Genomic DNA, 112923 nt, shown 5'->3' with positions numbered 1-112923 from the left:
GAACACGCTCCTCTCGGGACGAGTGTCGCACCGGGTCACGACACCCCGCAGTTCTTCGGCGGGCGCCCGGCGGTCCGGTTCATCAGCTGGTGGAGGGGCTGGTCATCCCCTGCGTCCGCTTCTCCTGCGACGAAGACGCGTGAGCTCGCAGCAGGTCGTGCGACGAGCACCGGCCCATGCGTTCGGTGACGACGTTCACGACCGCTTCACCTGATCCGTCCACAGTGGAGTGGCGGGTGCACGCGGTGCTCGGCTCACAACGGTCCCCCAGGTTCCGCGACCAGTTTAGACGGTGTGTGATCGCGGTGTGACCGAAGTGTGAGCGGTGTCGGGCACAGTAGTCCTCAGCGGTGCTGGTGGCAGATGTTCCTGGGGGGCCACCAGCACCGCATCATCAGTTCCGGGTGTCTCACGGCCTGTGACCGAAGTGTGAGCGCGACCGGGCAAAGTGGTGGTCAGCCGGAGCGACGAGAGTGACAACGAGGTTCTGGGGGGTGTCACGCTCGCCGAGCTCCCTCCTGGCCGCGCCTCCCAGTGGTGCGGTCAGGGTGGGAACTCCGGTCTGGGGGGGAACCGGACAGTCCCCTGCTGTCCGGCGAAGGCCCGCGGCTTCGGCTGCGGGCCTTTTTCATCGCCGGAGAAGGCATGTCATCGAGACGTGAGCGGCGCGTGAGCGGTGTGCGGCACAGTTCTCGACAGCCGGTTCGGAGGAGTCAGCCTGGGGGATGACTCGGAGGAACAGGATCCGGAACGCCGGTGTGGTCGCCTCCCTCTTGACCGCACCGGCGTTCCCGATCCGGCGGCATGTGGGCAGGTAGTACCCCTGCTACCGGAAAGGCCCGTGGCTTCGGCCGCGGGCCTTTGCCGTTCGCGCGGCGTTCCCCGAAACGACTCGTGGGTGGCCCCGCCGTTGCGGCGGGACCACCCACGAAGACTGTTGTGACGAAGTTCTAGTCCGGCGAGATCCAGGCGAACTGCATGCGCTGCTGACCGTGCTTGCGGGTCACCAGCGTGCCCCGGCCGGGAGGCTGCGTCGACGGCTTGAGGTTGCCGATGATGTTGCCCTCCTCCTTCGAACCGGAGCCGACGAAGATCGGCGCCGAGATCTCCTTCAGCTTGCCCATGATCGGGTCGTACATCGCGCGGGACGCACCACCCATGCGGCGGACGACGACGATGTGCAGACCGACGTCCTTGGCCTGCGGGATGAACTCGGCCAGCGGCTGCATGGGGTTCGGAGCACCCTGCGGAGCGACCAGGTCGTAGTCGTCGACGATGACGAAGACCTCGGGGCCCTTCCACCAGGAACGGTTCTTGAGCTGTTCCTGCGTGACGTCCGGGCCGGGCATGCGGCCCGCGAGCGAACCGCGGACCTCCTGGACGTTCTGCGTGAACTGCGGGCCGGACACCGCGTAGGTGAGCAGGTGGTCGGTGTCGATGAAGCCGAGCATCGTGCGGCGGTAGTCCGCGAGCAGGATCAACGCCTCGGACGAGGTGTAGCTCTGCATGATGCCGCGGACGATCGTGCGCAGGATGTTCGTCTTGCCCGACTCGCCGTCCGCCAGCGCCATGAAGTGCGGGTCCGCGTCGAAGTCCAGGTAGACCGGCGCGAGCTCGTCCTCGTTGACGCCGACCGGGACGAGGTGCCCGCGGTTGGGGAAGGTCTGCTGGACGTGGGCCATGAACTGCCCGTGGTCGAGCAGGTCGGGCAGCATGCGGACCTGCGGGGCGGGCGGCCCCTGCCAGGCCGCCGTGAGCTTCTTCGCGAGGTCCGCGACACCCGCCGTGACGCTGTTCGCGTCCTGCGAGGTGTCGATGCGCGGCAGGCCGACCAGGTAGTGCAGCCGACGGCCGGTGGCGCCGTCCATGGTGATACCGCGGCCAGGACGGCCCGGCGGCACGTTGACCGCCACCTTGCGGTCGACCTCGGACTCGCTCGGGTCACCGAGCCGCAGCTCGAAGCGCGTGCCGAGGAGGTCCTTCATCGCGGGCCGGATCTCCGCCCACCGGCTCGCGCCGACGATCACGTGCACGCCGTAGGACAGCCCCTGGGCGGCGAGCGCCTGGATCTGCGGCTCGACCATCTCGAACTCCTGGCGGAAGTTCATCCAGCCGTCGATGATCAGGAACGCGTCACCGAACGCGTCGTCCTTGATCTCACCGCGCCGCTTGCGGTTGCGGAACTCGGCCAGCTCGATGCGCGCGTCGCGCCAGCGGAGCTCGCGCTCGGCGATCAGCGTCTGCAGCTCGGCCACCATGCGGCGGACCTTGTCGACGTCGAGACGACCGGCGAAGCCACCGACGTGCGGCAGGTCCTCCATCGCGGCGAGCGAACCACCACCGAGGTCGATGCAGTAGAACTGCACCTCCTCGGGCGTGTGAGTGAGCGCCATCGACGCGATGATCGTCCTGAGCATCATCGACTTGCCGGACTGCGGGCCACCGACGATCGCGCCGTGGCCCGCCGCACCGGAGAAGTCCGCCCACAGCAGGTCGCGGCGCTGCTCGAACGGCTTGTCGACGATGCCGACCGGGATCTGCAGCGTGCTGTTGGCCGGGTAGCCAGGCGACGTGAGACCGCGGTCCGGCGTCACGTCGAGCGGCGGCAGCATCGTGTCCATCGTCGGCGGCTCGTTGAGCGGCGGCAGCCACACCTCGTGCGCGGGCGGGCCCTGACCGACGAGGCGGTCGACGATGAGCTCGAGCTGGGTCGGCTCGTTCGCGTCCTCCTTGACCGGCTCCGCGACCTTCACCGGCTCGAGCGGGCGCTCCGGCTCCTTCGGGATCTCGATGAAGTCCGGCACGAAGAAGCGCGGGCGCTTGTCACTGCGCACGGCCACCGACTCACCGGCGGACTGCATGCCCGCCGGCCGGTAGGTGCCCGAGACGTAGAGCGCCTTGAACCTGGTGAGCGGCGTGCCCTGCACGCTCAGGTAACCCGAGCCCGGGATCGGCGGCAGCTCGTAGGCGTCCGGCACACCGATCGCCGCACGGGACTCCGCCGCGTTGAACGTCTTCAGGCCGATCCGGTACGAGAGGAACGTGTCCAGACCGCGCAGCTTTCCTTCCTCGAGCCGCTGCGACGCGAGGAGCATGTGCATCTGCAGCGACCGGCCGACACGACCGATCTGGAGGAAGATGTCGATGAAGTCCGGCTTCGCCGTCAGCATCTCGGAGAACTCGTCGATGCAGATGAACAGCGCGGGCAGCGGGTCGAGCTGGGCACCGTTCTCACGGGCCTTCTCGTAGTCCCAGACGTTCTTGTAGTTGCCCTTCGCCAGCACCTCCTGGCGACGCGACACCTCGCCCTCGATGGCGTCCTTCATGCGGTCGACCAGGCTGAGGTCGCCGGCGAGGTTGGTGATCGTCGCGGCGACGTGCGGTGCCTTGTCCAGACCGAGGAACGTCGCACCACCCTTGAAGTCGACGAGGATCATGTTGAGCGCCGTCGACGAGTGCGAGGCCAGCAGACCGAGCACCAGCGTGCGGAGGAACTCCGACTTGCCGGAACCGGTCGCGCCGATGCACAGGCCGTGCGGGCCCATGCCGTCCTCGGCCGCTTCCTTGATGTCGAGCTCGACCGCCTGGCCGTGCTCGCCGATGCCGAACGGGATGCGGTAGCGGTCGCGCTTGGGCCGCGGCCGCCACGCCTGCTGCACGTCGAACGTGATCGGGTCGCCGGGGATGCCCATGAACTCGAGGATCGGCGGGTTGTTGCTCATCGCCAACGGGTCCTCGCCGCTGTCGCCACCGGCTTCACCGGCGGCGCCCATGCGGTACGGCGAGAGCCTGCGGGCCAGCGCCTCGGACTCCACGACGGTCAGGCGGTCCGGCGCGCCGAACCACTCGACACCGCTCGCGGACCGGGCACCGAGCTGGTTGTTCTCGACGACGAGCCGCAGACCGCGCCGCGCCGTCAGGTTGCCCAGGCACTCGCTCAGGTCCAGCAGCGTGACGCCGACCAGACCCTCCTCGAGGATGATCATCTCTTCGCGGCTGATGTCGCCGTCGTCGATGACGATCACGATGTGCGGCTGGTCGGGCGGCGGCGGGGCGTTGCGGGTGAACCGCTGCCGGTCGCGCAGGTTCTCGTCCAGCATCGCCTCGACCTCGGCGAGCGAGTTCGCCATCATGCGGCGCTGGCCGATGCCGTCGATGTCGGTGGGGTGCTGCGCGTGCGGCAGCCACTTCACCCACTCCCACAGCTGCTTCGTGCGGCCCGCGCTGACGACCGCGATCAGCAGGTCGTCCGGGGCGTGGAACGTGACGAGCTGGGCGATGAGGGCGCGCGCGAGGTCGCGGCGGTCCTCGATCTCGCCGAGCAGGCCGACCGCGGCGAAACCGCGCAGTGCGATGGAGATCGGGAGGTCGGGCACGAGCGAGTGGGCGCGCACGAAACGGCGCAGCGCCAGCGTCGCGATCGGCTCGAGCTCCTCGACGGGACCGGTCTGCGGCGGCACCAGGCGGGTCGCGAGGCGCTGCGAGCCCCGTCCCGCGCGCAGGTGGCAGAAGTCCGGGTCGTTCTGACGGCGTTCCCACATGCGCCTGGTGGTGGCGAGCGACCACAGCATCTGCGGGTCGGGGTGCACCCACTCGCGCTCGGCGCGCTGCTCGTCGGCGGCCTCGCGGGCGCGGTCGCGCATCTGGCCGAGGTACCGCAGGTAGTCCTTGCGGTCCTCGTTCATCTCGGCTTTCTTCTGGCCCTTGCCCGAGCCCATGCCGCTCGCCATCATGCCGATGGTCGAGATCATCATCATGCCCGGCATGATCATCGCCGCGGGCTGCCGCGGCATGAACACGAGCATCATGCCCATCATGCCCATCGACGCCACGATCATGACGACGGGCATCGCCTTCATCATGATGTTGCCGGGGATGATCCGGGGAACCTCGGGTGGCGGTTCGAGGTGGACCTCACCGCCCGGAGGCCGGGGAGCAGCAAGGCGTGCCGTTCGCTTGAACTGCAGCGTGCTCAACTGACAGGCACCTCTTCGACTCGTTACGCCACCAGTAGCAACCGACACTATTGCGCATCCGCGCGCGTCACGAAGGTGGGTCGGAAAAAAACCCAGTCGAACGTGTTCTGCGAACCACACGTGCATGAGGCGTCGGTGCGGCCATACTAGGGCCGCTCGGCAACCGTCCAGGTGGACCAATAGGGTCGGGCACATTGTTTGCAAGCGCTGATCTGACTTAGGGGGCCCTGGTGGCGACCGGTACGACGGTGTTCAGCCGTGTCACGGTGGTGGCACCTCGAACGCGTATCGACGTCGCGCTGCCTGCCGACGTGGCGGTGGCCGATCTCCTGCCCATGTTGCTGGACATGGCGAGAGAGGCCACTCCGGACGGCGGTGTGCGGCACGGTGGCTGGTGCCTCGCCAAGCTCGGCGACAACCCGCTGGACCCGGCGCGCACGCTGGCTTCGCTCGGCGTCGTCGACGGCGAGCTGCTGCAGTTGCGGCGCCGCAACGAGAATCCGCCGCCGCCGTTGTACGACGACGTCGTCGACGCGATCGCGGAGTCCGATCCGGACTCCTTCCGGCCGTGGACCAAGGAGACCGCACAGCGGTTCGGTCACCTCGCCGGCGCGCTCGCGCTGATCGCGTCCGCGGTGGCGTTGTTCCTGTCCGGCCCGATCACGCAGGGCGGTTCCGGCAGCGGTCTCGCGGCCGCGATCGCCGGCGGTGTCGGCGCGATCGCCATGCTGGCGGCCGGCGCGACCATCTCGCGGGCGTACAGCGCGGTGTCGACCGGTGTGCTGATCGCCGCGTGCGGTTCGCTGCCGCTGGCGTTCGTCGCGGGCTACCACGCCGTGCCCGGTGTGGGCTTCAACCCGAAGATGTTGCTCGCGTCCGCGCTGATGATGATCTTCGCGTGGGGCGGCATCCTGCTCATCGGCCAGGGCATCACGGTGTTCATCGCCGCGGCGACCGGCGGCACCCTCGTGGCGCTGGCGTTCCTCGTCGCGACGTTCGTCGAGCACCCGCTGACCGGTGTGGCCGCCGCGACCGGTGCCGTGGCGCTCGCCGCGCTGTCGATGCTGCCGAGGCTCACGCTGCAGCTGGCCAAGATCCCGCCGCCCGTCGTGCCGACGAACGCCGAGGACCTCAAGGAGGACAGCGGCTTCCCGGAGTACGCGGTCATCGAGCGTCGCACGGCCGTCGCGCACGAGTACCTGACGGGCATGATCATCGGCACCGGCGTGGTCGCGGCACTCGCCGCCATCGTCGCCGCGGGCGCCGACACGGTCTGGGGCCCGATCTACGGCGTGGTCGTCGCGATCGTGCTGATGATGCGCGGCCGGGCGTACGCCAACGGCGCGCAGGCCGTCGCCCTGCTGTCGACCGGCATGTTCGCCAGCGCGGGCATCCTGATCGGCTGGCTGATCTCGTCGAGCTCCTTCAACCGCATCGCGTTCGTCTTCGGCGCGCTGCTGCTGCTGGGCGTGCTGGCACTGGTGTTCGGTGTGATCTTCCCCAACCAGAAGTTCTCGCCGCCGTTGCGCCGCACCGTCGACATCATCGAGGCGATCCTGATCGCCTCCGTGCTGCCGCTGGCGCTCGCGGTCATGGACATGTACCAGGTGTTCCGAGGTCTGATCACGCTATGAGGACCGGCATCAGGCGCACCGCGGCGGCCGCGACCGCCGGACTGCTGCTGCTGACGGGGACGCTGCCGCAGGCCTCCGCTCAGCCGTCCTCCACACCCGCGACCGCGCGCCCGAACTCGGTGCCGCCGGACCTGCCCGCGGGCACGCCGCCGCCCGCCGACACGGGCGCACCGGACGTCAAGTACGAGCGCACCTCGAAGGGGTGCGTGGAGTCCGACACCAAGAGCGAACTGATCGAGTACATGCCCTGGGGCCAGGTCTACCTGAACCTGGAGCAGGCGCACCGGTTCGCCAAGGGCAAGGGCATCAAGATCGCGATCATCGACACCGGTGTCGACCCCCGCAACCCCCGCTTCGGCGGCAGGGTCCAGGGTGGCGGTGAGTACGTCTTCGGCAACGCGAACGGCACCGACGACTGCGACGGCCACGGAACCGAGGTCGCCGGCGTCGCCGCCGCGGCCAAGACCGAGGGCGACTTCGTCGGCGCCGCACCGGAGGCGACGATCCTGGCGATCCGCCAGACCAGCGACCGGTTCGAGTTCAAGGGCGACGCGAACAACGAGAAGCGCTCCTCCGCCGGCAAGGTCGGCACGCTGGCGATGGCCATCGTGCGCGCGGCGAACCAGGACGCCAAGGTCATCAACATCTCGTTGACCAACTGCAGCGCTCCCAAGGGCTTCAGCGCGGACGACCAGAAGCTGCAGGCCGCCATCAGGTACGCGGTGGACGTCAAGGACGTGGTGATCGTCACCGCGGCCGGCAACCTCAACGACCAGGGCGTCGGCTGCGGCGCGCAGAACAACAACCTGGACTCCTCCAACGTCAACTCGGTCTCCTCGCCCGCGTGGTTCGCGAACGACGTGCTGTCCGTCGGGTCGATCGCCCGGTCGGGCGAGGTCTCGTCGTTCAGCGTCTGGGGCCCGTGGGTCAGCATCGCCGCGCCGGGCGAGGAGATCATCTCCGTCGACCCCAAGGGCACCGGCCTGACCAACGCGAACGTCACCGCGCAGGGCGTGCAGGACATCAAGGGGACGAGCTTCGCTTCGCCGTACGTCGCGGGCATCACGGCGCTGGTGCGCGAGCGGTTCCCGAACCTCAAGGCGCGTCAGGTGATGGAGCGCCTCAAGGCCACCGCCCTGCACCCCGGCAACGTGTCCGGCAAGGACAACAAGGTCGGCTTCGGCATGGTCAACCCGGTCGCCGCGCTGACGGCGGTGCTGCCCGCGGAGGCAGCCGGGTTCAAGGCCTCGGACCCGAAGGAGATGAACACCAGCGTCACCCCGCCGCCGGGGCTCGACTGGCCGCCGATCATCGTCGCCCTGAGCGGCATCGGTGTCGGTGGCGCGCTGCTGATGCTGACGCTGGTCGTCCGCAACTCGCTCAACCGCAAGCGCAGACAGCCCGTCTAGCTTTCCGAGGACAACGGAAATGGCCCCGCCGGATTTCACCGGCGGGGCCATTTCCGTTGCTCGGGAGGAGTTTCAGTCGTCGTCACCGATGGTCTTCGGCGCGGCCTTCTTGGGTTTGCCGAGCAGGTCGTCGATCGAGCCGGTGAGCCGTTGCTTCGGCTTGTGCTCCTTGTCGCCGCCCTGCTGGCCGCCGCCCATGCCACCCATCATCGGCGCCATGCCGCCCATCATGCCGCCGGCCGGGGCCCCAGAACGGCCACCAGCGGCCGCGGCGGGTTGAGCGGCACCGCCACCCTTGTCGGCCAGCGGAACCTGCTCAGCGACGCCTGTGGCGCCTCCGAACTGCATCTGCTGGGCCGCGGCAGCAGGCGCGCCGACCGAGCCGACCCCACCGCCGACTCCGCCACCCACCCCGCCTCCACCGCCACCGGACGAGCCGCCCGGCGCGGCACCCGTGCCCGCGGCGGCCGTGGCCGAGGCAGTGGCCGGTTCGGGCACCTTGGTCTCGGGCTTGGCGGGCGCCGTGTAGGTCCAGTTCTGCTCGGGGTACTTGTGCTCCATGTGCACGGCACCGAAACCGCCGGCCTCACCGGACACCCCGTCGCACAGCTTCAGGAACGCCTCCAGCACCTGCCGCGCGGACTCGTGCAGTTCGCGGACGGGATCCTTGAGCTCCTCGATGTGCCTGATCGCGCGCTGGTCGCCGTCCATGGGCAGCGTGGCCGTGCCGGACACCGAGTCGGCGGCGTCGGCCAGCACGTGCGCCATGTCCTGCACGATGACGCGAACGCCGTCCGCGGTCTCCTCCAGCGCGTCCGCCATCGCGTTCATCGCGTCGGACATGTCGCCGCCCGCGAGCCCCACCTGGCGCATGTGGTCGAGGAACGCGTCGGCGTCCTTGCCCTCCCACCGCGCGTCGACCCCGCCCAGCGGCGCCGAGACGTGGGTGTTGACCGCCTCGGTCACCTTCGCGGCCTTGCGCCAGCGTTCGGCTTCCTCGCGCAGCTCGTTCCAGTCGCCCACCAGCGGGTCGAAGAAGTCGTGCACGAGGTCCACGACCCCGAGCTTGCGGCTGACCTGCGAGAGGTAGTCGAGCTCGGGACCAACCTCGGCCGCGATCTGCTTGCCGTCCTTGGCCATCACAGCTCCCCGTACCGCCGGTCGGCCTTCTTGATGGCCTGCAAGCTCTCCTCTTCGCCGCGCCCGTACTGCTTCGCGACGGCGTGCAGGCCCTTGGAGGCCGACTCGAGCGCGTCACAGGCGCGGGCGAGCTGCGAGTTGAGCAGTTCGGCCGCACGCGCGTAGCCCTGGGCCGTGCCGACCGTTCTGCCGATCTCGCCGAACGACTGGGGGCGCAGCGGGGACACCTTCATGGCGTCCCGCACCCGCCTCAGGTCATCCGTCGTCCCGTCGATGCGGTCGGCGTACTTCTCCAACCACTCGGCATCGACGCTGATACGACCGGCCACGACTAGTCCCCTAACGACACTCCGGGTGCTGAGCGTGGTGGCGGTTAGCGACCACCACGCTTCGTCCGCATTCGACGGTGATGCACCCGGAGCGGTTCCGCTACTTCTGCTGAACCGCCTGCGGATCCTTGATCGTCCCCTTGGGCGCCGGGATCGAGTCGTAGCTGCGGTTCGCGTCGTTCTTGTTGAGCTGCGGCCCCATCGGCAGCAGGCTCAGGATCTGGTTCGGTGCCGGAGGGAACGTCCCGTCGAGTCCCAGGGCCGCCGCCGTGGCCGCGTCCGGGACGCCGTAGCGGACACCGCGACCCGTGACGACCTGCACCGGACCGGTCCCGAAGTCGTTCTTGCCCTGGCTCGCCCGCACGACGGCGGCCTTGCCCGGCAGCATCAGGAACTGGTCGATGATCTCGCCACCCGCGCCCGGCGAACCGAGCTCGGCCGGGGTCATGTCCTTCGGGCCCGGCAGCACGGAGCCGATCGTCACCGAGGTGTGCTCGGCCCTGTTGTCCGCGGTGAAGTTCTCGGCCTTCCAGCCGAGGCACACGACGACGTTGTTGGCGTTCGCCTCGAGCGTCGTCGGGATCTTGTCCGGGTACGAGTCGAGCTTGAGCGGGTTCTTCGGGTCGCGGTGGTCCGCGATCGCGCTCGGCGAGAGCTTGATGGCCTGCCGGTTGTTCGAGTAGGCCCAGCGCAGCAGGTCGCCGACGGTCTCGTCGACGGTCTGGAAGCCGTCCTCCAGCGCGACCATGGACTCGAAGCCGTTCTGCCGCTCGACCTGGACGACCTCACCGATGTTGACCTTGGTCTCGGTGACGTACGTCGCCGGCTTGCCCTGGTTCGGCATGACCGGCGCGGCCAGCGGAGCGACCTCGGGGATCGCGTTCAGCAACGCCGTGCTGATCGCACGGGGCTTCTTGTTCTTCAGCTTGAGGGCGTTGAGCGCCTTGTCGTTCTTCAGGTCCACCTCGGCGCGGACCGTCGACGACGAGATGTCCCGCAGGGACTGGGGCGTCTTGTAGATCAGGTACGCCTTCTTGGCGCCCGTGCGCTGCTGGACCAGCACGGCCTCGCCGCCCAGCTCCGGGTTGCCGCCGCTCACGCCCGCGATCACGGAGGTCTTGATCTGGTTCTCCGCCGCCTGGTCCTCGCGGAACTTGTCCAGCTGGAGGGTGTCGCAGACAGACCACTGCGCGTCGATGCGGAGTTCCGGCTTCGGCAGCACGTCCGGCGCGTCCGGCAGACCGGTGAGCCTGCCTCGCGGCAGGTTCGCCAACGCCTTCTCGGCCACGAGCTTCGGGGTGCCGCCGGCCGCTTCCGCCGGTGCGCCGGCCGTGCCGGCCGGTGCGTCGCCACCGCCCTGGCCCTGCTGCGCGTCGGGGCTGTTGCGCGAGAGCCAGAGCAGCCGGGCCGACGCCAGGTTCGTCATCGGGATCAGCCGCCGCGGCGAGCTGTCGACGACGTAGACCTGGCCGGTCTCCTTGCTGATGGCGATCTGCGTCTGGTCGTCGAGCCTCGGCGCCGGGCTGAAGAGCCCGATCACGAGGAACACGACCAGACCGAGGACGCCCAGCACCACACCCACCGCTGTAGCGCGCGAGTGGATGCTCATAGGGTCGTGCAGCATCACCGCGTCTCTGCGGACAAGAGCTGACTGCATCCGCTTCAGGACGAATTGGTAGGCCTGGACCTGTGCCTTGGTCGTGGGTGTTGATGCCATTCTCGGCTCGCTGCTCTCCCAGTCGCGGTACGGTTCGGCAGGATAGCCGGACGCAGGTTGCTCCGTGGGCCGGTTCGCCAAGCCCACCGACCATCGAGGGGAAAGAGACCACAACGGATGTCCGTGACCACTCCACATCCGCCCCGGCCCAACCCAGGGATGGCACGGCCGCAGGGACCTGGGGGTCCTGGCCAGCAGGCACCCACGCCTCCGCGTCCGGTCGGGCGTGTCCGTCGCAGAGCCGCAGGCGTGAGCCTCGGCTCGTTGCCCGTGTCGAACGTAGTCACGATCGAGGTCGGTCTCGCCATCGCCCTCCTCGTGCTGACCATCATGGGCGTGAAACAGGGCGAGGCGCTCAACGTCGTCTCCGTCTCGATCGCTGGTGGTGTGCTCCTCGTCGCCCTCATCCTGGCCTTCACCCGCTCGCGTGGCCGGTGGCTCACGCAGTGGATCGGCGTCCGCATGCGTTACAACTTCCGGTCGCACAGCCGCACCGCGAAGCGCGCGGAGTCGCAGGAGTCCAAGCCCGGTGACGACGAGATGCAGGTGCTCGGCCCGGAGGACCCGCGCGTCGCGTTGCTGCGCCTCGCGATCCCGGACCTGGTGATCGCGAAGGGCGTCGACCACGAACGCCGCCCGCTCGCGCTGTCGTGGCACGACGGCGTGTGGACCGCGGTGCTGCTCGTCGACCCGACGCCGCCGTTGATCTCCGCGGTCGGCTCGGCCCCGTCGCTGCCCCTGGGAGCGCTCACACCGTGCCTGGAGGACCGCGGCGTCGTGCTCGACGCGATCACCGTGATCTGGCACTGCTACCCCGGCAGCGCGGCACTCCCGCCGAACTCGCCGGCCGTCAGCTCGTACATGGAGGTGCTCGGCCCGCTGCCCGCGGCGGCCCGGCGCACCACGTGGATCACGGTCCGGCTGGACCCGCGCCGCTGCGGCGAGGCGATCCGGGAGCGCGGCGGCGGCGTCGTCGGCGCGCACCGGGCGCTGATCGGCGCGCTGTCCCGCGTCCGCAACGCCCTGGAGTCGGCAGGCGTCACGATCCGCCCGCTCGACTCGGACGAGCTGCTGCGCGCGGCGATCTCGTCGGCCGAGCTCACCGCGGCCGTCGGCAACACGAACCCCGTGTCGCTGCGCGAGAAGTGGAAGGGCGTCACCGCGGGTGGCGTCGGTCACGCGAGCTACGCGATCACCGGCTGGCCGTCCAAGGGCCTCAAGGGCAACCTGAACTCGCTGACCGGTGTGCGCGCTCTCTCGTCGACGCTCGCGATGTCCATCTCGCCGTCCCGTGAGGACGGTCAGGTCTCGCTGCGCGGCCTGGTGCGGGTGAGCGCCCGCACGCCGAGCGAGCTGGACCGCGCCGAGGACCAGCTGTCCAAGCTGGGCGACAAGCTCGACATCACGCTGACCCCGTTGCGGGGCATGCAGCTCGCGGGCCTCGCCGCGACGCTGCCGCTGGGAGGTGTGGCATGAGCTCGTCGTCCCGTCTGCTCGACACCCGCGGCCGCGGCGCGGTGGCACCGGAGTTCCTGGTGTCGCCGAACATGCTCGACCTGGTCAGCCCCAGCGGCGACCGCGGCGGCATGATGCTCGGCCAGGGCACGAAGGGCGAACCGCTCAGCGTGTCCGTCCTGCGCCCGACGCCGACCCGCATGGTCGTCGTCGGTGGCCTGTACCTGGCCCGCCAGATCGCGTTGCGCGCCATGGCGACCGGAGCGTGGATCATCATCGCGACGGGCCGCCCGCAGGCGTGGCAGCCGGTCGTGCGCGCCGCGGGCCAGGGCCCGGACGGCCGCCCGTCTCAGCTGGTGCAGCTGCGCCGGCTGTCCCCGGCGGACCTCCCGCGCCCGACCGAGGACATGCCGCTGCTCGTGATCCACGACGGCGGCCACGTCCCGCAGGAGCTGTTCCCGCCGCGCGCACCGTGGCAGACCACGATGTACGTGCTGCCGTACCTGCACCCGCAGGCGTCGTCCACGGCGAACAACGCGGACCTCGTGCTCCTGCAGCGCCTCCCGATGGGCCAGGCACAGCTCGCCGGGCAGATGTGGCGCCTGCGCCCGCAGATGTTCGGGCAGCTGACCCAGCTCAAGGACGACCAGGTCATCGCGATGGGCCAGGACATGTGGGCGCACCTGCGCCTCTACACGACCCCGGCCGAGCAGCAGATCCTCGGAGCAGTCCGCAGAGGCGATTGAGAGCAGTGCCTGCCGTCCGCTGCTCGGCGGATGGCGGCGAGTTCGCCTGCACGGCGAACTCGCGCGATTCATCCAGTTGAGACATGCGCCCCGAACGGTTCATCGTTCGGGGCGCAATTGTTTTGTAAAGAGATCAGCGGAACCAACTAATTCACAGGGCTGACCAAATCTGTTGATTCGGCATTCGAAGGCAATTTCGTGGACCTTCTTGTGCGAAATCAGTCCGCGCCACTAAGAAAACTCTCACCTGCACAACCCTGCGACGAGGGAGCTTGCTGCTATGGGAGAATCGTGGGCCAGACGAGCGGCTGGAATCGGACTGGTGGCGGGCACTGCGCTCGTCCTGTCGTCCGTCTCCGCCACCGCTGCGCCCGAGGGGGAGATTCGCAACCTCGGTGCGTCCAACGCGGTCAAGGACAACTACATCGTCGTGCTGAAGGACATGAGCACATCGAGTGTGGACAACCTCAGCGCTAAGTACGGCGCGAAGGTGAAGCACTCGTACAAGTCCGCTTTGCGCGGTTTCTCGGCGCAGATGTCCGAAACCCAGGCCAAGCGCCTGGCAGCAGATCCGGCCGTCGCCTACGTCGAACAGGACGGCGAGGTCCGCATCTCCGACACGCAGACCCCGACCCCGTCGTGGGGCCTCGACCGCATCGACCAGCGCACGCTCCCACTGGACAACAGCTACACCTACCCGAACAAGGGCACCGGCGTCACCGCGTACATCATCGACACCGGCATCCGGAACACCCACACCGACTTCGGCGGCCGGGCGGTGTCCGGCACCGACACAGTCGACAACGACGCGGACGCCTCGGACTGCAACGGCCACGGAACCCACGTCGCGGGCACCGTCGGCGGCACGAAGTACGGCGTGGCCAAGGACGTGAAGCTGGTAGGCGTCCGAGTCCTCAACTGCTCCGGCAGCGGCACCTTCGCAGGCGTCATCGCAGGCATCGACTGGGTCACCGCGGACGTCCAGGCCAACCCGGCCCGCAAGCCGGCGGTGGCCAACATGTCCCTCGGCGGCGGAGCCAACCAGACCGTCGACGACGCCGTAGCGCGCTCCATCGCCGCAGGCGTCACCTACGGCCTGGCGGCAGGCAACGACAACGGCGGCAACGCCTGCAACACGTCCCCGGCCCGCACCCCGGAAGCCATCACCGTCGGCTCCACGGACCGAACCGACGCCCGCAGCTCGTTCTCGAACCTCGGCAGCTGCCTCGACATCTTCGCCCCGGGCCGCGACATCACGAGCGCCTGGCTGACGAACGACGAGGCCACCAACACCATCAGCGGCACCTCGATGGCCACCCCGCACGTGGTGGGCGCCGCAGCCGTCTACCTGGGCTCGTCCCCGACGGCAACCCCGCAGCAGGTCCGCGACGCCCTGGTGGACAACGCCAGCTCCGACGTGGTCACGAGCCCCGGCACCGGCTCCCCGAACAAGCTCCTCCAGATCACCGGCACGGCCCCCGGCAACCCGCCGGGCCAGTGCCCCGCGGCGACCAACGACACCGACACCGCGATCCCGGACGCCAGCGAGGTGAAGTCGGCAATCACCGTCGCCGACTGCAACGGCAAGGCCAGCACCACCGGCTCCGTGAAGGTCGCCATCAAGCACACCTACCGAGGCGACCTGGAAGTGTCCCTGATCGCCCCCTCGGGCACGGTGAAGGTCCTGAAGGTCAGCAACGGCTCAGACAGCGCTGACGACCTCAACGCCACCTACGCCGTGAACGTCTCCGCAGAAGACGCCAACGGCACCTGGCAACTGCGAGTCCGCGACCTCTACCGCCAGGACACGGGCCACATCGACTCGTGGACGCTCGACATCTAGCCAGCCGCACCACCACGGAGCCCCCGGTCCCCCCGCCGGGGGCTCCTCCCTTCCCGGGAGAAACGCAGGCTGACGCGGGGGTCCCCTCGATCTCAGGGCCCCCCGCGACCCAACCTAGCGACGAGGTCTGACAGAAACGTCCGACGGAAAAGTCTGCAGACACGGCCGCGAAGCCGAAGTCGAGCACCAGAGCGCGCGCTCATAGGCACGCGTCCATCCGCGAAGCCGAAGGCGAGCAGTCCTAACCGCGCGGCCTGGGCACACATCCCACCCGCGAAGCCGAAGGCGAGCCGTCCTTACCGAACGGTCCGGGTGGGGTGGCTTCGTCACGAGTCGTGCCACAGCACTTGCTGCATGCCAGAAGGGGTGTCAACCCGACACGCTTTTCGTCGGGTTGACACCCCTTCTGGCATGTGGCCCGCTCTTGGTGCGGCTCGTGACGAAGCCACCCCACCAACGCGCCCCTCAAAGCAACGCAACTCCGCCCAACGCAACAGGCGTGCCATCAACCCGCGCACGGCGTAGACCCCGGCTTCGGATCAGATTGGCGGGGTCTGGGGCGGAGCCCCAGGAACAAGCCAAGAAGAGGACTCAACGCCCCAACGTACGAACCCGCCGAGTCGCCTCAGCCCGAGCAGCAAGCTCCCCATCCCCAGGAAAATCCACCCGAACCAACGACAACCCATGAGCAGGAGCCACGGTAACCCCGCTAGCCCGCCCACTAAGCGACAACAACGACGAAGGCCACTCAACACCCTTCCGCCCCTCCCCAACAGCCAGCAACGCCCCAATGAGCGACCGAACCATCGAGTGGCAGAACGCATCAGCAGACACAAACGCCGTGACCACCCCGTCAACCGAAGACCGCACCAGCTCAAGCCGCTGCAGTTCCCGGATGGTCGTAGCCCCTTCACGCCGCTTGCAGAACGCGCAAAAGTCGTGCTCCCCCAACAAAAGCCGCGCAGCCTCATTCATCGCCGAAACGTCCAGCGGACGAGGCCAGGCCAGGGTGTCCAACCGCCGCAACGGATGCGCTCCAAAGGCAGCATCGGTAACGCGGTACTCGTAGTGCCGCCGCATCGCGGAGAACCGGGCGTCAAAGGCAGCAGGCACCACCCGAGCGGAGAACACCCGCACATCCGAGGGCAACGCCCGCGCCAGCCGCTTGGGCAGCCCGGCAACGTCAACGGAGTCAGGCAGATCAGCGTGAGCGACCTGACCGGAGGCGTGCACCCCCGCATCGGTGCGCCCGGCCACGGTCAGCGAGACGTCCTCCCGCAGGACCATCGACAGCGTGTCCTCGAGAACGCCGCAGACGGTCCGCCGGGAGGGCTGCCGCGCCCACCCGGAGAACTCGGTCCCGTCGTACCCTAGGTCGAACCGCACACGAACGAGCCCGCCGTCCCCATGGGGAACGACGGGCTCGTCAGCAGGAGAACTGCTCAGGACTCGTCCTTCTTGTCCTTGGCCTCTTCTGCCTTGACGTCCTCGGCCGACGGCTCGCCGTCAACCTCGACAGCGCCCTCGGCGGGCTCGTCGGCGGCGTCCTTCGTCGCGGACTCGGGCGCGTCAGCGTCCTGGTCGACGACCTCGGCGGCCGGCTTCTCGTCCTTGGCGAACTTGGTCTTGCGCGCAGCCTCGGCCTCGGTGGAGACGAGCTTCTGCTGCACCAGCTCGATGATGGCCATGGGGGCGTTGTCGCCCTTGCGTGCCAGCGTCTTGGTGATGCGGGTGTAGCCACCGGAACGGTCGCTGAAGAACGGACCGATCTCGGCGATCAGCTTGTGCACGACGTCCTTGTCGCGGATCAGCTTCATGATCTCGCGACGGTTGTGCAGGTCGCCGGCCTTGGCCTTGGAAATGATCTTCTCGGCGTACGGACGCAGCCGCTTCGCCTTCGTCTCAGTGGTCTTGATCCGGCCGTGCTGGAACAACGCCGTCGCCAGGTTGGCGAGCAGCAGCCGCTCGTGCGCCGGAGACCCACCGAGCCGGGGGCCCTTGGTAGGGGTGGGCATCGCTTGCTCCTGTAGTTACTAAAAGAGATCCTCTAGCTCTGAATCAGAGCGTCAGAGCTGCTCGGTCTCCGCGTAGTCCTGACCGTCGTCGTGCGGGTCCAGGCCGGTACCGGCGCCCCAGCCCGTGTCACCGGGGTGGTAGTCGGCAGCAGCCGCGGACGGGTCGAACCCAGGAGGCGAGTCCTTCAGCGCGAGGCCGAGACCGACGAGCTTCATCTTGACCTCGTCGATCGACTTCGCACCGAAGTTGCGGATGTCCAGCAGGTCCGCTTCGCTGCGCGACACGAGCTCGCCGACGGTGTGGATGCCTTCCCGCTTCAAGCAGTTGTAGGAACGGACCGTGAGGTCCAGATCCTCGATAGGCATCGCGAACGCGGCGATGGTGTCAGCCTCGGCCGGCGACGGGCCGATCTCGATGCCCTCGGCGTCGATGTTCAGCTCGCGAGCGAGACCGAACAGCTCAACCAGGGTCTTGCCCGCGGAGGCAACAGCGTCCCTCGGGGTGATCGAGGGCTTGCTCTCCACGTCGAGGATCAGCTTGTCGAAGTCCGTACGCTGCTCGACACGAGTGGCCTCGACCTTGTACGTCACCTTGAGAACCGGCGAGTAGATCGAGTCGACGGGGATGCGGCCGATCTCGGCGCCCGCCTGCTTGTTCTGGACAGCCGGGACGTAGCCGCGACCGCGCTCGACGACGAGCTCGATCTCCAGCTTGCCCTTGCCGTTCAGGGTGGCGATGTGCAGGTCGGGGTTGTGCACGGTGACACCGGCCGGAGGCACGATGTCGCCCGCGGTCACCACACCGGGGCCCTGCTTGCGCAGGTACATGGTCACCGGCTCGTCCTCCTCGGACGAGACGACGAGCTCCTTCAGGTTCAGGATGACGTCGGTGACGTCCTCCTTCACCCCGGGAACCGTGGTGAACTCGTGCAGCACGCCGTCGATGCGGATGCTCGTGACAGCAGCACCGGGGATCGACGAGAGCAGCGTGCGGCGGATCGAGTTGCCGAGCGTGTAACCGAAGCCCGGCTCCAGCGGTTCGATGACGAACCGTGAACGGGTCTCGGAGACCGCTTCCTCGGCGAGCGAGGGGCGCTGGGAAATCAGCACTGGGTTCTACCTTTCCGACAACGACGCCCGCTATTTGACGCCGCCAACTTCAGCCAGCCACGAGGACCGGCAAACGCACTCGGCACACCCTTCGCGCCGATGCGGGACCCGACCCGAGCCACCGTCCAAAGCAGACGGTGGCTCGGAGAGGATCACTTCGAGTAGAGCTCGACGATGAGCTGCTCGGTGACAGGCGTGTCGATCTGCGCGCGCTCGGGCAGCTGGTGCACGAGGATGCGCAGGTTCGAGGACACGACCTGCAGCCAGGCGGGAATCGGGCGGTCACCGAAGGACGCGCGAGCAGCCTCGAAGGGCAGCGTCGGCATGGACTTCGGCTTCACGTCGATGATGTCGAACTTCGACACCTGGTAGCTCGGGATGTTCACCTTGTGGCCGTTGACCAGGAAGTGACCGTGGCTGACCAGCTGGCGAGCCTGGCGACGCGTGCGGGCGAGGCCCGCGCGGTACACCACGTTGTCGAGGCGGGCCTCGAGGATCTGGAGCAGGTTCTCGCCGGTCTTGCCGGGGCGACGAACCGCTTCCTTGTAGTAGCGGACGAACTGCTTCTCGAGCACGCCGTAGGTGTAGCGAGCCTTCTGCTTCTCCTGGAGCTGCAGCAGGTACTCGGACTCCTTGACCCGGCCACGACCGTGCTGGCCGGGCGGGTACGGACGGCGCTCGAAGGCCTGGTCCCCACCAACGAGGTCAACCTTCAGACGACGCGAGATGCGCGTCGCGGGTCCCGTATAACGAGCCATTAGTTCTTACTCCTCCCCGTGCCTCAGACCCGGCGCCGCTTGGGCGGGCGGCAGCCGTTGTGGGGCTGCGGGGTCACGTCCTGGATGGTGCCGACCTCGAGACCGGCGGCCTGCAGTGAACGGATCGCGGTCTCACGGCCGGAGCCGGGACCCTTGACGAACACGTCCACCTTGCGCATGCCGTGCTCGGCGGCCTTGCGGGCGGCGTTCTCGGCAGCCATCTGCGCCGCGAACGGCGTGGACTTGCGCGAGCCCTTGAAGCCCACGTGGCCGGCGGACGCCCAGCTGATCACGTTGCCCAGCGGGTCCGTGATGGACACGATGGTGTTGTTGAACGTGCTCTTGATGTGCGCCTGGCCGTGCGAGACGTTCTTCTTTTCCTTGCGCCGGATCTTCTTGACCCCGGCGCCCGTACGGGACTTGGGTGGCAAAACGAACTCCTAAGTTGAGGGCAGCAGACGCGAGGTCTTACTTCTTGCCGGCCTTCTTCTTGCCGGCCACGGTCTTCTTCGGACCCTTGCGGGTACGGGCGTTCGTCTTCGTGCGCTGCCCACGAACGGGCAGGCCGCGACGGTGCCGAAGACCCTCGTAGCAACCGATCTCCATCTTGCGACGGATGTCGGCCGCGACCTCACGGCGAAGGTCACCCTCGACCTTGTAGTTCGTCTCGATGTGGTCCCGCAGCTTGGCGAGGTCGTCGTCCGTCAGATCCTTCACCCGGAGGTCCGGGGAGATCTCCGTGGCGGTGAGCAGCTCCTTGGAGCGCGTACGACCGATGCCGAAGATGTAGGTGAGCGCGATCTCCATCCGCTTTTCGCGGGGGAGGTCGACGCCAGCGAGTCGTGCCATGTGGCGGTTAACTCCTGTCGATTACTTCCAGGTCTGCTCCTCGCCCAATTCCGGTGACTGACTCGCTGTCTGTCGTTCCGGCTGCTCTCACAGCCGGTGTCCCGGCCCCGGCCTGGAATCCGGGGGTGTCCGCACGCATGGAGCCCGTGCGGTAGGTGCGAGGAGTTTCTGGTTACTGCGTCATCGAAAGACCCCGACGAGCGCGAGTGGAACTGCTCAGCCCTGGCGCTGCTTGTGGCGCAGGTTCTCGCAGATCACCATGACCCGGCCGTGACGGCGGATCACCTTGCACTTGTCGCAGATCTTCTTGACGCTCGGCTGAACCTTCACGCCTGAGATCTCCTGCTACTGGAGGTCACTTGTAGCGGTAGACGATGCGCCCGCGGGACAGGTCGTAGGGCGAGAGCTCCACGACAACCCGGTCCTCAGGGAGGATGCGGATGTAGTGCTGTCGCATCTTGCCGCTGATGTGCGCGAGTACCTTGTGACCGTTCTCCAACTCGACCCTGAACATCGCGTTGGGGAGCGGCTCGACTACGCGGCCCTCGACCTCAATGGCCCCGTCCTTCTTGCCCATGTCCTCCGCGTTTCGTGACGGTGATATTAACCTTTGGACGCGCGCCACCCCGGCTCGATCTGACCTCGGAGGGCACGACTGAACCGGCGCAACTGATGCGCCACCTGACCAGTGTACGCAGCTCACTGCGGCAACCCAAATCGGGTCCGCTCAGAGCCCGTGGCCGGCTGCGCACCCCGTTCGAGAACGGGCTTCAGGCGCGCGATGTCGTTGATCTCGGACTCGTGCCTGCCGAGCACCGAGCGCAGCGTCCGCAGGCGCTGAGCAGCGGTCCTCGCCCCGTACCCGGTCTCGTCGGAACACCGCTGAGCTGCGTTGTTCAGCGCAGCGTCGCCCGATCCGATCCCGTAGCTCTCCAGGCTCGGGTCGCCGGGCCCGCGCTGGGTGAACCCGGCGCTGTCGAGGCAGTGCAGCAACGTCGCCCCGGCGGCCCGCGTCTCGGCGGCCTCCGGCCCGGACCGGAGCAGGACGTCCCACTCCCGCACGACGACGTCGTGCAGCACCGTGATGCGACTCACTGCGTCGACGTACTCCCACGGCGCCGCGGCGCGGACACCGCCCCCGCACCCGCCGTCGACGGGCTCGGGCGGGCTGATGAAGTTCGGACGCCGCACGATGACGTCGGAGAACGGCGGTCGGCAGCCCTCCGCCGCCGCGATGGCGTCGGCCAGGAAGATCCGGTCGGCGATGCGCTCCGCCGGCACGTCCTGGTAGGTGAGATCGGTGGCCGGCTTCGTGGCAGCGCAGCCTACAAGTGGAATCAGAAGGGCGGACAGGACGAAACGGGTTACCCCCACAATGCCCCCAAGCATTGGACTCGTTCGTCAACCTCGACCGTATCGGGCCTGACAAACGAAATAGCCCCGTTCACCGGAGGGTGAACGGGGCTACGTCCGAAAACGCCGGGGCGCTACTCGGGTGCGGTGAGCACCCAGGGGCCGTCCTCGGTGATCGCGACGCTGTGCTCCCAGTGGGCGGCACGCGTGCCGTCGAGCGTGACGACGGTCCAGCCGTCCTCCAGCTCCTGGGAGTCGTCCGTGCCGAGCGTGAGCATCGGCTCGATCGCGATGGCCATGCCGACCTTGAGCCTGGGGCCCTTGCCGGGCTTGCCGAAGTTCGGCAGGAACGGCTCCATGTGCATCTTGGAGCCGATGCCGTGGCCGCCGTAGTCCGCGACGACGCCGTACTCGATGCCGTCGCGCTCCCCCGACTCGATGGCGGAGGACTCGATGGCGAACGAGATGTCCGTCAGCCGGCCGCCGGGCAGCGCTGCCTCGATGCCGGCGAGCATCGACAGCCGGGTCGCCTCGGACAGCTTGTGGTCCGCGGGAGACAGCTCGCCGACGCCGACCGTCACGGCCGAGTCGCCGTGCCAGTCGTCGAGGATCGCGCCGCAGTCGATGGAGATCAGGTCGCCCTCGGCCAGCACCTGCGTCTTGCTGGGGATGCCGTGGACGATCTGCTCGTTCACCGACGCGCAGATGCTCGCCGGGAAGCCGTGGTAGCCCTTGAAGGACGGGACGGCGCCGGCGTCGCGGATGGTCTGCTCGGCGATCTCGTCGAGGTCCCACGTGGAGACCCCGGGCTTCACCGCGTCCACGACGTTCTGCAACGCCCGTGCCACGACCAGGCCGGAGGCGCGCATGGCCTCCAGCTGGCCGCGGGTCTTGATCTCGATCTTGCTCATGCCTTCACGATCTGTTGCACGTGTGACGACGGAACGGAGCCTGTCGACCAGTCCGCCGGTCACTTCTCGTTCAGCGCGGCGAGTGCCCGTTCGCTGATCTCGTCGATCTCGCCCACCGCGTCGATGGAGATGACCTTCTCCGCGTAGTAGCTCAGCAGCGGCGCGGTCTCGTTGCGGTACACCTGCTGGCGGTGCCGGATGACGTCTTCCTTGTCGTCCGTGCGACCGCGTGCGAGCAACCGCTCCACCACGACGTCCTCGTCGACCCGGAACTCCAGCACCGCGTCGAGCGAGTGGCCACCGACAGCGAGGAACTCACCCAGCTTGTCGGCCTGGGCGACGTTGCGGGGGAACCCGTCGAGCAGGAACCCGTCCGCGGCGTCGGACTCGGCCAAGCGCTTGCGCACCATCTCGTTCGTGATGGAGTCCGGCACGAGAGCGCCCTCGTCGAGGATGCTCTGCACCTCCAGCCCGAGCTCGGTCTGGTTGCTGATGTGTGACCGGAAGAGGTCGCCCGTCGAGATGTGCGGCACGCCGAGCTTGCGGCTCAGAACTTCGGCCTGGGTGCCCTTGCCCGCACCGGGCGGGCCAACGAGAACGAGTCGCATCTAGCGGAGGAACCCTTCGTAATTGCGCTGCATGAGCTGGCTCTCGATCTGCTTCACGGTGTCGAGGCCGACACCGACCATGATCAGAACCGCGGTGCCGCCGAACGGGAAGTTCTGGTTCTGGCCGTCACCGGTCAGGTCCAGGAACAGGTTCGGCAGGATCGCCACGATGCCGAGGTAGAGCGAACCGGGAAGCGTGATGCGGCCCAGGACGAACTTGAGGTACTCGGCGGTGGGACGACCGGGACGGATGCCGGGGATGAAGCCACCGAACTTCTTCATCTCGTCAGCACGCTCGTCCGGGTTGAACGTGATGCCGACGTAGAAGTACGTGAAGAAGACGATCAGCAGGAAGTACGAGGCGATGTGCACCCAGCTCGACTGCTTGACCAGGTAGGTCTGGACGAACGTCGAGAACCAGTTCTGCTCGGTGGAGGTGCCCTGGGTGAGGCGCACGATCAGGTCCGGCAGGTACAGCAGCGAAGAGGCGAAGATGACCGGGATGACGCCGGCCTGGTTCACCTTGAGGGGGAGGTACGTCGACGTACCGCCGTACATGCGGCGGCCGATCATGCGCTTGGCGTACTGCACCGGAATGCGACGCTGAGCCTGCTCGACGTAGATGACGCTCGCGATGATGATCAGGGCTGCCACGACGACGAGCGCGAAGGTGAGGCCGCTCTTGTCGAGGATGTTCTTGCCCTCGGCCGGGATGCGGGCGGCGATACCGGTGAAGATCAGCAACGACATGCCGTTGCCGATGCCCTTCTCGGTGATCAGCTCACCCAGCCACATGATGACCGAGGTACCGGCGGTCATGGTGATGACCAGCACGATCAGCGTGAAGATGCTGTCCTTGTTCGGGATGACGTCCTGGTCGCACTCACCGAACAGCTGCCCGCGCACCGCGAGGGCGACGAGACCGGTGGACTGCAGGATCGCGAGCCCGATCGTCAGGTAACGCGTGTACTGCGTCAGCTTGCCCTGACCAGCCTGTCCTTCCTTCTTCAACTGCTCGAACCGCGGGATGACCACGGTGAGCAGCTGAATGATGATGCTCGCGGTGATGTAGGGCATGATGCCCAGCGCGAACACGGACAGGTTGAGCAACGCACCACCGCTGAACAGGTTGATCAGCGAGTAGATGTTCTGACCTTCAAGCTGTTCAGCACACGCGCGCACGTTCTTGAAGGAAACGCCCGGCGCGGGCATGGTCGCGCCAAGCCGATACACAATGATGATCCCGAGCGTGAACAGGATCTTCTTGCGTAGATCCGGCGTCGCGAGAGCCGAGCGGAATGCGCCGAGCACGCGAACCTCCTGAGCGTTGCCGACCCCCAGGGACCGGCACATGCGGTAGTTGGCAGGCCGAGTCAGGTAGCCACGACCAAGCAACCCGGAGGACATCCGGGTTCAGCCCGCGACTCTAACAGCCCTCCAGGACCAGCCCGTACCCAGTGGCCAATCACAGGTTCCAACTCGTTGATCTCTGACCGAACCACTAGGCCATCCGGGGTAGCAGCCCCAGCAATTCCGTGCTAGGACCAGCAATTACGCCGTCCGCGAACGTAAGCGAACACCCAAAAGTTCCTCAGGAAATACCCGCAAAGCGAACCCCACATGATCGCCAGCGAAGCCGAAGGCGAGCCGTCCTCCCCAGCGAAGCCGAAGGCGAGCCGTCCTCCCCAGCGAAGCCGAAGGCGAGCCGTCCTCCCCAGCGAAGCCGAAGGCGAGCCGTCCTCCCCAGCGAAGCCGAAGGCGAGCCGTCCTCCCCAGCGAAGCCGAAGGCGAGCCGTCCTCCCCAGCGAAGCCGAAGGCGAGCCGTCCTCCCCAGCGAAGCCGAAGGCGAGCCGTCTTTCCACACTGGCCAGGCGGTGGGTCCCGTCACGAGTCGCGCCATAGCTCTTGCTGCATGCGTGAAGGGGTGTCAAGCGGACACGCTTTTCGTCCGCTTGACACCCCTTCACGCATGTGGCCCGCTCTTGGCTCGGCTCGTGACGGGACCCACCGCCAAACGCACTCTCAACGCAACAGGCAGCCGCCCAACGCAACAGGCGTGCCATCAACCCACCCGTGGCGTGGACCCCCGATCAGATTGCCGGGGGTCTGGGGGCAGCGCCCCCAGAAAAATGCACGCAACGCAACCAGGCCGCCCGCAAGGTGACCACCCGCATGGTCGCCATCCGCAAGGTGACCATCCGCAAGGCGACCACCCGCATGCTCGCCACCCGCATGCTCGCCACCCGCATGCTCACCGACCACCCACAAGCGTCGCCGCCAGCACACGGCCACCCCAGCAACGCCAAAGGGCCCCGAGGCGAAGCCTCGGGGCCCTTCAGACAACTACCAGCGGCAAATCAGGAAGCCACGGTGGAAGACCCACCAGCAGCCGCCAACTTCTCCACAGCGGTCTTGGAGAACTTGTCAGCCGTGACGTCCAGCTTGACGGAGACGTCCCCGTCACCCAGCACCTTGACGAGCGAGCCCTTGCGGACCAGCCCGGCCAGCACCAGCGCGGGAACGTCCACCGAGCCGCCCTCCGGGAAGGAGGCAGCGATCGAGGAGACGTTCACGACCTGGTACTCGGTGCGGAACGGGTTCTTGAAGCCCTTGAGCTTCGGGAGCCGCATGTGCAGCGGCATCTGGCCACCTTCGAAGCGCGGCGAGACGTTCTTGCGAGCGCCCGTGCCCTTCGTACCGCGGCCGGCGGTCTTGCCCTTGGAGCCCTCACCACGACCGACGCGGGTCTTGGCGGTCTTGGCGCCGGGGGCCGGACGCAGATCGTGAATCTTGATGGTCACGACTGGACCTCCTCGACAACCACCAGGTGGCGCACGGCGTTGATCAGGCCGAGAACCTGGGGGGTGTCCTCACGCACGACCGACTGGCGGATCTTGCGCAGCCCGAGGGTGCGCATCGACTCGCGGTGGTTGTGCTTGGTACCGATGGTGCTCTTCACCTGGGTGATCTTGAGCTGAGCCATGATCAGACCCCCTGGCCCGCGCGAGCGCGGATCATGCCGGCGGGGGCGACGTCCTCGAGGGGCAGGCCACGACGAGCCGCGACCTCTTCCGGACGCTGCAGACCCTTGAGGGCCGCCACGGTCGCGTGCACGATGTTGATCGCGTTGTCGGAGCCGAGCGACTTCGACAGCACGTCGTGCACGCCGGCGCACTCGAGGACGGCGCGGACAGCGCCACCCGCGATGACACCGGTACCGGCCGAGGCCGGACGCAGCAGGACCACACCAGCGGCCTTCTCACCCTGGATCGGGTGGGGGATGGTGCCGGCGATGCGAGGCACGCGGAAGAAGTTCTTCTTCGCTTCCTCGACACCCTTGGCGATGGCCGCGGGAACTTCCTTGGCCTTGCCGTAGCCGACGCCGACCATGCCGTCGCCGTCACCCACCACGACGAGCGCGGTGAAGCTGAACCGACGACCACCCTTGACCACCTTGGAGACGCGGTTGATCGCAACCACGCGCTCGAGGTGGGGGGTCTTCTCCTGGGCCGCGCCGCCGCGGCCGCCGTCACGACGGTCGCGGCGCTCTCCGCGCTCGCCCCCGCCGCCTTCGCGACGCGTACGTCCTGGCATCAGGCGTCCCTCTCAATTCCAGAAATGATCATTGTCAGAACTCCAGCCCCGCCTCGCGAGCGGCATCCGCCAGAGCAGCGATCCTGCCGTGGTACGCGTTGCCACCGCGGTCGAACACGACCGCCGTGACGCCGGCGTCCTTGGCGCGGGCCGCGGCCAGCTGGCCGACCTTGGCCGCACGGGCCTTCTTGTCGCCGTCCAGGGCACGGACGTCGGCTTCCATGGAGGAAGCAGCCGCGATCGTGTGGCCCTTCAGGTCGTCGATGATCTGCACGGTGATGTGCTTCGACGAACGGTGCACGGCCAGGCGCGGACGCTCGGCGGTGCCGTTGACCTTCTTGCGGAGGCGGAAGTGGCGACGGGCCTTCGCAACACGACGCCTGGTGGAGATGTCCTTGCCCACCGGCTTGCGCTTCGTAACAGTCGACTCGCTCATGTCACTTACCCGTCTTTCCGACCTTGCGACGGATCTTCTCGCCCGAGTACCGGACGCCCTTACCCTTGTACGGGTCGGGCTTGCGCAGCTTGCGGATGTTGGCGGCAACCTCACCGACCAGCTGCTTGTCGATACCCGAGACGGAGAAACGGGTCGGGGTCTCGACCGCGAAGGTGATGCCCGCGGGGGCCTCCACCTTGACGGGGTGCGAGTAACCGAGCGCGAACTCGAGCTCAGAGCCCTTGAGCGCGACGCGGTAACCGACGCCGTGGATTTCCATCTTCTTTTCGTAACCCTGGGTCACGCCGACGACCATGTTGTGCACGAGCGTGCGCGACAGGCCGTGGAGCGCGCGGTTGCGCCGCTCGTCGTTCGGGCGCTTGACCTCGAGAGTGCCGTCTTCGGCCTTCTCGACGATGATCGGCTCAGCGAGCGTGAGCGTCAGGAGACCCTTGGGGCCCTTGATGCTGACGTCCTGACCGGCGATGTTCACGTCGACCCCGGAGGGGACAATGATCGGCTGCTTACCGATGCGCGACATGTCTACTCCCCCTTACCAAACGTAGGCGAGGACTTCTCCGCCCACGCCTGCCTTGTTGGCCTGACGGTCGGTCATGAGACCGCCAGAGGTCGAAATGATCGCCACGCCGAGGCCACCGAGAACTCGGGGCAGGCCAGTGGACTTCGCGTACACACGCAGACCGGGCTTGGACACGCGGCGGAGGCCGGCGATGCTGCGCTCACGGTTCGGGCCGTACTTCAGCTCGACGACCAGGTTCTTGGCCACCTCGCCGTCCTCGTCGCGGTACGAGGCGATGTAGCCCTCGCGCTTGAGGATCTCGGCGATGTTCGCCTTGATCTTGGAGTGCGGCATCACGACCTTGTCGTGGTAAGCCGAGTTCGCGTTCCGCAGACGAGTGAGCATGTCTGCGATGGGATCGGTCATCGTCATGGTGACCTGGTCAACCTTTCTCGCTGCGGTTCACCGGCTCAGGGTCCAGACCCGCCCTCCCCCGGCGGGGAGAGGGCAGGACGGTCGTGTGCGGGCCTACAGCGAAGTTATGAAGCTTGTGGAATTACCAGCTGGACTTGCTCACGCCAGGCAGCTCACCGCGGTGAGCCATCTCGCGCAGGCAGATCCGGCAGAGGCCGAACTTGCGGAACACCGCGTGGGGGCGGCCGCAACGCTGGCACCGGGTGTAACCCCGGACCTTGAACTTCGGCTTCTTCGCGGCCTTGTTGATCAACGCCTTCTTGGCCATCGAGTCAGTTCTCCTTGAACGGGAAGCCCAGGTGCTTCAGCAGCGCCCGGCCCTCCTCGTCGTTCGTGGCGGTGGTGACGACGGTGATGTCCATGCCGCGAGGCCGGTCGATAGCGTCCGGGTCGATCTCGTGGAACATCGACTGCTCGTTCAGACCGAACGTGTAGTTGCCGTTGCCGTCGAACTGCTTGCCCGAGAGGCCGCGGAAGTCGCGGATACGGGGCAGCGCGATCGTCAGCAGACGGTCGAGGAACTCCCACATGCGGTCGCCGCGCAGCGTGACGCGCGCGCCGATCGGCATGCCTTCACGCAGCTTGAACTGCGCGATGGACTTGCGGGCCCGGCGGACCTCGGGACGCTGGCCGGTGATGATCGACAGGTCCCTGACGGCACCCTCGATCAGCTTGCCGTCACGGGCGGCGTCGCCGACACCCATGTTGACGACGACCTTCACGACGCCCGGGATCTGCATGACGTTGGAGAAGTCGAACTGCTTCTGCAGTTCGGCCTTCACCTCGTCGCGGTAGCGCGTCTTGAGCCGCGGGATGATCTTCTCTGCGGTAGTCATGATCAGATGTCCTTCCCGTTACGACGGGAAATGCGGACCCGCTTGCCCTCGTCGTTCGTCCGGTAACCAACACGGGTCGGCTTGCCGTCCGAGTCGACCACCATCACGTTGGAGACGTTGATCGGAGCTTCCTGGGTCACGATGCCACCAGACTGCGCGCCCCGCTGGGTCTGCGTGATCTTGGTGTGCTTCTTGATCCGGTTGACGCCCTCGACCAGGACCTTGCCGTTCTCCGGGTAGGCCTGGATGACCTTGCCCTTCGCGCCCTTGTCCTTGCCGGCGATGACGACGACCGTGTCGCCCTTTTTCACCTTCATGGTCAGAGCACCTCCGGAGCCAGCGAGATGATCTTCATGAACTTCTTGTCGCGCAGCTCACGACCGACCGGGCCGAAGATGCGGGTACCGCGCGGCTCGTTGTCGTTCTTGATGAGCACGGCGGCGTTCTCGTCGAAGCGGATGTACGAGCCATCCGGACGACGGCGCTCCTTGACGGTGCGGACGATGACGGCCTTGACGACGTCACCCTTCTTCACGCCGGCACCGGGGATCGCGTCCTTGACGGTCGCGACGATGATGTCGCCGATGCCCGCGTAGCGGCGACCCGAACCACCGAGAACACGGATGCAAAGGATTTCCTTCGCACCAGTGTTGTCGGCGACACGAAGTCGCGACTCCTGCTGAATCACTTACTTGCTCCTGACCATTCCTGGCCCGCCGGATTTCCGACCCGACGGGCTCGGTCTGTCTAGAAAGGACTACTTGGCCTTCTCGAGGATCTGCACGAGACGCCACCGCTTGGTCGCCGACAGGGGCCGGGTCTCCATGAGCAGGACTCGGTCGCCGATGCCCGCCGCGTTCTCCTCGTCGTGCACCTTCACCTTGGTGGTGGAGCGCATGATCTTGGAGTAACGCGGGTGCTTCTTGCGGTCCTCGAGCGCGACCACGATCGTCTTGTCCATCTTGTCGGACACGACGAGGCCCTCACGGACCTTGCGGTCGTTGCGCTTCTCGGTCTGGACTTCGTTGCTTTCGGTCATGCCGCACCCTCACCAGTGGAATCCGGCGTGACGGAGAGCCCGAGCTCCCGCTCCCGCATCACGGTGTAGATCCGGGCAATGTCATGCCGGACCGTGCGCAGACGCCGGTTGTTGTCGAGCTGGCCCGTGGCCATCTGAAAACGAAGGTTGAACAGCTCTTCCTTCGATTCCTTCAGACGCAGCACGAGCTCTTCCTCGGTGAGCTCACGCAGCTCGGAAGCGGTAGTACCCGCTGCCATCAGAACTCACCACCCTCACGCGTAACGATGCGGCACTTCATCGGGAGCTTGTGGATCGCGCGGCGAAGCGCCTCGCGAGCGACCTGCTCGTTCGGGAAGGCCATCTCGAAGAGGACGCGACCCGGCTTGACGTTGGCCACCCACCACTCCGGCGAACCCTTACCGGAACCCATGCGGGTCTCGGCCGGCTTCTTCGTCAGCGGACGGTCCGGGAAGATGTTGATCCAGACCTTGCCGCCACGACGGATGTGGCGAGTGATGGCGATACGAGCGGACTCGATCTGCCGGTTCGTCACGTAGGCCGGCTCCAGAGCCTGGATGCCGTACTCACCGAAGGTGACCTTCGTGCCGCCCTTGGCAGCGCCCGAACGCTTCGGGTGGTGCTGCTTGCGGTGCTTGACCCTACGAGGGATGAGCATGACTCAGCTCTCCGTCTTCTCTGCAGAAGCCGGGGCCTCGGCCGACGCGGAAGCGTCGGCGGCGGCACGGCCGGCCTCGGTGCTCGTCGCGGTGGTGCCGCTGGCACCGGAACGACGGGCCCGGTTCGGACGCTCGCCACGGTCGCGGCGCGGGGCGCGGTCGGCTCCCTGAGCCGGGGCCGCGTCGAGCGCGCGCTTGGCCGAGATGCCACCGACGATGTCGCCCTTGTAGATCCACACCTTCACGCCGATACGGCCGAACGTGGTGCGGGCCTCGAAGAAGCCGTAGTCGATGTTGGCGCGGAGCGTGTGCAGCGGCACGCGGCCGTCGCGGTAGTGCTCCGAGCGGGACATCTCGGCGCCGCCGAGGCGACCGCCGCACTGCACGCGAATGCCCTTGACCTGCGGCGAACGCATGGCCGACTGAATGGCCTTGCGCATCGCGCGCCGGAAGGCGACGCGGTTGGACAGCTGCTCGGCGACACCCTGTGCCACGAGCTGCGCGTCCGACTCGGGGCTCTTGACCTCGAGGATGTTCAGCTGGACCTGCTTCTTGGTGAGCTTCTCCAGCTCACCGCGGATGCGGTCCGCCTCGGCACCACGACGGCCGATGACGATGCCCGGCCGGGCGGTGTGGATGTCGACGCGCACCCGGTCACGGGTCCGTTCGATCTCCACCTTGGAGATGCCGGCACGCTCCATGCCCTTGCTGAGCAGGCGGCGGATCTTGACGTCCTCCGCCACGTACTCGGCGTACTGCTTGTCTGCGTACCAGCGGGACTTCCAGTCGGTGGTGATCCCCAGCCGGAAGCCGTGCGGGTTGATCTTCTGGCCCACTACCGCGTTCCCTTCACGCTGGTCTTCTTGGGACGAGACTCCACCTCGATGGTGATGTGGCTCGTCCGCTTGCGGATCCGGTACGCGCGGCCCTGGGCACGCGGGCGGAAACGCTTGAGGGTCGGACCCTCGTCCACGTAGGCCACCGCAACCCAGAGGGTCGAGGGGTCCAGGGACATGTTGTTCTCGGCATTGGCCATGGCGCTGGCGAGCACCTTCGCGACCGGCTCAGAAGCGGCCTGGGGCGCGAACTGGAGCACGGCCAGGGCCTCGCTTGCGTTACGACCCTTGATGAGCTCGACGACGCGACGGACCTTCATGGGGGTGTCGCGGACGTAGCGAGCCCGAGCCACGGCGCGCGGAAACTCCTGCGCCTCAGCGTCCTTACGGGCGTTCATCGCTGCTTTTCCCTTGCTCTTCTCAGTTCGACGCCTAGCGGCGACGAGACTTCCGGTCGTCCTTGATGTGGCCCTTGAAGGTGCGGGTCGGGGCGAACTCGCCCAGCTTGTGCCCGACCATCGCCTCGGTCACGAACACCGGGACGTGCTTGCGGCCGTCGTGCACCGCGATGGTGTGACCCAGCATGTCCGGGATGATCGTGGAGCGGCGGGACCACGTCTTGATGACGGTCTTCTTGCCCGCTTCGTTCTGAACGTCCACCTTCTTGAGCAGGTGGTCGTCGACGAAGGGACCCTTCTTAAGGCTGCGAGGCATCCTTCACTCCCTCCCTGCTCAGCGCTTCTTACCGGTGCGACGACGCCGGACGATGAGCTTGTCGCTTGGCTTACGGCGGCGGGTGCGACCCTCGGGCTTACCAGCCGGGTTCACCGGGTGGCGACCACCGGAGGTCTTACCCTCACCACCACCATGCGGGTGGTCAACGGGGTTCATGGCGACACCGCGGACGGTGGGCTTCTTGCCCTTCCACCGCATGCGGCCGGCCTTGCCCCAGTTGATGTTCTGGTGGTCCTTGTTGCCGACCTCGCCGAGCGTGGCGCGGCAGCGCACGTCCACGTTGCGGATTTCGCCCGAGGGCAACCGCAGCTGGGCGTACGGACCGTCCTTCGCCACGAGCTGGACCGAGGCACCAGCCGAGCGAGCCATCTTCGCGCCGCCACCGGGGCGGAGCTCGATCGCGTGGATCACGGAACCGACCGGGATGTTGCGCAGCGGCAGGTTGTTACCCGGCTTGATGTCGGCCTTGGGGCCGTTCTCAACCGTGTCACCCTGCTTGAGCTTCTCCGGGGCGATGATGTAGCGCTTCTCGCCGTCTGCGTAGTGCAGCAGCGCGATGCGCGCGGTGCGGTTGGGGTCGTACTCGATGTGAGCGACCTTGGCCGGCACGCCGTCCTTGTCGTTGCGACGGAAGTCGATCAGGCGGTAAGCCCGCTTGTGACCGCCGCCCTTGTGACGCGTGGTGATCTTGCCCGACGCGTTGCGTCCACCCAGCTTGTGCAGCGGGCGGATCAGCGACTTCTCCGGAGTCGACCGAGTGATCTCGGCGAAGTCGGAGACGCTCGCACCGCGACGACCAGGCGTCGTCGGCTTGTACTTGCGAATGCCCATCTCTACGCAGTCCTCGTCATCAGGCGGCAGGGCCGCCGAAGATCTCGATCGACTTGCTGTCAGCCGACAGCGTGACGATCGCGCGCTTCGTGTCCTTGCGCTTGCCGAAACCGCTCTTGGTCCGCTTGCGCTTGCCCTGGCGGTTGATGGTGTTGACGCTGACGACCTTGACGCCGAAGACCTTCTCCACGGCAATCTTGATCTGGGTCTTGTTCGACCCCGGCGCCACCAAGAAGGTGTACTTGTTCTCCTCGAGCAGCCCGTAGGACTTCTCGGAGATGACCGGCGCGAGCAAGATGTCCCTGTGGTCGGGGATCACTTGGAACCCTCCTCGTCCACTACGACCGCCGTGGCCTCAGCCGAGCCAGAACCCTGCTGGGACTTGCTGGCGAGGAACACGTCGAGCGAGTCCTTGGTGAACACCACGTCGTCGTTGACGAGCACGTCGTAGGTGTTGAGCTGGTCGGGCGCGATCACGTGCACGTGCTGAAGGTTCCGCACGCTGACCCACGCGACCTCGTCGGTGCGGTTGAGCACCACGAGAACGCGACGAGCCTGGGTGACCGACTCCAGGACCTTGCGCGCGGTCTTGGTCGACGGGGTGTCCCCGTCCACCAGGCCGGACACGACGTGGACCTGGTTCGCGCGAGCCCGGTCGGAGAGGGCGCCACGCAGAGCGGCGGCCTTCATCTTCTTGGGCGTCCGCTGCGAGTAGTCGCGCGGCTGCGGGCCGTGGACGACGCCACCGCCGACGAACTGCGGCGAACGGGTCGAGCCCTGGCGGGCACGGCCGGTGCCCTTCTGGCGGTAAGGCTTCTTGCCACCGCCGGACACCTCGCCGCGGGTCTTCGTGGAGTGCGTGCCCTGGCGCGCGGCGGCCTGCTGGGCCACGACGACCTGGTGCAGCAGCGCCACGTTGGCCTGCGCGTCGAAGACGGAAGCCGGCAGCTCGACAGAGCCGGCGGTCTTGCCGTCCGGGGTGCGGATCTCAACAGTCGACATCAGGCACCGCCCTTCGCAGCAGTCTTGACGAACACCAGACCGCCCTTGGGACCGGGAACCGCGCCCTTGATGAGCAGCAGCCCGTTCTCAATGTCGATCTTGTGCACCTTCAGGTTCTGGGTCGTCACACGCTCGTGGCCCATGCGGCCAGCCATGCGCAGACCCTTGAAGACGCGACCAGGCGTGGCACAGCCGCCGATGGAACCCGGCGAGCGGTGCTTGCGCTGGGTGCCGTGGCTGGAGCCGAGGCCCTTGAAGTTGTGGCGCTTCATGACACCCGCGGTGCCCTTGCCCTTGCTGGTGCCGGTGATGTCGACAACAGCGCCGGCCTCGAACACCTCAGCGGTGATCTCCTGGCCGACCGTGTACTCGCTGGCGTCCGCCGTGCGCAGCTCCACCAGGTGGCGACGGGGCGTGACCCCGGCCTTGGCGAAGTGGCCCGCGACGGGCTTGTTGACCTTGCGCGGGTCAATCGCGCCGGCCGCCAGCTGGACGGCGGTGTAGCCGTCCTTCTCTTCGGTGCGTACCTGGGTCACGACATTGGGCTCAGCCTTGACGACCGTCACCGGGACAACCCGGTTGTTCTCGTCGAAGACCTGAGTCATGCCGAGCTTGGTGCCCAGGATGCCCTTCATCTGCCTGTCAGACATAGGTCCGTTACTCTCCGCGCCCGACGCTTACTGGATGTTGACGTCGACGCTGGCCGGCAGGTCGATGCGCATGAGCGCGTCAACCGTCTTCGGCGTCGGGTCGAGGATGTCGATCAGCCGCTTGTGCGTGCGCATCTCGAAGTGCTCGCGCGAGTCCTTGTACTTGTGCGGCGAGCGGATGACGCAGTACACGTTCTTCTCAGTGGGCAGCGGCACAGGTCCGACGACCCGAGCGCCGGTGCGCGTCACGGTCTCCACGATCTTGCGCGCAGACGCGTCGATCGCTTCGTGGTCGTAGGCCTTGAGCCGGATGCGGATCTTTTGTCCCGCCATAATGGCTTGCCGTTCCTCTGCTTCTCGTAACCGCTGCGGGCGGTGCCTCGGATGAGGCCTTTTACAGCCTCTTGGCGCGCTCCGCCCCTGTTGAAGTGTCATGGTGCCCGGTCCACGCGGTCGGGCGTGTCGCGCCCGATGCGCATACCGGTCCCACTCAAGGTCTCCCCGGTGGGATTGGGCCTACCACACAGCCCATGCACCCTGATGCCCATCTCCGCAAGGAGGCGTTCACTAACAGGGCGCGGACGCTCGATCAGAAGGACTCGGGGACGCACGGATGCGACCCGGCCTTCATCGAGCAACCCGTAAAGAATGCCACACGAGCGTGGGGCACTCCAAATCGGGGCGGGTGAGTTGGACCCAGATCACGTGCGGATCTTGGCCGGTGAGCCACTGCCGTCCGTCGCATGTGGAGCGACGGCCGCGCCGGTTTCATTGTCCGGCAACGGGTTCCCGACGACGGCTCTTCACCCGCGCGCCTGCGACAACCCGACGTGAGCTGCCGCACAATTTCTGTCTTGACGACGAAAGCCGGGCCAACGAAGATCGCTGGCCCGGCTTCACGCCGAACTGGTGGAGCTAGATCACTTGAGGATCTTGGTGACCGAGCCGGCGCCGACGGTGCGGCCACCCTCGCGGATCGCGAAGCGGAGGCCCTCGTCCATGGCGATCGGCTGGATCAGCTTGACGTCCATACCGGTGGTGTCACCCGGCATGACCATCTCGGTGCCCTCGGGCAGCGTCACAACGCCGGTCACGTCCGTCGTCCGGAAGTAGAACTGGGGACGGTAGTTGTTGAAGAACGGCGTGTGGCGGCCACCCTCGTCCTTCGACAGGATGTAGACCTGCGCGGTGAACTCGGTGTGCGGGGTCGTGGTGCCCGGCTTGACGATGACCATGCCGCGCTCCACCTCCTCGCGCTTGATGCCGCGGAGCAGCAGCGCGGCGTTGTCGCCGGCGCGGCCCTCGTCGAGGAACTTCTTGAACATCTCGATCGAGGTGACGGTCGTCTTCTTCGACGTCTCCTTGATTCCGACGATCTCGATCTCGGAGTTCACGTTGATGATGCCGCGCTCGATACGACCGGTCACCACGGTGCCGCGGCCGGTGATCGTGAAGACGTCCTCGACGGGCATGAGGAACGGCTTCTCGGTGTCGCGCTCCGGCTCCGGGATCGCCGAGTCAACGGCGGCCATGAGCTCGAGCACGGACTTGCCCCAGGTCTCGTCGCCCTCCAGCGCCTTCAGCGCCGAAACGCGCACGACCGGCAGGTCGTCGCCCGGGAACTCGTACTCGGAGAGCAGCTCGCGGACCTCGAGCTCGACGAGCTCCAGGATCTCCTCGTCGTCCACCATGTCGGCCTTGTTCAGGGCGACAACGATGTAGGGAACGCCGACCTGGCGGGCCAGGAGGACGTGCTCCTTCGTCTGCGGCATGGGACCGTCGGTCGCCGCGACCACGAGGATGGCGCCGTCCATCTGCGCCGCACCGGTGATCATGTTCTTGATGTAGTCGGCGTGCCCGGGGCAGTCGACGTGCGCGTAGTGACGGTTCTCCGTCTGGTACTCGATGTGCGCGATCGAGATCGTGATGCCGCGCTGCTTCTCTTCCGGCGCCTTGTCGATCTGGTCGAACGCGAACGAGGCGTTGACATCGGGGAACGCGTCGTGCAGAACCTTGGAGATCGCCGCGGTCAGCGTGGTCTTGCCATGGTCGATGTGACCGATGGTGCCGATGTTGACGTGCGGCTTCGTCCGCTCGAACTTCGCCTTGGCCACTGGATTGTCCTCCTGGACTTCTTTTTTGCTGGTCCGGCGGGTATCTGGTGGCCACCCGCCGGACTACACGTCAGGGTCGGAAAATGCGGACCCCAGGGATTCACCCCCGGAGAGCCCGCGGTGGAACTGCGGTGCTCCGGTTGGGGACTATTCCCCGGTCGCCTTCGCGATGATCTCCTTCGAGACGTTCGCGGGAACCTCTGCGTAGGAGTCGAACACCATCGAGTAGTTGGCGCGACCCTGGGTCTTCGACCGCAGGTCGCCCACGTACCCGAACATTTCCGACAGCGGGACCAGTGCCTTGACGACACGGATACCGCTGCGCTCCTCCATGGCCTGGATCTGGCCACGGCGGGAGTTCAGGTCGCCGATCACGTCGCCCATGTACTCCTCGGGCGTCGTGACCTCGACGGCCATCAGCGGTTCGAGGATCGCGGGAGACGCCTGACGGGCGGCTTCCTTGAGGGCCATCGAACCAGCGATCTTGAACGCCATTTCCGAGGAGTCGACCTCGTGGTAGGCGCCGTCGAGCAGCGTCACCTTCACGCCGACCAGCGGGTAGCCCGCCAGCACGCCGTACTGCAGCGCGTCCTGTGCACCCGCGTCGACCGACGGGATGTACTCACGCGGGATGCGACCACCGGTGACGGCGTTGACGAACTCGTAGAGCGCGCCGTCTTCCTTCTTCTCCAGCGGCTCGACGGTGACGAGCACCTTCGCGAACTGGCCGGAGCCACCGGTCTGCTTCTTGTGGGTGTAGGAGTACTTCTCCACCGCACGGCGGATGGTCTCCCGGTACGCCACCTGAGGCTTGCCGATGTTGGCCTCGACCTTGAACTCGCGGCGCATGCGGTCCACCAGGATGTCCAGGTGGAGCTCGCCCATGCCGGCGATGATGGTCTGGCCCGTCTCCTGGTCGAGGTTGACCCGGAACGTCGGGTCCTCCTCGGCCAGCTTCTGGATCGCGGTGCCGAGCTTCTCCTGGTCCGCCTTCGTCTTGGGCTCGATGGCCACCTGGATGACGGGCTCGGGGAAGGTCATCGACTCGAGCACGATCGGGTGCTGCGGGTCGCACAAGGTCTCACCGGTGGTGGTGTCCTTGAGACCGATCACGGCGTAGATGTGGCCCGCGATGGCCTCGGTGACCGGGTTCTCCTTGTTGGCGTGCATCTGGAAGATCTTCCCGATGCGCTCCTTGCGGTCCTTGGTCGCGTTGATGACCTGGGTGCCCGCAGCGACCTTGCCCGAGTAGACCCGGATGTAGGTCAGCTTGCCGAAGAACGGGTGCACGGCGATCTTGAAGGCCAGCGAGGAGAACGGCTCGTCCGTGGACGGGCTGCGCTTCACGATGGTCTCGCCGTCCTGCAGCGTGCCCTCGACCGGCGGGAGGTCGAGCGGCGACGGCAGGTAGTCGATGACCGCGTCGAGCATGGGCTGGACGCCCTTGTTCTTGAACGCGGAGCCACACAGGATCGGGTACGCGGAGCCCGCGGCCACGATCTTGCGGAGGCCGGCCTTGATCTCCTCGACGGACAGGTCGCCCTGGTCGAAGAACTTCTCGGTCAGGTCGTCGTCGGTCTCGGCGACGGCCTCGAGCAGCTGCTCGCGGAACTCCTGGGCCTTCTCGAGCAGATCCGCGGGGATCTCCTCGATGGCGTAGTCCTCACCCTTCTGGACTTCGCCACGCCAGGTCAGCGCGCGCATCTCGATCAGGTCGACGACACCGATGAACTCGCTCTCCGAGCCGATCGGGATCTGGAGCGGCAGCGGCTTGGCGCCGAGCCGGTCCTGGATCGTCTTGATCGTGAAGTAGAAGTCCGCGCCGAGCTTGTCCATCTTGTTGACGAAGCAGATGCGCGGGACGTCGTACTTGGTCGCCTGCCGCCAGACCTGCTCGGACTGCGGCTCGACGCCCTCCTTGCCGTCGAAGACGGCAACGGCGCCGTCGAGGACGCGCAGGTTGCGCTCGACCTCGACGGTGAAGTCGACGTGGCCCGGCGTGTCGATCAGGTTGATCTGGTGGTTCTTCCAGTAGCAGGTCGTCGCGGCCGACGTGATCGTGATGCCGCGCTCCTGCTCCTGCTCCATCCAGTCCATCACGGCAGCGCCGTCGTGCACCTCGCCGATCTTGTAGCTGATCCCCGTGTAGAAGAGGATCCGCTCAGTCGTCGTGGTCTTGCCCGCGTCGATGTGGGCCATGATCCCGATGTTGCGGACCTTGGCAAGATCAGTGAGCACGTCCTGTGCCACGGGTCTTTCCCCTGTCTTGAGCTTGTGGCGCTCACTAGGGCTGGGAGAGCCCGGTCTCACCGAGACCGGGCGTCAGATCACCAGCGGTAGTGGGCGAAGGCCTTGTTGGACTCGGCCATCTTGTGCGTGTCCTCACGGCGCTTGACGCTCGCACCGAGGCCGTTGCTCGCATCGAGCAGCTCGTTCATCAGACGCTCGACCATCGTCTTCTCACGGCGCTGCCGGGAGAAGGTGATCAGCCAGCGCAGCGCCAGCGTGGTCGAACGGCCCGGCTTGACCTCGATCGGCACCTGGTAGGTCGCACCACCGACGCGGCGGCTCTTGACCTCCAGCGACGGCTTCACGTTGTCCAGGGCGCGCTTCAGCGTGACGACCGGGTCGGTACCGGTCTTCTCGCGAGCACCTTCGAGGGCTTCGTAGACGATCTTCTCGGCCACGGAGCGCTTACCGTCGACCAGCACCTTGTTGATGAGCTGGGTCACGAGCGGCGAGCTGTACACCGGGTCAGAGATAAGCGGCCGCTTCGGGGCCGGTCCCTTGCGGGGCATTAGCTCTTCTCCTTCTTCGCGCCGTAGCGGCTGCGAGCCTGCTTGCGGTTCTTGACACCCTGCGTGTCGAGAGAGCCACGGATGATCTTGTAGCGAACACCCGGCAGGTCCTTCACACGACCGCCGCGCACGAGCACCATCGAGTGCTCCTGGAGGTTGTGACCCTCACCGGGGATGTAGGCCGTGACCTCGATACCGCTGGTCAGCTTGACGCGAGCGACCTTGCGCAGTGCGGAGTTCGGCTTCTTGGGGGTGGTGGTGTAAACGCGGGTGCACACACCGCGCCGCTGCGGCGAGCCCTTGAGGGCCGCCGTCTTCTGCTTGGCCACCTTGTCCTGGCGGCCCTTGCGGACCAGCTGCTGGATCGTTGGCATTCGCCGGCTGCTTCTTCCGTCTTTGAGGGTTCGCCTTCCGGTCCACCCTCGTGTTTCTTGATCCCTCTCTGCACCCGAGGTCGGGCGTGTCGCCCGCTCCCAAGGTCCACAGGCAACAGTTCAACTGCCCCTGCGAGTGGAGGTCACCGCGGCCTCACGGGCACGCGGAGCGGCCCGACATGGGTCGGGCACAGGTAGCAAAGATACCCGCCCACGTCTACCTGGGTCAAAACGGGGGTACCGCACCCGCACCTGCAGTAGACATATCGCCCGGCACCGACGCCACTCGCACGACGGAGAACCTGCTTTGAAGCTCAACCTGCTGGTCGTGCCCGGCTACTACTTCATCATCGGCGACATGCTCTCGGAGCCCGAGGCGGGCGACTGCACCGAACCGATCAGCACGTCAGACGGCAAGTTCGACATGGACGAGGCCGGCCGCACAACGGCCGATACTGCATATCGGCTCGTGAAAGCCAGAGCGGAAGAAGGGGTGTCCACGGGCGACTGCCTCAAGCAGGGCAACGCGTTCCAAGAGCGCGTCACATATGGCACAAGCGGGTGTCGAAGGTCACTGCTCCCGCCGACCGCTCGCTGTGCGGTGACCACGAGGCCCGCACCTGTCCCGATCCCATGATGACCGTCTGCCTGGAGAAGCCGTGAAGGTCGTCCCCCTCGCCGTGGCTCTGGCCCTCGTGCTGTCCGGGTGCTCCGGCTGGCACGAGCAGGCCGGCGTCGGCGAGTGCGCGAAACCGGTCGACCTCGACAACACGAACGTCGAGATGACCGAAGTGGACTGTGCGTCCCAAGAAGCCATGTACCGCGTGTCTTCGCGTGAGCGCCGCACGATGTGCCCGACCGGCGACTACCTGACCGAGTCTTCCGGGCGGTCGAGGACGAACGGCAAGACGCGGCTCTGCTACGTCCTCAACGTGCAGAAGGGCGACTGCCTCCGGGCGGTCAACCAGTACTTCGAACGGGTGGCGTGCGGGACCGGGACGCGCAAGGTCACGAAGGTCGTCGACGGCAAGTCGGACCGGGCGCTGTGCGGCGGTGACGACGCCAGGACGTACCCGCAGCCGGTGAGGACGATCTGCATCTCCCGCTGAGGCCACGGCCTTGCGCACGCGCAGGCCTGATTCACTGTGCGCGTGGACGACCTGATCAGGGCGATGGCCTCGCTGACCGGCTCCTCCGCCGACCCCGAGGTGCTCGGCGGTGACCGCGGCGAGGTCGTGGTGGTGCGTGTCGGTGACGTGGTGGCCAAGGCGTTGCCCGCGGACACCGACGTCGAGGCTCTCGAGCAACGGCTGGAGATCGCGGCGGCGCATCCCGAGTTGATGCTGCCACCGTTGAAGCCGTTGCAGTTCGTGGACGACCGGCCGGTGACGCTGTGGCCGTACGGGACGCCGGTGAGTCAGGCCGATCCCGACGGCGCGCCGTGGGAGGAGAGCGCGGCACTGCTGGCGAAGCTGCACGCATTGCCCGCGCGAGGGCCCGTGGCCGGTACGCCGGAACGGATTGTGCGCGCTATTGAAGCGTTGCCGCCGGACGTGCCGCATGCAGACGTGGTGTTGCGCGCTTACGAAGTCCTACCGCCGTTGGACATGAATGGCCGTGCGTTGATCCACGGCGATTGGCATCTCGGGCAGTTGGTGCACCGGGGTGCCTGGCGGCTCATCGACGTGGACGACCTCGGGGTCGGCGATCCGGTGTGGGACCTGGCGCGACCTGCGGCTTTGTTCGCCGCGGGGGTACTGCCCGACGACCTCTGGGCGCGGTTCCTCAACACGTACCGTGAAACGGGTGGGGTGGCTCTGCCGACATCTGAATGGGAAGCACTCAACATCCCGGCTCAGGCGTACGTTGTGCAGATGGCGGCTCGGGCACTCATGTCCGGGCTGCAGGCAGTGGAACCGCTGGTTGAAGCCTGTCGTCGGATCGTCGCGACGCACGAGAGCAGTGACCGCGGCTAATATCGTTTTTGTCCGGTCCCACCGCAGGAGGCTCACCACGATGCAGTGTCCCAAGTGTCATGCGAACATGCGCACGTTCGACCGCATGGGCGTTCACATCGAGCAGTGCGACGGCTGCCGCGGGGTCTTCCTCGACTACGGCGAGCTCGAGTCGATCACGCGCCTCGAGGCCCAGATGCAGGCTCCTCCGCCCGTCGCCGCGCCGCCGCCCGCTGCCTACCCGCAGCCGGCCCAGCCCGCCTGGGGTGCGGCGCCGCAGCAGGTCCACCACCACCACGGCGGTCACGCGGGCTACGGCGGCTACGGCCACCGCAAGCACCGCGGCCTCGGTGGCCTCTTCTTCTCCTCCTGATGTGCGCGACGGCCCCGGATCTCTGGTCCGGGGCCGTTGACGACTACCGAGAAACAGGTGGATAATCGGTAGTCAACGGGAGGAGTAGCCATGTCCGTCGCGACCGAGGCCGCCCACATCCGAGACCTCTTCGACACGATCGAAGAGCTGGAAGCCGTCGCATCATCCCTGTCGGAGGGCGACGAACGCCGTCGCCGCCTCGACGGCGTGGTGGCCAAGACCCTGCGCCAAGCCCCGCCGGTCCGTCCGGTGGTGGCAGGCGAACTGCTCGACCTCACCGAGAAGACCGTGAAGGCCTGGGCCCGCGAGGGCGTACTCGCCATCCACAGCCAGGAACCGCGCATGCTGCTCGACACCGTGCGCCTGCACGAGGTCCTCCACCTGGTGTCCGACCTCCGCCGCGCCGGCAAGACCCGCGGCCTCATCGACGAGGTCCACCGCCGCCTGAGCGACCAGTCACTGCTGGACCGCCCCGACCTGGCCTCGTCCCTCGACGAGATGCGCAGCGGCAAGGGACGCGTGGTCCGCTCAGCTTGATCCAGGTAGTCGAGACCCCCACCGCACACGCCCAGGCGAACGGCCTGCGCGGCCGCGCCCGCGTCGCCTACGAACGCTTCCTGGACGAGCTCGCCCACTCGGGCTGCGCGGCCCTGGGCTACCGCGTGACGGGCCCGGAACCCCTGCCCCGCCTCTGCGTGAAGCACCTCCGGGGAGCCGACCGCGCAGTGGTCGCCTTCCCCTCCCCCGAAGTCGTGTGGGTACTCCTGGTGGGCCCGCACGACGACGACCCGGGCCTGGACCTCTACGAAGCCCTCTACGAGATGGCCGGCGTCCGCCCCCGCCTCTCGGAGAAGCGCACCAAGCCCCGCTGCTGCACCGACGAGTCCGGCATCCCACCCCTGGTCGACGAGCACCTGGTGGACGACCTGGTCATCCGCGCCCGAGCGTTGGCCCGAGCCCGCCGCCGCTAGAGCCCGAGCGCGGGCAGGATCGCCTCGTCCACGATCGCCGCCACCTCGCCGGCGTCGGGCACGCGCCCGAGGTCGATGGACAGCTTGAACACCAACGCCTCACCGATCTGCGTGGTCACGGACGTCAACCGCCGAGGATCCACCCGCCCGCTGTCGGCGTAGTGCCGCAGCACCGTCGTGGTGAACGTGGCACCCCTCGGGTCGAACACCCGCCGGTACAGGGCCTCCACCAACTCCGGATGCCGGTCCCGCTCAGCCAGGATCGCCGACACGGCAGCCGCCGCCGGAGTCCGCATCCAGTCAGTCAGCAACGTGAGCGCGCCGATGAGATCAGCACGCAGGTCGTCCGCGCCCGGCGCCGGAACCTCCACCGGATGCGCCTGCGCCAACGCATCGAGCAGCAACTCGTGGGTCGAAGCCCACCGCCGGTAGAGCACGGTCTTCGCCGTAGCAGCCCGACGCGCAACGCCCTCCATGCTGACCTGACCAAGACCGACCTCGACCAGCTCAGCCAGAGCCGCCTCATGAATGGCACGAACCAGCACTTCCCCGCGCCGCCGCTCCGACGTCACGCGCCACCTTCCCTTACAAGCTACGGCGCCGTATCTTAACGCCCCAACAAGCTACGCATCAGCCTCAGGCATCGCACTCTGCACCTGGCTGGCCACCGTCCTGCTGGCCAACGCCCTGCGCCACGCCAACCGCCCCGGCCCAGCCGAAACACTCCTCCGCAGACTCACCTACCGGCCCAGCCGAAAACAAATCTTGTCCGTACAGCAATAGTTGTCTAAGCTTCGGTCACCACGACGAACGGAGACCACGATGTCCTTCCAGGCCTACCTCGACGGCGCGGAGAAGAAGACCGGCAAGACCCCGGCCGAACTGCTGACGGCAGCCGCAGAACGCGGCTTCGACGGCACCACGAAGGCAAGCGTGGTCCTGGAATGGCTGAAGACCGACTACGACCTGGGCCGAGGCCACGGCATGGCGCTCTACCACGTGCTGAAGAACGGCGCGCAGATCAGCGAGAAGCACGTGGGCGCCACCGGCAGCCACCGAGACGCCTCGACAACGCTCCGCCTGGACGGCATCGCCAACCGCTGACGGCAGGCCAAGGCAGGGGTCCCCTTGAATTAAGCGTCCCCCGCGACCCAACGTACAGAGCAGGTCTGACACTCCCGCAAGCAAAGACGAGCCGTCCTGGACCCACACGAGGCCGAAGAAAAGCCGCTACCTCCCGCACGCGACGCCGCAGGCGAGCAGTCCTCCCCCACGCGACGCCGCAGGCGAGCCGTCCTCCCCCACGCGATGCCACAGGCGAGCAGTCCTCCCCCACGCGACGCCGCAGGCGAGCCGTCCTTCCACACGGGCCAGGCGGTGGGGTCCCATCACGAGTCGCGCCATAGCTCTTGCTGCAGCTAGGTAGGGGTGTCAACTCGACACGCTTTTCGTCGAGTTGACACCCCTACCTAGCTGTGGCCCGCTCTTGGCTCGGCTCGTGATGGGACCCCACCGCCACGCCACCCTCGAAGCAACAGGCAGCCGCCCAACGCAACAGGCGTGCCATCAACCCACCCGTGGCGTGGACCCCCTGATCAGATTGCCGGGGTCTGGGGCAGAGCCCCAGGGGAAGCACGCAGGGCGACCAGGCCGCCCGCAAGGCGACCACTCGCCAAGGCGAACACCCGCCAAGTCGCCACCCACAACAGCCGCGAACACAACAAAACGGCCCCCAGAGCCAAAGCTCCAGGGGCCGTTCCGAACTACAAAGCTACGAACTACCGGTAATCCCGCCCGAAGTCGTAGTCATCCAGCGGCACCGCGGCACCAGTCCCAGTACCGAAGACGTCAGGCGTGTAGTACCCGTCGTCGTAAGAAGGAATCGCGTAAGCAGCAGCGCGAGCCTCCTCGGTCGGCTGGACCTGGATGTTGCGGTAGCGGTTGATACCGGTACCAGCCGGGATCAACTTACCGATGATCACGTTCTCCTTGAGACCGATGAGCTTGTCCGAACGCCCGTTGATAGCAGCGTCGGTCAGCACACGAGTGGTCTCCTGGAACGACGCCGCGGACAACCAGGAGTCGGTCGCCAGCGAGGCCTTCGTGATACCCATCAGCACCGGACGACCAGCGGCCGGCTCGCCACCCTCGGCGACGACGGCGCGGTTGCCCGACTCGAAGTCCGCACGCTCGACCAGCGAACCGGGCAGGAACTCGGTCGCGCCGGAGTCGATGATCGTGACCCGGCGGAGCATCTGCCGGACGATGACCTCGATGTGCTTGTCGTGGATCGCCACACCCTGGGCGCGGTACACCTTCTGGACTTCGCCCACGAGGTGCAGCTGCGCTTCGCGCGGGCCCATGACACGCAGGACCTCGTGCGGGTCCGGCGTACCTTCCAGCAGCTGCTGGCCGACGGACACGTGGTCGCCGTCCTGCAGCGGGCCGGTGGCCGTGTTGGCGAGACGCTGACGCTTGGACAGCTTCTCGAACACGATCTCCTCGGAGCCGTCGTCCGGGATCAGCGTGATCTTCCAGAAGCGGTCGCCGTCCTCGATGCGGACGCGGCCGTCCACGTCGGCGATCGGCGCCTTGCCCTTCGGGACGCGGGCCTCGAAGAGCTCCTGGACACGGGGCAGACCGGTCGTGATGTCGTCACCGGCCACACCGCCCTGGTGGAACGTACGCATCGTGAGCTGCGTGCCGGGCTCACCGATCGACTGGGCGGCGACGATGCCGACGGCCTCGCCGACGTCGACCAGCTGGCCGGTCGCCATCGAGCGGCCGTAGCAGGACGCGCACACACCGACCGGGGACTCGCAGGTCAGCACCGAGCGCACCTTCACGCGGAGGATGCCGGCCTCGACCAGCGACACGAGTGCCGGGTCGCCGAGGTCGTCGCCGCGGTTCAGGACCAGGTTGCCCTGGGCGTCGGTGATGTCGTCCGCCACCGTGCGGGCGTAGACCGAGGTCTGCGCGAACTCGTGCATGCCGACCTTGTCGCCCAGCTGCTCGCCGACGGTCATCTGCACGCCACGGGTGGTACCGCAGTCGACCTCGCGGATGATGACGTCCTGCGAGACGTCCACCAGACGACGGGTCAGGTAACCCGAGTCGGCGGTGCGCAGCGCGGTGTCGGCCAGACCCTTACGAGCACCGTGCGTCGCGATGAAGTACTCCAGCACCGACAAGCCCTCGCGGAACGAGTTCTTGATCGGGCGCGGGATGTACTCACCCTTCGGGTTGGTGACGAGACCACGCATACCCGCGAGCGAACGGACCTGCGTCATGTTGCCGGCGGCGCCGGACTGCACGATGACACGGATCGAGTTGTCCTCGGGGAAGTTGTCTTCCATGATCTCGTGGACCTGCTCGGTGGCCTTGGTCCACACCTTGACCAGCTCGGAGTTGCGCTCGTCGTGTGAGAGCTGTCCGCGCTGGTAGCGCTTCTCGACGGCGTCCGCGAGGCGCTCGTGCTCCTCGAGGATGTCCTGCTTCGCCGCAGGCACGAGAACGTCCGAGATCGCAACGGTCACACCGGAACGGGTGGCCCAGTGGAAACCGGCGTCCTTCAGCTTGTCCAGCGTCCGGGCGACGGTGACCATCGGGTACCGCTCGGCGAGGTCGTTGATGATGATGGCCTGCCGCTTCTTGGGCATGACCTCGTTGATGAAGGCGTAGTCCTGCGGCAGGATCTCGTTGAACAGCACGCGACCCAGCGTGGTCTCCGCGAGCCACGGCTGACCGGGCTCCCAGCCTTCGGGCTCCTGGCCCTTGGGCGGGTTCTTGTCGGAGACGCGGATCTTCACCATCGACTGCAGGCCCAGGACCTTGCGGTCGAACGCCATCAGAGCCTCGGCGGGCGACGAGTACGAGTGGCCCTCGCCGATGTCGCCGACCTTGTGACGGGTCAGGTGGTACAGGCCCGTCACCATGTCCAGACGCGGCATGGCCAGCGGCTTGCCGGACGCCGGGGACAGGATGTTGTTCGACGACAGCATCAGGACGCGGGCCTCGGCCTGCGCCTCGGCGGACAGCGGCAGGTGGACTGCCATCTGGTCACCGTCGAAGTCGGCGTTGAACGCTTCACAGACCAGCGGGTGCAGCTGGATGGCCTTGCCCTCGACCAGCTGGGGCTCGAAGGCCTGGATGCCGAGGCGGTGCAGCGTGGGTGCGCGGTTCAGCAGCACCGGGTGCTCGGTGATGACCTCTTCCAGCACGTCCCACACGGCCGGGCGCGCACGCTCGACCATCCGCTTGGCGGACTTGATGTTCTGGGCGTGGTTGAGGTCGACGAGCCGCTTCATCACGAACGGCTTGAAGAGCTCCAGGGCCATCTGCTTGGGCAGACCGCACTGGTGCAGCTTGAGCTGCGGGCCGACCACGATGACCGAACGGCCGGAGTAGTCGACGCGCTTGCCGAGCAGGTTCTGGCGGAACCGGCCCTGCTTGCCCTTGAGCAGGTCGGACAGCGACTTCAGCGGGCGGTTACCGGGACCGGTGACCGGGCGGCCGCGGCGGCCGTTGTCGAACAGCGCGTCGACGGCCTCCTGCAGCATCCGCTTCTCGTTGTTGACGATGATCTCGGGCGCGCCGAGGTCGATCAGTCGCTTCAACCGGTTGTTGCGGTTGATCACGCGGCGGTACAGGTCGTTCAGGTCGGACGTCGCGAAACGGCCACCGTCGAGCTGCACCATCGGGCGCAGGTCCGGCGGGATGACCGGGACGCAGTCCAGGACCATGCCCTGCGGGTTGTTGCGGGTCGCCTGGAAGGCGGCAACGACCTTGAGGCGCTTGAGCGCACGCAGCTTCTTCTGGCCCTTGCCGCTGCGGATGGTCTCGCGCAGGATCTCGGACTCGGCGTCGACGTCGTAGTCACCCAGGAGCTTCTGGATGGCCTCCGCGCCCATGGCACCGGTGAAGTAGTCGCCGTAGCGGTCGTAGAGCTCGCGGTAGAGCAGCTCGTCCGCGATCAGCTGGGCCTTGTCCAGCTTGGTGAACGTGGACCAGATCTCGTCGAGGCGGTCCAGCTCGCGCTGGGCGCGGTCGCGGAGCTGGCGCATCTCACGTTCGCCACCCTCCTTGACCTTGCGGCGCACGTCGGACTTGGCACCCTCGGCTTCGAGCTCGGCCAGGTCGGCCTCGAGCTTCTGGGCGCGGGCCTCCACGTCGGCGTCACGACGGTTCTCGACGCGCTTGCGCTCGACCTGCATCTCGCTCTCGAGCGTCGGCAGGTCGTTGTGGCGCAGCTCGGCGTTCACGCCCACGATGACGTAGGCGGCGAAGTAGATGATCTTCTCGAGGTCCTTGGGGGCCAGGTCGAGCAAGTAGCCCAACCGGCTGGGGACGCCCTTGAAGTACCAGATGTGCGTGACCGGAGCGGCGAGCTCGATGTGGCCCATGCGCTCACGACGCACCTTCGCACGGGTCACCTCGACGCCGCAGCGCTCACAGATGATGCCCTTGAAGCGCACGCGCTTGTACTTGCCGCAGTAGCACTCCCAGTCCCTGGTGGGACCGAAGATCTTCTCGCAGAACAAGCCGTCCTTCTCAGGCTTGAGCGTGCGGTAGTTGATGGTCTCGGGCTTCTTGACCTCGCCGAAGGACCACTGGCGGATGTCGTCCGCCGTCGCGAGTCCGATGCGGAGCTCATCGAAGAAGTTGACGTCGAGCACGTCTACTCTCTTCCCCTTTTTAGATCGGTGGCAAAGGAGCTGGTCGGAGGGCCGGTGAAGGACTGCGCCCGATTTTTGGCTCGGAGGCAGCCCTTCACCAGCCGGCGAGGTGACTAGTTGACGACGTCGTCCACGGAGGGCGACTCGGACCTCGACAGGTTGATGCCGAGGTTCGCGGCCGCGCGCTCCAGGTCTTCGTCGTCGCCGTCGCGCATCTCGATCGCGGCACCGTCCGAAGACAGGACCTCGACGTTGAGGCAGAGCGACTGCAGCTCCTTGAGCAGCACCTTGAAGGACTCCGGGATACCGGGTTCCGGGATGTTCTCGCCCTTGACGATGGCCTCGTAGACCTTCACGCGGCCGAGCACGTCGTCGGACTTGATGGTGAGGAGTTCCTGCAGGGTGTATGCGGCGCCGTACGCCTGCATCGCCCAGCACTCCATCTCACCGAAGCGCTGACCACCGAACTGCGCCTTACCACCCAGCGGCTGCTGCGTGATCATCGAGTACGGGCCGGTCGAACGCGCGTGGATCTTGTCGTCCACCAGGTGCAGCAGCTTCAGGATGTACATGTAGCCGACCGACACGGGGAACGGGTACGGCTCGCCGGAGCGGCCGTCGAAGAGCTGCGCCTTCCCGTTCTCCTTGACCATGCGCTCGCCGTCGCGGTTCGGGATCGTCGAGCCGAGCAGGCCCGTGATCTCCTCTTCCTTCGCGCCGTCGAACACGGGGGTCGCGGTCTTGGTGCCGGGCTCGACATCCATCAGGTCTTCGGACAGGTTCTTCGCCCAGTCCGGGTCCCCGTTGATGCTCCAGCCCTGCTTGGCGATCCACCCGAGGTGGGTCTCCAGCACCTGGCCGATGTTCATACGCCGCGGCACACCGTGGGTGTTCAGGATGATGTCGACCGGCGTGCCGTCCTCGAGGAACGGCATGTCCTCCGCGGGGAGGATCTTGCCGATGACGCCCTTGTTGCCGTGGCGGCCGGCGAGCTTGTCGCCGTCCTGGATCTTGCGCTTCTGGGCCACGTAGACGCGGACGAGCTCGTTCACGCCCGGAGGCAGCTCGTCGTCGTCCTCACGCGAGAAGACGCGGATGCCGATGACCTTGCCGTACTCACCGTGCGGCACCTTCAGCGACGTGTCGCGAACCTCGCGCGCCTTCTCACCGAAGATCGCGCGGAGCAGGCGCTCCTCGGGCGTCAGCTCGGTCTCGCCCTTGGGCGTGACCTTGCCGACGAGGATGTCGCCGGGCTGGACCTCGGCACCGATGCGGATGATGCCGCGCTCGTCCAGGTCGGCCAGGACCTCTTCGGAGACGTTCGGGATGTCCCGGGTGATCTCCTCGGCGCCGAGCTTCGTGTCGCGGGCGTCGATCTCGTGCTCCTCGATGTGGATCGAGGTGAGAACGTCGTCCTGCACGAGGCGCTGCGACAGGATGATCGCGTCCTCGTAGTTGTGGCCTTCCCACGGCATGATCGCCACGAGCAGGTTCTTGCCGAGCGCCATCTCGGCGTTCTCGGTGCAAGGACCGTCGGCCAGGACCTGACCCGCCTCGATCCGGTCGCCCTCGTTCACGATGGGCTTCTGGTTGATGCAGGTGCCCTGGTTCGAGCGACGGAACTTGTGCAGCGCGTAGGTGTTGCGCGCACCGTCGTCGGCCATGACGGTGATGTAGTCGGCGGAGACCTCCTCGACCACACCCGTCTTCTTCGCGACGACGACGTCACCGGCGTCGACGGCGGCACGCAGCTCCATGCCGGTGCCGACGAGCGGCGACTCGGAGCGGAGCAGCGGGACGGCCTGACGCTGCATGTTCGCACCCATCAGGGCGCGGTTCGCGTCGTCGTGCTCGAGGAACGGGATCATGGCGGTCGCGGCCGACACCATCTGGCGCGGCGAGACGTCCATGTAGTCGACGTCGGTCGGGTCGATGAACTCGACCTCGCCGCCCTTCTTGCGGACCAGGACGCGGTCGTCGGTGAAGTTGCCCTCGTCGTCGACCGGCGAGTTCGCCTGCGCCTTGACGAAGCGGTCTTCCTCGTCCGCGGTCAGGTAGTCGATCTGGTCGGTGACCCGGCCGTCCGTGACCTTGCGGTACGGCGTCTCGATGAAGCCGAACGGGTTGACCCGCGCGTAGCTCGAGAGCGAACCGATCAGGCCGATGTTCGGGCCTTCCGGCGTCTCGATCGGGCACATGCGGCCGTAGTGCGACGGGTGGACGTCGCGGACCTCCATGCCGGCGCGCTCACGGGACAGACCGCCGGGACCCAGTGCCGACAGGCGGCGCTTGTGGGTCAGACCCGCGAGCGGGTTGGTCTGGTCCATGAACTGCGAGAGCTGCGAGGTGCCGAAGAACTCCTTGATCGCCGCCACGACGGGACGGATGTTGATCAGGGTCTGCGGCGTGATGGCCTCGACGTCCTGCGTGGTCATGCGCTCGCGGACGACGCGCTCCATGCGGGACAGGCCGACGCGGATCTGGTTCTGGATCAGCTCGCCCACGGTGCGCAGACGACGGTTGCCGAAGTGGTCGATGTCGTCGACCTCGACGGGCACGTCGCCACCGGCGGCGGCGTCCATCATCGTCTCACCGGCGTGCAGCCGGACGAGGTACTCGATCGTCGTGACGATGTCGTCCTCGGTCAGGACACCGGTGTTGATCTCGGTGTCCAGGCCCAGCTTCTTGTTGACCTTGTAACGGCCAACCTTCGCCAGGTCGTAGCGCTTGTCCTTGAAGAACAGGTTCTCCAGCAGGGCCTGCGCCGACTCCTTCGTCGGCGGCTCGCCCGGACGCAGCTTGCGGTAGATGTCGAGCAACGCCTCGTCGGTACCCGCGGTGTGGTCCTTCTCGAGCGTGGTCAGCAACGTCTCGCTGAACGCGAACCGCTCGCGAATCTGCTCCGTGCTCCAGCCCAGAGCCTTCAACAGCACCGTCACCGGCTGGCGACGCTTCCGGTCGATGCGGACACCGACGGTGTCGCGCTTGTCGACGTCGAACTCCAGCCAAGCACCCCGGGACGGGATGATCTTGACGCTGAAGACGTCCTTGTCGGTCGTCTTGTCGACCGCGGTGTCGTAGTACACACCGGGCGAGCGCACGAGCTGGGAGACCACCACGCGCTCGGTGCCGTTGATGATGAACGTGCCCTTGTTCGTCATCATCGGGAAGTCACCCATGAACACCGTCTGGCTCTTGATCTCGCCAGTGGTGTGGTTGGTGAACTCCGCCGTGACGAACAACGGTGCCGCGTACGTCATGTCCTTGTCCTTGCACTCTTCGGTCGAGGCCTTGACCTCGTCGAAGCGCGGGTCGGAGAAGGACAGTGACATGGAGCCGGAGAAGTCCTCGATCGGCGAGATCTCGTTGAGGACCTCTTCGAGGCCGCCCGTCGGGGTCTCGTCGCCGGCGTCGACGCGGCGCTGGAACCACGCCTCGTCGCCGGTCAGCCACTCAAAGGACTGGATCTGCAGGTCAAGCAGGTTGGGCGTCGAAAGCGGCTCGTTAATCTTCGCGAACGAGACCCGCTTCGGCGCTCCAGGGATCCCCGACGTGGAGTTGGTCGCAGCAGTGGCCTTGGTCGCGCGAGAGATCGCCAAGATGCGTCCTTCCAGGGACAAATAGCTGGCTAGAGCGAACTAGCACGGCTGTCAAGGGTGCGGCGCTGCTCGACTAATCCACGCTCTCGGCGAAGGGCAAGCGGAAAATGGGCAGCGCAAAGGGGCAGTCTAGCCACACGCACGGCGACTGTCGAGAGGCACCTGGAAGGACCCTCCTCTTGCTCACCGACAGAGTGACCCTGCATGAGCGCGCAGTCAAGATGTTGCGGCTCGATCCACCCTCTGGATGGAGCGCTGTTTACTTGCAGTCACTCATTTGACCTGCACAAACACGTGTGCGGTCGTTTTGGTGGGAAGTTGACGGCCTCAAGTGGACTTACAGAGGGCCACGAGATTTGTGTGATCGAGCTCACGCGTGTCGGGGCTGGCGGAGGACCTGTCCACGGTGCATCTGGGGCTCCTGTGACGTCCTCGCAGCGGAGTTGATCTTAGGGGACGGAGATCAGGTACCCGACACCGGGCCGGGCCAAACGACTCGGTTCGGCGCCGGGGCCGGCGGCGTCACAGATGGGCCGTGCGTGCCGCCAGAGGCACACGTGACAGCAGAGCAGTGCGCGCAGGCGACGGACATGTGTGACGGCGGGGCACGGGCGTGGAGACGCTCCTACCGCGTCAGCAGCCCTGGAGTTGGCGGTTCTGCTCCACCGACGCACCGAACATCTCCATGTTGTCGATCTTCCACCGGCCACCGTCGTCGACCGCGCTCACACGGAGCATGGCGGTGCCGCCGCCCGACTGGTTGTCGGTGGTGCGGGTGGTGACCTGGTCGGCGAACACGAGCACGGTGGCGCGGTCGCCCTTGAGCGACGACACGGCTGAGGACACCACTCGGACGGTCACGACGAGCTTCTGCTGCGGCGCGACCTCCTTCACAGGCCCGAACACGGCGTTGTACTGGCACAGGGCCTTGCCGGTGAGCAGTTCCCTGGCGGCCTTCTCCGTCGACTCGACGTCGGCGAAGTTGTACGAGAACGACTTCTCCACGGCCTCGCGGACCTGGCCGTTGACCTCCGAGGTGGTGACCGAGTCGACCAGGGCGGCGTTGTAGGACACCGAGCGCGACTTCACCAGGAAGAACGTGCCCAGGCCGCCCAGCAGCACCGCGACCAGGAGCAACGCCACCGGGAGCATCCAGCCGTCCTTCGGGCCGGTCCTGCCGGTGACCGGCTCGGCCTCGTCGGCGGAGCCGGGTTCCTCGTCCGCGGAGCCGGGTTCCTCGTCCGCGGAGCCGGGTTCCGCGTCGGCGAGCTCCTCCGGCGCGGCAGGCTCCACGGCGGGCGACCTGACCGGGAGCGGCGCCCACTCGACCGCCTTCGGCGCCCTGAGGTCTGCCTCCGGCGTCACGTCCTCGACCACGGCCTCGGCGGCGGGCTCCACGGCAGGCTCCGCCACGGGCTCGGCGGACGCGCGCCGGTTCAGACCGGCGACCTTGGGACGGCCTCCGGCGGGCGGCGTGGGGATGGGGCGGCGGCGGGATGGGGGCACGTGCACTCGTTCCAATCAGCTCTGGCCGGATCAGACGCCTGACCGCAGCGGGCCCAGCTGGCTCAGCTTCCAGCCGTCCTCGGTGCGGGTGAGCTTGGTCAGGTACCGGTTGATCTTGGTGACCTTCTGGCCGCCGTCGGGCGTCACGGTGCTCTCGACCACGGCGATCATCGACGCGCTGCCGGCGCGGTCGTCCAGCTCGGTGATCGCGGCGTCCAGCACCTTCGACGTCGTCACGGACTTGGCGTCGACCAGCTGCTTCTTGCGCGAGTCCTTGTCCTTGTCGATCTCGGCGCGCAGGTCGCCGGTCGACGAGTTGAGCCAGCGCTGCAGGTCCTCGTCGACCTTCTTGTAGTCGAGGGTCAGGAAGTTCGTGACGCCGACCTGGCCGGACCGCAGGGCCTCGTCGCGCACCGAGGCGAACGACGACTCGGACGAGTGCGACGCCGAGTACCAGGCCACGCCCGAGTACGCGGCGAAGCCGAACGTCAGCACCGCCAGGACGGCGGCGGCACCCGAAATCATTCTGGCCGTGAAGATCCGCACTACTTCTTCCCCTCCGGCAAGCCCAGCAGCTGACCCAGCGACGTCAGCAACGGCACCTCCGGCGCGGCGGCCTGCCCCGCCGGTTCCTGGCCCGGCTGCGTCGTCGCGTTGCCGACCGGCGTGGTCGGTGTTCCACCATATGGCGCATTCTGCGAGCCTCGCACCGAGGTCGCCGACCCGCGCGCGAGAGCGCAGTACGCCTGCGTGTTCAGCGGCGCGGCAGAGGTGTCGCCACCGGGCCGAATCGTCGTGCCCTCGTATCCGACGGTGCACGGCATCGGGTCGAACACGTTCAAGGCCAGCCCGAAGTGCGCCGACCCGTCACCGGGCGCCACGGAGAACCCGCCGCCGACGGCGATGGGGTACGTCACCGCGAGCTGCTCCAGTCCGTCGCGCCTGGTCACGAGGATGTTCGACGTGGTCAGCAGGTTCGCGAAGACCACCCCGAGGTTCGGCCCGCTCTCCTTGAGCAGCGCCGAGACCTGCTCGGACGCCGGCGGCACGGCCACGATCAACCGCCGCAGGTCGCCGTCGGAGGCCTTGAGCTGCTCGGCGAGCAACCGCAGGTCGCCGCTGAACGACCGGATGGCACCACCGGAAGCGGCCTGCGTGGCCAGCACGATCCGCCCGTCCTGCAACAACTGCGTCGTCTGCGGCAGGTGCTCCTTGGCGGCCGCCGTGAACGCCGCGGTGTTGTCGATCAGCACCTGCAGGTCGCCACCGGTCCCGCTGAACGCCGTGTGCAGCTCGTCGACCACGGTCCTCAGGGAGTCCGTCGGCACCGAGGAGGCGAAGGCGTCCAGGTTGGACAGCAGCCCGTCGACCGGCGGAGGCGTGCGGGTCGCCGACCGCGGGATGACCGACCCGGCCTCCAGGTACGGCCCGCCGTCGCTCCTCGGCCGCAGGTCCACGTACTGCTCACCCACGGCCGACCGGTTGGCCACGACGGCCTCGGTCGCGGACGGCACGCGCGGCGCGTCGGCGTCCAGCTCCAGGTCGACCTCGATGCCGTCGGAGGTCAGCCGCAGCTGCCCGACCCGCCCGATCGTCACGCCGCGGTAGGTCACCTCGGCGTTGGTGAAGATGCCGCCCGAGTCGGCGAGCTGCATCGTCACGACCGTCGACGCCGACTTGAACAGACCGATGTAGGTAGCGCTGACGTACGAGATGCCCAGCAGCGCGACCAGCACGAACGCACCGATCTTGAGCTTCGTCGACCGCAGGATCACTTGCGACCACCTCCCAGCAGCCCGCCGAGCAGGTCGCCCAGCCCGGACCCGGTGCTCTGCCCGAGGTTCGGCAGCGGGATGTTCGGCATCGGCAACGGCGTGCCCTGCGACGGGATCAGCGAGTCGATCGGCGACTGCCGCGACCTGCCGAGGTTGTCGAGCACCGTGCCGAGGTTCAGGTCGAGGTCGATGTACGCGTTGGTGTAGTCGCCCTTGATGCCGTCGACCGCCTCGTCCGGGAACGGGTAGGTCAGCAGCAGCTCCAGCGACTTCGGCAGGTTCTGCCCCGACTCGACGAGCTTCGTCAGCGTCGGCTGCAACGCCTTCAGGTCCGCCACGATGTCGTCACGGCTCCTGTTGATCGTGTCCGTGGCGACGTCGGAGAGCTTGTCCAGCGACTGCAGCAACGTCACGAGCTGCGTGCGCTGCTCGGCCAGCACCTTCAGCCCGGGTTCCAGGTCCGTCAGCGCGACCGCGATCTTGTCGCGCTGCTGCGCCAGAGTTCCCGCCAGCCGGTTCATCGAGTCGAGCGCGCGGACGATCTCCGCCTTGTGCTTGTCGAGCTCCCCGACGAACGTGTTGAGGTTGCCCAGCAACGAGCGGATCTCCTTCTCGTTGCCCTCCATCGCCGCGTTGAGCTCCTTGGTGATGTTCTGCAGCTGTGCGACGCCACCGCCGTTGAGCAACATCGACAACGCTCCGAAGACCTCTTCGACCTCGGGGTTGCGGTTGGTCCTGTCCAACGGGATCACGGCGTTGTCGGCGAGCTTGCCTGCCGCGTCCTTGGCAGGCTTGCCGAGCTCGACGAACTTCTCACCGAGCAACGCGGACTGGCGCAGCTTCGCGAACGCGTTCGCCGGCAGCTGGACGTCGCCGTTGACCAGCATGGTCACCTCGGCGGTCCAGCCGTCGGCGCCCAGATCGATCTTCTCGACCCGTCCGACCGGCACGTCGTTGACCTTCACGCCGGCCTGCGGCACCAGGTCGAGAACGTCCTTGAACTGCGCCTTGACCCGGTACGGGTGATCACCGACGTCGGCGCCGCCCGGCAGCGGCATGTTGTAGACGCCGTCGAACCCGCCCGAACCACAGCCCGAGACCAGCAACAGCGCCGTCAGCCCTACGACCAGCTTCCTCACCGGGGCACCCCCGCGAGCGGCAGGGGCAACGGCAGCTTGCCCGCGTTGAGGTCGCTGATGATCTCGGCCGGCGGCTTCAGCGGCACCACGCCGGTCAGGACCGGTTCCAGCTGCTTGCACGTCTGCGCGAGGATCGGCGGCACGTTGTTCGGCGTCGCCTGCTGGATCAGCTTGCAGATCAGCACGATCGGCGGCTGGTTCAGCTCGTTGATGTTCGCGCGGACGTCGAGCGTGCCGGACGCCGCGTTGTAGGAGTTCTGCAGGTTGCCCAGGGCCAGCGGGGCGACGTCGAGGGTCTCCGCCAGCGCGGCCCGCTGGTTCACCAGCACCTGCGTGATCGAGGCGAGCTTGTCCACGTTGGACTTGAGCACCTCGCGGTTGTCCTTGATGAACCCCTGCACCAGACCCAGTGCGGTCGCGAGCTCCGACAGCGCCGCGCCGAGGTCGCCGCGTTCGTCGGCCAGCATCTTCGACACCTCCGCGAGCTGGGAGTTGAAGTCGCGCACCTGGCTGTCGTTCGCGGCCAGCATCGCGGTGAACTTCTGCAGGTTGTCGACCGTGGCGAACAGGTCCTCCTTGGACCCCGACAGGGTCCGCGTGGCCTGGCCGAGGTTCTTCAACGTGTCGTTGAGCGCCTGGCCGTTGCCTTCGAGGTTGCGAGCCGCCGAGTTCAGCAGGTCCGCCAACGCCCCGTCGGCGTTCGCGCCGTTGGGCCCCAGCGCGGTCGTGAGCTTGTCGAGCGACGAGTACAGCTCGTCCAGCTCGACCGGCGTCGCGGTGCGCTCGCGCGGGATCACGGCGTCCTCGCCCAGCGCCGGACCGCCGGTGTAGGCGGGCGCGAGCTGCACGTACCGGTCGCTGACCACGCTCGGCGAGACCACGACGGCCTGCGCGTTCTCCGGCACCCGCACGTCGCGGTCGACGGTGAACACGACCTTCACGGTCTTGCCCTCGGGCGTCACCTCGTCGATCGTGCCGACCTTCACGCCGAGGATGCGCACGTCACCGCCGGGGTAGACGCCGACGGCCGCCGCGAAGTGCGCGGTGACCTTGCGACCGTTCATCCCGTTGAAGACCCACCAGAGCCCGGCCGTCACGACGAGCGCGAGCACGCACGCGATCGCGATGAACCGGCCGACCTTGCTGTGAGCTGCTGTAGTCATCGCTGCACCCCCGGAGGCAGGCAGCCTTCCTCGTTGAACCCGGCGACGCCGAGGTTCACCGAGGGCGGCAGCAGGCCGCAGATGTAGGTGTCGAACCACCGGCCGTTGCCCAGGGTGTTCGCGAACACCCGGTAGAACGGCGCCATCAGCGCGAGGCTGCGGTCGAGGTTCTCCTGGTTGCGCTCCAGGATCGTGGTGACCCTGCCGAGCTGTTCCAACGCCGGCCTGAGCTGGTTCTGGTTGTCGGTCACCAGTCCGCTCAGCTCACGCGAGAGGTTCCGCGTGCCGGTCAGCAGGGCGCTGATCGCCTCGCGGCGCTTGCGCAGCTCGCCGAGCAGCAGGTTGCCGTCCGACAGCAGCTTCTCGAACTCCGCGTTGCGGTCGGCCAGCGTCTTCGTCAGCTGCCGCGTGTTGTCCAGCAGCTTCGCCAGCTGCTCGTCGCGCGAGGAGATCGTCTTCGACAACGCGGACAGGCCGTCCAGCGCGCCCCGGACGTGCTCAGGCGAGTTCTTGAAGGTGTCCGAGAGGACCGTGAAGCTGTCCGCGAGCTGCTTGGTGTCGATCTGGCCGACGGTCGTCGCGAGCCCGTTGAACGCCTCGTTCACGTCGTACGGCGCAAGCGTGCGTTCCTTGGGGATCGGGTCGCCGGGCGACAACGGCTGGGTGCCCTGCGGGTCCAGCGCCAGGAACTTCTGCCCCAGCAACGTCTTGATGCGGATCATCGCGGTCGACCGGTCGCCCACCCAGGCGTCCTTGACCTTGAACGTCACCCGCACCCGGTCGCCGTCGAGCCTGACCTTGGTGACCTTGCCGACCTTCACGCCGGCGACGCGGACCTCGTTGCCCGGCACCAGTCCCGCGGCCTCGCTGAAGTCCGCGGCGTAGCTCGTGCCGCCGCCGACGATCGGCAGGTCGTCGGAGTAGAACGCGGCCAGCAGCAGCAGGACGATCAGCGTCAGGCTGACCGCGCCGGTCCTGATCGGGTTGCTCGTCCTCATCGGCGGCACCTCTGCTGCGTCACCGGCAACGCCGTGATCGGGATCGGATCGTTGATGACCGGCGGCACGGCGATCTGGCCGCTGGCCTCGCACAGGTAGAAGTTGAACCACGAACCGTAGGTCGCGGTCCGCGTGATCGTCTCCAGCTTGCTGGGCAGGCGCTGCAACATGCGGTCGACGAGCACCTCGTTGTCGCCCAGCGTCTTCGAGACGATGCCGAGCTGCGCGATGTCGTTCTTCAGCGGCTCGCGGCCCTGCTCCAGCAGGCCGGAGGTGGCCTGGGTCAGGTCGCCGAGCGCGGTGATCGCCTCACCGATCGGCTGGCGGTCCTGGGCGAGCCCGGAGACCAGCGTCTGCAACGTGATCACGAGGTTGTTGAAGTCCTCGTCGCGCGAGTTCACGGTCTCCAGCGCGGTGTTGAGGTTGTCGACGACCTCGCCGATCACCTTGTCCTTGCCCGCCAGCGTGCTGGTCAGCGAGGCCGTGTGCTGCAGCAGGCTGTCGATCGTGCTGCCTTCTCCCTGCAGCACCTGGATGATCTCGAACGACAGCTTGTTCACGTCGTCCGGCGACAGGGCCTGGAAGAGCGGTTTGAAGCCGTTGAACAGCACGGTGAGGTCGAGCGCGGCCTTCGTGCGCTCCAGCGGGATCGTGCCGCCCTCGGCCAGCACCGCCTTGGTGTCACCGGTGCCGGACTCCAGCGCGATGTACCGCTGCCCGACCAGGTTGCGGTACTTGATCGTCGCCGTCACCGCTTCCGGCAGCTTGCGGTCACCGTCGATGGAGAACTCCACCTCGGCGGTCTTGCGGTCGACGACCTTGATCGCGTCGACCTGCCCGACGCGGACGCCGGCGATGCGGATGTCGTCACCCTCGTTCAGCGCGGTGACGTCGGTGAACTGGGCCTTGTACTCGGTGGCACTGGCCAGGTTCACGTTGGCGATGGTGACCGCGAGCAACGACGTGGCGAGGATGGTGACCACCGCGAAGGCGATCAGCTTGAGCAGCGGGGCCAGCAGTCCCTTCACTTGACGGTCACCTCCGTTCCGCGGACGAGGGGCCCGAGCAGAAGGCTCGACCAGCCGGGCATGTCCTGCGGGTCTACGCCGACGCGCGGTCCGAAGAGCGCCGCGATCAACCTGGCCTCCTCCGGCGAGTTGGCGAGCCGCAGCACGTCAGCGGACTGCGGCACGGTCACGTTGCCGGCGTTGGCCGGCGGCAGGACGCCGTCGTTCGCGACGCGGGCGGGCGGCGGCGAGCTCGACCCGTCCTGCACCGGACCCTCCGGCGGGTACTGCGGGAACGGGTTCGGCCGCGGGATCAGGTCGTAGCAACGGGGTCCGCGCTTGTCCCTGTACTCGGGCTCGTCGAGGTTCGGCTTGTACTTGCCGCGGTTCTGCGTGATCTCCAGCGTGATGTGCAGGCCCGGCTCGTTGGTGCCCTCGCCGAACGCCTTGCTGATGACCGGTTCGAACTCCGCGAGCCCCTTGAGCAGGCACGGGTACTCCGGCGCGTACTTCGCGAGCAGCTCCAGCGTCGGCCGGCTGGTGTCGGCGAGCGCGATGATGTTGTTCTTGTTGACCGTGACGAAGCTGGTGACGTCCTGCGACGTCGTGGTCAGCGAGCCGTAGAGCGCGAGCAGGTTCTCGCGCTGGTCGACGACGGTCTTGGTCGTCGTGGTCATGTCGTTGAGCGCCTGCAGCAGGTCGGGCGCGGCGTCGGAGTAGACGTTCGCGACGTCCGCGAGCTTGGAGATGTTCTCCTTCAGCGCGGGCAGCTGCGGGTTGAGCTCACCGAGGTAGGAGTCGAGTGACACCAGGGTCTCGCCGAGCGGCTTGCCCCGTCCGTCGAGCGCCTGCGACAACGCGGTGAGCGTCGTGGCGAGCTTCTCCGGCTGGATCGCCTGCAGCACCGGCATCAGGTTGTCGAGCACGCGTTCGAGCTCGATCGCGCTGCTCGTCCGGTCCTGCTCGATGACCGCGCCCTGGGTGATGGCCGCGCTCTTCTGCTGCGGCAGCACCAGGTTCACGTACCGCTCGCCGAACAACGTCTTGGGCAGCAGCCGCGCGCTGACGTTCGCCGGGATCTGCTCGACCTTGTCCGGCTCCAGCGCGAGCTCCAGTTCGGCGCCGTCCCCGCTGGTGCGGATGGCCTTCACCGACCCGACGATCAGCCCGCGCACCTTGACGTCGCTCGCGGTCATCAGCTGGTTGCCGATGTGGTCGGTCTTGAGCGTGACCTTCACGTAGTCGCTGAAGGCGTCCTTGTAGAGCGCCACAGTGAGCGACAGGAACATGGCGATCGCGAGGAGAAAGGCGATGCCCAGCACGCGTTTCCTCATCCCGCGATCCTCACCGTCGTTGTCGCGCCCCAGATCGCGAGGCTGAGGAAGAAGTCGAGCAGCGCCGTCGTGACGATCGCGGTCCGCACCGCACGCCCGACCGCCACGCCGACGCCGGCAGGTCCGCCGGACGCGCGGTAGCCGTAGTAGCAGTGGGTCATGATGATCACGACCGCGAAGACCAGCACCTTGCCGAACGACCAGAGCACGTCGATCGGCGGTAGGAACAGGTTGAAGTAGTGGTCATATGTGCCCGCCGACTGCCCGTAGAACTCCACGGTGATCGTTCTGGCCGCCAGGTAACTCGTCAGCAGCCCGATCACGTACAGCGGAATGATCGCGACGAACCCGGCGATGATCCGCGTGGTGACCAGGAACGGCAGGCTGGGGATGCCCATGACCTCCAGCGCGTCGATCTCCTCGGAGATCCGCATGGCACCCAGCTGCGCCGTGAACCCGGACCCGACCGTCGCCGACAACGCCAGCCCGGCCACGAGCGGCGCGATCTCACGGGTGTTGAAGTAGGCCGACACGAACCCGGCGAAGGCCGACGTGCCGATCTGGTTCAACGCCGTGAAGCCCTGAAGGCCGACCACGGTCCCGGTGAACACGGACAGCCCGACCATGACGCCGATCGTGCCGCCGATGACCGCGAGCGCCCCCGACCCGAAGCTGACCTCGGCCAGCAGCCGCAACGTCTCCTTGGAGTACCGCTTGAGCGCACGGGGCGTCCAGGCCAGCGCCTTGATGTAGAACGACAGCTGGTCACCGAAACCGTCCAGGGTGGACAGCACCTTGTTCGCCATCAGCTCCCCTTCGCGGGCACGACCTGCAGGTAGATCGTGGTGAGGACGAAGTTGACGAAGAACAGCAGCAGGAACGTGATGACCACGGCCTGGTTCACCGCGTCACCCACGCCCTTGGGCCCACCGGCCGGGTTGAGGCCGCGGTAGGCGGCGACGATGCCGGCGATGAACCCGAAGATCAGGGCCTTCAACTCGCTGATCCACAGGTCGGGCAGCTGCGCCAGCGCGGAGAAGCTCGCGAGGTAAGCACCGGGCGTGCCGTCCTGCATGATCACGTTGAAGAAGTAGCCGCCCATCACACCGACGACGCTCACCATGCCGTTGAGCAGCACGGACACCAGCATCGCCGCCAGCACCCTGGGCACCACGAGCCGATGGATCGGCGACACACCGAGCACTTCCATGGCGTCGATCTCCTCGCGGATCTTCCGCGACCCGAGATCCGCACAGATGGCAGAGCCACCGGCTCCGGCGATCAGCAGCGCCGTCACGATCGGACTGGCCTGCTGGATGATCGCGAGCACGCTGGCCGCACCGGTGAACGACTGCGCACCGATCTGCCGGGTCAGCGACCCGAGCTGCAACGCGATGACCGCGCCGAACGGAATGGACACCAGCGCCGTGGGCAGCACGGTCACGCTGACGATGAACCAGCTCTGCTGGATGAACTCCCGCAGCTGGAACGGCCGCCGGAACGTCGTGCGCACGACGTCGATCCCGAGCTGGCACAGCTTTCCGGTCTCCCGCAGCGCGCCGGCACCGGGGAACGAGGCCTGAGTGGTCACAGAACACCACCGTGCCGAGGCCACGGACTGGGCGCGGGCGCCACCGCAGGAGCCCCGGCGTGCACGCCGTACCGCAGCTGCTCCTCAGGCGTCAGACTCTCGATGATCCCCTGCTGAGCCTGGTGCGGCAGCTGGTGGATGATCGTCATGACCCGGTCCTTGCGCCGCCGCACAGCGTCCCGGAACGGCAACCCCGGAGTCGGCTCGATCTGCGGGATGATCCCCCGAACGTCCTCGGACGTGGACCCGTCAGAGTGCCCGGCGTCCGCATGAGCCTGCTCCGCCGCCATCGTGGCCGTGTCCTTCTCCTCGGACATCCCGATGGGCCCGAGCCGCCGCCCGTTGAGGAACTGCTCGACAACAGGCTCGTCACTGGTCAGCAGCACCTCGCGCGGCCCGAACATGACGAGCTCGCGCCGGAACAACATCCCGAGGTTGTCCGGCACGGTACGAGCAATGTTGATGTTGTGCGTGACGATCAGGATCGTCGCGTCGATCTGGGCGTTGAGGTCGATCAACAACTGACTGAGGTACGCGGTGCGCACCGGGTCCAACCCGGAGTCGGGTTCGTCGCACAGGATGATCTCGGGGTCGAGCACCAGCGCACGGGCAAGACCAGCCCGCTTGCGCATACCGCCGGAGATCTCACCGGGCAGCTTCTTCTCAGCCCCGACGAGACCGACCATCTCCATCTTCTCGAGGACGATCCGCCGAACCTCGGCCTCGGTCTTCCGAGTGTGCTCCCGCAAGGGAAAGGCGATGTTGTCGTACAGGTTCATCGACCCGAACAACGCACCGTCCTGGAACAGCACGCCGAACATCTTCCGAATCTCGTACAACCGGTGCTCAGAACACCGAACGAGGTCCGTCCCGTTGATGATGATCTTGCCCTGCTCAGGCTTGAGCAACCCCACCAGCGACTTCAGGAACACGCTCTTGCCGGTACCGGACGGCCCGAGCATCACGCTGACCTCACCCGGCGGCAACGTGAGCGTGACGTCCTGCCAGATGGTCTGCTTGCCGAAGGACTTGGTCAAACCCTCGACGACCACCTCGACGCCCATCCGCACCTCCGCACACGCCCAGGACGCCGCAGCGATCGGCGTCACACCTGGGCAACGAGTTCGTTCGCGGCAGGTTACTCACCAGTTGGCCTAACGGCGGTTGCGTTCGGATAACAGCACGCAGGGTGACCTCGCAAAACGGTCACGACCCCCTAGACCACTGCCTGCCAACCGGCACTTTCGAGACCGATGTGACTCCAAACACAGAGCAGCAGCCAGCCAGCTCATCCGCGAAGCCGAAGGCGAGCCGTCCGCCCGCAACGCCGAAGGCGAGCTGTCCCACCGCGCGGGCCAGGCGGTGGGGTCCCGTCACGAGTCGCGCCATAGCACTTGCTGCATGCGTGAAGGGGTGTCAACTCGACACGCTTTTCGTCGAGTTGACACCCCTTCACGCATGTGGCCCGCTCTTGGTGCGGCTCGTGACGGGACCCCACCGCCAACGCACCCTCTAAGCAACAGGCAGCCGCCCAACGCAACAGGCGTGCCATCAACCCGCTCGTGGCGCCACCCCCCGATCAGATTGCCGGGGGTCTGGGGGCAGAGCCCCCAGGGGAAGCACGCAAGGCGACCAGGCCACCCGCAAGGTGACCACCCGCATGGTCGCCGCCCGCAAGGTGACCACCCGCATGGTCGCCACCCGCAAGGTGACCACGCTGACGCAGGCGTCCCCCCGATCCGGGAACCCCTACATCTCAACCTACTCAAGGGGTCCGACAAGATCAGAAACAACAAAAACGGGCGCACACCCCCCAAGGGGGATGCACGCCCGTTCAAGCACTACAAGGCAAAACGCCAGCCCCCAAAGGGGCTGAGATCACTTGACGGTGATCTTGGCGCCCGCAGCCTCGAGCTTCTCCTTGGCGGCGTCGGCGACGTCCTTCGCCACGCCCTCGAGGATCGCCTTCGGAGCCGACTCGACGAGCTCCTTGGCCTCCTTCAGGCCCAGACCAGAGACGACCTCGCGGACGACCTTGATGACCTGGATCTTCTTCTCGCCGGCGGACTCGAGGACGACGTTGAAGTCCGTCTGCTCCTCGGCCTCTTCGGCGGCGGCCGCGGGGCCGGCAGCTGCAACGGCGACGGGCGCCGCGGCGGTGACCTCGAAGGTCGTCTCGAACTGCTTCACGAACTCGGACAGCTCGAGGAGGGTCATCTCCTTGAACGCGTCGAGCAGCTCTTCGGTGCTGAGCTTCGCCATGATCGGCGGTCCTTTCTAATCTCCCGCGCGAAAGCGTCGGGCGTGTCTTTGGGTGATCAGCTTTCGGCGGGAGCGTCGGCCTCGGCGGCGGGAGCCGCAGCGGCCTTCTTCTCCTGCAGGGCAGCGGCCAGGCGAGCGACCTGGGAAGCCGGGGCGTTGAACAGACCCGCAGCCTTGGCCAGGTTGCCCTTCATCGCGCCCGCGAGCTTCGCGAGCAGCACCTCACGGGTCTCGAGGTCCGCGATTGCGGCGACCTCTTCGACCGAGAGCGGGCGGCCATCCATGTAGCCGCCCTTGATGATCAGGGCCTTGTTGTCCTTCGCGAAGTCGCGGATCGCCTTGGCGGCGTCGACGGGCTCGCCTTCGACGAACGCGATGGCGGTCGGACCGGAAAGAAGGGCCTCGAGGCCCTCCACACCGGCGTCCGCAGCGGCCAGCTTGACCAGCGTGTTCTTCGCGACGGTGTACTTGGTGCCCGCGCCGAGAGCGCGACGCAGCGTGGTGAGCTGCGCCATGGAGAGGCCACGGTACTCAGTGACAACCGCTGCCGAGCTGGTGCGGAAGGAATCCGCAAGCTCAGCGACCGCCGTAACCTTCGTGGGCTTCGCCATGATCGCCTCCTCTCTGGGCTGGGTTTAGACCGCCGGCCTGGAGAAGGTCCCGAAACAACAAAAACGCCCTCGCGCACAAGCAGCACGGGGCGTCACACAGAACTGAGCCTCGTCCTCCCTGCGCGGGCCGCCCGTGTTGCAACGGGGCCTTCGTTCTCCTCGCGGAGAAAACCTGCGGTCTTCGGTAGAACCATCCAAAACAGTACTCGACTGTGTACTGCCGCTCCAAATCGGCATGATGTGACGTGTGACCGACGAGCCCGGCAAGGACCTCGCGCCCCGCCAGCCGCCTGCCCCGCAACCGCCTGCCCCGCAGCCGCCCGCCCCGCCGGTGGACCCGGAGCAGCTGCGGCAGTTCCAGGAGTTCCAGCGCTTCCAGGAGTTCCAGCGCTACCAGGAGGCGACGGGCCAGGCACCGCAGCCCCCGAAGCAGCCCGGCGGCAAGCGCTGGTGGCTCCTCGTGCTCGGCAGCGGCATCTTCTGGCGCGCGCTGTTCTTCCTGCTCGTCGTCTTCTCGGCGGTGTGGGCCTACAACCACTTCTTCGGCGTGGACGACCCCGGCGACATCGCGCAGGACAGCGGCGGCGTGACCGGCGCGGCGCAGGGCCTGTCCGCACCGGCCGGGCTGCAGGGCACCGTCGGCATGTTCTACAAGCACGTGTCGTTCGCCGACACGACCCGCGCCTGCACCCTCTTCCTGCGCGACGACACCCGCCAGAAGTTCGCGAACGCTTATGGCGCAAGCGATTGCGCCGCCGCGGTCACAGACCTGAAGGCCAAGGTCACGAGCGTCGACAGGTACCAGCAGGTGCTTTTCCCGCCGGACATGCTCAAGACCCCGACGACCACGAAGGTCACCATCGACTCCTGTGCGCTGACCGTCGAGGGCGGCCCGCGCCTGGGCACGTTCGTCGTGGAGAAGGTCGGCGCGGGCTGGGTCATCACCGACTGGTCACCCAGCACCTGTGGTTGATTGGGGTGCATGGCAAACGCACTGGGGGTGCCCAGCCCCGACAAGGTCGAGTACATGGCGGACGCCGCGGAACTGGGTCGTGACTACAAGCACCAGCTCCTCGTCTCCCTCGGCCTGAGGCACGGCGACACGGTCCTCGACGTCGGCTGCGGCCCCGGCATGGACCTGCCGGTGATGGCCGACGCGGTCACGACGTCCGGCCGCGTGATCGGCGTCGACGTGGATCCGACGATGGTGGCGGCGGCGCGGAGCCTTTCCCACTACTACCCGCAGGTGGACGTCCGCCAGGGGGACGCCCACGCGCTCCCCGTGGACGACGGCACCGCCGACCGCGCTCGCATGGACCGCGCGTTGCAGCACGTCGAGGACCCGTCCGGCGTCCTCGCCGAGCTTCACCGAACCCTGAAGCCCGGCGGTCTGCTGCGCATCGCCGAACCCGACTGGGACGCCCTGATCGTCGACGGCGACCTGGAGATGAACAGGGCGTTCAACCGGTTCGTCTGCTCGACCATGGTCCGCAACGCCACGATCGGCCGCCGGCTCGGACGCCTCGCGCGGGAAGCGGGCTTCGAGGTCGAGGACGTCCGCGCGGCGACGACGGTGCTGCGCGACTTCGCCAGGGCGGACTACACGCTCGCCCTCACCCGCAACACGGAACGGGCGATCCGCGCCGGTGCCATCGACCGCGCGGACGGCGAGCGCTGGCTGGCCGAACTGCGCGGCGGCGGCTTCCAGGCCTCGGTGACGATCTTCCTGCTGTCAGCCCGCAAACCGGTGTGACACAACGCCCAGCGACTCGACGGCGCGGGCGAGGCTCTCCTCCCCGCGCCCGGCGTCGACCTGCTGGTCGACCAGTTCCTTGAACGAGTCGAGCGCCGCGAACGGAACGCCCTGCGCCGCGGCCGCCCGGATGAGCATGCCGAGCCCCGTCTGGTTCATCGCCAGGCTCGACTCCGCGTTGTCGTAGCTCTCGCCGTCGATCTCCGCGGCGAACGTGGACAGCGCGGGGTGGAGGTCCGTCAGCCAGGACAACAACATCGGCGTGAGCTCGGTGGTCTTGATCCCGTTGGCCCGCGCCAGTGCCGCCGCGTGCAGGAAGCCGCCGATGAGGCCGTACATCCCGGCGAGGATCGCCACGTCGTACCCGGACGCGCGGCCGGCGTCGGCTCCCAGGAACGTGACCTTTCCCAGCAGCGCCAACTGCTTCTGCCAACGTTCGTGCACGGCCGAGGAGCCGCTGTAGATGATGGACGACGCGTCGGTGCCGATCGTCTGGGGTACCGCGTACACCGCGCCGTGCAGGTACTCGGCTCCGTTCGCGGCGGCCCAGTCAGCGAGTTCGCGAGCCTCGTCGGGAGTGCCGGAGGTGATGTTGACCAACGCCCGGCCGCGCACGTCCACGCCACTGAGAACCTGTTGCGCCGCTTGGTGGTCGAGCACGGCCACGATCACGAGCCCGCTGGCCGCGACCGCCTCCGCCGCAGTCCCGGCCACGACGGCACCGGGCACCTTGAGTTCGGAAGCCTTTGTGGCAGAACGGTTCCAGACCGTGACGGGGTGACCCTCCCGCAGGAACGCCTCCGCCAGCGCGCGTCCGAGGTTGCCGAGGCCCAGCACGGTGATCGCTTCAGATGTCATGCCTCCAGCCTCGCCGCGCGTGATCAACTCGACCAGTGACCGGAATGACCCCTTCCGCCAAATTCCTGCCATAGGCTGGACCGCATGAGCGCTGGATCAGTCGCCCTGGTCGTTCCCAGCGACTTCGGCGTCGCGGACCTCTACGAACTGGGCATTCCCGCCGCCGTCTTCGGCACGCCGCAGCCCGACCTCGCCGACCCCTGGTACGAGTTGTGGTTGTGCGGCACCGGGAATCGCAGCCGCGACACCATGCCGGGCTTCACCCTGAACAGCGCTCACGGGCTGGAAGACATCGTGAGCGCGGACACCGTCATCGTGTCGTGGGTGCCGGACGAGGTCTTCGAGGACAACGCGCCCGTGCCGCCCGAGCTGGTCTCCGCGCTGCGGAGGGCGCACGACAACGGCGCGCGAATCGTGTCGGCGTGCGTCGGCGCGTACGCACTGGCCGAAGCCGGTCTGCTCGACGGGAAGAAGGCCACTGCGCACTGGATGCACACCGCGCTGCTGGCCGAGCGCTACCCGGAGATCCAGGTCGACGCCTCGCAGCTCTACATCGACGAGGGTGACGTGCTGACCAGCGCCGGCATGAGCGCCGGTCTCGACCTCTGCCTGCACCTGGTCCGCCGCGACCTGGGCGCCCACGTCGCCAACCAGCTCGCCCGCCGCATGATCGTCCCCGGCCACCGGCCCGGCCACCTGGGCCAGTACGTCGACCTCTCGGTCCCCGCCAGCGACGAACAGGGCCTGACGCCGGTGCTCGACTGGGCGCGCGCCCGCCTGGACGAACCGCTGACCATCGAGGTCCTGGCACGCCAGGCCGCGATGAGCCCGCGAACCTTCTACCGCAAGCTCCACGCCACCACCGGCACCACACCGCTGCAGTGGCTGCTCAACGAACGCATCACGCGGGCGCAGGCGTTGCTGGAGTCCACCGACCTGTCGGTGGAGAAGATCGCGGCCCTGAGCGGCATCGGCACGGCGAACAACCTCCGCCACCACTTCCTGAAGCAGGTGGGGAAATCGCCGAGCGACTACCGGCAGGCGTTCCCGCGGCACCAGGCCTGACATGCGACAGGGCCCCCGGCGAACCGGGGGCCCTGTCAGGAGCTAGCTGCGAACCGGGAGGCTCAGGCCTCGTCCACCAGCATGTTGCGGGTGCGGTTCGGGTCGACCGGGATGCCAGGGCCCATCGTCGTGGAGACGGTGACCTTCTTGACGTACCGGCCCTTGGCCGCGGACGGCTTGACGCGCATGATCTCGTCCAGCGCGGCGGCGTAGTTCTCGACCAGCTTCTCGGAGTCGAACGAGACCTTGCCGATGACGAAGTGCAGGTTGGCCTGCTTGTCAACGCGGAAGTTGATCTTTCCGCCCTTGATCTCGTTGACGGCCTTCGTGACGTCGGGGGTCACGGTGCCGGTCTTCGGGTTCGGCATCAAGCCACGCGGGCCGAGGATGCGGGCGATGCGACCGACCTTGGCCATCTGGTCGGGGGTCGCGATCGCGGCGTCGAAGTCGAGCCAGCCACCCTGGATGCGCTCGATCAGGTCCTCGGAGCCGACAGCGTCCGCACCGGCGGCCTCGGCCTCAGCGGCCTTGTCACCGGTTGCGAAGACGATCACGCGGGCGGTCTTGCCCGTACCGTGCGGCAGATTCACGGTGCCGCGGACCATCTGGTCGGCCTTGCGAGGGTCGACGCCGAGGCGAATCGCGACCTCGACGGTGGCGTCGAGCTTCACCTTGGACGTTTCCTTGGCGAGCTTGGTGGCCTCCAGCGGCGAGTACAGCCGCTCCCGGTCCACCAGCTCTGCGGAGGCCTTGTAGGCCTTGCTGCGCTTCATGCTCTGTCCTTACCGTGGATCAGTTCGTGGTGAATGAGCCGCGCTCGGCTCTCCCACGCTTGCTAGAAAGAGGGTGTGGTCAGCCTTCGACCGTGATGCCCATGGAACGGGCGGTGCCGGCGATGATCTTCGCCGCCTGGTCGATGTCGTTCGCGTTCAGGTCGACCATCTTGACCTGCGCGATGCTGCGCACCTGCTCCATGGTCACCTTGGCGACCTTGACGCGGTGCGGCTCGCCGCTGCCCTTGTCGACACCAGCGGCGGCGAGGATGAGTCGCGCGGCCGGAGGGGTCTTCAGCTTGAAGTCGAACGAGCGGTCTTCGTACACGGAGATCTCAACCGGCACGACCTGACCGCGCTGCGACTCGGTCGCGGCGTTGTAGGCCTTGCAGAACTCCATGATGTTGACGCCGTGCTGACCCAGCGCGGGACCAACGGGAGGCGCCGGGTTGGCGGCACCAGCCTTGATCTGCAGCTTGATGATCGCTGACAGCTTCTTCTTCTTGGGAGGCATTGTCCGTACTTCCTGTTATTGCAGTGTCCGCGCGCGGCTCTGCCAGCCGCAGCGTGGCCGATCGGTCTTCCGGTCAGGGAAAACCGCTCAGATCTTGGAGACCTGGCTGAACGACAGCTCGACCGGCGTCTCCCGGCCGAAGATCGACACCAGGACCTTCAGCTTCTGGCCGTCCGCGTTGACCTCGCTGATCGTGGCGGGCAGCGTGGCGAACGGGCCGTCCATGACCGTGACCGACTCGCCGACCTCGAAGTCGACCTCGATGGTCGGCTTCGACACGGTGGTGGAAGCGGTCTTCTTGCCCTCGGCCGGCTTCTGCTCCTGCTGCGGGAGCAGGAACTTCAGCACCTCGTCGATCGTGAGGGGCGAGGGCTTCGAGGTGGCTCCGACGAACCCGGTCACGCCCGGCGTGTTGCGGACGGCGCTCCAGGACGCGTCGGTGAGCTCCATGCGGACCAGGATGTAGCCGGGCAGCACCTTGCGCTGCACCAGCTTGCGCTGGCCGTTCTTGATCTCGGTGACCTCTTCGGTCGGCACCTCGACCTGGAAGATGTAGTCCTCCATGTCGAGCGTGTGGATACGAGTCTCGAGGTTCGCCTTGACCTTGTTCTCGTAACCGGCGTACGAGTGCACGACGTACCAGTCGCCGGGCGCGCGGCGCAGGGCCTGACGCAGCTCTTCGGCGGGGTCCTCGGGCTCTTCGTCGATCGGCGTCTCGTCGATCGCGAGCACGTCGGCGTCCTCCGAGCCCTCTTCGGACTCGTCCGCGGCGCCTGCGTCCTCGGAGTCCACAGCCTCCGACTCGACCGTCTCGTCGGCCGCGATGTCCTCGGACACCTCGTCGTCGATGAGGTCGGTCTTCTCCTGGGCGTCGACGCCGTTATCGGAGGTCACTGTGGATCTCGCTTCCTGATTGCAGCGGCAGCTGTCCGGCTCAGCCGAACAACTCGAAAACAGCCGCGCCGAAGCCGAGGTCGAGAGCCCACACCAGCGCAACCATGAAGACCACGAACACCAGCACGACGCCGGTGTAGGTGACGAGCTGCTTGCGCGTCGGCCAGATCACCTTGCGGAGTTCGCCGATGACCTCGCGGATGTAGCGGAAGCCCCGCCCGATCAGCGAGGGACGCTTCTCCTGTCCTTCACGGGTCTTGGTCGGGCGACCCTTCTTCGCGTCCTCGTCCGACTCGTCGGACTTGGAGACGCTCTTCTTCGACTCAGCGCTGCTGCCGTCCTTGCGGGCGGCCGGGCGGGAGGAGGCACGACGCTCACGTCGCGCCGCAGCAGTGGACGGCCGGACAGCGCCTTCGCGCTCCTCCGGCTGGTCCTGCTCGCGGCCCTCGACCATGCCGTGCCTCCACTCCACCCATGACGCGCTTCGACAGCAGGGGCGACAGGACTTGAACCTGCAACCTGCGGTTTTGGAGACCGCTGCTCTGCCAGTTGAGCTACACCCCTTTGAGATCCCGAGCGGGATCCCCTGGCCAAGCAGGAAGTGTACGGGAGCCTGCCCCGTCCATTCCAACCAGACCGCTCAAGCACTTGCCGAGCGGCCTGTCGCACAGCCTACCCATATGCGAGCCGGGAAGACGAATCAGGGTCGTGCAACTGCGATGCCGCCCTGGCCCGAATCTCCCGTGAACACCGCAAACACCACCGGACCGGATCGCCCGGTGGTGTTCTTGATCACAAGATCAGCTGACGCGCACGCGGGCGAAGGCACCCGTCAACACCGACTTGCCGTCAAAAGCCGCGTTGATGTTGACCTTCACAGTTCCGTCCTCGAAGGCCTTGGTGACCTTCGCGGTCACCTCGACGAGCGCGCCCTCGTCGTCGTTGGGCACCACGACGGGCCGGCCGAAACGGCAGCCGTACTCGACGATCGCGCCGGGGTCGCCGATCCACTCCGCGACGATCCGCGAGGCCACGGCCATGGTCAGCATGCCGTGCGCGATCACGTCCGGCAGGCCGACGTCCTTGGCCGTCTTCTCGTTCCAGTGGATGGGGTTGAAGTCCAGCGAGGCGCCCGCGTAGCGCACCAGGTCGGAGCGCTTGAGGCGCACGGACAGCGCCGGCAGTTCGGTGCCAACCTCGTACGTCACGCGTCTTCTCCCCTCACGACGAGCATCGACTTGGCGGTGGTGACGGGCTCGCCGTCCACCGTGGTGATCTCCGTCCGCACGGTCACCATGTCGTTGCCCATGCGGGACGTGATGGCGTCGACGTGCGCCACGCACACGAGCTGGTCGCCCGCGGTGATGGGCCGGTGGTGGGTGAAGTTCTGGTCGCCGTGCACGACGCGGCTGTAGTCGAGCTGCAGCTCCGGGTCGAACATGACCGTCTCGTTGGTCTTCATCGACACGACGATCGCGAACGTCGGCGGCGCGATGACGTCCCTGTGCCCCAACGCCTTCGCCGCTTCGGCATCGAGGTAGGCCGGGCTGGTCGCGCCGATCGCCTCAGCGAACTCGCGGATCTTCTCGCGGCTCACGTCGTACGGCTGCGACGGCGGATAACTACGTCCGATGAAAGCGGGGTCGAGAGGCACCGGAGGAGCCTATATGCGGCGAGGCCCGCCCCACGGTGTGGGACGGGCCTCGCCGAAGACTGGCTTACGCGCTCAGCGGGTTTCCTTGTGCGCGCGGTGCGTCTTGCAGTTCGGGCAGAACTTCTTGATCTCCAGGCGGTCCGGGTCGTTGCGCCGGTTCTTCCTGGTGATGTAGTTCCGGTGCTTGCACTCCTCGCACGCGAGGGTGATCTTCGGGCGTACGTCGGTTGCAGCCACGGTCCTTGCCTTCCTGAGAGCGCACTTGCCCCGGCCTCAGAATGAGGCACCCGGTGCGGGCTTACCGCCCGGCGGGGATCCTGCTGAGTAGCGGTGGCCGGACTTGAACCGGCGACACAGCGATTATGAGCCGCTTGCTCTACCAACTGAGCTACACCGCTGTACACAACTCAAGCCGCAGCGCTCAGCACTGCGGCCAGTTGTAGAGCCCCTTTACGGAATCGAACCGTAGACCTTCTCCTTACCATGGAGACGCTCTGCCGACTGAGCTAAAGGGGCCAGCACTTCGTTCCTGCTGACACGTAGAACTCTACAACACGCCTCAACCAAGAACGAAATCCGGGGGGTGCCTCAGTGCACCAGCGTGAGCACCGTCTCATCGCGAGCACCCCTGACCTGCACCGTTCGTGCGCGCAGCCACGCCTCGAAGCGATCTTCGGAGAGCGGGCGGGAGATCAGGTAGCCCTGGGCCACGTCGCAGCCCATGCCGACCAGCTGGTCGCGCGCGGCGTCGTCCTCGACGCCCTCGGCGACGACCACGAGACCCAGCGAGTGCCCGAGCTCCACGATCGACCGGACCACGGCCATGTCGCCGAGGTCCGTGCCCATACCGAGCACGAACGACTTGTCGATCTTCACCTCGTCCACCGGCAGCTGGCGCAGGTACGCCAGTGACGAGTAGCCGGTGCCGAAGTCGTCGACCGCCAGCACGACGCCGATCGCGTGCAGGCGCCGCAGCACCGGCAGAGCGCGCTCGGGATCGGCCATGACGCCCGACTCGGTCAGCTCGAAGGTCAGCAGCCCCGACGGCACGTCGTGGCGCTCCAGGGCGGCCTCGACGCGGTTCGGGAAGTCCTCGTCTCCGAGCGTCCGCACGGAGAGGTTCACCGCGATGGACATCCGCAGGCCGCGGTCGAGCCAGCGGCGCACGCGTTCCAGTGCGCGGTCCATCACGAAGTCCGTCAGCACGTCCACGAGTCCGGTGGCCTCGACGGCCGGCACGAACTCGTCCGGGTCGACGCGGCCGAACTCAGGATGTGTCCAGCGCACCAACGCTTCCGCGCCCACGACCTGACGTGAGGGCAGGGCGACCTTCGGCTGGTAGTGCACCGAGATCTGCCCGGTCTCGACGGCCTGGCGGAACTGCGTCACGAGCTGGAAGCGGCGCAGGAACAGGTGGCCCATCGACGGCGCGTAGGCCTTCACGGGCGTGCCCTCGGACGTGGCGCGCACGGCGACATCGGCCCGCTGCAGCAACACGTCGGGGTCCGGGTCCTCGGTCTCGGAGTCCGCCTTGGACGCGTACCCCACGACCGCGGAGGCCTCGACGGTCAGGCGGTCGACCGGGTACGGCACGGAAAGCCCGGCGCGCAACCGTTCCGCGGTCTCGTGGGCGGTCTGAGCGCGCTCGTCGTCGAGGTACGCGGCGAACGCGCCACCCTCCAGGCGAGCCAGCGGCACGTCCGCTCCGAGAGCGTCCCGCAGCCGGCGTCCGGCGGCGACGACCATGCGGTTGCCCCAGGCCTGGCCCAGCGCGTCGGAGACCGTCGACAGGATGTCGAGGTCGATGCGCAGCACCACTCCCCGTTGGGACTCGTGCAGCGGCTCACCGCACGCCTCGCGGAAGCCCGCCCGGTTCAGCAGGCCGGTCAGCGGGTCGTGGTAGGCGTCGTGGCGCAGGCGGGCGAGCAGGCGGCGGTTGTCGACGGCCGTCGCGAGGTGCGAGGCCAGCGTGCGCAGCAGCTGGATGTCCGCCTTGCCGAAACCGCGCCAGCGCGACAGCCGGTCGTGCGCCTCGACGGCACCGAGCAGCTGGGTCGCGCCGCGCAACGGGACGACCAGGGCTTCCTGCGCGTCGCGGCGCAGCAGGGCCTCGGTGACGTCCTCGGTCGCGTCGGCCACGCGGTAGTAGCGGACGTGCGTGCCCGGCAGCTGGAGCACCGGGTCTTCGCGCACGGCACGGGGGTCTGTCGCGGCCATCTCGTCGGGCAGCGGTTCGCCGGCGACGAGGGTGATCATGGCTTCCTGCGGGTCGGTGCGCAGGCGCAGCACGACCCTGTTGGCGTTGAGCTGCTCGCGGATGCGTTCCGCGATGAGCTGCCACTCGTCCTCTTCGACGCCCGAGGTGAGGTCGTCGTCGGGCTGGCGCGGGCCGGTGCCGTGTTGTCCCGACCTCGCGACACGGAGGCTGACCTCGCTCAACGCCTCCAGGTCGCGCTGTTCGCGCAGCAGCCCGGAGTAGGCGAAGTAGGTGGCCACGATGCCCGCGAGCACCAGGATGATCAGTGCGGCGCCCCACGGCGTGGTGGCGACGATCTGGTAGCCGACGAGGCCGGCAGAGGTGTTCAGCAGCGCGACGACCAGCGTCTGCAGCACGAGGCGGACGCTGTTGCCCACGCGCATCGACTTGCCCATGAGGCGCAACGCGCAGAGGCCCAGCACGCTCGCGAGGAGCGGCACGGTGATCGTGCCGACGAACGCGCCCGCCCAGAACGGGCCACCGGCGCCGATCATCCGGTTCACGGCCTCGGCGGCGGCGAACGCCACGGAGATCTCCATGAACATGAGGCCCGCGTTGTAGACGGCCCTGTCGAGGATCCGCCTGCCGAGCAACGTGCCCACGCCGGCGACCACGTGCGCGGCGAGCACGATCTCGAACGGGGCCACGAGCAGGCCCAGGACCAGCGGGATCTCGGTGAAGGAGATCGTCCACGCGACGCCGCTGCGGACGTCGACGTTGATCGCGAGCTGTTCCGCCAGCAGGAAGCCGACGACGAGGAGCGGGCCGATCCAGAAGAGGGAGGTGGTCTCCCGCTCCGGGAGCCAGGCCGCGACCATGCCCGCGCAGGCGACGCCGGCCACCAGGAGGGTGACGGCGAACGCGCTGAACGCGCGGTTGGTCGACTTGGCCGACCAGGCGGCCGAGTCCGACACGGGGGCCGACGCTCGGTCGGACATCCAGCCTCCTCGTCGGCCTGGGTGGGGGACCTCTAGGCGTGACTGAGGGGTCCCGCACTTCGCGATCAGGACCCCTCCAGGGGCACCAATGTACCCCGCTCGGGGGACGAAATGGCAGGTCGAGCACCCCTAGTGACTTTGATTCACCCAGACGTGGCTACACGTTCAAGCGCCCCCGAAGCACCGTCACGGCCTGCCCCGAGAGCAGCACGCGATCTTGGGCGAGGGTCGTCCTGACGAACCCCCCGCGCGGTGACACCTGCTCCGCCAGCAGGTCAGCGCGTTGGAGCCGAGACACCCAATAGGACGCAAGGGTGCAGTGGGCCGAACCGGTGACGGGGTCCTCCGGGATGCCGACGGCCGGGTAGAAGCACCGGCTGACGATGTCCGCGTCGCCGTCTCCGACCGCCGTCACGATCACTCCGCGTGACTGGATTTGTGCCAGTCCTTGGACGTCAGGTCGCAAGGACCGGACTTCCGCGGCGCTTTCCAACTCGATCAGGAAGTCGAACCGCCCACGCGACACGGACTTGATCGTCGCATGTGGCAGCGCTTCGGCTAGACCGATTGGCGGGTCAGTCAACTCTGGGGGGTCTGCCGGGAAGTCCATCCGGATCCACCCATCGTCATCTGCGCATGTGAGCACCCCACTACGCGTGGTGAACGCCTGCTCGCCGCCCAGCACGTGCGCGGTGGCGAGGGTGGCGTGCCCGCAGAGGTCCACCTCGACCTCCGGCGTGAACCAGCGGAGGTGGTTGTCCGGCGTGACGAAGGCCGTTTCGGCGTGCTTCATCTCGGCGGCGACGCGCTGCATCCAGGCGTCGTCGCGCGGTTCGGTGAGGAGCACGACTCCGGCGGGGTTGCCCGCGAAGGGCGTGCTGGTGAACGAATCCACGACGTAGATCTCCACACGTCCGACCCTGCCATGGTCAGATGGAGCGTGAGCGAGATCTTCTCCTACCGCGAGACCGACCCGGACTCCCTGCTCCTCACCTGGGGACCCCTGCGCACGCACGGCCTGACCTGGCAGCCGGGCTGCGACCTGCCGGCGTTGCTCGACGAGTGGGACACCCGCCTCACCGGCCTGGACGACCCGGAGACCGCGGCGATCGTGCAGTTGCCCAGCCACGAGACAGGCGGCGCGCGGACGTTGATCAGCCGGGGGTTCGCGCCCCTCACGGTGGTCGCCGAACGCCTCGCCGGCCGTTCGCCCGCGCCGCGGCCGTCCGGCGTGGGCATCCGCGCCGCCTCGCACGCCGACTTGGACGTCGCCGTCGAACTGAACCTGCACACGGTCCGGTACGACGCCCAGTTCGGCCTGGTGACCGAGCGCCCGAACACCGCCGAGCACCTGCGCACAGCGCTGGCCGAGGTGCTCGACCGCGACTACGAAGCGATGTGGCTGGCGATCGGCGGCGACACGCCCGTCGGCATGATCTACGTCGACATGCCGCAGGACGCGGGGTGGATGGAGAAGTACGCGTCGGCGCGGCCGTTCGCCTACCTCGGCCATCTCGGCGTGCGACCCGATGTGCGCGGTACAGGTGCGGGGAGCGCTCTCGCGGCTCACGCGCACGGCGTTCTGGACGCGGCCGGAGTGGCGTCGACGCTGCTCCACCACGCGTTGCCGAACCCGCGCTCGACGCCGTTCTGGTACTCGCAGGGCTATCGGCCGCGGTGGACGCTGTGGGCGCGCCGCCCCGCGCTGCGCTCTTCTCACGGCGTGTCGGCGCAACCCGAACGGCCTAATAGGACATGATCTACCCGTTCACACAAGCGAAGAAGTCGAACGAACCCGTACTTGTGGAACGAATCCGACCTCTATTTCGACAAAGGGGTAAGCGATTCGGACGCCACACCTGGGGGGTCGAGATGGAACTCAGCGGTAGAGCGAGAGCGATGCTGACGGCTGTCGCCGCAGGACGCGCCGAGGTGACAGGCGGCACGGAGCCCGACCTGTACGTCGACGGACTGCCCTGTTGCGACCGCATGGCGACGCACGACCTCGTGCACGCGGGACTGCTGCGCCCCACGCAGCCGACGAGCTTCGGCCTTCGCGTCTGCGCGGAACTGACCGACGACGGCCGGGCGGCACTCGCCGCGATCTGATCCGCGTGTTGATCGCCCGGTGATCGAACATTTGTTCGATATGGGGTAGGCTCCGCGCTGAGGCCGGCACGCAAGAGAGAGGAAGCTCTTGCGCGCCGGCTTCACCTTTGCTCAGGCCACCTTCTGCCCCGTGGCCACGTTCATGCGGTTCCACAGGTTGATCGCGCCGATGGCGATCACGAGGCCGGCGAGCTGCTCCTCGGTGTAGTGCTTCGCCGCCTCGTCCCACACGTCGTCGCTCACGTGCACCCGCGTGATCTGCTCGGCGAGCGCGAACCCGGCCTTCTCGGCGTCGGTGTAGTACGGCACGTCCCGCCACCCCGCGACGGCGTAGACCTTCTCGTCCGCCACGTTCGCCTGGCGCAGCAGCTTGGTGTGGTAGTCGATGCACGTGCCGCAGCCGTTCATGATGCTGACGCGCAGGCAGATCAACTCGACGTAGTCCCCGTCGAGCCCCGTGCTCCCCGCTGCCGCCGACAGGTCCAGCAGTGCCTTCATCGCGCCGGGCACGGACATGATCGGGTTGGTGATCCTCATCTTCGATCTCCCTGTCTCGTCGTCTTCCGCTCTCTCGACCCGGCAGACGACGAAGGTGTGACAGGACGTCCGAAGATTCTTCCTAGGCGCTGATCCCCTGCCCGAGTCCACCGTCGACGGACAGGTCGGCGCCGGTCGTGAAGGTGGCGTCGAACGCCAGGAACAGCACGGCGTCGGCGACCTCGTTCGCGGTGCCGTGCCGCTTGAGCGGCGTGATCCGGTCGCCTTCCTCCTTGAACTGCTGCAGGGTCTCCTCCGGCAGTCCCGTGACGCCCATGGACGGCGTGTCGATGAAGCCGGGGCTCACGACGTTGACGCGGACGTTCCTCGGCGCCAGCTCCGCCGCGAACGAACGGCCGAACGACCGCACCGCCGCCTTCGCCCCGGAGTAGACGCTCATCCCCACCGCGCCGCCGGTCTGCGCGATCGACGTCGTGAAGACGATCGACCCGCCCTCCTTGACCAGCGGGCCCAGCCGCTGCGCCGTGAAGAACGCACCCTTGGTGTTCACGTCGAACGTGCGGTCGTAGTCCTCCGCGGTGACGTCCGGGATCTCGAACAACGTCGCGTAGCCGACGTTGATGAAGAGCAGGTCGACTTCCCCCAGCCGCTCCCGCACCTCCTGCTCGAGCCGGGCGATGTCGTCGAGGTTCGCCGCGTCCGACGCGATGGCGTGCGCCTTGACGCCCTCGGCCTTCTCCGTGCTGCGCCCCGTGAGCAGCACCTCGGCACCACCCTCGACCAGCTTGTCGACCACCGCGCGGCCCATGCCGTGCGTGCCGCCCGTGACGACGGCCTTCTTCCCCAGGTACTTCACTTCCGGATCTCCTCGATGACGCTCGCGATGCTGTGCGCGCCGTGGCCGTTGCGTTGGGCGCGTTCGAACAGGCCGTGCAGGGCCTGCGGGATGGTGGTGTCGAGGCCCTGTTCGCGGTTGGCCTCGGTGAGCAGGCGCAGTCCGGACACGTTGATGTCCAACGCGGACACGTCGGTCTCGTACTGCCTGGTCTGCGTCTGCTCGCCCATCTCGGGCAGCATGTGGCCGAGCTCGTTCAACCAGTCCGCGACCATCGGCGTGAACCGGGCCGGCTCGATGCCCTCGGTGCCCATCAACGCGACCGCCTGCAGGTAGCCGCCGAAGGTGGCCCACATGATGCCGAGCAGGGCCAGGTCGTAGAGCGCGGCGAGCCCCGCGTCCTCGCCGACGTACACCGGTTCGCCGAACGCGTGCAGCACGTGGTGGTTCTCGCCGCCGCTGAAGAAGATCTTCGCCTGCGGGGTACCGATCTGTTGCGGCACAGCCATGATCACGCCATCGACGTACTCGATGCCGTTGTCCTTGGCCCACCGCGCGGTGGCACGGGCCTGGTCCGGCGTGCCGGACGTGAGGTTGACGAGCGTCTTGATGTCGTTGGTGAGCAGCGGTTGTTGGACGTCGTACGTGGACAGGCAGGTGACGACGACGTCGCTCTTGAACGCCTCTTCCGGCGTGGCGGCACTTCTGGTGTTCGGCAGTTCCTTGGGCGTGCGGTTCCACACGGTCACTTCGTAGCCCTGGCCGACCAGGGCCTTCGCCAGCGCGCTGCCCATCCGGCCGAGGCCGAGCACGCTCACGGTTTTCTTGATCCCCATGCCGTGAATGCTCGTTCTGACACTGGCGGATCGACAAGTACCTACTATTTTGTCAGGTACCCACTTTTTGGTAAGGATCCAGCATGAAGCCACGACAGTATTCGTGCGGCCTCGACGCGGCGATCGACGTGATCGGCGGCCGCTGGAAGGCCCTGATCCTCTGGGCGCTGCACCACGGCCCCGTGCGCACGGGCGAACTGCGCAGGTCGGTGTCCGGCATCAGCGAGAAGATGCTGATCCAGGTGCTGCGCGAGATGGAGGCCGACGAGATCGTGCACCGCGAGGTGTTCCACGAGGTGCCGCCCCGCGTCGAGTACTCGTTGACACCACTGGGAGTGCGGCTGAACGACGCGCTCGACGCGCTGGGCAACTGGGGTGAGGAGAACATGAAGGCGATCGCCCGCCGCCGAGGCGTCGAACCCGCACCCAGGCATTGACTCGGACGCCGCCGTGCCTAGCGGTCGAAGTACACGACAGTCGCGTCGTCGGAAATCTTCTCGCGCGGCCAATCAACGGCCTTGACGTCTTCCTTTTCGACCGCGCGCATTCTGCGGATGAGGTCGTCCGGCCCGTTCGCCGCCATCAGTTCGAGCGCCTGACGCCAATCGAAGAGATTGAACAGGTCGACCGCCCGAGCGGCCCCGTCGGACAGGATCGCGACGCGCCGCACGTTCTGCAGCGGCACCTCCCCCGTCATCGCGTGCGGGACATCAGCGACCTTCGCACCAGCCGTGCGCTTCGTCTGCGTGTCACTCACCACGAGCAACTCGCTCTTGGTGTCGACCACGACCGTGGCGTCCCCGAGCACCAGGTACCGCAGCACGTCGTCCTTGGTCTGCACCATCGCGATCGCCACGCTGGGCGAGTCCGGGTGATCGAGGTCGCAGGTGCCGGAGTGCAGCTCAGCGGCCTGTTCGACGGCCTTCGCGAGCGCCACGCCAGGCTCGAGGTGCGCGAACCGCAGGATCTCGCCGGAGAGCTGGTCGGCGAACCACCCGACACCGTGCACGCACCCGGTCTCGGGCTTCGCCGTCACGCCGTCGAGCACCGCGAGCAGGTTCGGGCCGACCAACGCCCGGTCCTCGCTCGGCGCCGTCGTCCTGCCGGCTTCCGTTGCCATCTGCGTACGCACTGAGATCCCCCTCGGCCCGTTACGACGGTACGACGATGGGCCCCTGACCTGTCCGGTCAGAGGCCCATCAGTCTTGCGTGGCGGGTAGAGGATTCGAACCTCTGTAGCTTTCGCGACGGATTTACAGTCCGCTCCCATTGGCCGCTCGGGCAACCCGCCCCACACCGCCGTAACGGTGCGGGCAGAACAATACATAACCCCATCGGGAGGGCCCAAATCGGGGTCCCCCAGTAGCATCGACGCTGGCTGTGATCCCGAGATCGTTGAGGAGTGAAGTCGTGGCGGACCCGTCGTTCGACGTGGTGAGCAAGGTGGACCGGCAGGAGGTCGACAACGCGCTCAACCAGGCCTCGAAGGAGCTGAGTACCCGCTTCGACTTCCGCGGGACCAACACCACAGTGGCCTGGGCCGGCGAGGAGGCGATCGCCTTCACCTCCGAGACCGAGGAGCGCTGCAAGGCGGCGATCGACGTCTTCCAGGAGAAGCTGGTCAAGCGCAACATCTCCATGAAGGCGTTCGAGGTGGGTGAGCCCGCCATCTCCGGCAAGGTGTTCAAGGTCACGGGAAATCTCGTGCAGGGCATCACGTCCGAGAAGGCCAAGGAGATCGCCAAGAAGATCCGCGACGAGGCGCCCAAGGGTGTTCAGGCGCAGATCCAGGGCGACCAGTTGCGTGTGACCGGCAAGAAGAAGGACCACCTGCAGGACGTCATCGCACTGCTGAAGGGTTCTGACTTCGGCATCGCCATCCAGTTCACCAACTACCGGTGAAGGGCATCGTCCTCGCCGGTGGCAGTGGGTCGCGCCTGCACCCGATCACGCAGGCCGTCTCCAAGCAGTTGCTGCCGGTGTACGACAAGCCGATGATCTACTACCCGCTGTCGGTGCTCATGCTGGCCGGCATCCGCGAGGTGCTGATCATCAGCACGCCGACCGACCTACCGCTGTTCCGGCGGTTGCTCGGGGACGGGTCCCAGTGGGGCATGGCCTTCTCCTACGCGGAGCAGGCCGCGCCGAACGGGCTCGCGGAGGCGTTCCTCATCGGCGCGGACTTCGTCGGTGACGACGACGTGGCGCTGGTGCTGGGCGACAACATCTTCTACGGCCAGGGTTTCTCCACCACGCTGCAGCACCACGCGTCCTCTTTGGACGGCTGCGTGCTGTTCGGCTACCAGGTGAAGGACCCCGAGCGGTACGGCGTGGGCGAGGTCGACGCGACGGGCAGGCTGTTGTCCATCGAGGAGAAGCCCGCGAAGCCGAAGTCGAACCGGGCGATCACCGGGCTCTACTTCTACGACAACGGTGTGGTCGACATCGCGCGGCAGCTCAAGCCGTCGCCTCGCGGCGAGCTGGAGATCACCGACGTCAACCTCTCCTACCTGCGCGAGGGCCGGGCTCAGCTCGTGGACCTGAGCCGCGGGTTCGCGTGGCTCGACACCGGCACGCACGACTCGCTGCTCGAGGCCGGGCAGTTCGTGCAGGTGCTGGAGCACAGGACCGGCGTGCGCATCGCGTGTCCCGAGGAGATCGCGCTGCGCATGGGCTTCATCTCCGCGCAGGAGTGCTACGCGCTCGGCGAGAAGCTCGGCAAGTCCGGGTACGGCGAGTACCTCATGGCCGTGGCGAAGGCAGGGATCTAACCAGCCCTGCGCGCCATTTCCTCGAGCCTGCGGATGCGGTCGGCGATCGGCGGGTGGGTCGAGAACCACTTCGAGAACTGTTCCCCCGAGCGGAACGGGTTCGCGATCATCAGGTGGCTCTGCGACACCACCCCCGGCTCCGGTGCGAGCGGCGCCGCCCGCGTCCCCAGGTCGATCTTGCGCAGCGCCGAGGCCAGCGCCAGCGGGTCGCCGGTGAGTTCCGAACCCGCCTGGTCGGCCTGGAACTCGCGCGAGCGGCTCACGGCCAGGCGCACGACGGTCGCCGCGATCGGACCGAGCAGCGCGATCAGCAGCAGGCCGAGCGGGCCGGGGCCGTCGTCGTCGGAGTCGCCGCCGCCGAAGATCCCGGCGAACAGGGCGAGGTTGGCCAGCATCGTGATCACGCCGGCCAGTGCGCCGGCCACGCAGCTGATCAGGATGTCGCGGTTGTAGACGTGCGCGAGCTCGTGGCCGAGCACGGCACGCAGCTCGCGTTCGTCGAGCAGGTCGAGGATGCCCGTGGTGCAGCACACGGCGGCGTTGCGCGGGTTGCGGCCCGTCGCGAACGCGTTCGGCGCGACCGTCGGGCTCAGGAACAGCCTGGGCATGGGCTGGCGCGCCTTCTGCGACAGCTCACGCACGATGGCGTAGAGCACTGGTTGCTCCACTTGCGACACGGGTACCGCCCGCATCGCGCGCAGGGCGAGCTTGTCCGAGTTGAAGTACGCGTAGGCGTTCACGCCCAAGGCCAACACCAGGCCGATGACCAGTGCCGTCCGGCCGAACAGGCTGCTGACCAGAACGATCAGCGCGCTCATCCCGCCGAGCAGCACGGCCGTCTTCAACCCGTTGAAGTGCTTGTGCACGGTTTTCGCCTCCGGGTTTTACGTCCTACCCCTCAACGAACCGGGCCGTCGTCCAGTTCCGGTGGCCGTTTCGGGCGCGGCCTCCGCGCCTGAGTCGAGTGGCGGTGGTGGTGGCACCTTCTCGACCCAGGTGGACAGCACGTCCCGTTCGTGGACGAGCTCCGCGACAGCACCCTCGCCGTCGATCGAGCCCGTTCCCGGATAGCCGAACTCCGGCGCCCAGTGCAGGGCGTCGAACGGGCAGACCTCGACGCAGATGCCGCAGTAGAGACACTGGCCGTAGTCGATCGCGAACCGGTCGAGCACGTTGCGGCTGCGCGGGCGGGCACTGCCGGGCTGCTCTTCGACCTCGGTGTGCGACGTGATGTGGATGCACCAGTCAGGACACTCGCGCGCGCAGATCATGCAGACCGTGCAGTTGGCCTCCAGCAGCGCGATGACGCCCCTCGTGCGCGGTGGAAGGTTCGTCACGACTGCGGCTCCTCTTCGCGGCGCGGGCCCCAGGACGGGTCCGGCACTCCAGGTGGTGCGGTGCGGCGGCGGCTCGGGGCACTCGTGTTGTCCTCGCCGGGTTCGAGAGCGCCGGGCCACGGGCGCACGACACGGGAGGCGAGCACGAAGTCCTTGCGCAGCGGGTGGCCCTGGAAGCTGTCGGGCAGCAACAGGTGCTCGGGCTCGCCGTCCGCGGTGACGCCGAACGTCACCCCGAACATCTCACTGGCTTCACGCTGGTGCCATTGCGCGCCCTTCCAGAGGTGGCCGATGCCCGGCAACGCCTCCTCGGGGCCCAGTTCGGTCCGCAGCATCACGCCCTCACGCGTCCGCGGGTCGATGACGTGCAGGAGCACCGCGTGGCGCTGACCCGCGGCGCCCGGCCGGCCCGCGTCCTCGACGCCGAGCCAGTCGAACATCACGTAGCCGTCGGCGTGGTGGGCTGTGGCCGTGGCGAGCCAGTCGGCCGGCTCCACGTGGTGGACGGTCTGGCCGAACGCGGTCTTCGGGGTCGTCATGCGTTCACCAGCCCGTGCAGCGCCTTCAGGCCTTCGAGCAGCGCTTCGGGCCGCGGCGGGCAACCGGGGACGGCGACGTGGACCGGCAGGGCCTGGTCGATCCCCTTGGTGACGCTGTAGGAATCCCAGTACGGGCCGCCGGTGTTGCTGCAGGCGCCCACGGAGATCACGTAGCGGGGTTCGGGCATGGCCTCGTAACTGCGGAGGACAGCGGGCAACATGACGTCCGTGACCGTGCCGGAGACAACGAGAACGTGCGCCTCGCCCGCGCCGTCGACCGGCGTGACGCCGAGGTCGGGCAGGCGGTCGAGAGCTGCCATCACTTCGACCCCACAGCAGGCGAGTCCGAGTTCGAGCACGGTGACCTGGTAGGTGGTGCCCCATTCCAGGCGAGCGGAAGCCGTCACAACGGCTGAGCGTAATACTTGGGGGCCCGCCGGCTGACGCCTGCGGACCCCCACCCCCCAATGATTCCCCCCGGAATCGGCTCCCACGCGTGGTCGCCGCAGATAGTTTTGTACACCGCGAGATAAGTGTCCAGGGATTTGCCGACAGGATCTGCAGATAATTTTTCGGCGAAATGCGGTCAAGTTCAGTTCAACTGATCGGCAGAACACAAGAGAGGGTCCCGATGTCCGGCTCGTCCCAGTTGGTGCTTCCCACCAGCACCTCGCTGCACCGTTTGCTGCACATGCCCGGTGCACTACTGGATACCACGATGGACCAGCTCAGGACCCTGCTCACGGTGCATGAGACCCGTTCGGCCCTACGCGCGGCTCGGGCATTGGGACGAGAGCAGTCGAGCGTGCAGAAGCAGCTCGACACGTTGAACAGGAACTTCCTGGAACTGTGCGGTGAAGCGCTCGTGGTGAAGCAGGGCCGCGGAAAAGACGTGCTCTTCACACCGACTGGTGAGTCGATCGTCGAATTGGCGCGGGAGACGCTCGCGGAGTGGCTCGACGGAATTCACGAGTGCCGCCGCAAGCTCGGCACGACCGTCACCGTGGGCACGACGCGATACATGCTGGACACGCTCGCGAAGGCGTGGCACCACGTGGCGGACGAGTTCCAGGAGCGCGACGTGGACCTCAAGGTCGTGCACATCCGTACCAAGGACATCTGGACGAAGCTGGAGACCCAGGAGGTCGACGTCGTCTGCGGCAGCGTCGTCACGCGGGCAGGTCAGGGCTGGGAGCGCCCCGAGTTCGAGGTGATCCAGTGGCGGCGGGGTGGCCTCGCCCTGCTGACGAACCTGCCGGAGACGGTCGTCGGGGACCGCGTGCGCGTGCCCGCGCTGCGGTCGGTGCCGTTGGTCGTGCCGGGCGCCGGGCTGATCGCGGAGTTCCTGCGCGGCTGGTTCGGCCCCGACTACCGGCAGGGCCTCGACATCGCCGCGGAGATCGACGAGATCCAGTACGGCATCTCCCTGCTCCGCTCGAACCTCGTCAAGGGCGCCATGATCGTCACGTCCGGCCTCGGGGTGGTGGCGGCGAACAACGAGCTGCGCGAGGGAAGCGGCCTGCGCGTGGTGCAGCTCGCCGACGACTCGCTGGAACGGCTCGTGGGCGTGTTCGCGCGCACCGACGCGCTGGCGAAGCACCCGGCGGACCACCCGCTGAAGCTCCTGTGGGCCGCGTTCGAGCGGGAGGCTCCGCCCCTGTGAAACGCCTGGCGCTGGCTACCCACGCGCGCGAAAACAAAAGCGCCCCGGTGGTGACCGGGGCGCTTCCGTCGTTTTCCTGACTACTTCTTCGCGGGTGTCATGGCGTCGTGCTCAGGCCTGCGTTGCTCGACAGTGGGACGATGCTGGGCTTTGGCCATCTTGGCCAGCCAACTCGTCGCCTCCGAGCGGATCTTCTCCAGCTCGTCGTCGCGTGCCTGTTGCTCGTTCATCGGCCACTCCCTGCGTTCGGGGATCGCGTTCGATGGGAGCACTACCGGGCGTGTGCCCGCTAGGGCCGCCATGCTTGTGGGTGAACCTGTTTGACAGCATCGTCCGCCGATAGGTTTCCCGCACCCCGACACGACGAGTTCGGCTCCTTTAGTACCCCAGGTAGCCGCCACCCAGGTTCATGTTGACCAGACCCGGGTGGTTGTGGAAGCCGCCGTAGCGCGCGTAGGTGTAGCGAACGCCCGCGATGATGTTGTCGACCGGCGCGAGGATGTTGTCGTAGCCGGCCAGCTTGTACGCGCGGAACGTCGGGTCGATGCACTGCATCAGGCCCTTGGACGGCGTGCCGCGCATCGCGTTGGAGTCCCAGTTGTTGACGGCGTTGGGGTTGCCGTTCGACTCCTTCATGATGATCGTGTAGATCTCGTCCATGGAGCCGTTGTCGATGTTGGTGCCGTTGGCCTGCAGGACCTTGATGGCGTCCTTGATCCAGCCCTCGACCTCGCGCTGCTTGGCGGGCTTGCGCATCTCGATCTGACGCTCGGCCTCGGCCTTGGCAGCTGCCTCGCGCTGGGCGTGCGCGTCCGCGGCGACCTTCGTGGCCTGCTCGAACGTCTGCTGCGCGTACATCTGCTGGAACTGCAGGAGACGGCCGACCTGGCTGCCCGGGTTCACGTCGTGAACCGTCTGGATGGTCTTGGCCTGCTGGTCGGGGAGAGCGCCCAGCTCGGCCGCACCCGCGGCGAGTTCGGTCGGAGAACCAGTGGTGGCGGCATTGGCGATGGCCGCGGTGCCGGCGGCGACACCTGCGGCGACGACGATCGCGCTCACGCGGTGGGCAAGCGGAACCTTGTCGTCCTCGACGCGGTGAGCGCCGGGCTTGACTTCTTGCTTGGGCACGACCGTGTACACGGTTCGGCCATCGGCCTTGCTGTGCCGGGCCAAGGGAGAGCCTCCTGCGTCGGGGAGCTTGGCCACCGGGCTGTCTCGGCGGGGGATTCCGAGCCGGACTTTGGACCCTAGGTACTACTGGTCCTGTGTCCTGCCGGTGACCAAACCGTTATCGGCGGGCGAGAACGTAACCTCGCGTCACGAGCGCAGGCAAGCCTGAGCGCCCGTTGGGTGACTCTCGTCACGTTTCCGATGAGCTGGGCTAGCCGTTGCTGACAGACAGTCAACAAGCCGCGTGAGTCCTGCGTAAGTTCATCGTTGCCTCCTGACGAACTGACGGAGCTGTCTGTTAGTTCGCTACTGGTCCGGCTCTCGTTATGGGTTACGTCCACGACCACGCGATCGAGTGGTGCCGTCACGCTTCGTGGTGATATCGGGGTGCGGGTGCTGACCTGCGGGGACTTGATCGCTGGACAGCGTTTTTCTGTGTCTGACGAGGGGTACGGAAAGGCCGCCTGTCCGGTTCACCCGATGTTGTGGGTTAACTCTTGCGCTTCTGCTCGAGCGCCTTGAGAACCCAGTCCGGGCTGTCACCGGGACTGTCGTTGAAGGCGATCGCGGCCTGCGGCTGACGCCAGTGCACCTCGTTGACGACGACCTGGAAGAGCTCCAGCAGACCGGGCCCCTTGCGGATGCCGCCGCCGACCAGGACCGCGTCGTACTGCTTGTCCTCGAGCTTCTCGACGAGCTTCGCCTGGGCGCGGCCGTCCAGCTCCGCGAAGTCGATGAGGAACAGGTCCTCGGCGAGGCCCAGCTCGGCGAAGGCCCTGCTGCCCTGCTCGATGCCGGCGGCGACCGGGGCGGGGTCGAAGCCGGGAATGGTGTGGGGGTCGAAGCCGATCACGAGGATGTTGGGCACCCGCCCGAAGTTACCGAGCAGCGGAGCCGTGAGGCCCGCAGGGCGAGGAACTGAGGCGAGAGCCCGCTCGGCCCTGAATACGTTCGGCGGATGATCGAAGGCTTCACGTGGCGTCCCCTCACTCGAGACGACGCCCAGACGTCAGCCGACCTCCTCAACGCCATCGAGGCCGTCGACAAGATCGGCGAGAACTACACGGCCGAGGACACCCTCACCGAACTGGTCGACCCGTACGCGGACCTGGAACGCGGCAGCCTCGCGGCCTTCGACGGCGACGTGGTGGTCGGCTTCATGAAGATCCAGTACCGGCCGACCGCCTCCGAGGCCCACCGCGTCTCCCTCGACGGCGGCGTCCACCCCGCGTACCGGCGCCAGGGCATCGGCACCCGGTTGGTGCGGGCGGGCATCGAGTCGGCCCGCGTCCTGCACGCGCTGCACCGCCCGGCGCTCCGGCTCGCGATCAACGTCCACAAGGCGGAGCACATCTCCAGCCTGTCCGATCTGCTCAGTGCCGCCGGATTCACCCCGTTCCGCTACTTCCAGCGCATGGAGCACGCTCCTCGGCGTCGGGCCGTCCGCCGACCCGCGGATCGAACCGTGGTCGGAGGCGACCGACGAGGAGTTCCGGCGCGTGCGCAACGAGGCGTACCGCGAGAACTGGGGCTCGACGCCGATGCCGGTGGAGCTCTGGAAGAACAAGGTGACCAACCAGGCGTTCCGCCCCTCCGCCAGCTTCCTGCTGCGCGAGGCCGGCGGGGTGGCGGCCGGCCTGCTGGTGACGATGAACTGGGAGGCCGACACCGAGGCCACCGGGGTTCGTGATGCGCACTTCATGGTCATCGGCACGTTGCCCGGCCATCGGAACCGTGGCGTTGCGAGCGCTCTGCTCGGCCATGCGCTTCGAGCCGCTGTTGATCAGGGTTATGACCGCGCACTGCTGAGCGTGGACTCGGAGAACGTCACCGGGGGCGTTCGGCATCTTCGAGCGGGCCGGGTTCACGTCGACGATGCGCTTCGTGCGGTGGGAGCTGGAGGGCTGAGCCTCAGGTGGACGGCGGCCTGGTCGAATCAGCCCAGGTCAGCAGAGCTTCGTCACCCGATCGAGGAAATCTATGCTGACGGGAGTAGACATTGTCCGGCCGACGTGTGTAGTGTTCTCCTTGTTGGAAGAGAGAGAACATGACACGGGAGATGACGAACTACCCGTGAAGCAAGTGCAAGACGAAGTTCGAAGTTGAAGTGCAGTTGGCAAGTGCAAGACGGTCAGATGTGCCGGAGCCGATCAGTGGAAGGGGTTCTGGCAGGTGACCAGGGGCAGTCGGTGAGGTGAGTCCGGCATGTGCAAGAGGTCCGGTGCCGACAGCCACGTGAGAGAAGAAAAGTCAGTACTCAGAGGAGAAGGGAAGGGTTGCACACCATCGGATCGCCCGCCTTCGGCTGAACTCCGCCGGACGGGTACCGCGGTTCCATCAGATTGGAAGGTGGTCTTCGGTTACGCACACGCGATCCCCGCAGCGCCCGCTCGCAGTACGGGGCATGCGGACAGAGGATGCCGATCTCACGGTCGGCTAGGTGGAAGTGAAACCCAACAACCCTTGGGGCCCCGGTGCTACTTGCACCGGGGCCCCTCGTGATGTGGAGGCGCGATGACCCCAGAGAACAACGAATCTGCGGACAACGAACCGCAGACCACCGCCGAGAAGTTCGACGACGAGTACTACCCCGCCTACACGATGGGCCGGGCCGCGGAACTGCTCGGCACGACGGCGAACTTCCTGCGCAGCCTCGACGAGGCGAAGCTCATCGAGCCCCAGCGCTCAGCCGGCGGCCACCGCCGGTACAGCCGCTACCAACTGCGTCTGGCTTCTCGCGTCCGCGCCTTGATCGACCAGGGCACGGGACTGGACGCCGCCTGCCGCATCGTCACCTTGGAAGACCAGCTTCAGGAGGCACGGGCGCTCAACGCCCAGTCCGCGCCTCCAGCACCCGAGGGGCCGTACCCGCCGCTGCGAGGCGTCTGACCCGTTCGCGGGTATGGCCGGAGACATGGATCTGCGCTGGTGAAGACCCTGTGTTGAGCCTTCGACCAGCGCAGATCGAGAACTGCGTGGGCGAGGTCAGCCGCGCAGTTCCATCGTGCGGAGCTTCTACGATCCGTCTGGCACCGGTTTGAGCTGGGATGAGCGGGAGATCTGGACCCGACCGGCGACCGGCGTTCCACACATGATCCACAACTCGTAGCTGACACAGGAGGCTTCGTTGGCTGAGACCTTGACCGCTCAGGAAGTCGCACAGTGGATGGCCAACCAGGTCTCCGAACACGGAGAGCTGTACCAAGAGGACGCTCTCCACCTCATCGAGAAGAACTTCGGCGAGGAGTTCACCGAGCAGAAGGACAACGGCAGCTGGGGCATCGCGAGCGCCGTACTGAAGGCCTTCACCAGCCTCACCACAGAGACTGTCGTGTGGGTGAAGGGCGAGAGGTACTGGAGGCCGCGCGAAGACGGTGACGCGCCGGGCCGCTCACAAGACGCATGAACATATGATGCCCAGCGCCAGGAGGCACTAGTTCTCCATACCCAGAGACTTAGATCGGATGATCGATCGATGCCTCCGCAAACAGCCGGCCTTCGGGTCGTAACGCAGTAGATCGACAAGATCTTCTGGGAGACCAAGCAGGGCTGAGTTCAGAGCCCTGTAGACGACGCTGAACAGCGAAAACCTCTTTCGTCGGTCAGCGTCGTTTGTCGTCTTTGTGGGCTGTTCGACAGCCCTCAGACGGCCTGCGTTCATCCTAATTGGACAGACGATCAGCGCTGAAAATCCGGCCCGCAGCCGTCCGCCGCGCAGCGTTCGAGCACTCGGTGAACCGAAGCTCGGACAGCGGCCTGGCGATCCACTTGCGATCGAAATGCGACGACATCGAATACTCGGCCCGGCGTGGTGGACCACACGGAGCCGAGTTCGGCGGCATCGGCATGAGCGTTGGTCCGTTCGGGGCGTAGGGGCGCGTTGATGGACGTTGCTGGTGACGCCGCAGTGCACCATCGCACGATGCGTAGGTGGGTCGTGGTGGTCCTGGCCGGCGTAGCCGTGCTGACTGTCGGCGGAGTGATGCTGGCAGTCGGGTTGGACACCGCGGATAAGGTCGGCAGCGTCGTGGGTGCCGTGTGCGGCATGGTCGGCCTCGGAATATCGACCTATGGCCTGCGCGTAGCGCGTTCTGGCGGCCGGCAGGGGGCACCAGAGACGCAAGCGTCCGCGACAAACTCGGTCTCCAGGTCGCGTGTCACAGGTGGCGTCACTCAGGTCGATTCGGTCGACGGCGACCTAGTAACGGGTGGGACGAACATCAGTCGCGCGAACGCAGTGGTTGCAGGACCGGGCAGCATCATCATCGGCCGCCTGGAATCTACAAGGTTGCTGGCATCGGCTGTGACGGCCGAACCGTTGCCTCCTCCGACGGTCGAGCTGTGTATCGGACGCGACGAGCAGATTGACGCGGTATCTGCGGCATGGAGGACCGGTCAGTGGGCTGTCGTCGTTGGCGGACCGGGGATTGGGAAGTCAACGCTGCTGGGCCGAGCGATCGGTCTGGACGCGATCGTCACGGCATTCGGGGAACGCCGCTTTGTGGTGTCCTGTGATGGTGTCAGTACCGCGGGCGTAGTGATCGACAAACTGGCGACGGCGTTGGGCGTTGGTTTGGGTGAACACCTGCGGAACCGGGTGGTGTCCTTCCTGCGCACTACGCCCTGCGTGCTGGTACTGGACAACTTCGAGACCGTGACCGATGCCGATCCGGCCGGGGCGGTAGAGCTGCTGTCGACATTGCGTGCAGTCCCAGATCTTGTTGCAGGGATCGGATCGCGTGGCGCACGCGTACCCGCGGGCTTTGTCGGACTACGTGAGATCAACCTGGGTCCACTGCCCCAGGAAGCCGCACTGGCTGTCTTCGTGGCTGTCGCAGGCGAGCGTCACCGTGCCGATCCCGCCTTAAAAGCGTTGATGGCGGATTTGGACGGGGTGCCGTTGGCCATCGTGCTAATGGCCTCTCTTGCCCGCACAGAGTCTTGCCTGGATACCTTAGCTACCGCATGGCGTGCCAAACGTACCGACCTTCTACAACATGGTGCCAACCCGGACCGGACATCCAGCCTGCCGGTGTCGATTGAACTGTCCTGGGACCAGCTAAGCCCAGGCGGCCATGCGGCATTGTCACTGGCCGCGCTGCTGCCTGATGGCTGGCCTCACAACAAGGCTGGGATGTACCTGCCCGACGAACTGGCGGCCGGGGTCATTGAGCTGAGCCACCGGTCGCTCCTACACGACGACGAACTCCGGCAACGATGCCTAGCCCCTCTTCGTCAGCATGTGCTCAAACATCACTTCCCCGACTCGCCAGCGATCACTTTGCTTGTTGCTCCAGTCCTCAAGCTCACCGCACGAGCTGCACAGGTTGGCAGCGCGAAAGGTGCCGACGCTGCAATAGATATTGCTCCTGAGCTGACGAACCTAACCGAAATAATCCGAGCCGGCCTTGCTTGCATACCCGATTTTATAGACGCGGTGCCCGATCTGCTTAATTTTCAGCGCCTCACCGGCCTTGGAAATGAGCAGATCGGCTTGGATGCGCTCTCCTGCACCACTTCGTTGACGTCCCAGGCGAGATGCTCCTCCGCACTCGCCCAGCTCTACCTCAGCCGCAATAAAAATGACCAAGCTCGGGCGCTATTCAACCAAGCACTGCCCCTCTATCAACGCATCAGTGACGTCCTGGGCGAAGCTAACTGCCTACGCAACCTCGGCGAGCTAGCGTTCCATGAGGCTGGTTATAGTCATGCTCGAACGCTGCTGAACCAAGCACTGCCCCTCTACAGACAAGTCGGGAACGCCCTGGGCGAAGCCCACTGTCTACGCGATCTTGGCGAGCTAGACCTCCAGAAATCCGATCACGATCAAGCCCGAGCAATGCTCAAAAATGCATTAATCCTATACAGACAAGTCGGGAACGTCCTCGGCGAAGCCAACAGCTTACGCAACCTTGGCGAGCTGGCCCTCCACGAATCCGACCACGACCAAGCCCGCATCCTGTTCGACCAGGCACTACCCGTTTACCGACGCGTTGGCGACGCTTTGGGCGAAGCTAACTGTCTGTGCGACCTCGGTCGGTTGGCATTCCGCCAATCCGACCACAGCCAAGCCCACACCCTATTCAACCAGGCACTATCCCTCTACCAACGCGTTAGCAGTGTTTTGGGCGAAGCTAACTGTCTGTGCGACCTCGGTCGGTTGGCATTCCGCCAATCCGACCACAGCCAAGCCCACACCCTATTCAACCAGGCACTATCCCTCTACCGACGCGTCGGAAATGTCATGGGCGAAGCCATCTGCCTGAGCAAAATCGGCCAGCTCGCATTCCGTGAATTCGACCACGGCCAAGCCGGCACGTTATTCGACTTGGCACTACCCCTTTACCAACGCATTGGCGACGTCATGGGCGAAGCCTACTGCTTGTGCAACCTCGGACGGCTAGCACTCGCCGAATCCGACCGCAAGCAGGCCCGCAAGTTGTTCAACCAGGCACTGCCCTTATATAAATGCATTCAGGATCGATACTCGGCAGCAGTTACACACGCGTGGCTCGCCCGCGCCACAGATAAGGATCAACACACCAAGCATAAACATGAAATGAATCTACTGGCTACGGAGCTGGACTTGCCAGGCTTTCAGGAGGCGCTTCGAATCATTGCCGAAGGCTGACTCTGGAGTTCCGTCGTGCGGAGCTTCGAGAATGCTCCGATCACGGCTATGACCTGGGACTGGGACCCCGTCGGCCGTTCATCGGGTGCACTCTGTTCCGTGCATGTTCCGTCGGCAAGCCTGTGGGCAGGTCGACGCCGCCAAGGCGGCGAGCTGTCCATGAGCGCGGCAGCCGAGCGCCGGAACCAGCTCGATCAAGTCGATGTCCGCGCGCTCGTACCTCCGCAAGCCACTATCCGGCCGTTACACGAAGCCGATGTGGCATCTCATCCCACAGCCGGCCGTCAAGCTCGCGCCCTGTGCCTTGGGGGTCCGACCGCCCCACTGCTTGAAGAAGAACGGGACGTTGGCTGCCAAACACTGATCACGAATGTCAGTAGCCCAGTCCGCCGCCATCGGACGAGCGCCGTGCCCAGATTCTCCATCGACGATCACCCAAGCGATACCGGTTAGGTCGAGGTTGGGCAGCGGGCCAAGTAGCGGCTCGCAAGACAGAAAGCGCACGGCGGCAGGCACCTGTCGAAGCTGATCGATGCGCGACACCACGTCTTCGTTCTCTACAGAGGAACGACGCACGTTCCGGACGCTCGAAATGTTCGAGCGCCTCGAACTCGATCCCGCGGCCGTGGTCGTCGTCAACGACTGGCAGTACGCCGGGTCCGGCCACGACAACGACGCGGAACGCGAGCTCGCGGCCAGCATCGCCGAACGGGTCCGGGCGCAACGCCTACGCAAGTACGAACAGGAAGGGGGATCTCATGGCCGCCAAGCTGCCTGACCCGGACGACTTCATGACGGCAGACGAGTTCTGCGCGCGGATGCGCATCTCGAAGGACACGTTCTACAAGTGGCGGCAGATCCCCGGTGCCGCTCCTGTGGTGCACAAGCTGCGAAACGGGTCGTTGCGCATCTCTGGTGCCGACTTCACCGCGTGGCTCCTCGACCTGAGGAGTGAGGTCGCGTGAACCTCACCTACAAGGTGAACGTCTGGGAGCTGAAGGTCCTCAAGCCGGACAAGAACGGCAAGAGACGGCCCAAGCCCTACGGCGTCCGCTGGATCACGGCGGGCAAGGAGCAGTCCGAGTGGTACCGGACCAAGACGCTGGCCAACAACCGCCGGAACCAGCTCATCAAAACCATGAACAACGGTGAGGCCTTCGACATTGACTCTGGGCTTCCTGAGTCAGAGGCCAAGGCCAAGGTCGCCAGATCGCTCCTGAAGGCGGCTCAAGAGTTCATCGATCACGAGTGGGACGACGCGGCGGCCAACACGCGGAAGCGGCTCGTGGACACGCTGGCCGTACCAATCGCCGCGTTCGTCACCGCAGACAAGAACGCACCGGACGAACGCCTGTTGCGGCGTGTTCTGACCACCTGCCTCTTGCCCACGAACCGCCGAGAGCGGGAACTGACCGAGGACGAATCGGCGGCGGCTGACTGGATCACGACGCACTCACGGCCCGTCCGGCAGCTGGCGGACAAGATCGAGATATCGAACCTGCTGCGTTCCCTCGGTCGAAACCTCGGCGGCAAGAAGGCGTCCACGTGGACCACGCGAACTCGGCGCGGCGTGCTGCACCACCTGCTCAAGTTCGCGGTAGACAAGGAGCAACTCGTGGCCAACCCGGTCACCGGCCAGAAGGCCGCGATTCAGCGTGGCAACGTCGAGGTTGATCCCCGGTCGGTGCTCAACCCGAAACAGGGTCGGCAGATCCTGGCGGCCGTCACGTACGCGGGGACGATCACTGGCCAGTACGACTACCTGTACGGGTTCTTCGCGACGATGTACTACGCCGCTCTTCGGCCGTGCGAGGTCAACCGGCTCCGTGAGGTGGACTGCAAGCTCCCTGAGACCGGCTGGGGCGAACTGATCCTGGAGAAGTCCGCTTCGAGGGCGAACAGCCGCTACACCGACTCGGGCGAGATGTGGGAGGAGCGGACGCTGAAGCGACGGGCTGAGGGCGCCGTGCGGGTCGTCCCGATCCCTCCGCAACTCGTGGCCGTCCTCAGGTTGCACCTCGCGACGTTCCGCACCACGCCGGACGGCTGTTTGTTCCGCGGGAAGGTCAGCGGAGCGCCGATCAACGCGACGGTCTACACGGACGCGTGGAAGAAGACGCGCAAGATCGGGCTGTCACCCCAGCAGTACGCCTCGCCGCTCGCGGGAGATCCGTATGACCTCCGTCACGCCGCCGTGTCGACGTGGCTCGCGGCCGGCGTGCCCCCGACCGAGGTAGCGGAGCGTGCGGGCCACACCGTGGACGTCCTGCTGAAGGTCTACGCGAAGGTGTTGGACGGTCAGCGAGACACGTCCAACCAGAAGATCACGGAACTGCTCAGCGAAATCGACCACCTCGGCATCCGTCCCGAGCCGAGCCGGGTGCGAGAGCGCCAACGGCCGATACCTAAAGAGATGGACGATGGTTCCGAGAGGGAAGTGGCTGTGATGGAAGACGATCTTGTGCAGCAGTACGCCGCGTTGATCAAGGAGCGTGAACGGCTGATGGGCCGCCCCCGCCTCCCAAGGCCGGTACCGCACGATGCCCCGGCCAGGAGCGAACGGCCGTCTCAGCGGTTGGCTGAGCTGGGCGCCCAGGAGGTCACCGTGATCATGCAGTGGGAGGACCGGGGGCTCGACCCCGCAGACCTCGAACGGCGGGCCCGCGATTTCAACGCGGAACGTGAAGACCAGGAGGACGGCGAAGACGCCGAGTGAGGACCGTTTTGGCAGGTAGGCTCACATGAGAACGCCCCGAGCAATGATCTTGCTCGGGGCGTTTTCTGTTCCGTGCATGTTCCGTGAGCCATGGCAGACAGACGCAGTTAGCGGCAGACGGTGACCTGGCGGCGCTGACGTCGTTGGCAGCATCTGAGCAGGTCAACCGGCATTTCGGCCCTTCGCACAGGAACAATGGAACGGCACTGCGTGGGCGAGGTCTAGCCGCGCAGTTCCATCGTGCAGCACTTCGGGCCGCCGCCCGACTTGCGCAGCTCCGAGATGTCCACGAACACGGGCTCGAACCCGCGCCGCGCCACCTGCTCGGCCAGATGCGTGGCCTCGACCGGCATGACGACGTGCTTGCCGTCGGACACCGCGTTCAGCCCGAGGCACACCGCGTCGGCATCGCTGGCGATGACCGCGTCCGGGAACAGGCGGCGGAGGACGCGCTGAGACCCGGGCGAGAAGGCCTCCGGGTAGTACGCGACCAGAGGAGTAGGCGACTGGTCGTCGAGCATGAACAGCGCCACGTCGAGGTGGTAGAAGCGCGGGTCGACCAGCTGCAGCGAGACGACCGGGACGCCCAGGACCTCTTGGGCCTCGCCGTGTGCGCCGGGGTCCGTGCGGAAGCCCGTGCCGGCCAGCAGCAGCGAGCCGGTCCAGGTGAAGTCGCCCTCTGCCTCGTTCACGGCGGTGGGCATGACTACGGACTTGTAGCCCGATGAGAGGAACCAGCGGCGGAAGTGGTCGGCTTCGGCTGAGCGTTGCGCGGCCCTGAAGCGGGAGCCCAGGACTCGGCCGTCGATGACGGTGCCGCTGTTCGCCGAGAAGACCATGTCCGGCAGGCCCGGTACCGGCTCGATGACCTGTACGTCGTGGCCCAGGCGCTCGTAGGTCTCCTTGAGCGCTGTCCACTGCTCCACGGCCAGCGTTGTGCTGGTGGGCTGGGTGGGATCCATCCACGGGTTGATGGCGTACTCCACCGTGAAGTACGTCGGCGGGCACATCAGGTACCGACGGGTCGTCGGCATGCGCGTCGGCGCGAGGGGTGCGGCGATGTCGAGCGTGATCGGCTCGCCGGGCCCGGAGATGGATACGGTCATGGATCGAAATGTAAACGGCGGTTAGACCATCGAACAACGCCGCGACATTGCGTCAACTAGGGCAGAATGTTGCGTGTGGACAGCATCGACCATCGAATCATTTCGTGCCTCATGGCCAACGCCCGTTCCAGCTACGCGGAGATCGGCAAGGAGGTGGGACTGAGTGCTCCCGCGGTGAAGCGGCGGGTCGACAAACTGCTGGACACGGGGGTGTTGCGGGGGTTCACGGCGGTGGTGGACCCGGAGGCGCTGGGGTGGGGTACCGAGGCGTTCGTCGAGGTGCACTGCAAGGGGAACGTCGCGCCGCACGACATCCAGCACCGGCTGGAGCCGATGGCCGAGGTCAGTGCGGCTTACACGGTGTCCGGGGCGGCGGACGCGATCGTGCACCTGCGGGCCGCGGACATCCACCACCTCGAGACCGCGCTGGAGCGGCTCAGGGCCGTCGAGATCATCGACCGGACCGTGTCGACGGTCGTGCTGTCCCGGCTGCTGGACCGGCCGATCGCGCCCTAGGGTGCGGGCATGGCTGAGGTTCTGCTGGAGCACCACGATTCCGTTGCCGTGATCACGATCAACGATCCGGAGCGGCGCAACGCACTGACCATCGACCTGTCGCAGGAGCTCGCGGACAAGGTCGCGGAAGCGGAACGGGAAGCCAACGCGCTGGTCATCACGGGTGCCCCGCCGGCGTTCTGCGCGGGCGCGGACCTCACGCAGCTCGGCAACTCCAAGGACGAGGGGCTGAAGCGGATCTACCAGGGCTTCCTCGCCGTGGCCAACGCGAAGATCCCCACGATCGCCGCGGTCAACGGGGCGGCGGTCGGGGCCGGGCTCAACCTCGCGCTGGCCGCGGACGTCCGGATCGCCGGGCCGAAGGCGCGGTTCGACGCGCGGTTCCTGCAGCTCGGCATCCACCCCGGCGGCGGCATGACGTGGATGCTGCAGCGGCTCGTCGGCCCTCAGACCGCCACGGCGATGACGTTGTTCGGGCAGATCCTCGACGCCGACCGGGCCGTCGCGCACGGACTCGCCTACGCCAGGGCCGAAGACCCACTGGCAGTGGCGAAAGAGCTGGCGAAGGCCGCCGCCGAGGCACCGGCGGAACTCGTCCGGACCATCAAGGCGACGATGCGGGCGACCGATGCAATGCACGACCACGAGGAAGCGGTCGCGCTCGAGCTGATCCCACAGGTCGCTTCGATCGACACTCCAGAGTTCGCTGCGAGGCTTGCCGCGATGAAGGCTCGGATCAGCGGGCGGTAAGTGTTACCTTGGGTAACAGGTATCGAGGGTGACGTCTACCGCATTCGGGTATCCGCTGGTGGCGCTGTGCTTACCGTTGAGTTAAGGACCCGGTGCGGCAGATGGGACAGTTCGTCTCGCCTGGTGGTACACGGCCCGTCTCGCAGGCGGTCCTGGCGACTACCCTCGTGGTGGGGCACGGCCACCCTTGGAGAGAGGTATCGGCGTAGGAATGAGCACTGAGACCCGCAAGCTGGATCGCGTTGTGATCCGCTTCGCCGGCGACTCCGGTGACGGTATGCAGCTCACCGGAGACCGGTTCACGTCGGAAGCGGCGGCGTTCGGCAACGACCTCGCCACGCAGCCCAACTTCCCCGCCGAGATCCGCGCACCACAGGGGACCCTGCCCGGTGTGTCGTCGTTCCAGCTGCACTTCGCCGACTACGACATCCTGACGCCCGGTGACCGTCCCGACGTTCTCGTCGCGATGAACCCGGCCGCGCTCAAGGCGAACGTCGTCGACCTGCCGGACGGCGGCATCCTCATCGTCAACACCGACGAGTTCTCGAAGCGGAACCTGACGAAGGTCGGGTACGACTCGAACCCGCTCGAGGACGACTCGCTCGAGAGGTTCCAGGTCCACAAGGTCGCCATGGCGACGCTGACCATCGGCGCCCTCGAGGAGACCGGCCTCGGCAAGAAGGACGCCGAACGCGCGAAGAACATGTTCGCGCTCGGCCTGCTGTCGTGGATGTACCACCGGCCGACCGAGGGCACGGAACGGTTCCTGCGCGAGAAGTTCGCGAAGAAGCCGGACATCGCCGAGGCCAACGTCCTGGCGTTCCGCGCCGGCTTCTACTACGGCGAGACGACCGAGGCCTTCGCCGTCACCTACGAGGTGGCGCCCGCGAAGCTCAACGTCGGCACCTACCGCCAGATCACCGGCAACACGGCGACGGCGTACGGCATCGTCGCGGCGGCCCAGCTCTCGAAGCTGCCCGTCGTGCTCGGCACGTACCCGATCACCCCGGCGTCGGACATCCTGCACGAGCTGAGCAAGCACAAGAACTTCGACATCACCACGGTGCAGGCCGAGGACGAGATCGCGGGCATCGGCATCGCCCTCGGTGCGTCCTACGGCGGCGCGATCGGCGTGACGTCGACGTCCGGCCCCGGTATCGCGCTGAAGTCCGAGACCATCGGTCTCGGCGTGATGACCGAACTGCCGCTGCTCGTGATCGACGTGCAGCGCGGTGGCCCGTCCACCGGTCTACCGACGAAGACCGAACAGGCCGACCTGCTGCAGGCGATGTTCGGCCGCAACGGCGAGTCGCCGGTGCCGATCGTGGCGCCGCAGTCCCCCTCGGACTGCTTCGACGCGGTGGTCGACGCGACCAGGATCGCGCTCAAGTACCGCACCCCGGTGCTGTTCCTGAGCGACGGCGCGATCGCGAACGGCTCCGAGCCGTGGATGATCCCGGACGTCGAGACGCTGCCCGACCTGACGGTCGAGTTCGCGACGGACCCGGAGAACTTCCAGCCCTACTCCCGTGACCCGGAGACGCTGGCACGTCCGTGGGCCGTGCCCGGCACCCCTGGTCTGCAGCACCGCATCGGCGGTCTGGAGAAGCAGGACATCACCGGCAACATCTCGTACGACCCGGAGAACCACGACAAGATGGTTCGCCTGCGCCAGGCCAAGATCGACGGCATCGAGGTGCCGGACGTCGTGGTCGAGGACCCGGACGGCACCGCGAAGGTCCTGGTCGTCGGCTGGGGTTCGTCCTACGGCCCGATCGGTGCCGCGGCACGCCGGGTCCGCAAGCTCGGCCTCCCGGTCGCGCACGCGCACCTGCGGCACCTCAACCCGTTCCCCAAGAACCTGGGTGACGTGCTGAAGTCGTACGAGAAGGTCATCGTGCCGGAAATGAACCTGGGCCAGCTGGCGTTGCTGCTGAGGGCGAAGTACCTGGTGGACGCCGTGTCCTACACCAAGGTGCAGGGCCTGCCCTTCAAGGCGGAGGAGCTGCAGGACGTGCTCGCTGACGTGATCAAGGGGGTGTCGGCGTGACCGCCATCGACATCGGACTTCCCGGCCTGACCGGGGTTCCCACGACTGACGAGAAGCAGACGGCCAGGGACTACAAGTCGGACCAGGAAGTCCGCTGGTGCCCCGGCTGTGGCGACTACATCGTGCTCAACACCATGCAGTCGTTCCTGCCGTCGCTGGGTCTCAAGCGCGAGAACATCGTGTTCGTCTCGGGCATCGGGTGCTCGTCCCGCTTCCCGTACTACATGAACACGTACGGCATGCACTCCATCCACGGCCGTGCGCCGGCCATCGCCACGGGTCTCGCCGTGGCGCGGCCGGACCTGAGCGTGTGGGTGGTGACCGGTGACGGCGACGCGCTGTCCATCGGCGGCAACCACCTGATCCACACGTTGCGCCGCAACGTGAACCTCAAGATCCTGCTGTTCAACAACAGGATCTACGGCCTCACCAAGGGCCAGTACTCGCCGACCTCGGAGCCGGGCAAGGTCACCAAGTCGACGCCGATCGGCTCGGTCGACCACCCGTTCAACCCGGTGTCGCTGGCACTGGGCGCGGAGGCCTCGTTCGTGGGCCGGGCGCTCGACTCGGACAAGGCCGGTCTGACCTCGGTGCTGCGCCAGGCTGCGGAACACCGCGGTTCGGCGCTCGTGGAGATCTACCAGAACTGCCCCATCTTCAACGACGGCGCGTTCGACGTGCTGAAGGACGCGGACGAGGCACAGCGGCGGATCATCCACGTCGTGGACGGTGAGCCGATCCGGTTCGGTCGTGAGGGCGAGTACTGCGTGGTGCGCGAGGGCTTCGGGCTCGCGGTCGCCAAGTCCGCGGACGTGGACGCGAGCGACATCGTCGTGCACGACGCGTCGGACCTGAACCTGTCGTTCGCGCTCTCGCGGCTGTCGACTCAGGACCTCACGCACACCGTCACGGGCGTGTTCCGCCGTGCGGACCGCACGACGTACGACGACGGAGTGCGTGCGCAGGTCGACGAGGCCAAGGCCAGTAAGGCCGCGGACCTGAGCAAGCTGTTGCACGGCAAGGACACCTGGACCGTGGTCGGCTAGACCCCGGAACCACGAAAAGGCCCCCACCGAACGCGGTGGGGGCCTTTTCGTCGCCTTGGGTACTAGCTCACGGGGCCGGGCGGAATCCGGCCTTCTCCGCGTCTGCCTCGGTGCGGAACCACACGTCCGCGCGCGTCTCCACGAAGTTCGCGGAGCCCTCGTTGTAGTAACGACGGCCGGTGAGCGTGGCCTTCACCGAGAAGTCCGCGGCCGGCGCGTGGCCGTCCGACTTCGGCAGCACCGAGCCGGGACCGAACGGCGAGCGCGGGTTGAAGCCCTCCGGCTGCTGGAACCGCGCCGGGGCCGGTGCCGCGGGCGTTCCGTTCGGGCGGCCGCCGGTGGACGGCGAGAAGCCGACCGGACGCGGGCGCTGCGGGAGCGACGGCGTGGGCGGGGCCTCCTGCTTCGGCTGCTCGAACGCCGAGAACGCGGGGAAGCTCTGCTGACGCTGCGGCGTGGTGCGCCGGGCCTCGCGGATCGGCAGACCCGCTTCGGTGTGGCGCTGCGGCAGGTCGACGGGCTCGGGCTCCGGCTCGGGCGGTGCGGCGAGCAGCGGCTCGTCGCTCGGCACGAACTTCGGCACGAACGGCTGGTCGTTGGTGGTGTCCGGGAGCTTGCGGGTCTGGCCGAGCGCCGGCAACGGCTCGTCGGCGTCGAGCAGCGGCTCGAACAGCGAACGCCGCTGTTCGGCGACCGGAGCGGGCGCGACCGGAGCGGGCGGTGCGGCGGGGGCCTCGGTGCCGTGGGAGAACGCGGCACCGACGGCGCGGACCGAACGCTCCGGGGGCTCCTCGGACTCCACCCGCGGCTCGAACGCCGAGAACGGCGCGGGCGGCGGGGCGCCCGGCGTCATGAACGGCTGGGAGAACAACCCGGTGTACTCGGGCTCGACGAACTCCTCGAAGACCCGCTCGGGCTCGCGCTGCTCGCGCTGCTCGTGCGCGGACTCCTGTTCAGGCTCCTCTTCGGACTCCTGCTCGGGCTCCTGCTCGGGCTCGGCGTACTGCTCCTCGGCCAACGTCGACTCGAAGACACCGTTGCGCACGCTCGGCGCGTCCAGGTCCACCGGCTCGACGATCGGCTCGATGAGCCCGGTCTGCTCGGCCGGGGACTCCGGCTCCGCCTCGGACCGCGGCTCGGTGAACCCGTCCAGCTGGCCGGAGATCTCGTCGCGCAGGCCGGGGTACTCGCCGGTGAGGTCGCTGTCCGGCCAGCTGCTCTCCTCGACGGCGATGAACGTCGTCTGCTCGGAGCGGGTGCCGGCGGGCTCGTCCTCCTGCTCGGCGGCCTCGTCGAGGTACGTCTCCGGCTCGTCCTGAGCCCACGCCTCGCGCGGCTGGTAGATGAAGTCGTCGGACTGCTCGTCGACCTCCGGCCCCGCGGTCGGCACGCTGGCCGGCGCGCCGGGCTCGGCGACCAGGGGCACGTGCGACGTCCGCTCGGACGGGAGTTCGGGCTCCTCGTCGAAGTCCGCTGCCTCCAGGCCGGACTGCGACAGGACCGTCGTCTGCTCGGCCGGCGTCTCGGCGGGGACTTCCCCTGGCCCGAGTCGCTCGAACAGCGAACGGGGACGGTCGTCCTCGGCGTCGGCGAGTGCCTTCTGCTCGGCCAGCTGCTCCTCGAAGCGGCGCTGCGCCTCTTCGGGCTCGAGGTACTGGCGAACCTGTGCGGCCGGCTCCTCCTCGGGCTCCGGCTCGTGCTGGACCTCGAAGGTGGTCGTCTCGGGCGACTCCTGCTCGAACGACTCGTGCTCGTACGGCGTCTGCTCGTACGGGGCCCGCTCGTGAGGCGTCTGCTCGGGCTCCTCGACGACCGGCAGCGGCGGAACGTGCAGCGGCGGCGGAGCGGGAGCCGGCACGGGCTCACCGAAGTACGCGGGCGGCTCCTGGTACGGCGCGGGAGCGGGCGGTAGTGCCGGCACCGCCGTGGGCGGCGTCAGCACGTCGTCGCTCAGCGAGCGCGGCGGCGGCGCGTCCCACTCGTCGACCACGAAGTCGTCGACGGGAACAGCCGCCGCTACCGGTGCGGAGCTCCGGCGCGCATCGAGAAGTTGATCATCCAGGTCGGCAATCTGCTTGCGTGCGGGGCGCACCATCACCAACCAGGTGAGCAGTACTCCCGCAACGAAGGACAGCAGGCTCCACAGCCAGACCTGCCCGAAGATGTTCACGGGTAAGCCCCTTCTACGACCACACCGACCCCACTCACTCGGAAGGGTGAGCACGGCCAAACTACAGTGCCTTTGATGATGCTCCGTCACTACGCCGTTCAGCGCAAATAACGGGTGGAAAGCCCAGCGTAGAGTGGGATTTTGTGCCCCCTCTGACAACCTCGGCCATCACTTCGCAAGAAGTTCACACCCAGGGGCGAGGGCTCACGTACGGCGCACTCGCCTACGTCCTCTGGGGCTTGTTCCCGGCGTACTGGCCACTCCTCGTACCCGCCCAGCCGATCGAGGTGCTCGCGCACCGGATCGTCTGGTCGTTCGTCACGCTCGCCATCGTCGTCATGATCCTCCGACGGTGGCGGCCTTTCCTCGAACTATCAGGAAAAGGCTGGCTGATCGTTACCGCAGCGGCCGTGTTGATCACGGTGAACTGGGGCACCTACATCTACGCGGTCAACAGCCACCACGTCGTGGAAGCGGCGCTCGGCTACTTCATCACGCCACTGGTGAGCGTGGCGCTCGGAATGATCTTCCTGAAGGAACGCGTGCGGTTGCCGCAGACCGTAGCGATCGCTGTGGTCATCGTCGCTGTGATCGTGCTCACCGTCGACTACGGCAGGCTGCCGATCATCTCGCTGATCCTGGCCTGCTCGTTCGGCGTCTACGGGCTGCTGAAGAAGAAGGTGCCGCTGGACGCCATCACCAGCCTCACCGCGGAGAGCGTCGTGATCGTCCCGTTCGCGGTGGTCTACCTGCTCGTCCTCGGCAGCGCGAACACCTTCACCACCGAAGGCACCGGCCACACCCTGCTGATCCTGAGCACCGGCATCGTCACGGCGATCCCGCTGGTGCTGTTCGGCGCGGGAGCGCAGCGGATTCCGCTGATCACGATGGGCATGCTGCAGTACCTCGCTCCGGTGCTGCAGTTCGCGTGGGGCGTGTTCGTCGTGCACGAACCGATGCCGACCAGCCGGTGGATCGGGTTCGCACTGGTGTGGCTGGCCCTGGCGATCTTCACGTTCGACGCGCTGAAGAACCGGCGCAAGCAGACGCTCGCGCCGGTCAGCAACTAACGAGAACGCTCCACGACGTACACCGCGAGCTCTTCGAGGGCGTCACGGGCGGCGCACTCCGGCAGCTTGCCGAGTTCCGTGCGGGCCCGGTCCGCGTAGTCGTCGAGGGTCTCGCGGGCCTTGTCCATGCCGGAGGACTTGCGCAGCAGGAGCAGGGCCTCGGCCACCAGCTCGTCGTCGGTGATCGGGCCGGCCAGCAGTTCGGCCAGGCGCGTCTCGGACGGATCCGCCAGCGCGTAGAGCATCGGCAGCGTCTTCACGCCCTCGCGCAGGTCGGTGCCGGGGGTCTTGCCCGACTCGACGGACGGCGACGCGATGTCGATGACGTCGTCGGAGATCTGGAACGCCGCCCCGATCACCTCGGCGTAGCGGCGCAGCGCGTCCGTCTGCTCCTCGGTCGCGTCGGAGAACATGCCGCCGAACCTGGCCGCGGTGGCGATCAGGACGCCCGTCTTCTCCTCGATCACCTTGAGGTAGTGGGAGATCGCGTCCTCGCCGGGCTTCGGGCCGACGGTCTCGCGCATCTGACCGGTCACCAGGACCGAGAAGGTCTCCGCGATGATCCGCGCCGCGTCCGTGCCCAGGTCGGCGGTGAGGCGGGACGCGTGGGCGAAGAGGAAGTCGCCGGTCAGGATCGCGATGCTGTTGTCCCACTTGACGTTCGCGGAGACCGCTCCGCGGCGCATGGTCGCCTCGTCCATGACGTCGTCGTGGTAGAGCGTCGCGAGGTGGGTGAGCTCGACCACAGCGGCCGCCTTGATGACCTTTTCCCGGTCCCAGTCGGCGCCGAACTGCGATGCGAGCAGTGTGAAGAGCGGGCGGATGCGCTTCCCGCCCGCCTCCACAAGGTGAAGCGAGGTTTCCGTGACCGGGTGGAACTCGCTCTGCACGACGTCGTGCAGGATGCGCTCCACCTCGGCCAGGCCGTCCTGGACTACCTCGGTGAGCACGGGGTCCACCAACGCGAACCCCGGTCCCTCATGCTCGCTACTGGTCACACCAGCAGACTACGTACACCTAGCTGAGGAAGGAGCCGGTACCCGCCCAATCGAGCACGAACGTGGGCCACAAACCGAGCACCAAGGTCACCACCGCGCCCAGCGTGATCGCGATCGTGGTGAACGCGCCGGGCACCGTCACGGTCGGGCCGTCCGGGGCCGGGTCGCTGAAGTACATCAGCACGATCACCCGCAGGTAGAAGAACGCCGCGACGGCCGAGGCCACCAGGGCGATCACCACGAGCGGCGTCAGGCCGGCCTCGATCGCCGCGCTGAACACGACGAACTTGCCGATGAAGCCGGACGTCAGCGGAATGCCGGCCAGGGCCAGCAGCAGGAACGTGAAGGTGGCCGCCACGATCGGCGACCGCTTCGCGAGACCCGCCCACTGCGACAGGTGCGTCGCCTCGCCGTCCGAGTTGCGGACCAGCGACACGATGCCGAACGCGGCGATCGTGGTGAAGCCGTACGCCAGCAGGTAGAACATGGTCGCGCTCACACCGGGGTTGTCGCCCTCGGGGGTCAGCGCGATCGAGCCGATCAGCAGGAAGCCCGCGTGCGCCACCGAGGAGTACGCGATCATGCGCTTCACGTCGGTCTGGGTGAGGCCGAGGATCGCGCCGATCACCATCGAGACGACCGCGACGCCGTAGAGCACGCCACGCCATTCCCACTGCGTGTTCTCGAACGCCACCGTGAGCACGCGCAGGATGCCGCCGAACGCGGCGACCTTGGTGCACGCGGCCATGAACGCCGTCACCGGCGTCGGCGCGCCCTGGTACACGTCCGGGGTCCAGGAGTGGAACGGGCCGACGGCGGCCTTGAACAGCAGGCCCACCACCAGCAGGCCGAAGCCCGCGAACAGCAGCGTGTCGGAACGGTCCGTGCCGCCGGCGGCGGTCGCGATGGCCGAGAGCTTCACCGAACCCGCGTAGCCGTACAGCAGGGCCACGCCGTAGAGGAAGAACGCGGAGGCGAAAGCGCCGAGCAGGAAGTACTTCACGGCCGCTTCCTGCGAGAGCAGGCGACGGCGGCGAGCCAGGCCGCACAACAGGTACAGCGGCAGCGACAGGACTTCCAGCGCGATGAACATCGTCAGCAGGTCGTTCGCCGCGACGAAGGTCATCATGCCGCCGAGCGCGAACAGCGTGAGCGGGAAGACCTCGGTCTGCATGCCGGTCTTCGTCGCCTGCGCGCGGTCCTGCACGGTGCCGGGACGGATCGCGGCCTGCGCCACGAACGCGCCACCCGGCTCCACCGAGCGGTCGGCGATCAACAGCACCGAGCCGAAGCCCAGCACCAGCAACGTGGCCCACAGGAACAGCGACGGCGAGTCGACCGCGATCGCCCCCGCCAGCGTCGCCACGCCCTGCTCGGGACGCTCCGACGTCGCGTAGAGGATCAGCGAGCCGACGGCGCCGACCAGGGTCAGGAGCGTGAGCACGAGCTGCACGGCCCACCGCTGGTGCTTGGGCAGCAACGCTTCCAGCAGCACGCTGATGCACGCCGCACCGAGCACGATCAGCAGCGGCGCGATGGCGCCGTAATGGATCTCCGGCGCCTCGATCTGTTGCGCCTGAGCGACGAGAAGGTTCACGTCACTTGCCTTCCTGCACGGTGACCGGGTCGGTCACGCCGACCTCGGTCAGCGTCGCCCCCACAGTCGGGGTGATGACGTCGAGCACCGGCTGCGGGTAGAACCCGAGCGCCAGCACGATGACAACGAGCGGTGCCAGCACGGCGATCTCGCGCTTCGAGAGGTCGCCGATGGCCGTCTTCTTCTCCGGGTCGCCGACGGCGCCCGGTCCGGCGGCCGCACCGATCAGCGCGTCGCCGCGCAGCGGGCCGGTCATGATCCGCTGGTAGAGCCACAGCACGTAGAGCGCCGCGAGCACCATGCCGACCGTCGCGATGATCGTGAACACCGGCCGCGTCGGGAACGAGCCGATCAGCACCAGGAACTCCGAGACGAACGAGTTCGTGCCCGGCAGCGACAGCGTGGTCAGACCCGCCAGCAGCAGCATGCCCGCGAGCAGCGGGGCCACCTTCGACATGCCGCCGTAGTCGGAGATCAGCGACGAACCACCGCGCGCGATCACCATGCCGACCACGAGGATCAGCATGCCGGTCGAGATCGAGTGGTTGAGCATGTACGACACCGAGCCCACGCCCGCCTGCGACGTGAACGAGAAGATGCCGAGCGCGATGAAGCCGAAGTGGGCGATCGAGACGTAGGCCAGGAACCGCTTCATGTCCCGCTGGCCCGTGGCGAGCAGCGATCCATAGAGGACACCGGCCACCGCTAGCACGAGCACGTACGGCGCCAGGTTCTTCGACGCCTCCGGGAACATCGGCAGCAGGTAGCGCAGCATGCCGAACGTGCCGACCTTGTCCAGGATGCCGACGACGATCACCGTGACGCCGATGGGCGCCTCGGCCGCGGCGTCAGGCAGCCAGGTGTGGAACGGCACGAGCGGCGCCTTGATCGCGAACGCCAGGAAGAAGCCGAGGAACAGCCAGGTCTGCGTCGTCGAGTCGGCGTCGCTGACCACCTTCACCAGCGTCGCCCAGTCGAACGTGCCCTTGCCCAGCTCGTCCGACGCCATCGCGTACGCGCCGATGGCGGAGGCCAGCATGATCAGGCCGCCGAGGAACGAGTAGAGGAAGAACTTGACCGCCGCGTACTGCCTGCGCGCGCCGCCGTAGCCGCCGATCAGGAAGTACATCGGGATCAGCATGACTTCGAAGAGCACGTAGAACAGGAAGACGTCGGTGGCGGCGAACACCGCGACCGTCACGGCCTCCTGGATGAGGATCAGCGAGAGGTACCCGCCCTGCGAACGGCCGGCGGGCAGCTTCTCGGTCCAGCCGGCACCGATCACCAGCGGGATCAGCAGCGCGATGACCGCGATCATCACCAGCGCGATGCCGTCGATGCCGAACTGCAGCCGCACGCCGAACGCCGGGATCCAGTCCACGCCCGAGGCGAGCTGGATGCGGTCGCCGTCCGGGTCGTAGGCGAACCACAGCAGACCGGCGAGCACGAGCTCGACGAGCGAGAACGCCAGCGCGACGAGCTTGGCCTTCTTGTCGTCCTTGCGCAGGAACGCCACCACCAGGGCGCCGACCAGCGGCACCACCAGCAGTGCGATCAGAACCCAGGTCACGAGAACCTCACCACCAGGAGCGCCCCGAGCACGAAGATCGAGCCCAGCAGCATGGACAGTGCGTAGGAGCGGACGAACCCGGTCTGCAGCCTGCGCAACCGGCCGGAGCTACCGCCGAGCAGCGCCGCGGTGCCGTTGACAGCACCGTCGACGCCCTTCAGGTCGAGGAACACCAGCGCGCGGGTGAGCCAGGTGCCCGGCCGCGCGAAGAGGGCCTCGTTCAGTGCGTTGCCGTAGAGGTCCGCACGGGCCGCGCGCACCGGCCAGGCCACCCGCACCGGTCGCTCGACCGGCTGCTTGCGGCGGCCGAAGAGCAGGAACGCGAGTCCGGCGCCCAGCAGCGCGAGGACGACGGTCAGGATCCCGACCATGCCGTGCGAGATGACGCCGTGCTCTTCCTTCAGCTCGCCCAGCGAGGGCTCCAGCCAGCCGGCCAGACGCCCGCCGGAGGAGAGGAACCAGCCGCCACCGATCGAGCCGACCGCGAGGATGATCATCGGAACGGTCATCGTCAGCGGGGACTCGTGCGGGTGGTACTCGCGGCCGTCCTCGGACTTCAGTTCCTTCCAGCGGGGCTTGCCCAGGAAGACGAGGATCAGCAGGCGCGTCATGTAGAACGCGGTCAGCGCGGCACCGAGCAGTGCGACACCACCGAAGACGTACGGGCGCCAGCCCTCCCCGGTGAACGCCGCCGCGATGATGGCGTCCTTCGAGAAGTAGCCCGCGAACGGCGGGATGCCGATCAGCGCGAGGTAGCCGAGCGTCCAGGTGACGAAGGTGATCGGCAGGAACTTGTAGAGCCCGCCCATCCGGCGGATGTTGCCCTCGTCGTTCATGCCGTGCATGACCGAACCGGCACCGAGGAAGAGCCCGGCCTTGAAGAAGCCGTGCGTCAGCAGGTGCATGATGCCCAGCGCGTACCCGATCGGGCCGAGGCCCACCGCGAGGATCATGTAACCGATCTGCGAGACCGTCGAGTACGCCAGGACCTTCTTGAAGTCGTCGTAGGCGCAACCGATGATGCAGCCGATCAGCAGCGTGACGGCACCGATGATCATGACGACCAGGCGGCCGTCCTCGCTCAGGTTGTAGAGCGGGTTGGAGCGGGCGATCAGGTACACGCCCGCGGTGACCATGGTCGCCGCGTGGATCAGTGCGGACACCGGGGTCGGGCCGGCCATCGCGTCCGGCAACCAGGCCTGGAGCGGGAACTGACCGGACTTGCCGCAGGCGCCCAGGAGCAGCAGCAGCGTGATCGCGAGGACCTCGGCGGAGGAGAACTCGCTGACGCGGCTGAAGACCTCGGTGTACTGCGTCGTCCCGAGCTTGTTGAACATCAGGAAGATCGCGATGGCGAGGCCCAGGTCACCGACGCGGTTCATCAGGAAGGCCTTCTTGGCCGCCGACGCCGCTTCCGGCTTGTACTGGTACCAGCCGATCAGCAGGTACGAGGCGAGACCGACGCCCTCCCAGCCGAAGTACAGGGTCACGAAGCCGTTGCCCAGCACCAGCAGGAGCATCGCGGACACGAAGAGGTTGAGGTAGGCGAAGAACTTCCGCCTGCCTTCCTCGTGCGCCATGTAACCGATCGAGTAGATGTGGATCAGCGAGCCCACACCGGTGATCAGCAGCACGAACGTGAGCGACAGCGGGTCGATCCGCAGTCCGAACTCGACGGTCAGCGCGTTGACGTCGATCCAGTCCCACAGGTGCAGGTTCTGCACCCGCCCCTCGGGGTTGGAGACACCGACCGTGGAGAAGAACAGCGCGAGCGCGTAGCCGAACGACGCCAGCAGCGTGGCGCTGCCGAGCAGGTGGCCCCACTTGTCGGCGCGCCTGCCACTGACCAACAGCACCGCCGCACCGAACGCGGGCAGCGCGAGCAACAACCAGGCGAAGCTCGCGACCCCGCTGGCGACAACAGGTTCCGTCACCGGTGACCCCTCAGTACTTCAGCAGGTTCGAGTCGTCGACCGAGGCCGAGCGACGCGTCCGGAAGATGGACATGATGATCGCGAGGCCGACGACGACCTCCGCCGCGGCGACGACCATCACGAAGAACGCCATCACCTGACCGTCGAGCGAGCCGTTGATCCGCGCGAACGTCACGAGGCTCAGGTTGACCGCGTTGAGCATGAGCTCGACGCACATGAAGACCACGATGGCGTTGCGGCGCACCAGAACGCCGACGGCGCCGATGCTGAACAACAGTGCCGACAGCAGCAGGTAGTACGTGGGAGTCACGACTCACTTCCCTTGAGCGCGTGCGCGTCGGCCTGGTGCCCGGTGCCGGCCACGTCGGCGACGTCGTCCGACAGCGTGGACTTGTCGGTCGCCTCGATGACCTCGAACAGCGACTCCTCCGCCACGCTGCCGTCGGGCAGCAGGGCGGGGGTGGCCACCGAGTTGGCGGTGGCGAAGACACCGGGGCCGGGCAGCGAGCCGACCCGGCTGCCGTCCTGGAAGCGCTCCTCGACGAGTTCCTTCTGCGTCTTCTTGGCGGGCTTCCCGTCGCGGCCGACGAAGGCC

121 protein-coding genes, 4 tRNA genes and 1 pseudogene (1 of these 126 running past the window's edge) are annotated in these 112923 nt (G+C 67.1%); 35 read left to right on the top strand and 91 right to left on the bottom strand.

The window, feature by feature from the left end; genetic code table 11:
- Nucleotides 1-950: 950 nt before the first annotated feature.
- Nucleotides 951-4976, bottom strand: coding sequence for a type VII secretion protein EccCa (gene eccCa, locus DFR72_RS19585; RefSeq protein ID WP_090074370.1), 4026 nt, complete (start codon nt 4974-4976; stop codon nt 951-953).
- Nucleotides 4977-5206: 230 nt separating this feature from the next.
- Between eccCa and eccD the strand changes: the two genes are divergently transcribed.
- Together eccD and mycP are read left to right on the top strand one after the other, a co-directional pair.
- A complete protein-coding gene (eccD, locus tag DFR72_RS19580; RefSeq protein WP_090074368.1) occupies nt 5207-6610 on the top strand; it encodes a type VII secretion integral membrane protein EccD in 1404 nt (467 codons plus the stop codon).
- Nucleotides 6607-8019 (top strand): type VII secretion-associated serine protease mycosin, encoded by a 1413-nt coding sequence (mycP, locus tag DFR72_RS19575; protein WP_090074365.1) that lies wholly within the window; start codon nt 6607-6609, stop codon nt 8017-8019. Before eccD ends, mycP begins: the two co-directional genes overlap by 4 nt.
- Nucleotides 8020-8091: 72 nt before the next feature.
- On the opposite strand, the gene DFR72_RS19570 is transcribed toward mycP, so the two are convergent.
- The 3 genes from DFR72_RS19570 to eccB form a co-directional block, all read right to left on the bottom strand.
- Complete coding sequence (locus tag DFR72_RS19570) at nt 8092-9159, bottom strand: WXG100 family type VII secretion target (RefSeq protein ID WP_245983150.1); 1068 nt, start codon at nt 9157-9159, stop codon at nt 8092-8094.
- The gene (locus tag DFR72_RS19565) at nt 9159-9488 is read right to left on the bottom strand and encodes a type VII secretion target (protein ID WP_090074359.1); all 330 of its coding nucleotides are present in this window, start codon (nt 9486-9488) and stop codon (nt 9159-9161) included. The genes DFR72_RS19570 and DFR72_RS19565 overlap by 1 nt, the downstream gene beginning before the upstream one ends.
- 100 nt (nt 9489-9588) lie before the next feature.
- A complete protein-coding gene (gene eccB, locus DFR72_RS19560) occupies nt 9589-11205 on the bottom strand; it encodes a type VII secretion protein EccB (protein WP_090074357.1) in 1617 nt (538 codons plus the stop codon).
- Between the two features lie 270 nt (nt 11206-11475).
- On the opposite strand from eccB, the gene eccE reads away from it, so the two are divergent.
- The 3 genes from eccE (at nt 11476) to DFR72_RS19545 (ending at nt 15249) form a co-directional block, all read left to right on the top strand.
- A complete protein-coding gene (gene eccE, locus DFR72_RS19555) occupies nt 11476-12681 on the top strand; it encodes a type VII secretion protein EccE (RefSeq protein ID WP_245983148.1) in 1206 nt (401 codons plus the stop codon).
- Nucleotides 12678-13406 carry a hypothetical protein gene (locus tag DFR72_RS19550; protein WP_090074353.1) on the top strand — a complete coding sequence of 243 codons (729 nt, stop codon included), beginning with the start codon at nt 12678-12680 and terminating at the stop codon, nt 13404-13406. Before eccE ends, DFR72_RS19550 begins: the two co-directional genes overlap by 4 nt.
- Nucleotides 13407-13686: 280 nt before the next feature.
- A complete protein-coding gene (locus tag DFR72_RS19545) occupies nt 13687-15249 on the top strand; it encodes a S8 family peptidase (protein WP_090074350.1) in 1563 nt (520 codons plus the stop codon).
- A 591-nt stretch (nt 15250-15840) separates the two neighbouring features.
- On the opposite strand, the gene truA is transcribed toward DFR72_RS19545, so the two are convergent.
- From truA to rpsL, 37 genes are all read right to left on the bottom strand, one after another.
- The gene (gene truA, locus DFR72_RS19540; RefSeq protein ID WP_211335462.1) at nt 15841-16635 is read right to left on the bottom strand and encodes a tRNA pseudouridine(38-40) synthase TruA; all 795 of its coding nucleotides are present in this window, start codon (nt 16633-16635) and stop codon (nt 15841-15843) included.
- A 56-nt stretch (nt 16636-16691) separates the two neighbouring features.
- Nucleotides 16692-17264: a 50S ribosomal protein L17 gene (gene rplQ / locus DFR72_RS19535; RefSeq protein ID WP_030478323.1), complete on the bottom strand. Its 573-nt coding sequence runs from the start codon at nt 17262-17264 to the stop codon at nt 16692-16694.
- Between the two features lie 51 nt (nt 17265-17315).
- A complete protein-coding gene (locus DFR72_RS19530; protein ID WP_030478322.1) occupies nt 17316-18374 on the bottom strand; it encodes a DNA-directed RNA polymerase subunit alpha in 1059 nt (352 codons plus the stop codon).
- Nucleotides 18375-18526: 152 nt separating this feature from the next.
- Nucleotides 18527-19132, bottom strand: a complete 606-nt coding sequence (rpsD, locus tag DFR72_RS19525) for a 30S ribosomal protein S4 (protein ID WP_090074346.1) — start codon at nt 19130-19132, stop codon at nt 18527-18529.
- Between the two features lie 23 nt (nt 19133-19155).
- Nucleotides 19156-19563, bottom strand: a complete 408-nt coding sequence (gene rpsK, locus DFR72_RS19520; RefSeq protein WP_030478320.1) for a 30S ribosomal protein S11 — start codon at nt 19561-19563, stop codon at nt 19156-19158.
- Nucleotides 19564-19600: 37 nt separating this feature from the next.
- A complete protein-coding gene (gene rpsM / locus DFR72_RS19515; protein WP_030478319.1) occupies nt 19601-19981 on the bottom strand; it encodes a 30S ribosomal protein S13 in 381 nt (126 codons plus the stop codon).
- A 216-nt stretch (nt 19982-20197) separates the two neighbouring features.
- The gene (rpmJ, locus tag DFR72_RS19510) at nt 20198-20311 is read right to left on the bottom strand and encodes a 50S ribosomal protein L36 (protein WP_010148647.1); all 114 of its coding nucleotides are present in this window, start codon (nt 20309-20311) and stop codon (nt 20198-20200) included.
- Between the two features lie 25 nt (nt 20312-20336).
- Complete coding sequence (gene infA, locus DFR72_RS19505) at nt 20337-20558, bottom strand: translation initiation factor IF-1 (RefSeq protein ID WP_005166804.1); 222 nt, start codon at nt 20556-20558, stop codon at nt 20337-20339.
- Between the two features lie 122 nt (nt 20559-20680).
- A complete protein-coding gene (locus DFR72_RS19500) occupies nt 20681-21262 on the bottom strand; it encodes a hypothetical protein (protein ID WP_090074344.1) in 582 nt (193 codons plus the stop codon).
- 206 nt (nt 21263-21468) lie between these two features.
- Nucleotides 21469-22245, bottom strand: a complete 777-nt coding sequence (gene map, locus DFR72_RS19495) for a type I methionyl aminopeptidase (protein ID WP_090015408.1) — start codon at nt 22243-22245, stop codon at nt 21469-21471.
- 59 nt (nt 22246-22304) lie between these two features.
- A complete protein-coding gene (locus DFR72_RS19490) occupies nt 22305-22853 on the bottom strand; it encodes an adenylate kinase (protein WP_090074342.1) in 549 nt (182 codons plus the stop codon).
- The gene (secY, locus tag DFR72_RS19485) at nt 22854-24164 is read right to left on the bottom strand and encodes a preprotein translocase subunit SecY (RefSeq protein ID WP_090074434.1); all 1311 of its coding nucleotides are present in this window, start codon (nt 24162-24164) and stop codon (nt 22854-22856) included. It abuts the gene before it with no gap.
- A gap of 1046 nt (nt 24165-25210) precedes the next feature.
- On the bottom strand, nt 25211-25654 hold the full coding sequence (gene rplO / locus DFR72_RS19480; protein WP_030478314.1) for a 50S ribosomal protein L15: 444 nt from the start codon (nt 25652-25654) through the stop codon (nt 25211-25213).
- The gene (gene rpmD, locus DFR72_RS19475) at nt 25651-25836 is read right to left on the bottom strand and encodes a 50S ribosomal protein L30 (protein ID WP_030478313.1); all 186 of its coding nucleotides are present in this window, start codon (nt 25834-25836) and stop codon (nt 25651-25653) included. The genes rplO and rpmD overlap by 4 nt, the downstream gene beginning before the upstream one ends.
- A 2-nt stretch (nt 25837-25838) precedes the next feature.
- Nucleotides 25839-26447, bottom strand: a complete 609-nt coding sequence (gene rpsE / locus DFR72_RS19470; protein ID WP_053733140.1) for a 30S ribosomal protein S5 — start codon at nt 26445-26447, stop codon at nt 25839-25841.
- Nucleotides 26448-26481: 34 nt separating this feature from the next.
- On the bottom strand, nt 26482-26883 hold the full coding sequence (gene rplR / locus DFR72_RS19465; RefSeq protein WP_030478311.1) for a 50S ribosomal protein L18: 402 nt from the start codon (nt 26881-26883) through the stop codon (nt 26482-26484).
- Nucleotide 26884: 1 nt separating this feature from the next.
- On the bottom strand, nt 26885-27424 hold the full coding sequence (rplF, locus tag DFR72_RS19460; protein ID WP_045309814.1) for a 50S ribosomal protein L6: 540 nt from the start codon (nt 27422-27424) through the stop codon (nt 26885-26887).
- A gap of 12 nt (nt 27425-27436) precedes the next feature.
- Complete coding sequence (gene rpsH, locus DFR72_RS19455; protein ID WP_030478309.1) at nt 27437-27835, bottom strand: 30S ribosomal protein S8; 399 nt, start codon at nt 27833-27835, stop codon at nt 27437-27439.
- A gap of 124 nt (nt 27836-27959) precedes the next feature.
- Nucleotides 27960-28145: a type Z 30S ribosomal protein S14 gene (locus DFR72_RS19450; RefSeq protein WP_030473455.1), complete on the bottom strand. Its 186-nt coding sequence runs from the start codon at nt 28143-28145 to the stop codon at nt 27960-27962.
- A 4-nt stretch (nt 28146-28149) separates the two neighbouring features.
- The gene (gene rplE / locus DFR72_RS19445; RefSeq protein ID WP_090065865.1) at nt 28150-28713 is read right to left on the bottom strand and encodes a 50S ribosomal protein L5; all 564 of its coding nucleotides are present in this window, start codon (nt 28711-28713) and stop codon (nt 28150-28152) included.
- A gap of 2 nt (nt 28714-28715) precedes the next feature.
- Nucleotides 28716-29030 carry a 50S ribosomal protein L24 gene (rplX, locus tag DFR72_RS19440; RefSeq protein ID WP_090065866.1) on the bottom strand — a complete coding sequence of 105 codons (315 nt, stop codon included), beginning with the start codon at nt 29028-29030 and terminating at the stop codon, nt 28716-28718.
- 2 nt (nt 29031-29032) lie between these two features.
- Nucleotides 29033-29401, bottom strand: a complete 369-nt coding sequence (rplN, locus tag DFR72_RS19435; RefSeq protein WP_030478306.1) for a 50S ribosomal protein L14 — start codon at nt 29399-29401, stop codon at nt 29033-29035.
- Between the two features lie 69 nt (nt 29402-29470).
- A complete protein-coding gene (gene rpsQ, locus DFR72_RS19430; protein WP_053733143.1) occupies nt 29471-29752 on the bottom strand; it encodes a 30S ribosomal protein S17 in 282 nt (93 codons plus the stop codon).
- Complete coding sequence (rpmC, locus tag DFR72_RS19425) at nt 29749-29991, bottom strand: 50S ribosomal protein L29 (protein ID WP_030478304.1); 243 nt, start codon at nt 29989-29991, stop codon at nt 29749-29751. Before rpmC ends, rpsQ begins: the two co-directional genes overlap by 4 nt.
- Complete coding sequence (gene rplP / locus DFR72_RS19420) at nt 29991-30410, bottom strand: 50S ribosomal protein L16 (protein ID WP_030473461.1); 420 nt, start codon at nt 30408-30410, stop codon at nt 29991-29993. Before rplP ends, rpmC begins: the two co-directional genes overlap by 1 nt.
- A 3-nt stretch (nt 30411-30413) precedes the next feature.
- Entirely contained in the window at nt 30414-31247 is an 834-nt protein-coding gene (rpsC, locus tag DFR72_RS19415; RefSeq protein ID WP_090065867.1) for a 30S ribosomal protein S3, read from the bottom strand.
- Nucleotides 31247-31645: a 50S ribosomal protein L22 gene (gene rplV, locus DFR72_RS19410; RefSeq protein ID WP_030478301.1), complete on the bottom strand. Its 399-nt coding sequence runs from the start codon at nt 31643-31645 to the stop codon at nt 31247-31249. Before rplV ends, rpsC begins: the two co-directional genes overlap by 1 nt.
- Nucleotides 31646-31679: 34 nt before the next feature.
- The gene (gene rpsS, locus DFR72_RS19405) at nt 31680-31961 is read right to left on the bottom strand and encodes a 30S ribosomal protein S19 (RefSeq protein WP_030478300.1); all 282 of its coding nucleotides are present in this window, start codon (nt 31959-31961) and stop codon (nt 31680-31682) included.
- Between the two features lie 18 nt (nt 31962-31979).
- Nucleotides 31980-32813: a 50S ribosomal protein L2 gene (gene rplB / locus DFR72_RS19400; RefSeq protein ID WP_030478299.1), complete on the bottom strand. Its 834-nt coding sequence runs from the start codon at nt 32811-32813 to the stop codon at nt 31980-31982.
- Nucleotides 32814-32832: 19 nt separating this feature from the next.
- Nucleotides 32833-33132 carry a 50S ribosomal protein L23 gene (gene rplW, locus DFR72_RS19395; RefSeq protein WP_090065868.1) on the bottom strand — a complete coding sequence of 100 codons (300 nt, stop codon included), beginning with the start codon at nt 33130-33132 and terminating at the stop codon, nt 32833-32835.
- Nucleotides 33129-33815, bottom strand: coding sequence for a 50S ribosomal protein L4 (rplD, locus tag DFR72_RS19390; protein WP_090065869.1), 687 nt, complete (start codon nt 33813-33815; stop codon nt 33129-33131). Before rplD ends, rplW begins: the two co-directional genes overlap by 4 nt.
- Complete coding sequence (rplC, locus tag DFR72_RS19385) at nt 33815-34465, bottom strand: 50S ribosomal protein L3 (RefSeq protein ID WP_090065870.1); 651 nt, start codon at nt 34463-34465, stop codon at nt 33815-33817. Before rplC ends, rplD begins: the two co-directional genes overlap by 1 nt.
- A 27-nt stretch (nt 34466-34492) precedes the next feature.
- Nucleotides 34493-34798: a 30S ribosomal protein S10 gene (rpsJ, locus tag DFR72_RS19380; protein WP_003938093.1), complete on the bottom strand. Its 306-nt coding sequence runs from the start codon at nt 34796-34798 to the stop codon at nt 34493-34495.
- A 587-nt stretch (nt 34799-35385) separates the two neighbouring features.
- A complete protein-coding gene (tuf, locus tag DFR72_RS19375; RefSeq protein ID WP_030478295.1) occupies nt 35386-36579 on the bottom strand; it encodes an elongation factor Tu in 1194 nt (397 codons plus the stop codon).
- Between the two features lie 147 nt (nt 36580-36726).
- On the bottom strand, nt 36727-38829 hold the full coding sequence (gene fusA, locus DFR72_RS19370) for an elongation factor G (RefSeq protein ID WP_090065871.1): 2103 nt from the start codon (nt 38827-38829) through the stop codon (nt 36727-36729).
- A gap of 77 nt (nt 38830-38906) precedes the next feature.
- Entirely contained in the window at nt 38907-39377 is a 471-nt protein-coding gene (gene rpsG, locus DFR72_RS19365; protein WP_030478293.1) for a 30S ribosomal protein S7, read from the bottom strand.
- Complete coding sequence (gene rpsL, locus DFR72_RS19360; protein WP_030473471.1) at nt 39377-39751, bottom strand: 30S ribosomal protein S12; 375 nt, start codon at nt 39749-39751, stop codon at nt 39377-39379. Before rpsL ends, rpsG begins: the two co-directional genes overlap by 1 nt.
- Nucleotides 39752-40058: 307 nt before the next feature.
- Between rpsL and DFR72_RS44995 the strand changes: the two genes are divergently transcribed.
- The 6 genes from DFR72_RS44995 (at nt 40059) to DFR72_RS19335 (ending at nt 43050) form a co-directional block, all read left to right on the top strand.
- Nucleotides 40059-40388: a hypothetical protein gene (locus tag DFR72_RS44995; RefSeq protein WP_090065872.1), complete on the top strand. Its 330-nt coding sequence runs from the start codon at nt 40059-40061 to the stop codon at nt 40386-40388.
- Between the two features lie 22 nt (nt 40389-40410).
- A complete protein-coding gene (locus tag DFR72_RS19355; protein ID WP_090065873.1) occupies nt 40411-40860 on the top strand; it encodes an LppU/SCO3897 family protein in 450 nt (149 codons plus the stop codon).
- Between the two features lie 42 nt (nt 40861-40902).
- Nucleotides 40903-41727, top strand: coding sequence for a phosphotransferase family protein (locus tag DFR72_RS19350; protein WP_245983146.1), 825 nt, complete (start codon nt 40903-40905; stop codon nt 41725-41727).
- Between the two features lie 40 nt (nt 41728-41767).
- The gene (locus DFR72_RS19345) at nt 41768-42079 is read left to right on the top strand and encodes a TFIIB-type zinc ribbon-containing protein (protein ID WP_090065874.1); all 312 of its coding nucleotides are present in this window, start codon (nt 41768-41770) and stop codon (nt 42077-42079) included.
- A gap of 90 nt (nt 42080-42169) precedes the next feature.
- Nucleotides 42170-42616 carry a hypothetical protein gene (locus tag DFR72_RS19340; RefSeq protein ID WP_090065875.1) on the top strand — a complete coding sequence of 149 codons (447 nt, stop codon included), beginning with the start codon at nt 42170-42172 and terminating at the stop codon, nt 42614-42616.
- Nucleotides 42613-43050, top strand: a complete 438-nt coding sequence (locus tag DFR72_RS19335; protein WP_090065876.1) for a hypothetical protein — start codon at nt 42613-42615, stop codon at nt 43048-43050. Before DFR72_RS19340 ends, DFR72_RS19335 begins: the two co-directional genes overlap by 4 nt.
- Here the strand turns inward: DFR72_RS19335 and DFR72_RS19330 are convergent.
- The gene (locus DFR72_RS19330; RefSeq protein WP_211335461.1) at nt 43047-43622 is read right to left on the bottom strand and encodes a TetR/AcrR family transcriptional regulator; all 576 of its coding nucleotides are present in this window, start codon (nt 43620-43622) and stop codon (nt 43047-43049) included. The two genes, DFR72_RS19335 and DFR72_RS19330, sit on opposite strands and share 4 nt — an antisense overlap.
- On the opposite strand from DFR72_RS19330, the gene DFR72_RS19325 reads away from it, so the two are divergent.
- A complete protein-coding gene (locus DFR72_RS19325) occupies nt 43579-43833 on the top strand; it encodes a DUF418 domain-containing protein (protein ID WP_090066303.1) in 255 nt (84 codons plus the stop codon). The two genes, DFR72_RS19330 and DFR72_RS19325, sit on opposite strands and share 44 nt — an antisense overlap.
- A 39-nt stretch (nt 43834-43872) precedes the next feature.
- A complete protein-coding gene (locus tag DFR72_RS19320) occupies nt 43873-44154 on the top strand; it encodes a DUF4287 domain-containing protein (RefSeq protein ID WP_090065877.1) in 282 nt (93 codons plus the stop codon).
- A 674-nt stretch (nt 44155-44828) separates the two neighbouring features.
- Here the strand turns inward: DFR72_RS19320 and DFR72_RS19315 are convergent.
- The 15 genes from DFR72_RS19315 to rplJ all read right to left on the bottom strand — a co-directional run bounded on the left by DFR72_RS19315 (nt 44829) and on the right by rplJ (nt 65710).
- Complete coding sequence (locus DFR72_RS19315; RefSeq protein WP_090065878.1) at nt 44829-48725, bottom strand: DNA-directed RNA polymerase subunit beta'; 3897 nt, start codon at nt 48723-48725, stop codon at nt 44829-44831.
- Between the two features lie 113 nt (nt 48726-48838).
- On the bottom strand, nt 48839-52324 hold the full coding sequence (gene rpoB / locus DFR72_RS19310; RefSeq protein WP_090065879.1) for a DNA-directed RNA polymerase subunit beta: 3486 nt from the start codon (nt 52322-52324) through the stop codon (nt 48839-48841).
- Nucleotides 52325-52957: 633 nt separating this feature from the next.
- On the bottom strand, nt 52958-53830 hold the full coding sequence (locus DFR72_RS19305; RefSeq protein WP_143086714.1) for a hypothetical protein: 873 nt from the start codon (nt 53828-53830) through the stop codon (nt 52958-52960).
- Nucleotides 53831-53860: 30 nt separating this feature from the next.
- Nucleotides 53861-54376 (bottom strand): hypothetical protein, encoded by a 516-nt coding sequence (locus DFR72_RS19300; protein ID WP_090065881.1) that lies wholly within the window; start codon nt 54374-54376, stop codon nt 53861-53863.
- The gene (locus DFR72_RS19295; RefSeq protein ID WP_090065882.1) at nt 54376-55605 is read right to left on the bottom strand and encodes an MCE family protein; all 1230 of its coding nucleotides are present in this window, start codon (nt 55603-55605) and stop codon (nt 54376-54378) included. The genes DFR72_RS19300 and DFR72_RS19295 overlap by 1 nt, the downstream gene beginning before the upstream one ends.
- Nucleotides 55602-56744: an MCE family protein gene (locus DFR72_RS19290; RefSeq protein WP_245983142.1), complete on the bottom strand. Its 1143-nt coding sequence runs from the start codon at nt 56742-56744 to the stop codon at nt 55602-55604. Before DFR72_RS19290 ends, DFR72_RS19295 begins: the two co-directional genes overlap by 4 nt.
- The gene (locus DFR72_RS19285; RefSeq protein WP_090065883.1) at nt 56741-57907 is read right to left on the bottom strand and encodes an MCE family protein; all 1167 of its coding nucleotides are present in this window, start codon (nt 57905-57907) and stop codon (nt 56741-56743) included. The genes DFR72_RS19290 and DFR72_RS19285 overlap by 4 nt, the downstream gene beginning before the upstream one ends.
- On the bottom strand, nt 57904-58905 hold the full coding sequence (locus tag DFR72_RS19280; protein WP_090066305.1) for an MCE family protein: 1002 nt from the start codon (nt 58903-58905) through the stop codon (nt 57904-57906). The genes DFR72_RS19285 and DFR72_RS19280 overlap by 4 nt, the downstream gene beginning before the upstream one ends.
- Nucleotides 58902-59933 (bottom strand): MCE family protein, encoded by a 1032-nt coding sequence (locus tag DFR72_RS19275; RefSeq protein WP_090065884.1) that lies wholly within the window; start codon nt 59931-59933, stop codon nt 58902-58904. The genes DFR72_RS19280 and DFR72_RS19275 overlap by 4 nt, the downstream gene beginning before the upstream one ends.
- A complete protein-coding gene (locus tag DFR72_RS19270) occupies nt 59930-61246 on the bottom strand; it encodes an MCE family protein (RefSeq protein ID WP_090065885.1) in 1317 nt (438 codons plus the stop codon). Before DFR72_RS19270 ends, DFR72_RS19275 begins: the two co-directional genes overlap by 4 nt.
- Nucleotides 61243-62052, bottom strand: a complete 810-nt coding sequence (locus DFR72_RS19265) for an MlaE family ABC transporter permease (protein WP_090065886.1) — start codon at nt 62050-62052, stop codon at nt 61243-61245. The genes DFR72_RS19270 and DFR72_RS19265 overlap by 4 nt, the downstream gene beginning before the upstream one ends.
- Nucleotides 62052-62837, bottom strand: coding sequence for an MlaE family ABC transporter permease (locus tag DFR72_RS19260; protein ID WP_090065887.1), 786 nt, complete (start codon nt 62835-62837; stop codon nt 62052-62054). Before DFR72_RS19260 ends, DFR72_RS19265 begins: the two co-directional genes overlap by 1 nt.
- A complete protein-coding gene (locus DFR72_RS19255; protein WP_090066306.1) occupies nt 62834-63901 on the bottom strand; it encodes an ABC transporter ATP-binding protein in 1068 nt (355 codons plus the stop codon). Before DFR72_RS19255 ends, DFR72_RS19260 begins: the two co-directional genes overlap by 4 nt.
- Nucleotides 63902-64715: 814 nt before the next feature.
- Nucleotides 64716-65099, bottom strand: a complete 384-nt coding sequence (rplL, locus tag DFR72_RS19250) for a 50S ribosomal protein L7/L12 (RefSeq protein ID WP_090065888.1) — start codon at nt 65097-65099, stop codon at nt 64716-64718.
- A gap of 56 nt (nt 65100-65155) precedes the next feature.
- Nucleotides 65156-65710, bottom strand: a complete 555-nt coding sequence (rplJ, locus tag DFR72_RS19245; protein ID WP_090065889.1) for a 50S ribosomal protein L10 — start codon at nt 65708-65710, stop codon at nt 65156-65158.
- Nucleotides 65711-65957: 247 nt separating this feature from the next.
- On the opposite strand from rplJ, the gene DFR72_RS19240 reads away from it, so the two are divergent.
- Both DFR72_RS19240 and DFR72_RS19235 read left to right on the top strand, forming a co-directional pair.
- Nucleotides 65958-66683 (top strand): hypothetical protein, encoded by a 726-nt coding sequence (locus DFR72_RS19240; protein ID WP_090065890.1) that lies wholly within the window; start codon nt 65958-65960, stop codon nt 66681-66683.
- A gap of 9 nt (nt 66684-66692) precedes the next feature.
- Entirely contained in the window at nt 66693-67463 is a 771-nt protein-coding gene (locus tag DFR72_RS19235) for a methyltransferase domain-containing protein (RefSeq protein WP_090065891.1), read from the top strand.
- On the opposite strand, the gene DFR72_RS19230 is transcribed toward DFR72_RS19235, so the two are convergent.
- Nucleotides 67443-68321, bottom strand: a complete 879-nt coding sequence (locus tag DFR72_RS19230) for an NAD(P)-dependent oxidoreductase (protein ID WP_090065892.1) — start codon at nt 68319-68321, stop codon at nt 67443-67445. The two genes, DFR72_RS19235 and DFR72_RS19230, sit on opposite strands and share 21 nt — an antisense overlap.
- 84 nt (nt 68322-68405) lie before the next feature.
- On the opposite strand from DFR72_RS19230, the gene DFR72_RS19225 reads away from it, so the two are divergent.
- Entirely contained in the window at nt 68406-69386 is a 981-nt protein-coding gene (locus DFR72_RS19225; RefSeq protein WP_090065893.1) for a GlxA family transcriptional regulator, read from the top strand.
- Nucleotides 69387-69448: 62 nt separating this feature from the next.
- Here the strand turns inward: DFR72_RS19225 and rplA are convergent, their stop codons facing one another.
- The 12 genes from rplA to DFR72_RS19165 form a co-directional block, all read right to left on the bottom strand.
- Nucleotides 69449-70159: a 50S ribosomal protein L1 gene (gene rplA, locus DFR72_RS19220; protein WP_090065894.1), complete on the bottom strand. Its 711-nt coding sequence runs from the start codon at nt 70157-70159 to the stop codon at nt 69449-69451.
- A gap of 79 nt (nt 70160-70238) precedes the next feature.
- The gene (gene rplK, locus DFR72_RS19215) at nt 70239-70673 is read right to left on the bottom strand and encodes a 50S ribosomal protein L11 (RefSeq protein ID WP_030478269.1); all 435 of its coding nucleotides are present in this window, start codon (nt 70671-70673) and stop codon (nt 70239-70241) included.
- A gap of 87 nt (nt 70674-70760) precedes the next feature.
- Nucleotides 70761-71567 (bottom strand): transcription termination/antitermination protein NusG, encoded by an 807-nt coding sequence (gene nusG / locus DFR72_RS19210; RefSeq protein WP_090065895.1) that lies wholly within the window; start codon nt 71565-71567, stop codon nt 70761-70763.
- Nucleotides 71568-71607: 40 nt separating this feature from the next.
- Nucleotides 71608-72021, bottom strand: coding sequence for a preprotein translocase subunit SecE (secE, locus tag DFR72_RS19205; RefSeq protein ID WP_114773715.1), 414 nt, complete (start codon nt 72019-72021; stop codon nt 71608-71610).
- A gap of 37 nt (nt 72022-72058) precedes the next feature.
- Nucleotides 72059-72131 (bottom strand) — tRNA-Trp (locus tag DFR72_RS19200).
- A gap of 236 nt (nt 72132-72367) precedes the next feature.
- Nucleotides 72368-72775: a MaoC/PaaZ C-terminal domain-containing protein gene (locus DFR72_RS19195; RefSeq protein ID WP_090065897.1), complete on the bottom strand. Its 408-nt coding sequence runs from the start codon at nt 72773-72775 to the stop codon at nt 72368-72370.
- On the bottom strand, nt 72772-73221 hold the full coding sequence (locus tag DFR72_RS19190; protein WP_090065898.1) for a MaoC family dehydratase N-terminal domain-containing protein: 450 nt from the start codon (nt 73219-73221) through the stop codon (nt 72772-72774). The genes DFR72_RS19195 and DFR72_RS19190 overlap by 4 nt, the downstream gene beginning before the upstream one ends.
- A 72-nt stretch (nt 73222-73293) precedes the next feature.
- On the bottom strand, nt 73294-73458 hold the full coding sequence (gene rpmG, locus DFR72_RS19185) for a 50S ribosomal protein L33 (RefSeq protein WP_015105301.1): 165 nt from the start codon (nt 73456-73458) through the stop codon (nt 73294-73296).
- A gap of 88 nt (nt 73459-73546) precedes the next feature.
- A tRNA-Met gene (locus tag DFR72_RS19180) sits at nt 73547-73619 on the bottom strand.
- Between the two features lie 45 nt (nt 73620-73664).
- Nucleotides 73665-73737: transfer RNA gene (locus tag DFR72_RS19175), tRNA-Thr, on the bottom strand.
- Between the two features lie 72 nt (nt 73738-73809).
- Nucleotides 73810-76416: a putative bifunctional diguanylate cyclase/phosphodiesterase gene (locus DFR72_RS19170; RefSeq protein ID WP_090065899.1), complete on the bottom strand. Its 2607-nt coding sequence runs from the start codon at nt 76414-76416 to the stop codon at nt 73810-73812.
- A 157-nt stretch (nt 76417-76573) separates the two neighbouring features.
- Entirely contained in the window at nt 76574-77326 is a 753-nt protein-coding gene (locus DFR72_RS19165; RefSeq protein ID WP_090065900.1) for a PhzF family phenazine biosynthesis protein, read from the bottom strand.
- A 30-nt stretch (nt 77327-77356) separates the two neighbouring features.
- Between DFR72_RS19165 and DFR72_RS19160 the strand changes: the two genes are divergently transcribed.
- Nucleotides 77357-78175 (top strand): GNAT family N-acetyltransferase, encoded by an 819-nt coding sequence (locus DFR72_RS19160; protein WP_170176314.1) that lies wholly within the window; start codon nt 77357-77359, stop codon nt 78173-78175.
- 140 nt (nt 78176-78315) lie between these two features.
- Nucleotides 78316-78525: a hypothetical protein gene (locus tag DFR72_RS19155; protein WP_245983140.1), complete on the top strand. Its 210-nt coding sequence runs from the start codon at nt 78316-78318 to the stop codon at nt 78523-78525.
- 111 nt (nt 78526-78636) lie between these two features.
- Here DFR72_RS19155 and DFR72_RS19150 read toward each other — a convergent pair whose 3' ends face one another.
- From DFR72_RS19150 to DFR72_RS19140, 3 genes are all read right to left on the bottom strand, one after another.
- Nucleotides 78637-79062 carry a carboxymuconolactone decarboxylase family protein gene (locus DFR72_RS19150; protein WP_090065903.1) on the bottom strand — a complete coding sequence of 142 codons (426 nt, stop codon included), beginning with the start codon at nt 79060-79062 and terminating at the stop codon, nt 78637-78639.
- Between the two features lie 82 nt (nt 79063-79144).
- Complete coding sequence (locus tag DFR72_RS19145) at nt 79145-79879, bottom strand: SDR family NAD(P)-dependent oxidoreductase (RefSeq protein ID WP_090065904.1); 735 nt, start codon at nt 79877-79879, stop codon at nt 79145-79147.
- A complete protein-coding gene (locus DFR72_RS19140) occupies nt 79876-80694 on the bottom strand; it encodes an NAD(P)-dependent oxidoreductase (RefSeq protein WP_245983138.1) in 819 nt (272 codons plus the stop codon). The genes DFR72_RS19145 and DFR72_RS19140 overlap by 4 nt, the downstream gene beginning before the upstream one ends.
- Nucleotides 80695-80777: 83 nt before the next feature.
- Here DFR72_RS19140 and DFR72_RS19135 point away from each other — a divergent pair, with 83 nt between their 5' ends.
- Nucleotides 80778-81131: a winged helix-turn-helix transcriptional regulator gene (locus DFR72_RS19135; protein ID WP_090065905.1), complete on the top strand. Its 354-nt coding sequence runs from the start codon at nt 80778-80780 to the stop codon at nt 81129-81131.
- Nucleotides 81132-81148: 17 nt separating this feature from the next.
- Here DFR72_RS19135 and DFR72_RS19130 read toward each other — a convergent pair whose 3' ends face one another.
- Complete coding sequence (locus DFR72_RS19130; protein WP_090065906.1) at nt 81149-81814, bottom strand: protein phosphatase 2C domain-containing protein; 666 nt, start codon at nt 81812-81814, stop codon at nt 81149-81151.
- Nucleotides 81815-81904: 90 nt separating this feature from the next.
- Nucleotides 81905-81985 (bottom strand) — tRNA-Tyr (locus DFR72_RS19125).
- Nucleotides 81986-82104: 119 nt separating this feature from the next.
- On the opposite strand from DFR72_RS19125, the gene DFR72_RS19120 reads away from it, so the two are divergent.
- Nucleotides 82105-82596: a YajQ family cyclic di-GMP-binding protein gene (locus tag DFR72_RS19120; protein WP_090065907.1), complete on the top strand. Its 492-nt coding sequence runs from the start codon at nt 82105-82107 to the stop codon at nt 82594-82596.
- Nucleotides 82593-83465 (top strand): glucose-1-phosphate thymidylyltransferase RfbA, encoded by an 873-nt coding sequence (rfbA, locus tag DFR72_RS19115; RefSeq protein WP_090065908.1) that lies wholly within the window; start codon nt 82593-82595, stop codon nt 83463-83465. Before DFR72_RS19120 ends, rfbA begins: the two co-directional genes overlap by 4 nt.
- Here the strand turns inward: rfbA and htpX are convergent.
- Genes htpX through DFR72_RS19095 form a run of 4 tightly spaced genes read right to left on the bottom strand, consistent with a single transcriptional unit; the run spans nt 83462 to nt 85748 of the window.
- A complete protein-coding gene (gene htpX / locus DFR72_RS19110; protein ID WP_090065909.1) occupies nt 83462-84331 on the bottom strand; it encodes a zinc metalloprotease HtpX in 870 nt (289 codons plus the stop codon). The two genes, rfbA and htpX, sit on opposite strands and share 4 nt — an antisense overlap.
- Before the next feature lie 18 nt (nt 84332-84349).
- Nucleotides 84350-84802, bottom strand: a complete 453-nt coding sequence (locus tag DFR72_RS19105; RefSeq protein WP_090065910.1) for a 4Fe-4S binding protein — start codon at nt 84800-84802, stop codon at nt 84350-84352.
- Nucleotides 84799-85341 carry an NADH-quinone oxidoreductase subunit C gene (locus DFR72_RS19100; RefSeq protein ID WP_090065911.1) on the bottom strand — a complete coding sequence of 181 codons (543 nt, stop codon included), beginning with the start codon at nt 85339-85341 and terminating at the stop codon, nt 84799-84801. The genes DFR72_RS19105 and DFR72_RS19100 overlap by 4 nt, the downstream gene beginning before the upstream one ends.
- Nucleotides 85338-85748, bottom strand: a complete 411-nt coding sequence (locus DFR72_RS19095; protein WP_177224550.1) for an NADH-quinone oxidoreductase subunit B — start codon at nt 85746-85748, stop codon at nt 85338-85340. The genes DFR72_RS19100 and DFR72_RS19095 overlap by 4 nt, the downstream gene beginning before the upstream one ends.
- Before the next feature lie 173 nt (nt 85749-85921).
- On the opposite strand from DFR72_RS19095, the gene DFR72_RS19090 reads away from it, so the two are divergent.
- Nucleotides 85922-87004 (top strand): LysR family transcriptional regulator, encoded by a 1083-nt coding sequence (locus DFR72_RS19090; protein WP_342768656.1) that lies wholly within the window; start codon nt 85922-85924, stop codon nt 87002-87004.
- 80 nt (nt 87005-87084) lie between these two features.
- Here DFR72_RS19090 and DFR72_RS45615 read toward each other — a convergent pair whose 3' ends face one another.
- The 3 genes from DFR72_RS45615 to DFR72_RS19080 all read right to left on the bottom strand — a co-directional run bounded on the left by DFR72_RS45615 (nt 87085) and on the right by DFR72_RS19080 (nt 89042).
- Complete coding sequence (locus DFR72_RS45615; RefSeq protein WP_170176313.1) at nt 87085-87234, bottom strand: hypothetical protein; 150 nt, start codon at nt 87232-87234, stop codon at nt 87085-87087.
- A 148-nt stretch (nt 87235-87382) separates the two neighbouring features.
- A complete protein-coding gene (locus DFR72_RS47735) occupies nt 87383-88132 on the bottom strand; it encodes a transglycosylase SLT domain-containing protein (protein WP_342768655.1) in 750 nt (249 codons plus the stop codon).
- 532 nt (nt 88133-88664) lie between these two features.
- The gene (locus DFR72_RS19080) at nt 88665-89042 is read right to left on the bottom strand and encodes a hypothetical protein (RefSeq protein WP_090065914.1); all 378 of its coding nucleotides are present in this window, start codon (nt 89040-89042) and stop codon (nt 88665-88667) included.
- Between the two features lie 90 nt (nt 89043-89132).
- Here DFR72_RS19080 and DFR72_RS47915 point away from each other — a divergent pair.
- From DFR72_RS47915 to DFR72_RS19060, 5 genes and pseudogenes are all read left to right on the top strand, one after another.
- Nucleotides 89133-89423, top strand: a pseudogene (locus DFR72_RS47915) (GNAT family N-acetyltransferase); the annotation flags it as partial.
- A gap of 292 nt (nt 89424-89715) precedes the next feature.
- Nucleotides 89716-90225, top strand: a complete 510-nt coding sequence (locus DFR72_RS47910) for a GNAT family N-acetyltransferase (RefSeq protein ID WP_245983136.1) — start codon at nt 89716-89718, stop codon at nt 90223-90225.
- Nucleotides 90226-90688: 463 nt separating this feature from the next.
- On the top strand, nt 90689-91063 hold the full coding sequence (locus DFR72_RS19070; RefSeq protein ID WP_090065915.1) for a MerR family transcriptional regulator: 375 nt from the start codon (nt 90689-90691) through the stop codon (nt 91061-91063).
- A 238-nt stretch (nt 91064-91301) separates the two neighbouring features.
- Nucleotides 91302-91580: a DUF6953 family protein gene (locus tag DFR72_RS19065; RefSeq protein WP_143086715.1), complete on the top strand. Its 279-nt coding sequence runs from the start codon at nt 91302-91304 to the stop codon at nt 91578-91580.
- Between the two features lie 516 nt (nt 91581-92096).
- Nucleotides 92097-94805, top strand: a complete 2709-nt coding sequence (locus tag DFR72_RS19060; RefSeq protein ID WP_170176312.1) for a tetratricopeptide repeat protein — start codon at nt 92097-92099, stop codon at nt 94803-94805.
- A gap of 243 nt (nt 94806-95048) precedes the next feature.
- Here the strand turns inward: DFR72_RS19060 and DFR72_RS46970 are convergent, their stop codons facing one another.
- A complete protein-coding gene (locus DFR72_RS46970; protein ID WP_245983182.1) occupies nt 95049-95321 on the bottom strand; it encodes a DUF5131 family protein in 273 nt (90 codons plus the stop codon).
- Between the two features lie 16 nt (nt 95322-95337).
- Here DFR72_RS46970 and DFR72_RS46965 point away from each other — a divergent pair, with 16 nt between their 5' ends.
- The 3 genes from DFR72_RS46965 to DFR72_RS19045 are packed head-to-tail and all read left to right on the top strand — an operon-like array spanning nt 95338 to nt 97521.
- Nucleotides 95338-95583 carry a hypothetical protein gene (locus tag DFR72_RS46965; protein WP_245983186.1) on the top strand — a complete coding sequence of 82 codons (246 nt, stop codon included), beginning with the start codon at nt 95338-95340 and terminating at the stop codon, nt 95581-95583.
- Nucleotides 95564-95770, top strand: a complete 207-nt coding sequence (locus tag DFR72_RS19050; protein WP_090065918.1) for a helix-turn-helix transcriptional regulator — start codon at nt 95564-95566, stop codon at nt 95768-95770. Before DFR72_RS46965 ends, DFR72_RS19050 begins: the two co-directional genes overlap by 20 nt.
- Nucleotides 95767-97521 (top strand): tyrosine-type recombinase/integrase, encoded by a 1755-nt coding sequence (locus DFR72_RS19045; RefSeq protein WP_090065919.1) that lies wholly within the window; start codon nt 95767-95769, stop codon nt 97519-97521. The genes DFR72_RS19050 and DFR72_RS19045 overlap by 4 nt, the downstream gene beginning before the upstream one ends.
- Nucleotides 97522-97742: 221 nt before the next feature.
- On the opposite strand, the gene ddaH is transcribed toward DFR72_RS19045, so the two are convergent.
- Nucleotides 97743-98555, bottom strand: a complete 813-nt coding sequence (gene ddaH, locus DFR72_RS19040; protein WP_170176326.1) for a dimethylargininase — start codon at nt 98553-98555, stop codon at nt 97743-97745.
- A gap of 138 nt (nt 98556-98693) precedes the next feature.
- Here ddaH and DFR72_RS19035 point away from each other — a divergent pair, with 138 nt between their 5' ends.
- From DFR72_RS19035 to DFR72_RS19020, 4 genes are all read left to right on the top strand, one after another.
- A complete protein-coding gene (locus tag DFR72_RS19035) occupies nt 98694-99143 on the top strand; it encodes an Lrp/AsnC family transcriptional regulator (protein ID WP_177224552.1) in 450 nt (149 codons plus the stop codon).
- 9 nt (nt 99144-99152) lie between these two features.
- Entirely contained in the window at nt 99153-99893 is a 741-nt protein-coding gene (locus DFR72_RS19030) for an enoyl-CoA hydratase (RefSeq protein WP_090065921.1), read from the top strand.
- A gap of 211 nt (nt 99894-100104) precedes the next feature.
- Nucleotides 100105-101943, top strand: a complete 1839-nt coding sequence (locus DFR72_RS19025) for a 2-oxoacid:acceptor oxidoreductase subunit alpha (protein ID WP_090065922.1) — start codon at nt 100105-100107, stop codon at nt 101941-101943.
- Nucleotides 101940-102989 (top strand): thiamine pyrophosphate-dependent enzyme, encoded by a 1050-nt coding sequence (locus DFR72_RS19020; protein ID WP_090065923.1) that lies wholly within the window; start codon nt 101940-101942, stop codon nt 102987-102989. Before DFR72_RS19025 ends, DFR72_RS19020 begins: the two co-directional genes overlap by 4 nt.
- A gap of 67 nt (nt 102990-103056) precedes the next feature.
- On the opposite strand, the gene DFR72_RS19015 is transcribed toward DFR72_RS19020, so the two are convergent.
- Complete coding sequence (locus DFR72_RS19015; protein WP_090065924.1) at nt 103057-105159, bottom strand: sunset domain-containing protein; 2103 nt, start codon at nt 105157-105159, stop codon at nt 103057-103059.
- Nucleotides 105160-105302: 143 nt separating this feature from the next.
- Here DFR72_RS19015 and rarD point away from each other — a divergent pair, with 143 nt between their 5' ends.
- The gene (gene rarD / locus DFR72_RS19010; protein WP_090065925.1) at nt 105303-106229 is read left to right on the top strand and encodes an EamA family transporter RarD; all 927 of its coding nucleotides are present in this window, start codon (nt 105303-105305) and stop codon (nt 106227-106229) included.
- Here the strand turns inward: rarD and DFR72_RS19005 are convergent.
- The 6 genes in view from DFR72_RS19005 to DFR72_RS18980 are tightly spaced (at most 55 nt apart) and all read right to left on the bottom strand, a layout consistent with a single transcriptional unit that may run on beyond the window.
- Nucleotides 106226-107191 (bottom strand): polyprenyl synthetase family protein, encoded by a 966-nt coding sequence (locus DFR72_RS19005; protein ID WP_245983179.1) that lies wholly within the window; start codon nt 107189-107191, stop codon nt 106226-106228. The two genes, rarD and DFR72_RS19005, sit on opposite strands and share 4 nt — an antisense overlap.
- A 55-nt stretch (nt 107192-107246) precedes the next feature.
- Nucleotides 107247-108824: an NADH-quinone oxidoreductase subunit NuoN gene (nuoN, locus tag DFR72_RS19000; protein ID WP_090065927.1), complete on the bottom strand. Its 1578-nt coding sequence runs from the start codon at nt 108822-108824 to the stop codon at nt 107247-107249.
- A gap of 1 nt (nt 108825) precedes the next feature.
- Entirely contained in the window at nt 108826-110394 is a 1569-nt protein-coding gene (locus tag DFR72_RS18995; protein ID WP_090065928.1) for an NADH-quinone oxidoreductase subunit M, read from the bottom strand.
- Entirely contained in the window at nt 110391-112328 is a 1938-nt protein-coding gene (nuoL, locus tag DFR72_RS18990; RefSeq protein ID WP_090065929.1) for an NADH-quinone oxidoreductase subunit L, read from the bottom strand. The genes DFR72_RS18995 and nuoL overlap by 4 nt, the downstream gene beginning before the upstream one ends.
- 10 nt (nt 112329-112338) lie before the next feature.
- The gene (nuoK, locus tag DFR72_RS18985) at nt 112339-112638 is read right to left on the bottom strand and encodes an NADH-quinone oxidoreductase subunit NuoK (RefSeq protein WP_030473209.1); all 300 of its coding nucleotides are present in this window, start codon (nt 112636-112638) and stop codon (nt 112339-112341) included.
- On the bottom strand, nt 112635-112923 hold the end of the coding sequence (locus DFR72_RS18980) for an NADH-quinone oxidoreductase subunit J (RefSeq protein WP_245983178.1). 554 nt of this gene lie beyond the right edge of the window; 289 of the gene's 843 nt are visible here — the last part of the coding sequence; its start codon lies off the right edge, out of view; it ends in the stop codon at nt 112635-112637. Before DFR72_RS18980 ends, nuoK begins: the two co-directional genes overlap by 4 nt.

This window comes from Lentzea flaviverrucosa (genome assembly GCF_003350445.1).
Taxonomy (GTDB): Bacteria; Actinomycetota; Actinomycetes; order Mycobacteriales; family Pseudonocardiaceae; genus Lentzea; species Lentzea californiensis.
This window is presented reverse-complemented; position numbering and strand designations above follow the sequence as displayed.

Coding starts and splice junctions, on each gene's coding strand:
- rplX (WP_090065866.1), bottom strand. CDS start 29,030: ATGAAGGTGAAAAAGGGCGACACGGTCGTCGTCATCGCCGGCAAGGAC.
- DFR72_RS19135 (WP_090065905.1), top strand. CDS start 80,778: ATGAAGCCACGACAGTATTCGTGCGGCCTCGACGCGGCGATCGACGTG.
- DFR72_RS19140 (WP_245983138.1), bottom strand. CDS start 80,694: ATGGGGATCAAGAAAACCGTGAGCGTGCTCGGCCTCGGCCGGATGGGC.
- map (WP_090015408.1), bottom strand. CDS start 22,245: ATGAGCAAGATCGAGATCAAGACCCGCGGCCAGCTGGAGGCCATGCGC.
- rplR (WP_030478311.1), bottom strand. CDS start 26,883: ATGAGCGAGTCGACTGTTACGAAGCGCAAGCCGGTGGGCAAGGACATC.
- DFR72_RS19155 (WP_245983140.1), top strand. CDS start 78,316: ATGCTGACGGCTGTCGCCGCAGGACGCGCCGAGGTGACAGGCGGCACG.
- rplL (WP_090065888.1), bottom strand. CDS start 65,099: ATGGCGAAGCTCAGCACCGAAGAGCTGCTCGACGCGTTCAAGGAGATG.
- DFR72_RS19340 (WP_090065875.1), top strand. CDS start 42,170: ATGTCCGTCGCGACCGAGGCCGCCCACATCCGAGACCTCTTCGACACG.
- DFR72_RS19230 (WP_090065892.1), bottom strand. CDS start 68,321: ATGACATCTGAAGCGATCACCGTGCTGGGCCTCGGCAACCTCGGACGC.
- DFR72_RS19235 (WP_090065891.1), top strand. CDS start 66,693: ATGGCAAACGCACTGGGGGTGCCCAGCCCCGACAAGGTCGAGTACATG.
- DFR72_RS19035 (WP_177224552.1), top strand. CDS start 98,694: ATGTTGCGTGTGGACAGCATCGACCATCGAATCATTTCGTGCCTCATG.
- DFR72_RS19325 (WP_090066303.1), top strand. CDS start 43,579: ATGGCACGAACCAGCACTTCCCCGCGCCGCCGCTCCGACGTCACGCGC.
- infA (WP_005166804.1), bottom strand. CDS start 20,558: ATGGGCAAGAAGGACGGGGCCATTGAGGTCGAGGGCCGCGTAGTCGAG.
- mycP (WP_090074365.1), top strand. CDS start 6,607: ATGAGGACCGGCATCAGGCGCACCGCGGCGGCCGCGACCGCCGGACTG.
- DFR72_RS19060 (WP_170176312.1), top strand. CDS start 92,097: ATGCGTAGGTGGGTCGTGGTGGTCCTGGCCGGCGTAGCCGTGCTGACT.
- rpmC (WP_030478304.1), bottom strand. CDS start 29,991: ATGGCAGCGGGTACTACCGCTTCCGAGCTGCGTGAGCTCACCGAGGAA.
- DFR72_RS19130 (WP_090065906.1), bottom strand. CDS start 81,814: ATGGCAACGGAAGCCGGCAGGACGACGGCGCCGAGCGAGGACCGGGCG.
- DFR72_RS19320 (WP_090065877.1), top strand. CDS start 43,873: ATGTCCTTCCAGGCCTACCTCGACGGCGCGGAGAAGAAGACCGGCAAG.
- rplK (WP_030478269.1), bottom strand. CDS start 70,673: ATGCCTCCCAAGAAGAAGAAGCTGTCAGCGATCATCAAGCTGCAGATC.
- ddaH (WP_170176326.1), bottom strand. CDS start 98,555: ATGCCGACGACCCGTCGGTACCTGATGTGCCCGCCGACGTACTTCACG.
- rpsE (WP_053733140.1), bottom strand. CDS start 26,447: ATGCCAGGACGTACGCGTCGCGAAGGCGGCGGGGGCGAGCGCGGAGAG.
- DFR72_RS19545 (WP_090074350.1), top strand. CDS start 13,687: ATGGGAGAATCGTGGGCCAGACGAGCGGCTGGAATCGGACTGGTGGCG.
- rpmD (WP_030478313.1), bottom strand. CDS start 25,836: ATGGCTCAGCTCAAGATCACCCAGGTGAAGAGCACCATCGGTACCAAG.
- rpsQ (WP_053733143.1), bottom strand. CDS start 29,752: ATGACCGAAAGCAACGAAGTCCAGACCGAGAAGCGCAACGACCGCAAG.
- rplC (WP_090065870.1), bottom strand. CDS start 34,465: ATGTCTGACAGGCAGATGAAGGGCATCCTGGGCACCAAGCTCGGCATG.
- DFR72_RS19225 (WP_090065893.1), top strand. CDS start 68,406: ATGAGCGCTGGATCAGTCGCCCTGGTCGTTCCCAGCGACTTCGGCGTC.
- rplD (WP_090065869.1), bottom strand. CDS start 33,815: ATGTCGACTGTTGAGATCCGCACCCCGGACGGCAAGACCGCCGGCTCT.
- DFR72_RS19050 (WP_090065918.1), top strand. CDS start 95,564: ATGGCCGCCAAGCTGCCTGACCCGGACGACTTCATGACGGCAGACGAG.
- DFR72_RS47910 (WP_245983136.1), top strand. CDS start 89,716: ATGCCGGTGGAGCTCTGGAAGAACAAGGTGACCAACCAGGCGTTCCGC.
- DFR72_RS19025 (WP_090065922.1), top strand. CDS start 100,105: ATGAGCACTGAGACCCGCAAGCTGGATCGCGTTGTGATCCGCTTCGCC.
- DFR72_RS45615 (WP_170176313.1), bottom strand. CDS start 87,234: ATGAACGAGCAACAGGCACGCGACGACGAGCTGGAGAAGATCCGCTCG.
- DFR72_RS19170 (WP_090065899.1), bottom strand. CDS start 76,416: ATGTCCGACCGAGCGTCGGCCCCCGTGTCGGACTCGGCCGCCTGGTCG.
- DFR72_RS19070 (WP_090065915.1), top strand. CDS start 90,689: ATGACCCCAGAGAACAACGAATCTGCGGACAACGAACCGCAGACCACC.
- rplQ (WP_030478323.1), bottom strand. CDS start 17,264: ATGCCCACCCCTACCAAGGGCCCCCGGCTCGGTGGGTCTCCGGCGCAC.
- eccB (WP_090074357.1), bottom strand. CDS start 11,205: ATGGCATCAACACCCACGACCAAGGCACAGGTCCAGGCCTACCAATTC.
- rplA (WP_090065894.1), bottom strand. CDS start 70,159: ATGAAGCGCAGCAAGGCCTACAAGGCCTCCGCAGAGCTGGTGGACCGG.
- DFR72_RS46965 (WP_245983186.1), top strand. CDS start 95,338: ATGCGCGACACCACGTCTTCGTTCTCTACAGAGGAACGACGCACGTTC.
- rpsH (WP_030478309.1), bottom strand. CDS start 27,835: ATGACGATGACCGATCCCATCGCAGACATGCTCACTCGTCTGCGGAAC.
- rpsJ (WP_003938093.1), bottom strand. CDS start 34,798: ATGGCGGGACAAAAGATCCGCATCCGGCTCAAGGCCTACGACCACGAA.
- rplP (WP_030473461.1), bottom strand. CDS start 30,410: ATGCTCATCCCTCGTAGGGTCAAGCACCGCAAGCAGCACCACCCGAAG.
- rpsG (WP_030478293.1), bottom strand. CDS start 39,377: ATGCCCCGCAAGGGACCGGCCCCGAAGCGGCCGCTTATCTCTGACCCG.
- DFR72_RS19100 (WP_090065911.1), bottom strand. CDS start 85,341: ATGACGACCCCGAAGACCGCGTTCGGCCAGACCGTCCACCACGTGGAG.
- rplE (WP_090065865.1), bottom strand. CDS start 28,713: ATGACTACCGCAGAGAAGATCATCCCGCGGCTCAAGACGCGCTACCGC.
- DFR72_RS19265 (WP_090065886.1), bottom strand. CDS start 62,052: ATGGCGAACAAGGTGCTGTCCACCCTGGACGGTTTCGGTGACCAGCTG.
- rplB (WP_030478299.1), bottom strand. CDS start 32,813: ATGGGCATTCGCAAGTACAAGCCGACGACGCCTGGTCGTCGCGGTGCG.
- rpsD (WP_090074346.1), bottom strand. CDS start 19,132: ATGGCTCGTTATACGGGACCCGCGACGCGCATCTCGCGTCGTCTGAAG.
- DFR72_RS19270 (WP_090065885.1), bottom strand. CDS start 61,246: ATGAGGAAACGCGTGCTGGGCATCGCCTTTCTCCTCGCGATCGCCATG.
- rpsS (WP_030478300.1), bottom strand. CDS start 31,961: ATGCCTCGCAGCCTTAAGAAGGGTCCCTTCGTCGACGACCACCTGCTC.
- rpsL (WP_030473471.1), bottom strand. CDS start 39,751: ATGCCAACGATCCAGCAGCTGGTCCGCAAGGGCCGCCAGGACAAGGTG.
- secE (WP_114773715.1), bottom strand. CDS start 72,021: ATGGTCGAGGGCCGCGAGCAGGACCAGCCGGAGGAGCGCGAAGGCGCT.
- DFR72_RS19550 (WP_090074353.1), top strand. CDS start 12,678: ATGAGCTCGTCGTCCCGTCTGCTCGACACCCGCGGCCGCGGCGCGGTG.
- DFR72_RS19255 (WP_090066306.1), bottom strand. CDS start 63,901: ATGGGCGTCGAGGTGGTCGTCGAGGGTTTGACCAAGTCCTTCGGCAAG.
- DFR72_RS19450 (WP_030473455.1), bottom strand. CDS start 28,145: ATGGCCAAGAAGGCGTTGATCAACAAGGCCGCGAAGAAGCCGAAGTTC.
- rplV (WP_030478301.1), bottom strand. CDS start 31,645: ATGAACGCCCGTAAGGACGCTGAGGCGCAGGAGTTTCCGCGCGCCGTG.
- DFR72_RS19345 (WP_090065874.1), top strand. CDS start 41,768: ATGCAGTGTCCCAAGTGTCATGCGAACATGCGCACGTTCGACCGCATG.
- rplF (WP_045309814.1), bottom strand. CDS start 27,424: ATGTCGCGCATCGGTAAGCAGCCGATCATTGTCCCCTCCGGGGTCGAC.
- rplJ (WP_090065889.1), bottom strand. CDS start 65,710: ATGGCGAAGCCCACGAAGGTTACGGCGGTCGCTGAGCTTGCGGATTCC.
- rpsM (WP_030478319.1), bottom strand. CDS start 19,981: ATGGCACGACTCGCTGGCGTCGACCTCCCCCGCGAAAAGCGGATGGAG.
- DFR72_RS19030 (WP_090065921.1), top strand. CDS start 99,153: ATGGCTGAGGTTCTGCTGGAGCACCACGATTCCGTTGCCGTGATCACG.
- DFR72_RS19150 (WP_090065903.1), bottom strand. CDS start 79,062: ATGAGGATCACCAACCCGATCATGTCCGTGCCCGGCGCGATGAAGGCA.
- DFR72_RS19490 (WP_090074342.1), bottom strand. CDS start 22,853: ATGCGACTCGTTCTCGTTGGCCCGCCCGGTGCGGGCAAGGGCACCCAG.
- DFR72_RS19090 (WP_342768656.1), top strand. CDS start 85,922: ATGCGGTCAAGTTCAGTTCAACTGATCGGCAGAACACAAGAGAGGGTC.
- DFR72_RS19280 (WP_090066305.1), bottom strand. CDS start 58,905: ATGAGGACGAGCAACCCGATCAGGACCGGCGCGGTCAGCCTGACGCTG.
- DFR72_RS19285 (WP_090065883.1), bottom strand. CDS start 57,907: ATGACTACAGCAGCTCACAGCAAGGTCGGCCGGTTCATCGCGATCGCG.
- DFR72_RS19570 (WP_245983150.1), bottom strand. CDS start 9,159: ATGGCCAAGGACGGCAAGCAGATCGCGGCCGAGGTTGGTCCCGAGCTC.